Here is a 115,343-nt window from a genome sequence, read left to right as displayed (position 1 = left end):
CACAAAGGACGTGTGATTTGCAGGATTTTTTATTGCTTTATCCTCAATAAAATCACTAAGAACAGAATCTTCCTCTTCTCCAATTGGCGTTTCAAGAGAAACGGGCTCTCTTGAAACACTTTTTACAGTTTTAACCTTTTTAAGCTCCCATCCAAGTCTGTCTGAAAGCTCTTCATCTGTAGGATCTTTCCCTAAAACTTGAATTAAATATCTAGTTTCCCTATTAAGCCTATTTATTTGTTCAATCATATGAACAGGAACTCTAATTGTTCGAGCTTGATCAGAAATAGATCTTGTTATAGCCTGTCTAATCCACCAAGTAGCATAAGTTGAAAACTTAAAACCTCTTTTATATTCGAACTTTTCAACAGCTTTAATTAATCCAATATTACCTTCTTGAACAAGGTCAAAAAAATGAAGACCTCTATTTGCATATTTCTTAGCAATGCTTACAACAAGCCTTAAATTAGCCTTAATCAACTGATCTTTAGCATGCTGCATCATTTGTTTTCCCTTAGCAATCTCTTCTGACATGCTTATTATTTTATCCATTGGATACTCATAATACATTTCAATTCTCTCAAGTTCTTTTTGAGCAAGCTGAGCTTCTGTAATCTGCTCTTTAATAGCATCTTCTTTAAGTTTAAGAGATTTTTCAATCTCTATTCTTTTCTCAGCAATAGTCAAATCTCTTCCAAGCACTCTCAAGTCTCTTATTTTTTCAATTTTCAACCTACTTAGAATTATTCTTTGCTGCCTTTGCAAATCCTTTATTTTGTTAGCAGAGTCAATATAATCATCTGAAAAAATCCTTAGTTCATCTTGATATAAAGGAATGTCTCGTAAAAGCTCTTTTAAGGCTAATCTTTCCTTTTTTAAATTCTTTTCAAAAATATCCCCCCCAAGCTCATATACCCTATGCTTATTATCTACATAACTTATTAAACGATCTTGAATTGGTTTTAAAGGAACTTTATAAAAAGAGGCAATTCTTTTTTTTTTATTATAATAATCAGGATTATTTTCTTTATCTTTATCTTTTTCTCTTTTAAAAAACTCTTCTCTTTCCATTCTTGAATAAATAGTATTAACAAGATTATAATAGTTTTCTATAACAAGTCCTTCATTTTTAAGAATATTCTCAATTATGCTTTCTCCAGAATCCATTTGCTTTGCAAGTTCAACTTCTTGATTCCCCGTTAATAAAAACTCTTTTCCTATTTCCTTTAAATAAAGCTTTATTGGATCTTCTGAATGACTATCTTTTAAGGCATTACTTTTAATATACCCTGAACCCAAATCATCCTTAACAGAAATATCTTCTTCATCACAATCATCCAGTTTGCCATCAATATCAACATCTTCCTCATCACTTTGAAAACCATCGTCTAAAATCATAAAATTTCTATCAGATTCAATCTCCACCTCTTCCTCTTCATCATTTCTATCTTCGGCTCCTACCAGATCTAATTCCGAAATTTTATTAACCAACCTTATTCCCCTATCTTCAAGTATTGAGCAAATACAATCAAGGATCTCTGGTTCTAATATATCATCGGGAAGCAAATTTGATAATTCACTAAAACTAAGAGATTTTCTATCTCCCAAATGAGTAACAATACCCTCTATCAGCTTCGAATATTTCTTTTCCAAATCCGACAAAATTCAACTCCCTGGAACATCGTCTATATAGATTTTTAAATTTTTTCTCTGCATATTTAAAAACATTAATTCATTTATTTGAACTTTAGCATTCACCAAAGAGTCCTCATCACATTTTCTTTTGCAAAGCAAAACACGAGAATCTAATTTTCTCCTCTTGATTGCAAGCAAAACATGAATGAGTGTCTCATCATCCACTTCAAATTCAGAATTTAAAATTTCTTCAAAAAAAAACTCACTAACTTTATAGCTGTCCTTTAAATTTCTTTTTAAATCCATTAATGAAAAATCTTCATTATTTTCAAATAAATCTTCAAAGCATATAAAAGTTTTTCTAGCATTAATATCAATTAAATCACTATCAATAATATTGCGCCTTATTATACCAAAATAACTAAAATTTTTCAACAAAGCTACTATCAGATACCTCTCATAAGAATCATCATTATGAGCATACAAATTTCTTTTATTATTGTCAACTACAAATCTTTCTTTTATTCTATAATAATCTTTTAATAAAGTTGTCACGCCAATACCAAGCTTATTGCTTAGCTTGTCTAAAAAAATTTTTTTCTGAGTATCTACTTTTGATAAATTTATCAAATTTAAAAATAAATTAATCATAGCATTTAAATCTACAGTTTTATTTAAATCATATTTATTAGAATAAACATCTAAGAGATAGTCAAAAGCATCACATCTATTATTTAAAATTTCCTGTAAAAACCCCTCACCTTCATCTTTAAGAATATCTGCAGGATCACGACCAACATCCATTTTAACAACACTAACATTAATATTAAATGGCAAACAAATTTGATAAGCTTTTAAAGTTGCAGAAAGTCCAGCATCATCGCCATCAAAAGAAAATATTATCTCATCAGCATATCTTTGAATCAAAGCCAGATGTTCTTTTGAAAAAGAAGTGCCAAGAGTAGATACGGCTCTCTTAATCCCAGATGTAAAAAAAGCAAGAACATCTATATATCCTTCCACCAATATAACTGACTTTGTAGATTTAATCTCATCAAACCCCTCATAAAATCCATAAAGAAGTTCCTTTTTTTTAAAAACTTCAGTCTCGCTTAAGTTAATATACTTAGAACCTTTGCCATCTAAATCTCGACCCCCAAAACCAACAACGTTTCCTTTAAAATCTTTAATTGGAAAAATCAATCTTTGAGACAAAATAGAAGCTTTGGGAGTTGTCTTTGAGAATAAGCCACTTTTTCTCAGTATTTCAGAAGAGTATCCTTTTGAAACTAAAAAATCATAAAGCTCTAAACCATCTTTAACATTGAGTGGTAAATATCCAAGTTCAAATAAATCAACGACTTCCTTAGATATTGCTCTACTTTTTAAAACGTAATCTAAAGCTTTTTTGTTTTTATTCAAAAAAAATTTAATAGTATTGATTAATCTAGAATTTAATGAGTAAATTTTTGAAACTGTGTCTTTATCTTCATTTTTTTTTTCACTTTCTCGACTTATTTTTAAATCATTATAATAAACACCAAATTTTTCACATAAAATCTTAAGAGCATCATTGTAATTGATTTTCTCCATATCCATTAAAAATCCAATAACATCCCCACCCTTTTTACATCCAAAACAATAAAAATATCCTTGCAAAGAATTTACAAAAAAAGAAGGGGTTTTCTCAGCATGAAAAGGACAAAGCCCTTTATAAGTAGATCCCGATTTAACAAGCTTAATATACTGTTCCACAATAGCTACAATATCAAATTTAGATTTAATTGAAGCTGTAATTTGTAAATACTTCATACTCCTTAATCCTTAGTAATAAAATTTTTAATATAATCTTTTGCCCCTAGAAGATGTGAAGAATAATCTGATGAAAATTTATGTGTCCCCGATTTAGAGTCTTTTACCACAAAAAATAAATACTGTGTATTTTTTGGGAAAAAAGCTGCTTGTAAAGAAATAATACCAGCATTTGAAATTGGAGTGGGGGGATACCCTTTATTAACATATGTATTATAAGGAGAATCTATCTCTAAATCTGAAAAATAAATTCTTTTGGGATGATTTCGTCCTAGCTCCTCTGTAATAACATACTCAATAGTAGCACAAGATTGTAATGCCATACCAGATTTTATTCTATTATAAAAAACCGAAGACATTATTGAAGCTTCACTTTTAACCCTATACTCACGCTCAACAATAGATGCTACTATTACTCTGTTATAAAGATCTTTACTTGAATAATCACTAAAAACAACACCTATAGATTTAAGCTTATTCAAAAAATTATCGACAAACATACGAACAATATTCTTTACTTCTATACCCTTATAAAATTTATAAGTATCTGGAAATAAAAATCCTTCAAGAGAATCATAATCAAATCCAAGCTCATAAATAAACGATTTTTCGTTGATCAAAAAAATAAAATCTTGAACATCGTCAATGACGTCAAATTCTTTAAGCTTAAAAGCAATTCTTCTGCTAGTATACCCCTCAGGTATTGTAACATCAATATTTACATTAGAAGATCCCTTTAAAAACTCTTTATATATCTCAAATGTAGAAAGATTACCATTGATTGAATATCTTCCCTCTTTAAATTGTTTGTCACTGCCAAAAATATACGAAATAAAAACAAGAAGCAATTCGGATTTAATTAATTTTTGTTTTTTCAATTCTTTAGCTATTTTTTTAACTCCCCAACCTTTCTCAACATCAAATTCATAAACTAAACCATTTTCTAAAGAAGATAGATTTAAAAAATATATAAAAATTGACAAAATAGATCCTAAAAAGAACAAAAGAATAAATACTTTCCCAATTTTAATAAGCACAAGAATCTCCTAGCCAAACAAAAGTATTCGCTAATTACTCACTAGTATCAATTAAAATTTTAATTGATACTAACGTTATACTTATAACCAATAAAAATAACTTTTCTAAATAGACAAAAGTACAAGCACCATAATGAAACGATATATCACATTTAAAGGATTACAATCAAAAAGATTGCAATCTAAAAATTACAAAAAGGTAATTTCTTATAATTTAACTAAATTGGGGAGGGTGGGATTCGAACCCACGTAGGCAAAGCCAACAGATTTACAGTCTGCCCCGGTTAACCACTTCGGTACCGCCCCTAAAAGCCGACTGTCGGAGTCGAACCGACGACCTGCGGTTTACAAGACCGCTGCTCTGGCCAGCTGAGCTAAGTCGGCAAATAACAAACTAATAGTTAGTTTATAAAAATAAAATTCATTAGTCAATATAATAATGGCAAATAATTAATGCAATCTTTCTATTAATCTATTTGTTGCCAGAAAGAAAAATTTTAAAAACAAGGGCACAAAAAAAAATCATAAAACTAAAAATTAAAATTAAATAATAATTAATTTTTTTATTTCTCAATAAATAAAAAAATATCAGTCTAGTAGATTCAAGCCCAAAAGAAACAGAGCTTAAAACAATAGTAAGATCAAGATAAAATTTCTGAAAATTGTAAACAAAAATATTGTAAGAACCAGCCAAAAAAACGAATAAACTCAACAAAGAATTTAAAAACAATACAATAACCAAAGTTCTAATAAAATTTGAAAAACGTCTTAGATTTTTTACTTTAAAAGCTTCCATGGGATTTATAAATTTTTTATTATAAAAAGTGCTTGATCGATGATTTCTAAAAGATTGCCAATAACATCAGCTAATGTAATTTTTTTATTTTCATTTACCATTGACTTATAAGAAACTGTTAAAGATTTTCGAATAAAAACATTATGATTTTCCAAAAGAGTCAAACATCTTTTTTTAAGCTCAATAAAATAATCTACAAATCTATTTGAAATCTTATCAATAGAAGTCGATTCATTTAAGCACCACTTCAAAATCTTTTCCTTATAAGAGTCATCAATTTTGCTCTCTCTTTTATGCCTTTCAAACTCTTCATTTTTATAATCAATCTCAAAGTAAATATTATAAATTTCTTTTTTCAAAGCAGTAATATTATTTTCAATGTCAACATATATATTTCTCAAATCATGATTATTAATTAGCACGACATTATTTATAGTTCTTAAAACCTCCACCATTCTAACATCATATATGTTTTTAAAAAAATCATTAAGAAAATATAATTTTTTAAAACTATAATGACTAAGATCTAATTCATTAAAAATCTCACCCTTTAAATTTAAAATTACGCTAGGATCTCTAACAAGACTTTTTATTTCCTTGATAACAAGAACTTTTAAAGAGCTATCACGCCTTTTGATAGCCTGACCCATAACATTCAAAAATAAAATGTTCTCATAAAAATTTTTCACATCAAAAAAGGGCACATATTTTTTAGGAGATGCAACCGGATTTTTACAATACACCCTAAAAACATCTAAATAAGGTAAAGTTCTCGACAAACCAACAATTTTAGATACAACAGATAAAACATTTTTAAATACATATTCTACTCGAGATAAATGATCTTCTCTTGAAATTATTTCTGAATTACTAATATCATCAGATATTAAAAAATAATTTGATATAATACTTTTAACAATATCCTCATCTATCTCAATATCTTTTAATGTATACAAAATGTCAAAAAAATAATTCAAATACTTACTAACACTTGAAAAACTAGTTCCAAATCCAACCTCAAGATCAACGATACTCATACTTTCAATATTATCTAAAAGATCTACATTGAAAAATGAAAAAAAAGACTTGTAAGGGAAAAACGCCAAACTATTAAAAACATAATAAAATTCAAACATATCAGAGACAGTTCTGTAAGTACTAGATGGAATAGAATTAATATACTCATTTATCTTGACCTTAAGAGATTCTTCTAAATCATTTTGAGTCTTTTCTTTTTTTAGAAAAAGCGCATATTCACCTTCATCCAAAAAATCTTCCAAATTTTTCTTGGAATTAAGAACTTTATTTTGAATAATTTCTAAAATAGTTTGCTCAACAACAACGCCACCTTTTTCTAATTTCCTAAAAAATTCTTTCAATTCCATTGAATATCGACAAACACCAAAAAACATTTCTACAAAGCCAATATACAAGCATTCTCTCTTAAAATCTATTACTGGATTTTTACACATTTCATTAATTTGATTTTCCAGGTTTTTTATAACATAACTTTTATAAATATCTTCTTTACTTTTATCCTTCTGAAAAAAATTTAAAATAGTTAACCACATTCTTATAAGAAATGATTCTTCCATTAAACGCCCTGAAAGAAATTTTTCAAGCTGAGAATCAACATAAGGCTCATTGCTACAATTTGGCAAAACAAACTCAGAAGAATTTAAGCCTAAATTTTTTCTTATATCATTCATCAACCTATTTTTAGTCTCTTTTGAAAGCTGACCTATAGCGTTGTATACACTATTGTTATTACCACTCATAAAACCTCAATAAAACCATTTTAAAAAAATAAAAGTACTACTTACAACATACTTCAAATAAATTAAAATTGTAAATCAATTTCAGAAAAAAAATATTTACACTATAATATAATTTTATATGAATTTGGGCAAGAATAATCAAAACATAATTAAAATTGGTAAAATATTTAAAAAAAACAACTACGAATTTTATTTAGTTGGAGGCGCTTTAAGAGACTTACTACTTAATAAACAACCTTGCGATTTTGATTTTGCAACAAATGCAACTCCCGAAGAAATAATAACATTATTCCCAAACAACATTAAAACAGGAATAAAACATGGCACAATTGGTATTATTTTTAATAAAAAAATTTTTGAAATCACTACATACAGAATAGAAAAAGAATATGAAAACAACAGAGCTCCAAAAAAAGTAGAATATACTAGAAATTTAATTAAAGATCTTAAAAGAAGAGATTTTACAATCAATGCAATTGCAATGGATATTTTTAACTTTAACATAATAGATTACTATGATGGGAAAAAAGATCTTAATAAGAAAATAATAAGATGCATAGGAAACCCAAATAAAAGATTTGAAGAAGACGCCCTTAGAATACTAAGAGCAGCAAGATTTTCATCCACACTTAATTTTAACATCGAAAAAAATACTTTAATTTCAATGAAATACAAAAAAGAAAATATTTTAATGATTTCAAAGGAAAGAATAAAAAATGAATTTCACAAATTGTTAGAAGGCGCAAATATACAAAAAGGAATTTATTATCTTAAAAAAATCAATTTTTTTAAGAATTTTTTCAATCTAGAAATAAAAACAAAATTAATAAAAAAAACTGCTCTACTTAGCAAAGACAAATTTTATCTAAAGGCAATCACTATACTAACAATTAAAAAACCTGTAAAAGAACTAAAAGAAAAATTAACTTTACTTAAATTCTCAAATAAAGAAATTAGGTTAATTTTATTTTATAGAAGCATAATCGATAATAACAACATTTTTAATGTTAAAAAATTAAGTGATATTAGGTACTTGCTTAGCAAAAGCACAAGAGAACATTATAAAGAAATAATTGATATATACAAAGCACTAAAAGGGAAAAATAAAAAATATTTATTTATAATAAAAAATATAAAAAGAAAAAAATTGCTAAAAAGCCCTCTCTCTTTAAAAGATTTAAAAATAAACGGGAAAGATATTCAAAATTTAAAACAAATAGAAAATAAAAATATAGGTAAAATCTTAAACCTACTGCTAAGCTATGTAATTGAAAATCCTAAGCTTAATACCAAAAATTATCTTATAAATAAAATAAAAACCTTAAAGATTAATATCTTCCATGGCTTTTAAAGCTACTTCGGCCGCTCTCATTTCGGCTTCCTTTTTAGATTTACCCTTTCCGTTTGATATAAACTTTTCTCCAACATAAAGTTCAACACAAAAGACTTTATCATGATCTGGACCTATTTCCTTGTCTAGTTTATAATTTGGCGAGATTTTATATTTCTTTTGAACATATTCTTGCAACAAGCTCTTATAATCTTTAAAATCACCCCTATTAAACATTAATCTTATGTACATGTCAAAAAGCCCAACCACAAATTCTGTTGCCACCAAAAACCCACTATCAAGATAAATAGCACCTACAAGAGCTTCAATAGCATCGGCAAGAATGCCTTTTTTATTGCGACCATCATTACTCTCCTCCCCTCTTCCAAGTAAAATATAAGAACCAAGATCAATCTCTCTAGCAATACTAGATAGGGAATCTTCACTAACAATATAAGATCTAGCCTTACTAAGCTCTCCTTCACTTTTATTTGGATAAGTTTTATAAAGATGGTCTGTGATAATCAAATTAAGCACAGAATCTCCCAAAAATTCTAACCTCTCATTATTGCCAGATTTTTGATCCAGCTCATTAGAATAAGACGAATGGCTCAATGCTGTATTTAATAAATCAAAATTATTAAAATCAATGCTCAAATTCTCCAAAAATTCACTCAATTGAGCTTTTCTTTCACTACCAAAACAAAAATCGGAAGAATTTTTTTTCATCAACCTTTTCTCTTTTTAATAAAATTAACAACATCACCTACCGTCTCAAATTCATTAGCTTCGTTTTCTGGGATCTTATCATCAAAAGCCTCTTCAAGTAAATACAAAAGCTCATAAATATCAAGACTATCTGCACTAAGATCCTCAACAAATCTAGAGTCTAGAGTAATTTCATCTTCTTTTTTATCAAGTTGCTCAGATATAATAGATCTAACCTTGCTAAAAATTTCATCATTATCCATGAACATACCTTCCTTGCTACAACTACAAACCTATTTCCAGATATTGATTATTCCTATAATATCCACACTTTAAACAAATTCTGTGTCTCACTCCAAGATTGCCACAATTAGAACATTCCTGAAATTGCGGAATTTTTTTCCTCATATTTATACTACGCCTTGTTCTACTCCTAGATTTTGAAGGCTTAAATTTTGGAACAGCCATTACTTTCTCCTACTACTTTTAAACAGATTAAATTATCTTAATAATATATATATTAACCAAGTCATTTGTCAATAAACTTAGATTTCAATCTATTAAACACCAATTCTGGAACAAAATGAGAAAGATCAACATCCTTTTTCATCATCAATTCCTTTACAAAATTTGACCTTATGTATAAATGCTCTGCACTACTTGGTAAAAATATAGTATCAATTTTAAAATTTAACTTATTATTAACAAGATACCTCTCAAACTCTATATCAAAATCATTAAAAGCTCTAATTCCCCTAACAATAAATTTAATAGAATTAATTAATGCATAATCAACAATAAAGCCACTATACCTATCTACAAATACATTTAAAAAATTTAAAGACAAAATAACATCTTTTGTAAGATCAAACCTCTCGCTATCACTTAGCAAGTATTGTTTTGATTTATTTTTAGCAACCAAAACAACAACTTTGTCAAAAATAGCCAATGATCTTTTAATTAAATCGATATGGCCCCAAGTAATTGGATCAAAAGATCCTGGGAAAACTGCCACCTTCATATCACCAAATCCTAAACCCTTTATTAACATCTTTAAGAATTTTTTTGCGCCATATTGGTTGTTCTTCTAAATTTTCAAATTCAATTTCTTTAATAATTTTGAAATATAAATATTCGCCTCTAGAAGAGGTATCCACAATAAAAAATTTACCAACACCCCTATAAACTAATTTTTCATTACTTGAAAGATTATTTTCAACCGTTAATTTGTTGATAATACAATCAAAATGAACAGGCTTATCTTCATTTTCAACTTTTAAAGACATACTGAAAACAAGATCATTTATTTTTTTTTCACAAATACAACAAGTAACATCAAGATTTATTCTTGTTTTAAATTTTATATTTTTTCTTCTAAATTTACCCTTAAAAACATTTTGTTTATCTGCATTCAAAACAGTCGATCTATTATTAGAACTGTTTACTGGGGCAACATTTTGACTTTTACTCTCAGAATTTAATCTTCTATTTTTAAACCCATAAAAACGCTTATTGAATTTCTGAAAATTGTTACCCTTAAACTTACTTTGAGTATATTTCAAAATCAACTCTCCCTAACGATAACAAATAAATATTTACTCTCCAAAAAAATAAAAATTTTAAAGACAAAATTACTTACACAACTTAAAAGTTTTTCAACAAATCAAAATTTTAAACCTTTAGCTTTTTTAAAGACAAAAATACACTTTAGCTTGCATTAAAATTAATAAGAATTACTAATTAATGCTTTTAATAGCAATAAATACACGCTTAAGATTACCAAAATTATTTTTTAGAACATCAAAAACCCTGAATTTTGAATAAAAATTTACAAAACAAAAGACTACTCAAAAATAATTTTTAATTAAAATCCAATTTGCTTTATTTCATGACTTAATTTACTAAAATATTTAAAATAACTTAAAAATTAATGCTTAACTTTTTTAACATTAAGACGCTCCTTAATTTTCATAGCAGCTTTACCGATTCTATTCCTCATATAATAAAGCTTTGCTCTTCTAACCTTGCCTCTTCTTAAAACTTCAACTCTTTCTATAATAGGAGAATATACTGGAAAAATTTTTTCAACACCTATTCCTGAAGAAATTTTTCTAACCAAAAATGTTTTGCCAATTCCCTTATTTTGAAAAGAAATAATAATCCCCTCAAAACTCTGCAATCTTTCATTACTACCTTCAATGATTTTATAAACAACCTTCACAGTGTCTCCCACATTAAAGACAAAAGCCTCACTTTTCTTATTTTGAGCTTCAATTTTTCTTATCAAATCCATTATTTTCTCCTATTATCTCTAAATATTTAAGGTATAAATCATATCTGTTTTTCTTAGTTTTTTCTCTAGCTTTAAAAAGCCTCCAATTCTTTATATTTTCATGATGCCCTGAAATAAGAACTTCTGGAACCTTTATCCCCATAAAATTATAAGGCCTGGTATAATGGGGATATTCAAGTAACCCACTTTTCACACCAAATGATTCTTCTAATAAAGAATTAGGATTTATTACTCCATCTAGCAATCTATATACACTATCTATTAAAACAAGAGCTGCGATCTCTCCTGAAGATAAAACATAATCTCCAATAGAAATCTCAAAATCAACATATAAATCTATAATACGCTGATCAATCCCTTCATATCTTCCACAAATTATAACAATTTCTTTTTCTTTTGACAAGGAATATGCCAGCTCTTGGGTATACTTTTTGCCAGAAGGACTTAAAAATATTGTTGTTTTCTTAGTAGCTTCTACATGCTCAAGGGCAAAAGACATGGGTTCAGCCTTTAATACCATCCCAGCACCGCCTCCGTAAGGCAAATCATCACATCTTTTATGCTTATCTTTTGAAAAATCCCTAACATCAATAAGCTCAAAACTTACTATTCCTTTGTTAATAGCTTTTTTCATTATTGAATTTTCAAAAAATGGTTTAATTATTGCTGGGAAAAGGGATATAACTGTAAACTTCATCTTAAAAGATCTAAAACCTTAAGCTCAATTGTTTTTTTTTCTGCATCTATATCTCCAATATAAATGCTCAAAAAAGGAATAAAAAAAAACTTAATACCCGCTTTGACTTCAAGGAATACACTATTTAAATATTCAAAGAAAGCTACAACTTCTCCTAGCTTTTTATTGTCATTAACAATAGCATAGCCAATCAATTTTCCCAAATAATATTCGCCTTCCTTTAAGCTAGATGCAAGCGAATCATCAACCCACAATTCAAAACCAATCAAAGGCTTAACTAACTCTGGAGTATTAATCCCTTCAAACTTTAAAAATAAGGAATTATTCTTTACATTAACATCTACAACCTTAACTTCAATGGAAAAACTATTGTTTTTTTTTAAAAGAACCTTATTGTTTTTTAGGTTAATGAAATCATCAAAATTATTGGATATGCTTTTAACCTTAGCATACCCATTAACTCCATAAGACGATAGTATCACGCCTTTAATAAACATAAATCAATCTAATATTTCTAATTGCACTCGCCTATTGGTTTTAGCGGCACAAGCTCCAAGCAAAGTTCTAATAGCTCGTGCAATACGACCTCGTATTCCGATTATCTTACCTACATCGCTTTGGGAAACCCTTAATTCTAAAATAGTTGACTTTTCCCCTTCAATTACATTTAGCTTCACTTCATCTTGTTTATCTACAAGAGACTTTACTACAAACTCTATAAGTTCAATTTCATTCCCATACTCTTTCATCTAAACCTCCTGACTTTTCGCATTCAAGTTGTTTTTATTTAAAAGCATTTTCACTGTATCACTTAAAATTGCTCCCTTGCTTATCCAATCTTTAATTCTATCTTCCTTAATTTTTATTTGCTTTTGCTTTTCAACAGGATGATAATAACCAAGCTCTTCAATTGCTCTACCATCTCTAGGAGAAGCAGAATCCATAACTACAATCCTATAATAAGGCCTTTTTTTAGCTCCCATTCTTTTCAATCTTATCTTAACGCTCAAATTTATTCCTCCTTATTTTCCCCAAAGGGACGCAATCTTATTTTGAAAATCTTTATTTTTCATTTTTTTCATAAACAAAGTTGTTTGACTAAACTTTTTTATGAGCTTATTAACATCAAAAACGGTTGTTCCACTTCCCAAAGCTATTCTTTTTTTTCTTGAAGGATTGTTCAAAATCACCGGGTTTATTCTTTCTTTTTTAGTCATAGAAAGAATAATAGCTTCTTCTTTATTAAAAATTTCTTCATTTAAGTTATCAGCATTCAACATTGATTTTGAAACACCTGGTAAATAACTTACAAAATTAGAAAACCCTCCCACTTGCCTCATGCGTCTAAATTGGCTTAGATAGTCTTCAAAATTAAAACTAGCTTTATTAATTTTTTCCTCAAGCTTAATAGCCTCTTCTTTGTCAACAACACTTTGAACCTTCTCTACAAGACTAACAACATCCCCCATACCAAGAATTCTAGAAGCAATTCTTTCTGGGTAAAAGGAATCAAGATCTTCAATTTTTTCTCCAACACCAATAAATTTAATAGGAACTGCGCAAATACTTTTAAACGATAGTACAGCACCCCCTCTAGTATCTGAATCAAACTTAGAAAATATTGCACCGGTAAGTCCAACATTTTCATTAAATTCCTTAGCAATATTTACCGCAACTTGACCCATCATAGAGTCTAGTACCAAAATGGTTTCTGCGGGCTGCAAAATCTCCTTGATTTTTCTTATCTCTTCAACTAACAAAGATTCAACCTCAAGTCGCCCTCTAGTATCAACTATTACAGAATCAAAAAACTCAGACTCAGCAAACCTCATAGACGCTTTAACAATTTTAATAGGATCTTTTTCTCCTTCAAGTGAAAATACTGGAACACCTATTTGGCTACCCAATATTTTTAACTGCTCTACGGCCGCTGCTCTAAATGTATCAGCAGCTACAAGAAGTACCTTTCTATTTTCTTTTTTAAGCCTTAAAGAAAGCTTAGCGCATGTTGTAGTCTTGCCAGAACCTTGAAGTCCAAGCATAAGAATATAAGATTGTTTATTGACAGGATGCAAACTAAGCTCATAATTTTTGCCTCCCAAAAATTTAACAAGATTATCATTGACAATTTTAATAAACTGAGATTTAGGATCAATGCCCCTTAAAACTTTTACTCCTTTGGACTCTTCAATTATAGAATTTAAAAAACGCCTTACAACTCTTAAGTTAACATCAGCATCAACTAAAGAATTTTTAATAATCTCAATAGCCTCTGCAATGTTTTTATCATTTATTGTAGACTTTCCAGAAAGATAGTTTATAAAGTTCTTAAAATTTGATCCCAAACTTTCAAGCATTAAAAATAACCTTTATTCTCAAAAATAATCTTATCAAATATAAGATACAAAAAAAGGCAATATTAATCAATATCTCCTCCTGTCAAATAAAATTTATTAAAAATAACACTAGAAGCCGGTCCAACAACAGAAACTTCAGTATCTAATGAACTAAGCTTTAATACTATATTCTCTTTATTTCGCTTTTTAATTTCTTCTTTTAACAAATCAAAAAAAGCTTTTAATCTAAAACTTTGACCATAGAGTACCAAATAATTAAAATCAAGCATTCTTTGAATATTGATAATAATTATTGCTAAATATTTAACCGTATCTTCCATAATTTTATTTATAAAAGCATATTTTTCATAAAGAGAAAAAATATCATATATTGTAACCTTTTTCAATCTACCCTCATACTTCTCATAAAGCTCAGGAATCTCACCATTCATAAATTCTTTTGAAATCAATCTCTGCAAAGCAAAATTAGATATTAGCATATTAACACAACCCTTATTACCACAAGTTGGACAATTTTTTTCTCCTTCATAATCAATTATCATATGGCTGACCATGCCTGACTTATTATTAAAACCAGGATAAACATTACCACCTGACCAAATCGAAAGCTCGGCAGTATCTGTGTAGTCGAAAAACATAATATTATCTATATTCCTACCCATAAATTCGGCAAGAGATAAATTTTTAACATAACTTTCAAGATAAACTGTAAGTGAAAAATATTCCTCAAGTATTCTCTTAACAGGAACATCTTTTTCAATCCATGCTCCATAACTGTCGTTAACAATGCCTGATTCTTTATTTTTTATTAACCCTGTGATACTAAAACCTAAACCAATAAACTTATCTCTTGAGAAATTATGTTTCCAAATAATTTCTATCATATGATCTTTTATTTTTTCTAAAATATCATAAGCACTAACTGGGGGCTCAAAAGAATGGGTTTCACTTATTAAAACCTCACATTTAAGATTAGCAATACCTATTTGAAAATAATTGCTAGAAATAATAACTCCCATTGAATACGCATAATCTTTATTAATATCAAGAAGTATTTCTTTTCGTCCATGTCTTTTAACATCAGACACTCTAGATCCAACTTCAATCAAAAGATTTTCTTTTATCATTTGATTAGTCAAAATAGTAACTGCAGCATTTGTTAAGGTTAATTTACGAGCTAAGTCTGTTCTTGAATATTGCATATTTTTCAAACTAAGAAGAATTTTTCTTCTATTCCCACCTCTAATTGAAACCATATTTTCACCCTGCATAATACACCTCCTTTATTTTTAAAATAAAAAAATATTATAAAATATCACATCAAAAAAGCCAATATAATAGTTATATCTATTTTTAAAAGACAAACATCCCTTTATAAGGCTAAAAAATATTTTACATCATAATATCACGCTCATAAACTATCAAAAACTTATAGCTTGACAAAAAAGGAATAAAATCATTTTTACATAAAAACTCATCAATAAAAATTAATTAGATTTAAAAAATAATAAACACAAGAAAAACCATTTTGCCTTAAAAACCAATAACTTTAACTTACTTTTTCCTTAAAATAAGAAAATTCCATAGTAAAACTGCCTCTCCCTTTAGTAGAACTTCTTAAAATAGAAGCATACCCAAAAAGTTTCTCAAAAGCCGCCTCTGATTTTATCAAATCATACTCTCCAATATTGCTAACTGAATGAATAACACCCCCTATAACATTTAATGTAGAAATAATTTCTCCTGTATGCTCAATAGGTGTTCTAATTTCTAATAACATTATTGGCTCAAGTTTAATAGGATCTGATTTTTGAAAAATGCTATGAAAAGCAAATCCTGAAATTGATTCAAAAGCACTTGCACTAATCTTACCAGTCTCACAAACAATAGAAAAAATGCTAACATTAATATCAATAATAGGGTATCCAAAAACTCCGCTTACAAATGCAGCTGTAATTCCCCTTGATATTGCGGTCTTAATTGCAGAATCAACATTACATTCAAAACCGATTTTATTTCCTTCGCCTCGTGACAAAGGTTTAATGATTATTCCAATTTTAAAATCAATATTTTTGCCAGCAAAAATATTGTTAAATTCAAATACTTCTTCTACAATTTTACCAGCACTCTCTCTGTAACTTACTTGAGGTTTTCCCGTGTAAACATTAAGATTAAATTCATCTTTAATTCTTGTCAAAATAATCTCAAGATGTAATTCACCCATTCCAGATATAATCAATTGTCCCGTTTCTTTGCTCTCAGAATAACTAAAAGTAGGATCTTCTTTCGATATTATTTCAAAAATTTCCTTTAGTCTAACCTCATCTGATGATCTTTCAGGCTCAACAGACATTAAGACAACTGGTTCTGGAAACATAACAGATTCAAGCAAAACATTATTGTTTTCTTCAACAAGAGTATCCCCTGTAACAGAAAACTTTAATCCTAAAACAGCGCCAATATCACCTGTTTTCACAAAATCTATTTGTTCATTTTTATTTGAAAAAACTCTAAAAATTTTTGTAAACTTTTCACGCTTACCATTTGAAGCATTGAAAATTTTTTTATTAGAATTGATCTCGCCAGAATAAACTCTAACAAAATAAAGATGCGCAGCAATTACACTTGAATATTGAACTTTAAAAACAAGAGCTGACAACTTTTTGTTTTCATTAGGATCAACTAAAATTTTTTTATTTGCATCTAAAGAAAAAGCATCAAAACTTTTTTCAAAAGGACTTGGCAAGTAATCCACAATCGAATCAATCAAAGGTTCTATTCCAATATTTTTTAAACTAGTTCCCATTAAAACAGGAACAATAAATCTAGAAATAGTACCTCTTCTAATCTCACTCTTAATAATATCCAAACTAATTTCTTTATCTTCAAGAAATAATTGAGTAATTTCTTCACTAAATTGACTTAGAATGTCTATTAACTTTTTCTTAAAAAAAGTTACTTGTTCAATAAATTCTTCTCTAATTTGGCTATAAGTTAATTTTGGAATTCCATTTTCCATTGAGAAATGGAGCTCTTTATTTAAAATAATATCAACTACTCCTTCAAAATTGCTTTCATTTCCAATTGGAATCTGCAAGATTAAAGGAATAGTTTTAAACTTATTTTCGATATCTCCTACAACTTTAAAAAAATTAGCACCTAATCTATCCATCTTATTAACATAAGCAAGTCGAGGAATTTCATATTTTTCTGCCTGCTTCCAAACAGTTTCTGTTTGAGCTTGAATTCCATCAACAGCACTAAAAATAACAACACCCCCATCAAGAACTCGAAGAGATCTTTCAACTTCTGCGGTAAAATCAACATGCCCTGGAGTATCAATAATGTTTATTTGGCAATTCTTCCAATGGCAAGTAATAGCAGCTGAACTAATAGTAATTCCTCTTTCTTGCTCTTGAGGCATCCAATCAGTAACAGTGTTTCCTGAATCTACATCCCCCATTTTATGACTTTTGCCAGTATAATAAATAATTCTTTCTGTAGTAGTAGTCTTGCCGGCATCAATATGAGCCATAATTCCAATATTTCTAATCCCCATAAAATCCCCAACAACAACTACAGCCTTAATACAGATAAACTAAGCATCGGTATAAGTTAAACCTTTTAATAAAATTGTTATTTTATATCGCACTCGCAACATTTAGAGTCGTTATCATCGTGACAAAAACAATCACAATTTTCAAGCAATGCCTTATGCATCCACAAATGCTTTTCAAGATCACTCATAATGTCATCCATAATATTAGCAGTACCATAATCACAAGCGGTATCAATCAATTTTCTCATTCCAAAAATATTTTTCAAGATCTCAGTAAGACCGCAAACAATACTTTGCATTGAAAGTAAAAAATCAGAAGTTGATTCAACGTCAAGCTCCTTAATAAAGGATTTTTTTATAAATTCAGAATATCTAAATTCAGAATCATATCCAAGCATTCTTGAACGTTCTGCAACAATATCAATAATCTTTTCAATATATCCATAAAGATCTTCGGTTTTTTCATGAATAACAAAAAAATTAGTATCTTTTATATTCCAATGAATACCTCTTAAATTAGAATAAAAAATATGTAAACTTGCTAAAAGTTCTTGTAACTTTAAGTGTATCTCTTCTAAATCATCTTTTTTTATATAACTTAAATACTTTTCCACAACTATCTCCTTGATATAATCATTATAATACATAATGAGATATAATTATAATTTTAATGCCATAATAAATAAAAAGGATATTTAATGAAAAAATTGATTTTGATTTTTGCAGTGTTTTTATCTCAAGCATGCAATTTAAATACAATACATCCAATGGATACAAAAGAAGACATGAAAATCTTATATTCAGAAATTGCTGAATTGAGAAAAAGATTAAATCTAAACCATTTAGAAATAGATGATACTCTTGAAAAAGTTGCAAAAGAATATGCTATCAAACTAGGTGAAAATAAAACACTAACTCATACTCTTTTTGGTACAACCCCAATGCAAAGAATACGCAAATACGATGAATCCTTTTACATAACAAGAGAGATACTAGCATCAGGAATTGAACTTAGCAGAGTAGTTGATGCATGGCTTAAAAGTCCAAGCCATAAAGAAGCTCTTATTAATAAAGATACCGATAAAATAGGCGGCTATAGATTAAAAACAGCTGACAATGTAAATATATTTGTAGTTCTTTTTGGAAAAAGAAAAGAGAAGAATTGACACCATTAAAACTTATACTGTATACTAATTATTAGCAAAAGGGCTCATAGCTCAGTTGGTCAGAGCGCCTGCCTTACAAGCAGGATGTCGGGAGTTCGAATCTCTCTGGGCCCAAAAATAACTTAAGCTTTAATTATTTTCAACCCTAAAACCAAGTTTATTTTAGAATTTTTAAGCATATTATTTAATTCCTTTTGAACTTTATTAGCTTTTTCTAGGTTTTCAAAAAGAAAAACAAACGCTCCTCCTTTACCAGAGCCGCTTAACTTACCAGAAAGAGCACCCAATTTAATCCCCCTACTTATCAGCCAATCAAGAGCATCATTAGATAATCCCAAACGCTTTAAACAACAGTGTGCAATATTCATTTCGTTAGCTAAAGAATATACATTCTTATTCTTAAAAGAAAAATAGGCATTGCTTGCAGCAAGACCAAGTTTTTTAATAAAAAAAAATAAATCATCATTTAACAATAACTGTTTTTTTAAATTAACAACTATTTCTTTAGTCGTAAAATCTCTTTTTATCGCTCCCATTAAAAAATAAAAACCAGAATCTTTTATTTTTTTTGAACTCAAAACATCTTCTTTTGTCTCTAAATAAAAAGTTCCACCAAGATCAATTAATCTAATATCCATCCCGGAAGATTTGCCATGAAAAATGTTTTCAATTTGATTTGCCAACAAAACTTTATTACAGTCCCTATATTCAAAATGGCTTGTAATATATTCTGCAAAACACAAACTAAGACTGGCAGAAGAGCCAAGACCAACTCCAATAGGAATTTCAGAAAGAATGGCAAACTCAATCGGATTAACTTTGCTGTAATTTGTAACAATAAAGCTTATTAAGCTGTTTAATTTAGCACAGGGTTTTCCCAAATATTTCCAATTTTTGGACACATTGTAAATCAGATCCATATAAATTGGAACTGTAGCTCCAATAACTGGAAACCCGTAAACAGCGCTATGCTCACCCAAAAACAATATTTTAGCCGGCTTTCTTATTCTTAGCATTTATCGCTTTCAAACTTAATGCCTTCAGGCTCTAAAACAATTGGAATAATTTTCGACAAATCAAAAGCTTTAAGATTGGGCCTGTAAACTAAAAAAGTTTCATTTCCAGCTCCCAAAGCTTTAATCAAATCACATTGATCTTGAAGATGCTCAAAACTTGGAGACAAAGCTGCAGAAACTCCTATTACTTCTCCAATTGCCAATCCCAATTCTTTAGCTCTTCTCAAACTAGAAATTAATGCGGATTTAGAATTACTAATACTTAAAACAAGTTTTCTCATCTCCAAATTGCATTTTAATATGAAATCTAAAATAGAATCTCTATGTTTATTGTATTCATAAATAGAATCGGTGGTTTTAACTGCTTGCAAACCCCGCATCAAATAAAAATCATTAAACTCTAAAGCCCTTAACTGTCTACATTTAGGAGTAGAACCACCTTCAAACTCAATAACACCTCCAAAAATACTGGTAGCAATATCATATCCACTACCTATCCCCCCCTGAGAGTGCCTGTAAGCTTCCAAACAATATTTAAAAATTTCACCTTTTTGAACAACATTAGCAGAATTATAAATTAAAAAAAGCCCACACACTATACCAATAGCAACAACAGCGCTCGAGCCAAATCCCTTTTTAGTTCCATCATTAAAGAAAAAATTACTTGTATCGATATATACATCATATGCAAATCTATCTAGATCAAAAAAACAATTTTGATTCAAGTAAGAAAACATTTTAAAAATAAAATCATTTCTATTTTCTATTAAAGAAAAATCGTCTATCTCTTTCTTCTTGCTAAAGAAGCGCCAAGAATCGCTCTTTTTAAAAGAAAAAAATGCTCTCTTGTTGATGGCAATTGCCAACCCCAATCCCTTTTCCTCTAAAATAGTATATTCCCCCATTAAAAGCAAATTTCCGGGCACGGAAAAACTAATTAAATCCATTCTAAGTCACACCCAACCTTTGAAACAATAAAATTAATGCCATTAAAATTTTGCTTAAGTCTTTTTAAAATAGTATTTAAATTTTTTTCCAAACAAATAAACTTTACTTGGGGGCCTGCATCCATTGTCTCAAATACAAAAATTCCTTCATTTCTCAAATTAGCAGCATATTTAATTAAATCTATTGTACTACTTTTAAAATAAAAAATAGAAGATGCAAACATTAAAGCAAACATATTCTGATAGCTTTCTACAATAGTTGCTCCAAAACGAATAAAATCTTTTTTTAAAAAAAAATATAAAGCATCTTTAAAGATCTTTTTACTAGAAGCAATCCAAGCATCATAATAAAATTCGTGGCGTTTACAAATATTCATTGCCACTCTTGAAGACAATTCTTTTTCATTGCTATCAATTATGGCAAATATTATACGCAAATCATTAAAATAAGATTGATCTCTTAACTGAAAAGATTCTTTTGAGCCTTCTTTTAAAATAGTAAACCCCCCATAAATAGCTCTTGCTGCAGAAGCTGAACCTACTCTTGCAAGATTAGATGCACTATTAAAAGAATATTTATTAAAATATTTCAAAATACAAGCAGCAATAGAAGCAAAACCTGAGCTTGAACTTGCAAGACCTGCTGCTGTTGGAAAATTGTTTTCACTTTTAATTTTAAATCTAACATTCGGTTCACTAAGAATTTTTCTTGCATAATCAAAAAACACCTTTTCTCTATTTTGCAATACAACTGGCTTTGAATTTAAAATTATTTCATCTCGATCTGAAAGTTCAAGCTCACTTATTGAATAAAACTTATCAACACTAACAGCAAGACTAGAAGTCGCTGGAATGTTTAAAAAAACATCTTTCTTGCCCCAATATTTAATTAAAGCCAGACTTGCATTAACTTTGCACTTTACTTTCATTCTCTAACCTTATTTTCTTTAAAATTTTAAAAGCAAAATCAAAAGAATAAATATTCATTTTTTCCATTTCTAATAATAATTTGTCTTTCTCAAAATCAGAAATATTATATCTTGTCTTTAAAAGGTAGAGTATTTTATTAACATGCAATCTCATGTGACCCTTTTGAATCCCATCAAATGCAAGCGCCCTTAATGCAGCAAAATTACTAGCAAGTCCAACACAAGAGAGAATACCAATAAACTCGCTCTTACTATTTACATTCATAATTTTAAAACTTAAAGCTGAAGCTTCGTTAAAAGATGTACCCCCACCTTTAGTTCCAACTTGCAAAGGAATTTCAATTTCTCCAACCAAAGCATTATCAATGGTATAAAATTTACTAAGAGGTAAATATTTTCCGCTTTTTGAAGCAAATCTGTGAACAGAGGCCTCAAGCGCTCTTGTATCATTAAAAGTCACAAGACACACTCCTGTAATTCCGTTCATAATACCTTTATTATTAGTAACAGCTCGCTCCTCTTCGTAGAAACCTATGCTAGAAATAAGTTCAATTTTTTTAGCCAAATTCCAAGAATCCTCTTTATTTGATAGCAAATGCTTAAAATCTAAAGTAAAACAAGCTTTAGCTGTAAATTCACTAATATCATTGCTTAAAATTTTTAAAACACACTCATATCCAAATTCCAAAAAAATATATTCTGCTACACGCTCTGCAATTGAGTTTAGAAAATTAGCACCCATAGCATCACAAGTATCCAAATAAAGATTCAATTTTTGAATACCAAGCTCTTTAATATACCTAGTTGACAATCTTCTAAATCCACCTCCTCTTTGATTCATATTGAACAAAAGAGGTTCAAGCCAAGTCTTGATTTTATCACCAAGATCAACAAAAATTTTACTTAGATCTTTTCCCGATTTTATATAAATTTGAGAAATTCCCAACACTTCGCCCAAAGAATACCTCAAATTAGCATTTTCAAGAATTTTTGCCGCAAAATTTAAGGCAGCAACAACAGAAGATTCTTCTGTTGCAATAGGTAAAGAATAATATTTGCCATTTATTTTCAAATTTTTTACAATTCCAATAGGAAAAGATAAATATCCAATATAATTTTCTATCACATTAAAAAGAAAATCTTCATTGGCATTATTATAAAAAAAATCTTTACAAGATAATCCCAACAAACTTTTTATCTCTTGCCTTTTTTCTAAAACACTTTTATGTCTAAAATTTTTACTAAGCTTCATAAAACTGCTTAAAAACTCCAAGCTCAGCAAGTAAATAGCTACTCAAAAAATACTTATTATCTCTAAGTTCTGACAAACTTTTGCTTCCACTTAAAAACATAGACATTTTTAAAACATGCTCATAATCAGAAAAAAGATTAAATACCGCATCTTCTCCTGAGTCGTAAAAAGCCCTAAGAACAGCCGCTGCAACACCTATAAGTTTAGCCCCAAGAGCAATGCCTTTAGCAATATCCATGCCCGTCTCATATCCACCAGATGCAAAAATATTAGCCTTTAGAGAATCATCAATGCTAAGCAAAGTAAAAATCGAAGGAATGCCCCAATCAGAAAAACAAGATGCAATGTTTAAATTATTACTCCTTATACCTTCTACTAGAACCCAATTGGTTCCACCACTACCCGCAAGATCAATATAAGAAACCCCAAGCCTAAATAATTCCTTAACGTCTTTTGGTGAGATTCCAAAACCTGTCTCTTTGACAATCAATGGAATACTTAGAAAGCCAGACAATTTAGCTATTGATTCTTTTATTCCTTTAAAATTTCTGTCTCCATTAACATTCATTAATTCTTGCCCTGCATTAAGATGCACAATAATTGCATCAACTTCCAATCTCTTGATCATTTCAGCTATTTTAAAAATACCAAACTCAACAACCTGAACAGCACCAATATTTGCAAACAAAGGAATATTATGAGCATATCTTTTAAGAGTAAAATCTCTTATGTACTCGGGATACTTAAACAAAAGTTTAAAAGAACCTAAGCCAATAGGAATTTTTAAATAATTTGCAATTCTAACTAAAGATTTATTAAAATCATTGCCTTCTTTACCGCCTCCTGTCATGGAGGAAATAAAAACAGGCATGCTAATATTGTATCCAAATATTTCTTCTTTTATATTTATTTCAGAAAAATTAAAATCACTAAGAGCATTATGCTTTAACTTAACAAACTTTAAAAAATTGCAGCTGCTTTTAACATCGTTTTTATTTAAACAAATCTCAATATGTCTTTTTTTATTTTCTAATATATTAGGCTCGATACCCATAAATTCGGTATCCATCATCCCTTAATTCTTTTAAATAAAATCCTCTGGATTCACCAGGAACTATTTTATTTTGAAAAAAATCTTTATATTCTTCAAAATTTGCATTATTTCTATTTTTTATAAGCTCATCAAGATCCCACAATTTAACAACATCAAAAGCACCTTTTTCAACAGTAAATTCATAAATAATCATAATATTGCCAGATCCATAAGAACAAAACAATATCTTTTCTCCTGAAATATCCTTCTTAGAAAATACTCTTTTTAAATAAAATGCTAAAGACAGAAAAATTGAACCCGTATACAAATTCCCCACTTCCATAGCAGCTTCAACTCCATCGTAAAAATCTATTGACTCTAAATAAGCATTTCTAACAGATTCGTCATCACTATAATATTTTTTTAAAATGTAATGCATTGAATCTATAGGCATCTTAGCAAAAGGAACATGCAAAATAAATCTATAATTAGAAAACAAATCTTTCATACTAAGTTGTTTTTTGACAGCAAAATCTATTAAAGCATTTTCGTTTGCATTATTGTAGCATTCAACTGAATATCGACCTCGCACCTTAGCTTCTAAGCTTCCAAAAGGCCTAAAAAAATCATCAACATCATCGGTATAAACTCCAAATTCAGATAAATTGATCGACAGTAATTTTGGATTTTTTTCAATCAGAATTGCAGTTGCACCAGCTCCTTGGGTAATCTCAGCCGTAGTAAGATTGCTATAATGCGCAATATCTGAAGAGAAAACTATTCCATATTCAGAATTATTAGAATGGCTTAAAACACTTGCTACACTATGTAAAGACATAGCAGCACCAGCGCACGCATGCTGAACTTGAAAAGTTAGAAAATTATTTCCCAGAGAAATACCAGCCTGCTTTAAAGCTCCAAAAACATAAGAAGAAATTGACTTTGAATGATCAACACCTGTTTCAGTTCCACCCAAAAGCATTCTAATTTTGCTTAAATCAAGATTATTGTTGTCAAAAATAAGCTTAACAGCCGAACTTGCCATGGTTACACTATCCTCGTTGGGACTAGTAAACCTGAAGCCTTTTTGCAAAGTTGCATCTATCGCTCTCTTGATTTTTTTAAAAAAAACTTCATCAGAAGAATATAAAGGATTTCCCAAAAGAACAGAAAAGTCTAAATAATTTAAAGGTAAAAAAATTCTAATATCACTAATACCTACTTTCATATATCCTCTCAATGCATTAATGGATTTAAGTATTATATTATAATTTACAAAAATTAGCAAAATCTTATATAATGAAACCTAAAAAGGGAAGTTTATGAAAATAGCCGTACTTTTATCTGGAGGAGTTGATAGTTCTGTTGCCCTTTACAGAATTATAAACAAAGGATATACAAATATAAAATGCTACTATCTAAAAATTTGGCTTGAAGATGAACTGTCTTATATTGGAAACTGCCCTTGGCAAGAAGATTTAAATTACGTTGAAGCTGTATGTAACAAATTTAATGTACCCTACGAAATAATAAACTTTCAAAAAGAATATTATAACAAAGTAGTAAGCTATACTATTGAAGAACTAAAAAATGGCAATACCCCAAGTCCAGATATTTTTTGTAATCAAAGAATAAAGTTCGGGGCATTTTTTGATAAAATCAATGAACAATATGATTTAGTTGTTACAGGGCATTACGCTAAAATACAATCAAAAGAGAAAAAATTTTTTTTAAAACAAGCAAAAGATAAAATTAAAGACCAAAGCTATTTTTTATCTCATATCTCTCAAAAACAAATGTCAAAACTATGCTTCCCTTTAGGAACATTACTTAAAAGCGAAGTAAGGCAAATAGCTAAAAGCATAAATTTGCCCAACAAAGATAGAAAAGATAGTCAGGGTATTTGCTTTTTAGGAAAAATCAAATACAACGAATTTATCAAATATCATCTTGGCGAGAAAAAAGGCAATATAATTGAAAAAGAAACAGGAAAAATAATAGGAACTCATAACGGATATTGGTTTTTTACAGTTGGACAAAGAAAAGGAATAAAACTTAGCAATGGGCCATGGTTCGTCGTAGAAAAAGACTTAGAAAAAAATATTATATATATCTCCCATAACGAGAATTATTTAAAACAAGCAAAGCGCAAATTTTTAGTTAACGAAATACATTGGATAAATGACAAACCTTCAGATTTTGAAAATTTCAAAATTAAAATAAGGCATGGTGAAAAAAAATATTCATGCAAATTAAAACTTATTGAAAATAACTTAATTGAAATTTCTCTAAACACAAAAGATCATGGAATCTCTCCGGGACAATTTGCAATTTTTTATAAAAATACAGCATGTCTAGGTGGCGCTAAAATTTTTAAAATTATAGAATAATAATCTTTTGAAAAGTAAGTAGAAAATTAAAAAACTTTCTCTTACTTTTCGATCTTAAAGTAATCAACGGATTCTTTTAAATCTTTTACACTCTCTAACATTTTTTCAGACATTGCAGAAAGCTCTTCACTACTTGAAGCTGTAGTCTGAACCAATTGACTAACCTGTTCTATTGCATTTTTAAATTGATCTATTTGAACGCTTTGCTTAGAGCTTTCATTAGAAATATTTTTCACAAGTCTGGCCGTTTGCTCCATGCCGGGAACTATTTGTTCAAAATTTTCCCCGGCACGACTTGCAACAGTCAAGCTTCTGTTTGCAATATCAATAATCTCTCTTGCTGATTCCTTGCTTTGATCTGCAAGCTTTCTAACCTCAGCAGCTACCACTTCAAACCCTTTGCCTTTTTCTCCCACTCGTGCGGCCTCAATCGAGGCATTTAAAGCAAGCAAATTAGTTTGCCTTGTTATCTCATCAATAATTCCAATTTTTTCAGTAATTACAGTCATTGCCTCAATAGCTTTAACAACAGACTTATGCCCCTCTTTAGTCCTTTCATTAGTATTAACAGCAATTTTTTCAGTAGTAGACGCATTTTCGGTATTTTCAGAAACACCTTGTGATATTTGCTCAATATTTGCCGTCATTTGCTCTAAAGTAGAAGCCTGCTCAACAGCACCAGAACTTAAATTCTGACTTGCATTTGCTATTTGAATCGCATTTTCATAAAGATAATCTAGGTTTTCAATAACCCCTTTCGCAACTGAAGAAAAATTAGTTCTGAGTTGCTCAAGACCTTCGTACAAACTATACAACTCCACAGTATCCCATTTATCAAAATTAACATCAGCAGTAAAATTGCCAGAGGCAAGTCGCTCAGAATATTCTAATATCTTATTCAAAGAAGAGCTTAACTTTTTCACAAGATAAAGAGTTGCAATAGCAAGAATAAGCAATGTAAATGCAAAACTAACACCCAAGATCAAAGACGTAGCTCGCGACATATAATAAAAATCATCCTCTGAAGTCCTCATTAAGAGAATAAATTTACTATTAGACAGGTTTAATAACACCTTTTGACTAATTCCTACATATTTTTTGCTACTATTAGGATCATAATAATAAACAGTTGAAATTTCTTGTTTTTTTTGTAACAAATCTTCAGATGTTTTTTTAAGAATATTGGAATAAGAGGCACTAAGATCGGTTAAAACATCGCCTGGAAGTACTGTATGATGAACCAAAAATCTACCCGTAGTATCATAAGCTAGCGCACGACCACTAGAGAGTATCCCAAAATTAATTCCCCTAAAAGACCTATATATATAATCCATTGAATAAAAAAACATAAAATAACCAAAAATATCGTCTGTGCCAAAATCTCTTAATGGTATACCTATTAATATATAAGGAATCTGGCCTTTTTTATTTTTTATCTTAGAAATGTTTTTAACTAAAGACTCCTCAATAGACCCAGGATCTGCCAACATGACAAAAGAATTGTAAACAATACTTTGAGACTCTTTAAGTTTTGTAAAATATTCTCTATCCTTAATAGACTTGCCAAAATCACTATTATCCTTGACAGCTGTAGTGAAAACTATTTCACCTTCCTTATTTGTAACCATCATATTACTACCAGTTTGAACAAGAATTTCAGATTGATCTGAAATAAAACCCAACCTTTTGGATTTAATTTTACTAGCTTCATTGAATTTTTCAGCAGAATTGAAATACATGGAACTAACTCTAACTTTTTCTTCCATTGAAGAAATGTAAATATTAAAAGAACTTTTAATATTTCCAATAAGATTCATCATAAGATCAAACTGCTGATCTACCAATTTACTATTAATTAACATCCCAAATACAAAAAACAAAATTGATATAAAAAATGCTATCAGAATAAGAACAAGTAGCAACATCCTAGCTTTCAACTTCATACTAACCACCTCTTTTACAAAAAATAAATTCTAAAACTCTGAAAAATCATCATCAAAATTTAAATCCTTATCAGCAATATCGATAGCTTTCTTAGGATCAACTCGCTTATTAATAGTTCTTATAGGAGGCTCATCCTCAATACTTAAAGAATAATTATTATGCCTATTGCCATTCAAAGTAGGAATTTCATTACTTTTGAAATTTTGATTTTCATCTTTAAAAGAATTTTCAGGACAATCCATCGCTCTGAAATCATAATCATCATCTTCCATATTTTCAATCTTAGAATTTTTAATTTTGAAAAATAATACAGATTTTCTAAGTTCTTTAGACTTTTCTAGCATTTTATCAGACATACTAGAAAGTTGCTCACTACTTGAAGCTGAAGACTGAACAACTTCTCCAACCTGGTCCAAAGCCATTTTAAATTGAGCAATCTGATCACTCTGCTTAGAACTACCTTCTGAAATTTTCTTAACAAGGTTAGCTGTTTCTTCTATTTCGGGTAACATTTCTTTAAAGATTATTCCCGCTTCAGTTGCTACCTTAGAGTTATCTTCAACTAACTCTCCAATCTCAAGAGCCGAAATTTTACTAAGATCAGCTAACTTTCTAATCTCACTAGCCACAACAGCAAATCCCTTTCCTTCATCACCTGCTCTTGCAGCTTCAATTGCTGCATTTAAGGCAAGTAAATTAGTCTTTCTAGCTATTTCTTCAATAACACTAACTTTCTCTACAATATCTTGCATAGCAATAACAGATTCTTCGACAGCCTTCCCACCTATCTGAGAATTTTCATTCGTCTTTAAAGCTATCTGCTCTGTTTCATAAGAATTATTCGCACTCATATTGACACCTGATGCTATTTGCTCAACATTGGCTGACATTTCTTCAAGAGCAGATGCCTGCTGTAGCGCACTAGAGCTTAAATTTTGACTTGAGCTGGCAACTTCTAAACTTGCCTTATTTACATAGCTAATATTTCTCAAAACACTCGCAATTGCTCCAGAAATGGCTTTTTTCATTTTCACAACCTGAAGACTTAACATGCCAAGCTCATCAAAAAAATCACCATCATCAAGAGCATAATCTTTATCTAAATTTCCCTTAACCATATCTTGAACTAAAACTCTAATTGTGTTTAAACGGAAACTAATAATCTTATCTATTCTCATCAAAAGAATAATGCTTAATACAATAATACCTAAGACAGAATACAAGATATACTGAAATTTTAGGCTAGATATTACTCCATAAATATCTTTATAAGGAATTCTGGCAATAAGTACCCCGCCTTTCTCTCCCAATTTACTACTTATGGGCAACAGAGCATAATAACACTCTTCCCCCATTTCGGAAAAGAGTATTCTATCAATAGTATAAACCGACACTTCAGTAGGAATATTTGATAAAAGAGGCGGCTTAGAAAACACGTCTTTAAGAATATTTAAAAATTTAGAACTAACCCTACTGGTTTCATTGTATTCTTCAAAAGGATTAACGGCTATATTATTAGGATCCACATAAACAAAATTGCCTCTTTTATAAAAACCGAATCTAAATCTATCAAAATTATCCGCTAAAACATCATTAAGCAAATATCCAGCCAAATACCCACAAACAAGCTTATCCTCTGGAGAATATACGGGAACAATTATTGCAAAAGCCTTTTTTTCGCTTTGCCTAGACCTAATGGCAACCTCTGCAGATATTCCTTCAGAAAGATTTGAATACCAGCCTATAAATTTTAATTGGTTTTGCTTATAATCCTCAATCGCTTTTTTAAAATAATTAGTATTAGCCTCAGAATGTCCAAAATCCATATTATTCTCATGCCTTGTGCTAACAATTATTCTCCCTTCAAAATCAAAAAAGGCGAATTCTTCAAAAAAGGTATCATTTTTAAGATTGGACATAAAATTGTACAAATATTTTCGATATTTTTTATTCACCTTTACAGAATCAATAACAAATTTTGAATTTTTTCTTAAATCTACTAATTCAGACTCAGAAAAATCTTTTCCTCTATTCTCAGAAATTGCAAATTCTGATATGGTTTCAAGCGCTAAATTAGAAGCGGCGCCATTGATTATAACGTACAGAGTATCCAAAAAAGATTGTGTAGAAAAAGCTGCTCTTCTTAATTGCGCCCTTGTAAGCTGCTTATAATAATCTTCCAAATAACCACATAAAATAAACTTAAAAATCATAGAAAAAAGTAACAGTATGAAAATTAAAAACAATAATAAAAATCCAACAAACCTGTATTTAAGTTTCAACAACATAATAAACTACCTCACAAATCATCTACTTTATTTAATCAAACAAACTCAAGACCGAAAGGGTATTAAAAAAAATTTTACAGCAAAAAATTAAAAACTCTTAAAAAATTAAAAGAATTTTCACAACACGAAAAACAAATTGTAAACTATTATTACCTATTATTGCTTTTTATAGGGGATTCCTAAAAATTTAGGCGCATAATTTCTTTTTGAAAAAAAAATAAGACTTAAAATAATAATTAAATATGGAGTAATAACTAACATTTTAGGAGGCATTATTAAAGATAAAAAAGGTGATTGAGCCAAAACAATTGCCAAAGTTTTCACGAATGAAAACAAAAAGCTACCCATTAAAATTCCCAAAGGGGTCCATTTACCAAAAATCAACATCACAATAGCAATAAAACCCTGTCCACCCGTAACCCCTTGCACATAGCTTGATGCAATCACTGTTGTAAGAACAGCACCTGAAACACCTGCTAAAAAACCACTCAAAAGAACACAAAAAAATCTAATTTTATTTACACTAACTCCAACAGACTCCAATACCTCTGGGTTTTCACCACTAGCATTAATTCTAAGTCCAATTTTAGTGTATTTGAAAATAATATGAAATAAAATCACACCTAACATTGCAATATATACAGAATATCTTTTACCAAAAATTTGAAATACAAAAGACGTTTTGCTTAAAATTCCATCAAAAAGTATCGGCAACTTTATTTCTATAGGTGGAGTTGAAATAGAAGAAAAAATCAAAGTGCTTACAAAAACAGCAATAGCGGGTCCTAAAAAATTAAGTGCCATTCCGGTTATAATTTGATCTGATTTTAAAAAAATTGTAAAAACAGCGTGCAAAATAGCAAGCGCAAGCCCTGCTAATCCACCAACAAAAATTGAAAATAATGGGTCATTTGTAAAATATGCAACTGTAGCCCCTGTAAATGCTCCTATTGTCATTATTCCTTCAAGTCCAATATTAATAATTCCACTCTTCTCACTTATAAGACCTCCAAGGCCAGTTAAAATTAAAGTTTGAGAATTTATTAAAGTTTCACTAATCAAGAATATTATTATATTTGACACCCTTAACACCTTTTAAAAAGATTTTATTTAAAAAATAACTAGCAGAAATTACAAGAACAATTATTCCCATCATTAAAGATACAATTGAAGATGGAAGACCCATTAGACTTTGAACCCTACTGCTTCCATAAAGCAATACAGAAAAAAGAATACTGGAAAATATTATGCCAATCGGCGAATTGTTTCCTATCAAAGAAACAGCTATTCCATTAAAACCAATTCCTTCCATATAAGAAAGCTTAAATATAGCTTTATTAACACCCATAATTTGAACAGCGCCAGCAAGACCTGCAACAGCTGCTGAGAGAAACATTGAAAAGATCAGAACGGCTTTTACATTAATACCCATACGTCTTGAAGCTTCAATATTACCCCCTATGGCATTTATTTTAAATCCAATAATAGTTTTATTAAGTAAAAACCATATTAAAATAGCAAAAATTATACCCAAAATTATTCCAAAATGAAGGGGTGCTTTTAAAATCTCATTAACAAAAGGATGAGAAGACCTATAAGCAAGACCTTCTGGAGAGAGCTTCCAAGAGCCTAAAAAATCAATAAATGCACTTTCTTTAATAGACTTTGAAAAATCACTATTATCTCTTTTAATAAAACTAAAATCTAAAATTATATTATTCAAATGAAATAATATCCAATTAAACATTATTCCTGAAATCACTTCGCTAATATTGAATTTAGCTTTTAAATATCCAATTAAAATTCCTAAACTACCTGACGCTAAAAAAGTAATAACAAAAATAGAAATTACATGTAAAACTGGGGGCAAATCAAGTAAAATCGATGCTATTAAAGCAATGATAGATCCTAGCATAAACTGACCTTCAACCCCAATATTGAAAAGACCTGCTTTTAAAGAAATGCCAATAGAAAGGCCAGTAAAAATCAAAGGAGCTGCATAACTTAAAATATAACCTAAATGTTTGGGAGATGAAAAAATAATCTCCAGTATTATAAAATACATTCTAAAAGGAGAATAACCAAACATCATCACCACTAATCCAACAATTAAAAATCCAACAAATAGAGCAAAAACACTAACAAATGCTGAAGAATTTAAAAATTTCAATATAAATTTACTGAATACGTTTTTACCAATTATCATTTAGCTTAAACCTATCATCATTTTACCAATAACATCAATATCAAAATTGCCCTCTAAAATACCCACTATTCTTCCATCATGCATTACAGCTATCCTGTCACAAACATTAACAAGTTCATCAAGTTCAAGAGAAACCAACAAAACAGATCTACCTAAATCTCTTTGCTCTATTATTTTTTTATAAATATTCTCAACAGCACCAACATCAAGACCTCTTGTAGGCTGAATAGCTAAAAGAATATCCGGCTCTAAACTAATCTCACGAGCAATAATAACTTTTTGCTGATTGCCTCCAGATAAATATTTTACCTTACTTAAAATATTTCTTGGTCTAATATCAAAATAATTTACAAGTTGATTGCTCATTGTTTTTAAAATGTTAAAATTAAACCCTACAAATTGTCTTTTAACCTTATGAAATTGTTTTTTAATGAAATTGAAAAAATTAAATTTTAAACCAAAATTATTCTTTGAATGATTTTTTTTAAATCTTAAATAATCAATATTATCAAAGCTCTTAAGCCCAATATTTTGCATAACATTAAATTCTAAAATAAGACCGTGCCTTTGCCTGTCCGAAGGAATATTGCCAATTTTTTTATCTATTATTTGCTTAATCGTTAAACCTTTTAAAGATTCCAAATCCCCTGAAGAATTTTTCTTAAAAATATCGCCCTTAAAGATGTTTTTCAAGCCCAAAATTGCATCAACTAAATCCTCTTGGCCACTTCCCTCAATGCCTGATATTCCAAGAATTTCACCATTTCTCAGATTAAGATTAACGTCTTTTACTTTTAAAACTCCCCTCTCATCTTTAACACTTAAATTCTTTATTTCAAGAACATTAAAATGATTTTCAAATTGAACTTTAGATGAGCGAAGTGCAATTTCTTTGCCTATCATTAATTTTATAAGATCTTTATCATCAATCTCATCAAGATTAACAGTTTTCACAGCCTTTCCAAGGCGCATAATTGTACATCGCTTTGCAACAGACCTAATTTCTTTTATTTTATGAGTAATAAGTATTACAGTATGACCCTCTTGAGTGAGTACTTTTAAAATATTCATAAAATCATCAACTTCACTTGGAGCAAGCACTGCAGTAGGTTCATCAAAAATAATAATATCTGCATTTCGATAAAGAACTTTCAGTATTTCTATTTTTTGTTGCATGCCAACACTTAAGTCTTCAACCTTTTTCTCTAAATCTATCTTTAAGCCATACTTTTCTGAAAGATAATTTATTTTCCTTTTAGCTTGCTTGTAATCAAGAAAACCAAATTTTAAATTTTCATACCCCAAAATAATATTCTGAACAGCAGTAAATTGTGGGATTAACATAAAATGTTGAAAAACCATTCCAATCCCATTTCGAATAGCATCGCTTGAATCTTTAAAGTTTACTTCTTGGCCTTTTAAAATAATTTTGCCACTATTTACTTGATGAATCCCATAAATAGTCTTCATTAAAGTGGTCTTTCCAGCACCATTTTCTCCAAGAATAGCATGAACTTCGCCTGCCTTAAATTTAATAGAAACATCATCATTGGCAATAAAATCACCATACTTTTTTGTAATATTTTCTAATACCAGTAGATCTTCTTTCACCAAGCTTTAACCTTAACAAATATCCAACACAAATGACTTACCATATTATTTCTAATGAAATATAATAAAACTTAAAGTTTATATTTTCAATAGCATTTTTGCATTTTAATGAACAAAATAAATTATTCATAAAAATTAATTGATAGTAAATAAAAAATGCTTAAAATATAAAAACTTTAATAAAGAGAGCAAATTAATGCTAAAATAAAATAATGAATAAACCATTGTAAAAGAGAGTACTATGAAAATCAAAGCCTGCATTTTTGATATGGATGGAACCCTGGTAAATAGCATAATGGATATTGCATTCTCAATGAATTCTGCTCTTTCAAACTTGGGATACAATAAAATCGAACTAAACAAATTCAATACTCTTGTTGGCAGAGGATTTGATAAGTTTGTAATAGACACTCTAAAGTTATTATCTCTTGAATATAATAATCCCAATTTACAAGACAAGCTCTACAAAGAATTTGTAAAAGAATACAATAAAAATCTTTCATCTCGAACGCAACCATACGAAAACATAAAAACCCTTTTAGAAAATATGAATAAACTTAAAATTCCAATTGGAATTTTAAGCAATAAAAACCATGAAGAATTAATAAATTTGGTAAAAAATATTTTTGGAAATATATTCTTTTTTGAAATCAGAGGTTATTCAAAAAAATTTCCACCAAAGCCAGATCCTGAGAATGCCCTTGATATGATATTAGAATTAAATGTCCAGAAAGAAGAAATTGCATACATTGGAGACAGCGATGTGGACATGTTAACCGCATTAAACGCCGGATTTATACCAATAGGAGTTTCCTGGGGATTTAGAAGTGTTCAAGAATTAAAACAAAATGGAGCAAAACATATAATACACAAACCGCTTGAACTATTGGACCTAATCAAATGAATGTAAAACCATATTTTTCCTACCTATATCATTACCTATTCAATCACGAAAGCATAAAAAGTTTATCTGCTATAGAAAAAGAAATTGAAATACTCAATTATTTAAAAGAAAACAAAAAAACTATTACTACATTCATTAAGAATGATTTTGAATCAGAACTAAAAGATCTAATTCAGTACATCAAAGATAAAACAGATGTAATGATTACACCATTTGTTTTATCTGGCATTGAAGCTATTGATTTTAACATTGTAAAGCCTCTTTTTAGTAAAGAATTAACAAAAAACGACTTAAATTTGATATTTAACTTTGTTAAAGTTAACTCGTCTTTAAGAAAAGAATTCTTTTATAATTTTAATACTATAAGCAATGGATACATTACCTTTTACATAAACAAACTATTTGAAGGAAAAAACTCTTATACAATATATTTAATACAAAAGGAAAATAAAGCCCTTTATTCATCAGATATCATAAAAAATTATATAAAGATATTGCTTCTCTTAAAAGTATTGGTAATTAAATACTGCTTTGAAAAAGGAATAGAATTAACTATTAAAAATATTGAATCGACTTCAAAAGCAATAAGTAATGATACCGATTTTCTAGACGAAAAAACAGCCAAACTCATAATTGAAAGCTTTTTTAAATATGAGATTTTACAAACAATGTCTCCAATTTCAACATTAATTGCCATTTTTTCAGCCAGAGCAAGAATTCCAAAATACAAAAACAATCCGGTCAAAGGTTTTATTGGATATGATGAAAGTTGGTTTTCAATAAAACAATCAAGCTCTAGAGAATATGATTCAAGAATAATTAAAGAATTATTAGAAATAGCCAAGGTAAATAAATGGTAAAAAAATTTTCTATTTTCTTAAAAGCAATAATAATTTTTTCAATATTTGAACTCTTAATCGAAGAGCTTTCAATAATCCTTTTTTTACCATACAAAATACGATTTGCACTAATATTTCTTGGTTTTTTATTTGACACAATTTTTATTTTCATTTTTTTATATAAAATAACCAAAGCTTACCTTTCTCAAAGATTAGAAATCTATGTCAGAAACAATCTATTCTTTGACATAATTCACTGCCTTATCCCTTTAGCATTTTATAGTTCATATCAGCTTAAAAACATAATTGTCGCCCACGAAACCATATTAAATCCAATAATGCTATCACTTTTCAAGCTAAGATTTTTAAGACTTCTTAGGTTTAACGATCTAATAATAGAAATCTATTACAACTTAAAAGAAAAGAATCTAATACTAATAGCATTTGCTAGAACATTTTCAATGAGCTTATTAATACCATTTACATTTTTTATAATAATATCAAGCTCAAAAATTGTAAATTCAATACCAGAAAAACAAGAATTTAATATTATTAAAAATATATCAATAATAAATGAAAAAGCTTACATTAAAGAAAAATATCCCTTCATCTTAATAATCAAGGAAAAAGAAGACATAATATACTCAAAATCGGACGAAATATTTGTTTACTACAGTCCTAGTGAATACAAAGTAATAGAAATAGATAAGACAAAATTTTATATAGATAAATATTTGCAAAGAAAAAGCGACTCTATTCTTGGAATTTTTCTATTTGCATTGTTTGCATCATTTACCATTTTTTTAATGAATTTTTATAAATTTTTTAAAGCAAGTTTTTTAAATCCTATTGTTTTAATGACAAAAATTTTACAAGACCCGTTAGAATATCGAAAAATTCAAATTCCTTTCACTTTAAGCGAAGAAAAAGTATATGAACTTGCAAAATTATTTAACAATCTTTTACTAAAAGAAAAACTAAATTCAAAGCGAAAAAGCAAAATACCTTTAGAAATTGAAAAAGTAAAAAAAATAATTAATAAAAACCAAGAATCAAAATGAAAATTCAAATAATTGCAATGCTACTTACATTATTAAATTTGTCACTTAATGCTAGGCTTTTGAACATCTCAATTGAAAAAAGAGCAAACGAAGAAATAAAAAAATACTCATCTTTCAATTTAATTTTAGAAAAAGAATACTATACTAGCTTGCCAACAAGCGAAATAGAAAAAAATATTTATAAATTAACTGAACATTTTGTAAAAAGCATAATGCTCAATAAAATTGACTACAGCTCATTAAATTTAAACTACAAAGAAGCAAATAAATATTTAATTCAAAGCGAGCTTATTGACAATAAATTTTTAAAATATAAAATATTTAAAATTAAAAATATAAATGGGACCTTCAAAAGTTATTCACTAATATACACGAAAAAGGGATTTTACAAACTAGAACTTTACATAGAAAATAACACAGAATCTTTAGAAATATTCAACCTTAACATAACTTATTTTTCAAAGAATTCAGATAAAATAAGTAATGAAATGATTTTTTCCCCAAAAGAATGAAAATAATAAAATTAAAGCTCGAGCTTTTATAAATAATTTATTTAACAAATACGGACATTACTCTTTGAAGAACCTTTGCCCTGTCTAATGGTTTAACAATAAATGTTTTTGCTCCTTTTATTAAACAATCTTTAACTAATTGTTCTTTACCTAAAGCAGATATCATTATCACTCTAGCATTTTTATCAAATTCCATAATATTAGAAAGACAAGTTATTCCATCCATTTTTGGCATGGTAATATCAAGGGTGACAATATCAACATTAGGGTAATGATTCTTGTATTTTATCAAAGCTTCCTCTCCATCAGCTGCCGTATCAATAATATTAAAACCCTCTGATGTAAAAATTTGTGTAAGCTGCTTTACGGTAAAAACAGAGTCATCAACAATTAAAACATTAAAAGGAACGCCTGTATCATAATTGATTCCTCTAGGCTTAGATGAAGAATCTGCAGCAATTGTAGTCTTTTGAATCATATTAACCTCTCTCTAATAAAAAGAATTTTTTCCATATCAAACCCTCTCTCTTATTGCAATATTAACTTCTATAATTTTACCATCAGGTAAAGAAAAAGGAACAATTAAAGCCTCAGAACCTTTATTGCTTATTTTCATATTTTCTCCATAAATAAAAGCTGGTGGAGTTATATCAAATACAAAGCCTTTGGCATGCAAAGTAGTAACAAAATTTCCCGCAATAATATTGCCAACCTCAGTGAGAGTTGCAGCAACCATCTCTTTTGTTTCTTCATCATCAAAATCATCATACTCTTCAAAATTCAACTTAGAAGCAACAAAAAGAGCTGTTTCTATATCCATATCAACAATTATACTACCCTCAACAGACCCGGCAAGTCCTACTATTACAGAAACACCTTTTATCTTTTGATTTATTGATTTAAGTCCTGGTTTACCCATTTCTATATTCTCAACAAGCAACATATCTCTTAAAACCGAAGAAGCGGCATCCAAAAATGGCTCTATATAATCTATTCTCATTAATTTCTCCTTTAGACTTTCCTGTACAAGTTAAAATATTCTGCAGATTTCTCTTTTATAAAAACATCATTATTTTTAAGTTCTTCGTTATCTCCCAAAACCAAAAGAGCCCCTTTAATAGTTTTGGAAGCAATGATATCTAAAATTAAAATCTGATCTTTACTATCCAAGAAGCACAAAACATCTTTTAAAAAAACCATTCCCAAATTATCAGGCAAATCTGAAAAAAGAGCATCGGAATATTCAAACAAAACATTATTGAGAATTTCTGACTTAAATTTATAAACTCCAGGACTTTGTTCAAAAGAGTTTTTACGATAAATCTCACTAATACCAATTTCTGGCTCTGAAAAAATCAACCTAGAAGTTTCAACCACTTTTGATAAATCATTATCAATAGCTGTCAACTTAAACGGTTTTACATAATATTCAGACAAAGCGTTAACTAAAGCCATAGTCTCTCTTCCATTACCACAACCAATTTCCAATACATTGAAAATAGAATTCAAATTATCCATAAAATTTAAGCGATTCTTAACAATTTCATTTTGAAATTCTTCCAAACAATCAGCTCCCCATAAACTTCCTGATGATTTTGAATAAAATTCATTTAAAAAACTATCGTAAGGCAAGTAATCAGCATCAAGCATATTAAATTTTACTCCAACTTTTTCTAAAAACACATCATTTACTAAAGAAGCATTAAACGAAAATTTCAAAAGATTTTTTTTAATATTCTCCAAATTAGAAGTTTCAATATTATTTAAAGTTGAATTTTCATTGTTATTACTATTTTTTGGAAAAACATTATTGGAAAAATCACCTTTAGAATTTTCTAGCATATCTAAATCATCACAATCGCTTACAAAATCGATATTTTCAACAAAATTTTGAGCCGGTTTTAACACTTTTTCTTCTTCACCATAGTTAAAGATTTTAAAAACATCAAGGAGTATATAAAGTTTTTCGTTATAATCTACAACACCTTTTATATAATTTATTAAAGAGTCCTGAGACAAAACTGGGTGTGGATCTTGAATAAGACTAGAGTCTATTGAAAAAACATTATTAATTTTATCAACAATAACTCCTATGAGAAGATCTTCATTTTTTAAAACCATAATATCTTCAAGATCTTTCTTATTAAATTCCAAATTAAACATTATTCTAAGATCTATAATAGGAATTATTTCGCCTCGTAAATTATCAAGACCAGCTACATATTTTTTGGCATTTGGAACATAAGTAAAATTACTAGATTTTCTAATTTCTTTAACCTGCATAATGTCTACTAAATAATGATCTGATCCAAGCTCAAAGGAAACAACCTTAAAATCAAAATTGGTTAATTTAGAATTACAATTTTTATCATCTAAAATTTTGGGTCCAAAATAAATTTCTTTTATCTGCACAAGAGATTCACTCCTTAGTATCCTTTTTTAAATCAAAAAGTTTAAAAACATCAATTATTAATACAACCTTACCATTACCAAGAGTAGTAGCTCCAACTATGCCCGCACTTGATGAAAATTTATCCTTAATAGGCTTTACTACAAAATCTTCCTCGCCAAGAATAGAGTCTACAACAATTGCGGTCTTTATGTTGTTAGTATTAACAACTATTAAAAATTTCTCTATTAATGAATCATCTCTTGTTATATTAAAAAGTTTATCAAGCCTGAGAACAGAAATGATTTCGTCTCTTAAATTATAAACTTCATGATAATTTTCAAGCAATTTTATATCATGCTCGGTTATTCTATGAGTTTCAAGAACATTGTTCAAGGGGATAACATAAGTCTCAGATCCCGATTTTACCAAAAGACCTTGTATAATCACTAATGTCAGTGGTAGTTTAATTTTAAAAATTGTTCCAAGACCAATTTCTGATTCTACTAAAATAGTTCCATTAAGCTTTTCAATGCTTTTTTTCACAACATCAAGACCAACACCTCTACCTGAAAGGTCTGTCACTTGGCTTGCTGTTGAAAACCCAGGAGCAAAAATTAAGTTAATAAGTTCAAAATCAGAGTAAACCGCATCTTCCTTTATTGTTCCCTTTTCAATTAATTTGCGCTTAATAAGCTTTGGATCTATACCACTCCCATCATCTTCAATCTCAATTGATATTACATTACCTTCATTTTTAGCACGCAAAATTATAGTACCTGCTTTGCTCTTCCCCTTTTTAATTCTCTCTTCAACTGTTTCAAGTCCATGATCCATTGAATTTCTAACGCAATGCATCAAAGGATCTACAAGATCATCTATAACAGACTTGTCAAGCTCAGTTTCTTCTCCTTCCATTTCAAGATTTACAATCTTATTCAATTTCTTTGAAAGATCCCTGACAACTCTTGTAAACCTTGAAAATATATTAGATATTGGCAACATTCTAGTCTTTAAAACACTCTCATGCAAATCTGTAATTATTCTAGATAGTCGCCCAGAAGTCATTTTAAAATTTTGAAGAAGTCTAAAAAAAGAATTTCTCAATTCAGATATATCATTTAGAGACTTTTCCATTTTAAGATTCATTAAAGAATTAATATGTGATTCAATCTCATCTTCTAATGTTAAGCCCGCATCTTTAAAAATTATCTTCAAATCAATTAAAAAGTTTCTCTGAAAACTTTCTTGATAATCATAAAAATAATTAAAATTATAAAATAGTGTAATCATTTCTGAATTTATTTGATTGTAAGATGATTTGCTTATTACGGCTTCACTAACAAGATTTAATATGTAATCTATTTTTTTACTATCTATTCTAATTAAATTAACACTAATTGGATTGTTTTTCTTAATACTTTTATTTGCCTTAAAGGGCACTTCACCATTTTCTTTTAAACTTACATTATTTAAAGATTCTAAATCAACATTTTCAATCTCAAAATGACTAACAACATCTGGTAAATTAATCTTTTTAGCAATACTATCTACACTGACATCTGATATTAAGTAATATATAACAAAATCAAAAAACTTATCTGCCAATAATTCGCTATAATCTGGGAGAGACTTGAAAATTTTTCCAAGGCTTTTCAATGCTTGAAGCATTTGAAGTCCGCTAATCGTAGACATAGGATTGTCTTTTACAAAATTCAATCTAACTTTAAATAACTTTTGGTTTTCAATCTCAAGCAATAAATCAGAAACTTCACTATCTGTAAAATCAAAACTATTGCTCAAAACAGAATTGGAATTTAAATCAATATCTTTAACATCTCTATCTACAAGCTTTTTTAATTCTTCTTCCACATTAAATTCATCAACCAAATAGCTTGCAATTAAACTTAAAGGGTCTAAGCTTTTTTTCACACCCTCTATATCTGAATATATAAGATAATAATCTACTCTTGTTAAAAATTTATCTTCTACGATTTGCTCATATTTAGGAATCGTATGTAACACAGACCCTAAATTTTTTAAAATATTAAATATTTTCAATCCACCATTTTCAAATTCAGAACCACTATTTACATTAAAAACAACGCTGATCCTTAAAACCTTTTGCCCAATCCCTAGGCTTTCTCTTATCTCCTCAAGATCTAATTTTGAAAGACAAAAATTGTTTTTAGTTGAATTTTCGTCAATTCTATTCATAAAAACTTGATCATCAATTGCTAAAAATTGCTTTAATTTGCTTTTAAGATCACTTATATCATTCAAATAAACCTTGCCATCAAGACGAAGTGCAAGCATTTCCTTAATAACATCCAATGAATTTAAAAGCAAATCAACAAGATCATTGCTTATATTTATCTTATCATCTCTAATAGCATCAAAAACATCTTCAACAATATGGGTAAAATCAGATAGCTCCATCATATCAAGAGAAGCAGAACTTCCTTTTAAGGTATGAGCTGCCCTGAATATTTCATCAATAGTATCAGAATTATTAGGATCATCCTCTAATGACATAATATTTTCTTCAAGGATGTCTACAAGATTTTGAGCTTCCTCAAAAAAAACCCCTAAAAGCTCTTCATTTTCCAAATCTAATATTTCCATACCATTTCCTATTAATATTTTATATATGTAAAGCTAACCTTTTAGGTTAGCTTTACATATTAATTTAAACCTACTGTTTTGGAGATGATTCTTCAGGCTTTTCACTCTCAACCTTCTCTATAAAGTCTTGGAAAGAACCTTCAGGCATAGAAATTTTTTCTCTAAGCTTTAAAACTCTTTTAAAAGTTTCATGCGCCTTTAACTTACGAAGGGATTCAGTTCCACTAGTCTCATAAACTTTAAATACAGATTCACTATCAATATCAGAATCTATTGAAACGCTCAACTTATCATAAAGAACTCTCAAATCTTTCACATAAAAGATAAAATTTTGCTCTTTAGAGCTATGTGATTTTGAAACTCTAAATGCCTTAAATCTCATTTTACTTGAAGCAAGGGGATAATTTGGAACATCATCCTTAATTATTCTAGATGATATATTAGGAATATAGTTAGGATTTGACCAAATTAAATCAGCCCACCCTTTAAACTTTAAAGTCCCCATAGAATAAGCATACTCCATACCATTCATATCTTCAAATAAAACCTCAAGATCTACATCATATCCTAAACTATACACTGAGACTTTAATCTCTTTCATTGTTTTAATGTTGTCAATAAGACCTTTACCTAAAAATTGATTCCCACTTTCTCCTGAATAAAAAGGAATTTTAAATGGCGGCATAATCATAGCAGATGATTGGGAATAACTTGGGAATAAAACTCTTACTCCTAATATAGTGTCACCTGCGTACCTTTTTGACTCGCTCTTAACAACAGCAGGCGCAACAACCGAATTTTTAACGTAAGCCTGCAACCTTGCAGAAGGAGTAAGCAATACGCTCCAATTATTTATCCCAAGATCTACAACCATATCTTCCGGCTTAACAATACCTGAAGCACCCGAATATACATAATCAACATAATTTGTAAGATCAAGTTTAGTTGAACTTGGGTCTCTTGCAAGTTCGGCAAAATCCAAAACTAATTCTCCAGGCTCTGATCTTTTAGAACCTTCCGCCAATCCATCAGTCTCTTGAGCAAAAAGAGCAGTGGATAATAAAAAAAATAAAATGCTTTTCATTTTCCTCTTCATGTAAACCAACTCCTTATATATATAAAAATCTTTTATAAAATTTTCATTTTTTAATTGTCATTATTAGTAAAAATAAATTTATCAGCTCTGCTCCTTTAACATACACCCTTCAACTAGAATAACAAGCTTTTTTACCTTGCCAGGATAGTTAAAACGTATTGTCTTTATTAAAGACATGGCCAACATATTAACTTTAACATCAAAAGATTCATAAGATTCATTATAATCACCACTATTAAAAGAATCATAAAACTCCCTTGAAAGATTTATGTAATAAATTCTATTTTTTAAAAAAGAATATAAAAATCTTGCATCGCTTAATAAAAATCCAAAAGAAAACCCTTCATTGCTTCCTAAAAGAAAATCTTTTACTAAAAGATCTAAATTATCTTTAGAATCTTTTTCATTTCTTAAATACCTTAAATTAGCAACAACGCCTTTGTTAGAGTAAAAATAAAAAACCTTTTTTGAAAAAAGACTGTCATAATTTAAAAAAACCGTACAAATAGAAAACAAAAAACTTGCTGCCAAGGCCCCTAAAAGCACTCTAACCGTATACTCTTTTTTATAATTTAAAAATTTATAAATCACTGTATTATATTTAAAAAATACATCCGAAATATTATTTTTCATAAAAATTTATAAATTCCATCAAAGATTTAAGTATTAAGATATTAAACTTACTCATATAATTATAATCCAAAATTAATTTAGCATCTAAAATATTGGACAAAAACCCCATTTCAATCAATACAGCTGGCATGCTGCTATTTTTTATTACAAACCACTGCTCTTCTCTAATCGGCCTAATATTAGTTTCACTTAACTCATTTTTAAATACTTTATACAAAATTTCAGCCAATCTTTTTGATTCATATTTATATTTAATATCTAGTATATCATTAAGCTCACTTAAGTATCTATTACCTTTAATATCATACCCCTTAAAATCTTTAATAACCTCTCTTTTTGAATCCTTGGGGAGATACCAAAACTCAACTCCTCTAGCTTCATTATTTGGAGCATCATTAGCATGTATGGATAAAAATATAACATTATTTGGAAAATTTGGCTTTATTGCGTTTGCAAATTCCGACCGCTCTTTTAAAGTTAAAAAAACGTCATTTACACGAGTTAACAAAATATTTTTATTTACAAAATAATTGCTTAAAATTTTAGACAAATATATAGAATAAGTTAATGCAAAATCTTTTTCTTGAAGCACGACATCGTAACCATTTATCTTTAAAGTCACAACAGCACCAGCATCATGTCCTCCATGTCCAGGATCAATGATTATCGAAGTAATTCTAGGTTTATTGTAATTTTTAAGAGAACTGAAATAATTTTCGATTTGTTTTAATACCTTTGGGCTTATTAAAATTTCTCCACGAATGTCAATAATTGGATCCACAAACATATAATAACCAGAAGATGTAAGCGCATATTCAAAACCTACTCTAAACTTTAAATATCCCTTATCATTTTCAATTGTAAAAACATCATTTTCGATGTTAAAATCGAACCTAAAAACATTAGTATCAAAAAAATCAAGAACATTTAAATAATCAAGGGTATTGGAATATAAACTTAAATGCGAAAACAAAATTAAATTAATCAATAATATTATTTTCCCAAAGCTCAATGGCACTCTTTAAGTCTCCTTTGAATCTCAAGCTATTTTTAGTAATCTCACCTTTTATTTCCTTAAACTCTTTTTGAAAGAGAAAAGGATTAATTTTATATTTTAAACAAACTTTACAAAACCTCAAAAAAGAAAAAACAACGCCATTCCCAACAAAAATTGGAACATAATTCTTAAGTAAAAAAATCAAAAAACTTTTATTTTTGGTTAAATTTTCTGGTGAATTTAATGCAGTATACTGAATTCTTAGCTTTCTATAAATATAAACATGTTCCCCAAAATAAACAGCCCTTAGTCCAAAATCTATTCTTTGAAAATATTCATTTTGAATCCTTCCGTCAAAACCTCCCAGCTGTAAAAACTTCTCTTTAGAATAAAGTCCGCAATAATCCATGGTAATCAAAGTTTTTTCATAGTCTTTTTCAGAATTTACTAAAATTACCTTAAACTTTTGTTGTTTATCTATGCTGGGAAGAAAAATTGAAGGGATCATTTCCTCTTCTTTATCGAAAAATTCACCCCCAACAAGAAGAACATTTTTTTTGACTATCTCATCAAATATATTTGGAATCCAAAAAGGATTTAACAAGTACATATCACTTTGCAAAACAAAAACAAAATCACAGCTGGATTCCTTCATTGCTAAATTAACCTTTTCTCCAGAATTCAAATCATCAGAAAGTAAAATAAATTTCAACTTACCATAACTTTCTGAGATAAACTGCAAAGAACTTCTATTACTCTGTTTTTCAATTGAAATTATTTCTCTTATAAAGTCAAAATTTGATAAAAATTCAAACAAATCTTCTCTAAAAATTTTTGTTCCTCTGCTTAATATTACAAAAGAAATTCCAAAAGAAGATTTTTGTGAATAATTATTTTTAGATTGAATAACAGTATATGAATAGTCGCTACCTTGAAGACGCATAAATTACTTTTAAAATCCTCACAATTAAATTATAATAATCATATGTCAAATAATACAATGTTAATTCAAAGAATAATGAATATTAATGCATTATTCTACAGCGTGATTATTATCATTTCCACGCTCATTTCTTGCAACCATAAGAATATACAGTATGACAAGAGAATTAAAAAATTTTTAGATAAAAACAAAATTGAATATAAAATAGACTCAGAGAATGACTTTGTAGCATTTAAAGACATAAACAATAACGAAAGAGAAGAAGTGATCATTAGATCAAGGTTAAACTCATATAAAAATTCAAAAATAAGAGAAATATTTGGAATTGTCAAAGTATTTGATGTAAACACACAAAAAATTAAGGAAATATCTGAATCCCTTATGAGCGACAGCTATAATAACCGGGTGCTTGGATCATGGGAGATTATTCATAATGCAGAAAAAGGAATTAATTCTTTAGCATATATTATAAAAGCAGAAGAATTTGCAAGTGAAACACTTTTGCTTGATGCAATTGACGAGATCGCCTCAACAATAACTATTTTCAAAAAAATAATAACAACCAACAACGAAAACATTGATAATCATGAAGCAAATAACAATACAAATAATGCATCAAGTGAACAGGATTTAAAGCAAGAAAAAACAAATCCAACAAAAGAATCTAATAAAAATGAACTTAAAGAAGATCAAATCGAAGAAGAACTTCAAGAAATTAAAGCCCAATAATTTCAAAATTATTCTACTGATAAAGAATTAATATCAAAGCAAAAATGCACTTTATCACCTATTTTTATTCTAAATTTAGAAAACGAACCTCTTGGAAGCTCAAGGGCATACTTTGCCTTATAGAAAGAATTAACACTTGCTCTAGAGTATGGCTCTAAATCATAAATCTCTTTAATAATTCCATTTGAATCAATATAAGCTATTTCAAGCATCAAAGGTGTATTTTCCATCCAAAAAGATAAATTTTGCTCTTTTTTAAAAACAAAAAGCATTCCATTTCCATATTCAACTTTTTCAGTACCCATATATCCTTTTGCCCTATCAAATTCATTAGATGCTATTTTTACAAAAAACTTAACGCCATTTATCACAACTTCTTTATCATAAAAATGCTCAGCAAAAGATAAAAAGGGCATCAACAAAACTAAACATAAAAACCGTTTTAAAATTTTCTCCAATTATCAGCCTTACTTAAAATCATTTATTATAATTTTCAATATAAGATTTTAAAGTCATTCTTAAAATATTTTTATTCAAAACAATAATACACTCACCAAGATCCCATAAATAATTCAAAGGCGTCACCAGTGTAGCCTCGCCAAACTTTTTCTTTACCTCAATAAAAATTGAATACTGAGATATTAATCTTTTATCAAAAACAAAAGTGTACGAAAACATTTTATTTTTGTCAAAATTAAAAACAGCATATTTTAAATGAGTTTTAGCAATAAATTGTAAAGTCTGCTTCCTAGCATAAGGAAATTCAACTTCTTCAACATCATAATAAAAAATAGTGCTCTTGAGAATATTGTCTTTAACAGATTCCATGCTAGAACCCATAACAAAAGATGTAAAAATAGAAAATAAATAAAAAACTGTAATGCCCATATAAAGCCTTTAGCCATAAACAATATAAAGAAAAAGTATAACAAATAAAAAACTTGAAAATAAATACAGCAAAATATTAACATTAATCCCAAAATTGAAAAGTCTTACAAAGACTTTAGAAACTACTCCATCACCCACCATTCTTACTCTTTCTTTTCTTTTAAAGGGTTTTTCTTTTAGCTCTTGAAAAGGACTGTAGTGACAATTAGGACAACCCTCTCCAAAAGCCGAAACTGGGCCTACATGCCGACAATTTGGACATTCGATATCACCAAGCTTAGCAGCACAGTTAGGACAAATAGACTTATTAAGCCCAACTTTTTCACCACATTGCTCGCAAAAAACTTCAAAATTTACCTTTGCCAAACGAAAATTCCTCAAAATTTTACTTAAAAATAAAGTATCTAAAATACTATATAATTAATTATAATAAAAAATGTATTAATATTACATATTTTAAGGAATGCTAAAACATGAAATCAGGATTTGCAGCAATACTTGGTAGGCCATCAACTGGGAAATCTACTCTTTTGAATTCAATATGCGGACATAAAATATCAATCATATCCCCTATTCCACAAACAACTAGAAATAAAATAAAAGGAATCTTTACAGATGAGAGGGGACAAATTATTTTTATAGACACACCAGGATTTCATCTGAGTAAAAAAAAGTTTAATATTGCAATGATGAACAACATACATTCTTCAATAGGAGAAGTTGAACTTATTTTATACATAATCGATATTCAAGACAAACCTGGAGAAGAAGAAAATAAAATGCTAGAAATAATAAAAAACTCTAAAATTAAATTTTTAGTACTACTTAATAAAGTAGATCTTAAAAATACAAAAATAAAAGAAATAACACAATTTCTAAAAGAAAAAGAAATAGAAGACAATAATATAATTAAGATATCTGCTGAAAAAAAAATTAACACAGAAGAATTAAAAAATAAAATTTATGAAAATTTTTCAGAAGGCCCACTTTATTATCCACAAGAATACTACACAGATCAAAAAATAAATTTTAGAATTAGTGAAATAATAAGGGAAAAAACTATTGAAAACCTAAAAGAAGAACTTCCCTATTCTTTGTATGTAGATATTGACACCTTAGAAAACAGAAAAAGAGGTCTTTTTATCAGGGCAAACATTTTTGTAGCCAATGAAAGTCAAAAAGGAATAATTGTAGGAAAAAACGGTAAAGAAATAAAATCAATAGGAGAAAGATCAAGAAAAACGATTGCAAAAATTTTTGAAACAAAATGTAACCTATTTCTTCAGGTAAAACTAAAAAAAAATTGGAACAAAGAAGATAAATTAATAAAAAGACTTATAAATTAGCATTTAACTACAATTTTCTAAATTCTTGAAACTTTAAAAATAAAATGCTAGAATTTGGATTAGGAATAAAATGTGAAGACGGCGCATTGGGCAGATTTTTACGCAGAAAAAATAAAAAAAGAAAAAGGTCCAAAAGACTTATACACAGTGGCATCAGGAATTACTCCATCTGGAACCGTGCACATTGGCAATTTTAGAGAAGTTATCTCGGTAGACCTTGTAGCAAGAGCTTTGAAAGACTCTGGAGAAAAAGTAAGATTTATTTATTCTTGGGATAATTATGATGTATTTCGAAAAGTTCCCAAAAATATGCCAGAACAAGAGCTTCTTACAACTTATTTAAGACAAGCAATAACAAGAGTCCCCGACACAAGAAGCCACAAAACAAGTTACGCGAGAGCCAATGAAATTGAATTTGAAAAATATCTGCCTATAGTAGGAATCAATCCTGAATTCATTGACCAAAGTAAACAATATACCAATAGCATCTATGCAAGCCAAATAAAATTTGCACTCAATCATAAAAAAGAACTGTCTGAGGCATTAAATGAATATAGAACTTCAAAGCTTGAAGACAATTGGTATCCAATCAGTATATTTTGTACAAAATGTAATAGAGATACAACAACTGTAAAGAATTACGACAATCATTACTCTGTTGAGTACTCATGCGAATGTGGAAATCAAGAATCTATAGATATAAGAACTACATGGGCCATTAAGCTCCTCTGGAGGATAGATTGGCCTATGAGATGGAAATATGAAAACGTCGACTTTGAACCTGCAGGAAAAGACCACCACAGCAGTGGCGGCAGTTTTGATACATCCAAAAATATTGTAAAAATTTTTCAAGGTAGTCCTCCTGTAACATTTCAATATGACTTTATTTCAATAAAAGGACGTGGTGGAAAAATATCCTCCTCATCAGGAGATGTCATATCGCTTAAAGATGTTCTTGAAGTCTACACACCTGAGGTCACAAGATTTTTATTTGCTGCTACAAAACCAAATACTGAATTTTCGATCTCATTTGATCTTGACGTAATTAAAATATACGAAGATTACGACAAGTTCGAAAGAATCTACTACGGAGTAGAAGATATAAAAGAAGAAAAAAAAAGATCGTTTAAAAGAATTTATGAATTATCTCAACCATACATGCCAAGCAAAAGAATTCCTTATCAAATCGGATTTAGACATTTAAGTGTAATCTGTCAAATATTTGAAAATAATATAAATAAAATTTTAAATTACTTGAAAAACGTTCAAGACGATCAAAAAGACAAACTAATCAATAAAATCAAATGTGCAATTAATTGGATAAGAGATTTTGCACCCGAAGATTTCAAGTTTTCATTAAGATCTAAATTTGATAATATAGAAACACTAAAAGAAAATTACAAAAAAGCAATTAATGAACTTTTGAACTTTTTAAAGAAAAATTTTGAAGTTGCCACAGAGCAAGACATTCAAAACGAAATATATAAAATTGCAAGAGAAAATAATATAGAACCCGCTTTGTTTTTTAAACAAATTTATAAAATTTTAATCAACAAAGAAAAAGGTCCCAAATTAGCCGGATTTATCAAAATAATTGGCATTGACCGCTTTGAAAAGATTGTAAGTGAATATATTAAACCTTAAAATGATAAAAAAATAAGCCATAATTATATGACTTATTAATACTTTAATACCAATGGCCCATTATTTTAACTTTCCTTGGCTAGCAACAGATTCCATTGCACTTTTAATCTTGCTTTCATCACCTAAATAATAGTGTTTAACAGGATTTAAATCTTTATCTAATTCGTAAACCAAAGGAATACCCGTTGGAATGTTAAGCTTTAAAACATCTTCTTCGCTTAAATTATCAAGATATTTAACAAGAGCCCTTAAAGAATTGCCATGAGCAGCAACAATAACCTTTTTACCCTCAAGAACTTCTTTTGCAATCTCATCAATCCAATAAGGAATAACTCTTGCAACAGTATCTCTAAGACACTCTGTTGAAGGGAGCTCCCTTTTAGGAATATATTTATATCTTGGATCTTTTCTTGGGTGACGATCATCAGATTCATCTAAAGACATTGGGGGCACATCATAACTGCGTCTCCAAATTAAAACTTTATCTTCCCCATATTTTGCAGCTGTTTCCGACTTATTTAAACCTTGTAAAGCTCCATAATGCCTCTCATTTAATCTCCAGGTTTTTTTTACACTAATATAAGATTGACCTAGTTCTCGCAAAATAATATTTAAAGTATCGTTAGCCCTTGACAATAAAGAACTAAAAGCAATATCAAAAGAATAGCCTTCTTGTTTGAGAAGCAAACCTGCCTCTACAGCCTCATCGATACCTTTATCAGAAAGTTTAACATCTGTCCAACCAGTAAAAAGATTTTCTTTGTTCCACTCACTCTCTCCATGTCTCACTAAAACTAATTTATACATAAAATCTCCTAGCATATTATTTTATTTACTAATACTAATAATTATAAATTAGCACAAAATCTAGTCAAGATTTCAACCATTAATTAAATAATGATATACTTTAAAATGGATTGAGCTTTAAATTCATTCAAGCAAGGAAAAAAATTATGGAAAATCAAAAAATCTTGGTAGCAAAATACGCAATTGATCACTACATCAAAAGCAATATGAACCTTGGAATCGGAACAGGTACAACTATTTATTATGCAATCAAATATTTAAGCGAAAAGCTAAAATCGGGCAATTTAAAAAATTTAAAATTCTATACAACAAGTAGCGATACAAAATATTTACTCTCAAAAGAACAAATTCCTTATGAATCAAATTTTTCAAAACTCAACAAAAATCTAGACATTGCAATTGATGGAGCTGATGAAATTCTATTAGAAAAAAAAAGTTTAATAAAAGGAATGGGGGGCGCGCATCTAATGGAGAAAGTAATAGCTTACAATTCAGAAACATTGCTAATAATAGCAGATGAAACAAAAATTGTAAAAAAATTGGGAACAAAAATGCCTATTCCCATAGAAGTTGCCCAAAATGCTGTTGGATTTATTATGACTAGACTTGAAGAAATGAATTTAGATACAACCTTAAGAATTTGTAACGAAAAAAAAGGGCCCATTATAACTGATAACAATAATTATATTTTAGATGTAAAAATGCACGTAGAAAATCCTGAAGGAACAGAAAAATACTTTAAACTATTTCCAGGTATACTTGAGATTGGAATATTTAATCATAAAAATACAAAAATAGTTTATTACCAAAATAAACAAATCAAGGAAGCCTAAACTTCACTTTAAAAATATTATTATCAAAATAGTTTATAATTTTTATTAAATAAAAATCTAACTTAAACCTCTCTCGCCCTTTCAATAACATAATATTATCATCAAAAACAAACTTTTTACTTAAAGTAGAACAATAACTAATAAACTGGAAAAATTGTTTTTCATCATACTCAAATCTAAGCCTAAGAGATCGCAAGTTAACACCCTGAATAGTTCCAAGACTTTGAATAAAATGATAAATAAAAAACTCTAAATCCTCTAACAACTTAAACGTTACTAAGTGATTTTTTGCTTTAACAAAACCATTATCCTTTCTAATCAAAGCTCTTATATTACTATTGTCATTACAGAAAAGCAAACTTACAGCATGCAATCCTAACCCTAAATACGGTTTTAACTTCCAATTTAGCTGATTATGCATACTCTCATGGCCCTTCAACGCAAAATTAGTAATTTCATAATTAATGTAACCATTGGATTCTAAACACTCTAGGGCACAAAACCACAGCTTTTCTGAATCAACACCCTTATCAAAATCTCTCAAAGTAGGGCCAGGGCCTTCCTCTTCATATATAAAATCACTAAAACAAATATGCTCAGGCATATATGAGAGCAATTCTTTCAAATCGCACTTGAGATGATATTTTTTTTGCAAAGGCATATTGATAGTCATATCAATATTTAAATCAAAAGGAAGCTTTCTAATATTGTTAATTAAAATATTCATTTTTTCATAAGAAATTTCAGGCATACCCATAATCTTTCTGAATTTTAAAGAAAAACTTCGAACATCGAGATTAATTCGAGTAACACAAAATTCATTCAAAAGTTTAAATTTTTCAAAATCAACATGACCCGGAATAATTTCTAAAGTAAATTCTTCTAACAAAGCCAAATTAATATATTTAGACAAAGAAGTGAAAATAAATTTTAAATTATCCTGCCTACATGAACAAAAATCTACATGCTTAATGTAAAGTGTTTTTATAATTGGATGACCTAACAAAGTTAAATGATATTTTAATTTCTCTAAAATTCTATTAAAAATGCTAAAATCTTTACAACAAAATGAAATATTAATATAAAGACTTAGCTCAATAAGAGGCAAAAGATCTACTCTCATAATTGGTCTTTTAAAAATTTAAGTTTAATTATAACATATATAAAGTACAAATATTAAAATATATAATAAATAAAGGAGATTTGGAGGAGATTTTTTAATGACCAAAGACTACTACAATATACTTGGAATACAAAAAAATGCTAGTAATGAAGAAATTAAAAAAGCTTACAAAAAATTGGCAATAAAATATCACCCGGACAAAAACAAGGGAAACAAAATAGCTGAAGAAAAGTTTAAAGAAATAAATGAAGCTTATGAAATTTTATCTTCTCCTGATAAAAAAAGAAATTACGACGCTTTGGGTAGCACCAATTTTAATGGCAACAACGACCATTTTGAAAGAGAATTTAACAGCTCAAGATTTAGCAATTTTGAAGATTTAGATTTTTTTTCCAAAATCTTTAGTGGATCTTCAAGAAAAACAACAGACAAAGAAATAACTGTAAATATTTCACTTTATGATGCTTATATGGGAAGTAAAAAAACAATACTTATAAACAACAAAAAATTCGAGATAATAATCCCAAAAGGAACATTAGAAACAACTAAAATAAAAATAAATAACAAAGGCCCTATTAATCCAATTTTTGGAACAAAAGAAAGCTTAATAGTCAAATTTGCTATATCAAGCTATAAAAAATTTAAACTGAATGGAAAAACCTTAGAAACAACAATAGAAGTTTATCCATGGGAAATGGCTCTGGGTTGCGAAAAACTATTTGAAACAATTGAAGGGAAAAAAATAAAACTTAAAATTCCTTCGGATGCAAAAAATGGAGAAATTTTGAACTTAAAAGAGCTAGGAATGCCTATAATTGGAAGCAGCTCAAAAAGGGATCTTAAAGTCACTTTGATAGTAAAAATTCCTAAAATAATAAATAATGAAGTAAGAACTATTTACGAAAGATTAAAAGAGATATACAGTTAAAGTGTTTCTGAAAATAAATGCCCAAAGTTTTTTAAACTTGCTTCCCAACCCGATCTATATTCATTAAATTTATTTATCTTAGACTCATATTCCTTGATTCCATCCTCAATATTATCAAAATTCTTAGTAATATCCACTGAAAATTGAAAAACATCTCCTTGTCGAGGAGCAAGAGTGAAAAAAGCAAATTTCCAATTTCCAGAATTTATAGTAGATATGATCCTTTTTTGGAAAACATAATCGGAAATTAAAACAAATTTTTGAAACTCTTTTCTTCGTAAATAAATAAACTCATTCCATTCATTAAAAATAGCATCCGGTAATTCGTTTAAACCGATCTCAATTATATTATTAATAGATAAAAGAATTTGTAGAATTTCCAATAAATTCAAATAATAGCTATCAAAAGATTGAATTGTAATCTCAAGCAAAGCAATTTTTATAAGCAGTTTAGAAATGTCAAGACTATGATCTTTCATGATTTTATCAATTCTATCTTTTGTGTGATCTATAATAAATTTTTTATGGGTTTCTTTAATATTGTTACTTTTTTTAATTTGCTCTACTTTTTCATAATAATCATTAATTTCTTTATTAATTACATCTAAATTGTTGCTATTCGCCTCATTGGAAAAAAAATCCAACGAATTACTAAGTCGATCTAAAAATTCTTCTTGAATAAAGAATGTAGCAATTCTTATGCAAGAAAATGGAGCTTTACTCTTTTTCTCAAAATTTTCAATCTTTTGCTTAAGATCTACTCTGAAGTTTAAATATTTAAGTTTATCTAAAAATTTATTAAAATGGGAAATATCTTCCAACAATTCATCTTCTTGAATGTCTAAAAATTCTGAATTGGGATGATATTTCTTTATCAAATTTTTAATAATAAGCAAAGTATCTAAAAAAATAGCTTTATTAGCATCCCAAGATTTACTAACGCTGGGATTAAAATCTCTATAAATCTTATCCAAAAATACAAGCTTATCCTTAAGTAAATTAGCATCGTTAATAAGGCTTGACTGTTCTCGATAAGAATAATAATTTATTAAACTATACCTAAAAATACTAAAATTAAGATATTTTTGAAAATCAAAAAACCTATAAAATCCTAATGAACCAAAATCAAAAAACTTCATGTCAAAACATCATCTTATTCAAAGATCTACTTTATCTTTTTATACAGTTTTAAAAGTATTGGAGATGCTATGAACACAGAGGAATAAGTTCCAACAATTACACCTACCATAAATACCAAAGAAAAATCTTTTATAGATCCTTCGGTAAACACATAAATGGAAAACACCGCAACAAATGTCGTAACTGACGTTAAAACGGTTCTTGATAAAGTTTGACTAATGCTTATATTTAATATATTTAAAAATGTGTTATCGGTTAATCGCTTAACATTATCTCTAATCCTATCAAAAATAATTATTGTGTCGTTTAAAGAATATCCAATAATGGTTAGTATTGCCACAATAATATAACTATTAATCTCTATTCTAAATACCCCTAAAAAAGCAACTATAAAAAATATATCATGAAATATTGAAAGTATGGAAGCAATAGCATAACTTAGTTTAAATCTTAAAGCTATATAAATTAAAATCAGGGTAAATGTTCCTAATACCAAAAATACTGACTTAATTCTCAAAGTAGAAGAAAAGCTTGAATCAATAAAATAAGAATCTAAAACTTCAATATTAGCATTAAATGTTTTTTTAAGTTCATCCATTATTGTTTTTTGAACTTCTGTTTTAAAAGCATAATCAATAATATCTGACTTTACCATAATAGAGAATTCACTTTTATTCTCATCCGGTGAAAAAATACTCTTGACATCTAAAGTCTTATAAATTGGAGAAAATATTCTTTTAATTTCATTTTCTTTAATATCTGATTTTTCTATTGAAAGATTAATATTAACTCTAGAAGAAAAATCTATTCCCCAATTGTATCCACCATGATAAAAAAAGGTATAAATAAGTCCAATCAAAGTCAAAATAACACTAACAATTAAAACATTGCTTCCATATTTTGAAAAATTAATTACTCTTTGCATATTTTGAACTCCAAGATATACTTACAAATTTGCTTTTTCTAACAGACATGATAAATTCCAAAATAAATCTTGAAAAAATCAAACTACTAAAAAGGGACGCCACAATTCCAACAGAAAGAGACCATGCAAAACCTTGAATAACTCCTGTCCCAAGAAGGGTTAAAAAAAGCACCGCAATAAATGTCGTTATATTTGCATCCATAATGGATAAAAAGGCTTTTTTAAAACCATCTTCAAAAGCATTCTCAAATTTTCTGCCTTTTCTAATTTCTTCTTTAATTCTCTCATAAATAATTATATTTATGTCCACGGCCATACCCATTGTCAAAATAAGACCTGCAATACTTGTTAAAGTTAAAGTAAAATTAAAGGCCGATAATATTGCTAAAATTAAAAATACATTATAAATAACAAGTGAAAACCCAGCTACAAAACCACTAAAACCATAATAAACACACATGAACAAAAAAACCAAACAAAGAGCAAGCACAGAAGCTTTAATACCAAGATCAACTGTCTTAGCACCAAGAGTAGGTCCTATTATTCTCAAATCATCTATTTTAATATCAACTGGAAAAGCTGCAGTTTTGAAAACTAGAGCAAGATCCAAAGCCTCTTTTTTATCAAAAGAGTCACCTTGAATCGAAACATTACCTCCGGTAATAGCATACCCAATTCCTGCCACAGACTTAATTTTACCTTCCATGACAACAGCCAAAGATTTTCCAACATTTTTCTGAGTAAATTTAAAAAATTTTTCACTTCCATCAACATCAAGATTGAAAACAACAATATCTCGACCTGTTCTAGGATCATTAGAGACTCCGGCATCTTTAATGTGAGCACCATCAAATGAATTTTCAGGACTTGCATCAACTACATAATAACGAACTGAAGACTCATCATCCACCCCATAAGAATCTTTAACGTACCAAGGAAAAATTTGCTTACTCTCCGGAAGGCTCATATTTGCCTGAATTTCGGAAATAGAAAAAAGAGAGCCCGCTTCTAATATTTTGTTATGCAAAAGAGATGTAGACTCATCATCAACCACGTAAAAAGTCAAGCTGCCTTTCCCACTCAAAAGAGTGCTTACCCTGCTCTCATCTCTTTCTCCAGGAATATCTAAGAAAATTTTATTTCCTCCAGCCTCTCTTGCAATTTTTGGCTCTGTAAGACCAAACCTATCTACTCTATCCTTAAGAATTTGCATTATGCGATAAATAGCATCTTCTTTCTCGGCAAAGGTCAAAGAACGACCTAATTTTTTTTCAATACTTGAATAGTCAAGAGAAATGGTAACACCCATCCCACCACACAAATCAAGTCCAAGATGTATTATTCTACTTTTACTCTTCTTTATGTTCTCATAATGTCTATAAATTTCTAAACTTACTTCTCCCATATCCGAATCGGTCAAAAATCCTTCACGCAAAGATTTAGCAGTAAAAAAATTGGGAGGAATTTTCATTGAAGACTTATAATTATTTTTTGCTATTGGAATTAAATAGGACAAACTAGCCGGAATACTGCTATTGGGATCTTTATGATACAATTCCTTAAGCTTAACAAGATCATCCAAAGCTTTTTTCTTTGAATAATTCCTTAAAGCCTCTTGTGAATATGAGCTTATTTTTTTATCCTCACTGCTCATTAAAAAATACCACTTTAAAGTCGGAAATATTAAAAGACACGCAAAAAACGTCACCAACAATATTAATATAAGCTTAGATCCTTTTTTCATTATACAAATCCTTAAAAATTTTTAACAAACACCATTATTAGCTACCAGTTCTAATTTTACCTTAAATTATAATACCTTTTTAACTTCATTTTTTTTCAGACAAAACTTTATCAATAGAGGTTTTTATAAATACTGCTTCGATATTTGGACTTAATTCTAAAATAACATCCGTATCACCTATTTTTTTAACAACTCCAAAAATTCCACCTATTGTTAATACCTTATCACCTTTTTTTAGATTTTTTATCATTTCTTTTTTATTTTTTTCTTCCTTACGCTGAGGAGATATCACTAAAAACCAAAATATAGCAATAACAGGCAAAAAAACTAACAAACTTCGGAAAAAGCTACTATTGCCGCTAAATTCTTGCAATAAAAACACAAAACCCCCTTTACTATATATATGTCACTTTTATCTTATTAATATCATTGGGATAAACTACTCCAAATAAAAGCTTGAAGTCGTCTTTTTTGGTATAATTAGAATTGCTTATTTTATTATACTCTTCAATTAAATAATTAATAAGAGCATCATCATTTCTATAAAGAGCTTTACTAAAGGCACTTCTATAAAGTCCAAGTTCAAAAAGCTCCTTAACGCTTTTACCTTTGTTTTCTTTTAAAAGCTGCCTATCTACTATTGCTTTTGAACAATCATAGCCTATACAAAAAACAAATTCATCCTCACTCAAAATAATTCCTTTGAATAATAAAATATTGCACCGGCAAAAACACAAGTTCGCCGGTGAAACTTAATTTACATCATTCCCATTCCTGGGTCCATAGGATAACCACTGCCACCAGAAGTATTTTTCTCTTCTTTTATATCAGTGATTGCACATTCTGTTGTTAATAAAAGTCCAGCAATTGAAGCAGCATTTTGAAGTGCGCTTCTTGTAACCTTAGCAGGATCAATTATTCCACTCTCAATCATATTTACCCACTTAAAGCTAGAAGCATCAAATCCAAGACCTTTTTTCTCGGTTCTAATTTGATGGATATAAATAGATCCTTCAAAACCAGCATTTGAAATAATCTGTCTCATTGGCTCTTCAAGGCTTCTTTTTACAATCTCAAAACCTTGCTTTTCCTCATAACTTAATTTACTTGTATCTATTGTATCCAAATACATGGCAACTTCAATAAGAGTTGCTCCACCACCAGGCACAACACCCTCTTCAACAGCAGCACGAGTTGCAGAAAGAGCATCCTCAACTCTATGCTTTTTCTCTTTAAGCTCTACTTCAGTAACAGCTCCAACATTAATAACAGCAACTCCGCCAACAAGCTTTGCAAGGCGCTCTTGAAGTTTTTCTTTATCATATTCAGATGTTGAATCTTCAATTTGTTTTTTAATAAGCTCTGAACGCTCTTTTATTTGTTCTTTATTGCCGGTATTAATAATAGTAGTATTGTCCTTATCAACCTTAATAGTTTTAGCCTGTCCAAGTTGCTCAATTTCAACTGTCTCAAGAGTAAGACCTAGCTCTTCACTGATTAAAACACCACCGGTAAGCACTGCAATATCCTCAAGCATTGCTTTTCGTCTATCGCCAAAACCAGGTGATTTAATTGCACAAACCTTTAAAGCTCCTCTAACACTGTTTAAAACAAGAGCAGCAAGAGCATCTCCTTCAATGTCTTCAGCAATAATTAATAAAGGCTTATTTGTTCCTAAAACTTTCTCAAGAACTGGTAAAAGCTCTTTAATAGAACTAATCTTCTTCTCATATATTAATATGAAAGCATCATCAAAACTAACGCTCATATTCTCTTTATTGGTAGAAAAATAAGGAGAAAGATATCCTCTGTCAAATTGCATCCCTTCAACATAAGAAATCGTAGTATCAAAAGTTTTTGACTCTTCAACTGTTATAACTCCATCTTTTCCAACTTTATCCATTGCCTCAGCAATTTTTTCGCCTATATAACTGTCATTATTAGCAGAAATTGAAGCTACTTGTGCAATCTCTTCCTTTGTTGTAATCTTCTTTGCAGACTGTCGAATTTTCTCAGCAGCCAAATTTACAGCATGATCTATTCCCTTTTTTATTCCAATAGGATTAATTCCTGAAGATACATTCTTAAGGCCTTCTCTTGCAATAGCATAAGCAAGAACAGTGGCAGTTGTTGTTCCATCACCAGCAACATCATTTGTTTTAATAGCAACTTCCTTTAAAAGCTGCGCCCCCATGTTTTCAAATGGATTTTCAAGCTCAATCTCACGAGCAACACTAACTCCATCCTTTGTAACTGTTGGAGAACCGAACTTTTTATCAATAAGAACATTTCTCCCTTTTGGCCCAAGAGTTACTTTTACAGCATTGGATAATTTTTCAACGCCACTAAGTAAGCTTTTTCTAGCATCTTCATTAAAATATATGTCTTTAGCCATAAAAATTTTACCCCTTTTTATATATAAAATAATTTATATTTAACACTATAAGATTAGCATAAACTTAATACATTCGCCATAGCGTATTGCTTCTGTATATCAAAAAATACAAAATATACAAAACCAGCACAAATTTTTATTATATAATATAAATATTGATTGATCTTTATATTATAAAGACAAAGAATTTATGTTTAGAAAACTAAAAAAGTCAAAAACTTATATTATTATCATTTCAATAACTAAATTTTCAGAGAATAACCTGTTATCAATAATATCAAATATAAAATATTTAATTGAACACAAAAAGCTAGCTTATAAAATACATTGGACATTTCCAATATACTTTTTTGAAATCCTAAGAGAACATGAAGAATTAAATAAATGGTTATTTGAAAGATTCAAAACCAATATGGATATATATATACCTGGAACTTACAGTGGAAGCCCCCATGAATACATGCTGCACGATGAAATACATTTGGATTTGTATTGGGCACTAAAAAATCCATTCAAAAGTGGGTACAAAGACATATTTCAAAATACCCCTATTATGCTTTATATATACAACATAGAAAAGTTTAGAAAAAAAGTGACAGAGCTTTACAGAAAACTTAATTTCAATTATACAGAGGGAATAAGGCAGAGCAAAAATAATAAAAACTACTTAATTTTTTATAAAAATAACTGCCAATATTTATATGAAGTCCAAAAAATAGATTCTCCAAAAAGCAACGTAGAAACTCTTATTTATTTTTATGAAATCAAAGAAATTTATGACAATCAAGAATTAAAAAATTTTTTACTTTATTTAAAAGCCTTAGAAAATAACTTTCACAGCATCAAGATACAAAATCTAGAAGGATCCAAACTGACTACCGAACTACTAGAAATCCCAAAATTTAACTCACTTAAAGAGCAAGAGCCAATAATAAATTTTCAAAACAAAAGACTTAAAGATTATCAAATCAACGAAAAAAGCTTAAGAGAATTTTTAATAAATAAACATCAAGAAGAAATTACCAAAAATTCAGAATCCATTGTGCCTAAGAATTTGGAATACAATATGGAAGGAAATTTTACACTATCTCACGATCAATACAATATAAAATTCGAAAATGGAAAATTAAATAAAATAAAATTTAAAGATAAAAAAGTTGAATTTCTAAACACATCTAGAACCTATTTCAAAGTTTTATCAAAAAAAGAATTAATAAAAGAAGCATCTATTGAAAACTCATTTTCCTTCTCAAATGAAAAAATTTTAGGAATAAAACAATATTTGGCTTTCAAATCTACTGCAAAATCAACAATTGATTTTTTTATAGATGAGACCATCCCTAGCTTCTTCGTATCCATTAAAATAAAATGGCCCTCTAAAATCAATCTGGATAAAAAAACATTAAAAAAATGTAATCCTGACTATCTTCTTGAATATTCAGCCCTTGAAATACCTGTTTTCGAAATTGCAAAAGGCACTAATTTAAAAATAACAGCAAAATACAGCGATCTTGATACTTACGAAAAAATAATAATAACTAAAAACAATCCTAAAGGCTACATTAATGGTACAGAATTTTTGATATCTAAGGGGAATGATAAAAACAGTAATTTTTTTATAAGTTTTTTAAATGTTGAAAAACAAATCATTCATACAATTAATTATAAAATTGAAAAAATAAATTCTAAAAAATGGTTAATTTTAAACATAGGAGGCTCTTATAACACAGTCAAGAGCCAAGATGTAATAAATTACTCTCAAGCGCTAAATTTGATGATACTACCATTAAATAATAATTTTGATAACAAAATAAAACTAAATTCAAAAATAAAAAATTTAATTTTTTATACTGATATAAAAAAATATGAAAATAAATAAATAATAAGTAGTAAAATATTAATAACTAGGTATAAAATTATTCTAAGTAGAACATAAAAAGTATTTAATCTTTAATTTAAACAAAAAGGTATAATAATATGAATGATAATATAATAGACGTACACTCCGCATTGGAAAAGGTTGGTATTACAAATGATCCTGTATTATTGAAAAATTTAACATCAGAATTGGGAATGAAAGCATCTCATTCTAGAAACAGAATCATTCTCTACATAGCATCAAACCCAAAAGAATACTTTACAGCAAAAGAAGTTTATAACAAACTTATTAAAGAAATTCCAAGTCTATCAAAAGCAACAGTATATAATACATTAAACATTCTAAAAGAAAGAAATATATTAAAAGATATAAAAACCACTGATCAAAAAGAAACAAAATTTTACCTAAGCTTGGCTTCCACAATAGCCCACTTTAAATGCAATAAATGCAATCAAGTCCATCCTATCCAACTTGATGATATTAAAGATATTTTGAAAGACAAACTTGGAGAAAATTGGGAAACAAAATCTATTGAAATAATTTATTCAGGACATTGTAATAATTGTTACAAAAAAGATACCCAAGATGCCCAGAACAACAATAATGTCCTAGATAGCAAGGTAATCACTGTATGAACATAAAGAATATCATTTTTATAATTATATTCTTATTACTTTTAATACTAGTTAGCCCTAGAATAAAATTTAAAAATGAATTTTCAAAAAAAACGATTCCCAAAAGCATAGAAGAAATTGACAATTACCTATTAAAAGAAGAATTACAATTTAATTTAGAATTAAATACAAAAAAAGAAATAATCTGGTATAAAGAGGCACAAAAAACAAAATATTCTGTGGTCTACATTCATGGATTTGGGGCATCAAAAAATGAAATTTATCCGGTTCCAAATAATATTGCAAAAGCTCTTAATGCAAATCTTTTTTTTACAAGATTGAAAGGTCACGGAATAAACAATAAAAATGCATTTCGAGGAATAACTACCCAAGATTGGCTGAGAGACATTGATGAGGCTATTAAAATTGGAAAACTAATAGGCGACAAATTAATACTAATTGGCACCTCTAATGGGGGTGCTGCTAGCATCTGGGCTTTAGCAAACTATCCAGATGAAATAAATTCAGCGGTATTAATTTCTCCTAATATATTCCCTTACGACAAGAGAACAAATATTGTTTACTATCCCTGGGGACGGCAAATTGCATATCTTATAACAGGTGGCTACAACAAATTCGAAACAAAAGAGGATAAACGAAAAGAGCACATGTCCATAAAAAGCCACTCTTCAAAAGTACAACATGTAGATGCAATTATTGCAATGATGGGCCTTGTCACATTATTAAATTCATATAATTTCGATGAAATCAAAACACCTTTAATAATAACCCATACACCTAATGATCATACAGTGGACCCAATAAAAATAAACGAATTCATAAAAAATTATGGGGGTGAAAAAAAAGATATTCCCATTATACTTCTTGAAAATTCACACGCACACGTACCTATTGGAAACCAAAGCTACAAAAGCGCCCAAAACACATCATACTTCACAAAGTATGCAGTTGATTTCATAAATAAGACAAATAAGTAATAGCTTAAGGCTATTTACTTATTAAAAAATCAGTCATCTAGCAATTCTTCTATTTCATTCTTAAGAACGCTAACTCCTGGTCCGTAAACTACCTGAACACCATTACCTTTAATAATTACCCCCTTAGAACCAGTTTCTTTCAAAAGTTTTTCAGAAACTTTAAGAACATCTTTTACTGTAATTCTTAGTCTAGTTGCACAACAATCAAGCTCAACAATATTTGAAGCACCACCAAGCCCAATAATAACCTTAGTAGCATAATTTTCTTCAAATTCATTACTCTTAGAATTTGAAGAATCTACAGAATTTAAATCTTGCGTTCTACCAGGAGTTTTAAAATCAAACTTATTTATTAAAAATACAAAAGTAAAGTAATAAAGGAAAAACCAAACGGTGCCTACAACTGGCACCAAAAGCCAATTAGTTCTTGAATTTCCCTGCAAAACACCAAAAAGAATAAAATCAATAAACCCGCCAGAAAACGTTTGACCTATTGTAATTTGAAGAATATGCGCCAACATAAAAGCAAATCCATCAAATGTAGCATGAACAATATAAAGAATAGGAGCTACAAAAAGAAAAGAAAATTCAAGGGGTTCTGTTATGCCTGTCATAAATGATGTTAAGGCTGCAGACATTAAAAGACCAAAAACTTTTGTTCTCTCATCATGCCTTGCAGTATAATACAGCGCAAGTGCAGCTCCGGGCAAACCAAACATCATGGTAATAAATCGTCCACTCATAAAACGACTGGTTCCAACAAAAAATCTATTTGTACCTTGAGCAGCAAGTTCTGCAAAAAAGATATTTTGAGTCCCTTCAATCAATTTTCCATCAATAATAACAGATCCCCCAAGACCTGTTGTCCAAAATGGCAAATAAAATATGTGGTGAAGACCAAAAGGCCCAAGCATCCTTAAAAAAATTCCATAAATAAGTGTTCCAATATAGCCGGTTGAATTTACTAGGCCTCCCGCTTTATTAATTCCATTTTGTACAAATGGCCAAAAAATAAACATAATTACAGCAAGAAAAATACTAGAAAAAGAAACAACAATCGGCACAAATCTAGATCCCGAAAAAAATCCAAGAACTTTGGGCAAATCTATCTTGTTAAACCTAGCATGAAGATAATAAGTCAAAATACCAACTACAACTCCACCAAAAACTCCTGTTTCTAAAGTCTTAATTCCAAGAACAAAGCCCACAGCACCACTAGAAAAAGATTCTGCCTTACCTGATACCTCAATTAAAACTCCAATAGTAGCATTCATTACAAGGTAGCCAATAAATGCCGCAATACCAGATGTACCTTTATCCGACTTGGCAAGTCCAACAGCAATCCCAATAGCAAATATTGGCGCTAAATTTGAAAAAATAATAGAACCTGATGCACTCATTACCTTAAAAACTGATTGCAAGAAAAATATATCCAAAAAAGGATATATTTTAACAGTTTCCGGATTAGAAAGAGAACCTCCAATTCCTAAAAGCAACCCTGCTGCTGGCAAAATAGCAATGGGGAGCATAAAAGAACGCCCAAATTTTTGAGCTTGTTCAAAGCCCTTTATCATAAAACCCTCCTAAAATAAAAAATAAATTAGCTCTTTACGTTTAAAATTATCTTTTAACTTGATTTATTTTTTCTACAAATTTTTTAGTAATCTCAACAGGCCTTGTAATAGCCCCCCCAACAACTACTAAATCAACCCCCATTTCAAAACACTTTTGAGCCTTTAAAGGGGTATCTATTTTTCCTTCCACTATTAAAGTAGCTTTCAAATTGGAATTAAGCAAGGTTTTTAAAAAATTAAAATCATTATCTGCAATATTAAAACCATTAGTACTTTTTGTGTAACCATGCAAAGTTGTTCCAATAAAATCAAACCCCAATTTATCAGCATTAATAGCTTCATCTAAAGAAGAAATATCTGCCATTAAACACTGCTTTGGATATTTTTTTTTAATATTTTTAAAAAAATCATCAAGTAGTAAACCATTAGGCCTATTCCTAAGAGTAGCATCAAGAGCAATTACATCTACTCCTTCACTACAAAGTTCATCAATCTCTTTCATAGTAGGAGTAATAAACACATCACAATTATCATATTTTTTTTTAATAATACCTATTATTGGCAAATCAACTTCCAACTTAATCTGACTAATATCACTAACTCCATTGGCTCTTATTCCAACAGCTCCGCCCATTTTGGCTGCTAAAGCCATCTTGGACATAATAAAACTACTATGTAAAGGCTCGTTCTCAAGAGCTTGACAAGATACTATTAACCCTCTTTTGATTTTTGCAAGAATAATCAAACCTCCTGTAAAATTTATTTTTAGAAAAAACATAAAAACTCAAATACAGATTATATTTTTTCTTTAAAAAAAACAATTCTTTTAAAAAAAAGAATATAAATTAATAAATATAAAAACAAAAAATAATTTATTATTCAATAAACATTAAGCTATAATTTAGGCATGATAAATAAAATCAACTGGTTTCCTGGCCACATGAAAAGAGCCTTAGATCTGATAAAGAATAATTTACAAAAAACTAATATTGTGCTAGAAGTACTTGATGCTAGAGCTCCATTTAGCAGTAAAAATCCATTAACTGAAAAAATTATTAAAAATAAAACTAAAATAATTCTTTTACATAAATCTGATATTGCTCAAACAACTGAAATTATAAAATGGAAAAAATATTTTGAAAATCTCGGCAATACTGTAATAATAAGCAATATTTACAAAAAAGGCATGCGTAAGCAAATAATAGATAATATTAAAAAATTGGCCATTGTTAAAAGAATAAAAAACTATGAAGAAAAAATAAAAGTTTTAATTATTGGAGTCCCAAATGTTGGAAAATCTTCAATAATAAATCTATTATCCGGTAGAAAGAGCGCAAAAGTTGCCAATAAACCTGGATACACTAAAAATATACAAATAGTAAAAATAAATGAAGAAATTAATCTTTTTGATATGCCAGGAATCTTATGGCACAATCTAGTAGATCAATCGATTGCAAAAAAACTTGCAATATTGGATATGATTAAAAATGAAATAATAGACAATATAGATCTTGCATTATATTTACTTGAAATAATGGATCAAAATAATAAAAATATTTTACTAAAAAAATATGAAATTTATCATAAAAATTCACTTGATATTCTACAAAATTTTGCAAAAGCAAGAAAATTAATTGATAAAAAAAATGAGCTTAACCTTGAGAAAGCATCAAAAATATTAATTAAAGAATTCAGAGAAGGTAAATTTGGAAAAATAATTCTTGACAAGAATTATAATGCCTTTTAAAAAGTCATTTACATAAATAATAATATTAAGTATAATCTTGATTTGTATTAATACGGCCATAAGGAGGTTGGAATTAGTTGGATAATTGTATCCTAGAGATTAAAAATCTAAGTCATTATTATGATAACAATGAAAACAAAACTTTAGATAACATAAATTTAAAAATTAAAAAAAATGAGTTTATTACTTTATTAGGTCCATCCGGATGTGGAAAAACAACATTAATAAAAATATTGGGTGGTTTTTTAAATCAAAAAAATGGAGAAATTTATTTCTTTTCTAAGGAAATATCTAAAACTAATCCAAATAAAAGAGAAATTAATACTGTATTTCAAAATTATGCACTTTTTCCACATATGAATGTTTTTGATAATATTTCATTTGGACTTAGAATGAAAAAAACACCAAAAGATATTATAAAAGAAAAAGTAAAAACATCTCTTTCCTTAATAGGAATGCCAAAATATGCATACAGAAATATTAATGAATTATCGGGGGGACAAAAACAAAGAGTTGCAATAGCAAGAGCAATAGTAATGAAACCTAAGCTTCTATTACTAGATGAACCACTCTCTGCCCTTGATTTAAAAATGCGCCAAGAAATGCAAAAAGAATTAAAAAAAATACAGCGCCAACTTGGAATTACATTCATATATGTTACTCATGATCAAGAAGAAGCATTGACAATGAGTGATAGAATCGTTGTAATGAACGAAGGAATAATTCTACAAGTAGGAACACCTGAAGAAATTTATAATGAGCCTAAAACAAAATTCGTAGCCGATTTTATTGGAGAAAGTAATATTTTTGATGGAACATACAAAAAGGAGCTGGTTGTAAGTTTGCTCGGCCATGAATTTGAATGCCTTGACAAAGGATTTGAAGCTGAAGAAGCGGTTGACCTTGTAATACGCCCAGAAGATATAAAGCTGCTTCCAAAAGGACAAGGGCATTTAAGCGGAACTATAACATCCGCAATTTTTCAAGGAGTTCATTACGAAATGACTCTAGAAATTCAAAAAACAAATTGGATAGTTCAAAGCACAAGACTTACAAAAGTTGGAGAAGAGGTTGACATATTCTTAGAACCCGATGATATTCATGTTATGCGCAAGGAATAATTGTTGTGAAAAAATTTATATTAATCATATACTCTATATTCTTATTAACATTTAGTATTCTTCCCTTACTAATAATAATATTGCTAGGATTTTTAAATGAAAAACGCGAATTTACAATAAATAACTTTATTGGGCTTCTAAACCCAAGTTATCTTAGTATCTTTTCAAGAAGTCTAAAACTAGCAACAATAGCAACAATTTTCTGCATTTTAATAGGCTATCCCGCTGCTTGGCTAATTTCATTATCAAAAAAAAGTGCTCAAAATAAATTAATAATAATGATAATACTTCCCATGTGGATAAATACATTGCTTAGAACTTATGCCTGGATGAGAATACTTGGAAAAAACGGATTCATAAACAACTTATTTGAAAAGATAGGAATTGGAAATTTAGATCTTCTTTACAATGAACAAGCTGTTACAACAGGCATGGTATACAATTTTTTACCTTTCATGATCTTGCCAATATATACAGGACTTTTAAAAATCAAGCCAGAATACATTGAGGCAGCGCAAGATCTTGGAGCAAGAATGTGGCAAATACTAATTTATATAAAAATACCCCTAACGCTCTCTTACCTAGCAACAGGAATAATTATGGTATTTATTCCTTCAATCACGGTATTTATCATTTCAGATTTGCTAGGAGGTTCTAAACAAATTTTAATAGGAAACCTAATAAGCAAACAGTTTCTTTTCTTGGAAGATTGGAATACTGGTGCTGCAATTTCATTTATTTTAATGCTAGTAATATTAATTTTTAATTTAATAATAATAAAATTAATGCGAAAAAATAATGGGGAATAAAATATGTTTAGAACTTTTAAAAACATTTTCTTATTTCTAATACTCAGCTTTATTTACCTCCCAATAATAATCTTAATAATTTATTCCTTTAACTCTGGTGATAGCGGATTTATATGGCAAGGATTTAGCCTAAAATGGTATAAAGAAATTTTTGCTTCAAGTCAAATCAAGTCAGCAATATTTAATACAATTTTAATAGCTACAATTTCATCTTTGACTTCTGTTGTTATTGGAGTTATTGGTGCTTACGCAATCTACAAAGCAGAAAACAAAAAATTAAAAACAATACTATTGTCAGCAAATAAAATAACAATAATTAATCCAGACATTGTAACAGGAATAAGCTTAATGACATTTTATTCTGCAATAAAAATGCAATTAGGATTTTCTACAATGCTAATATCACATATAATCTTTTCAACACCGTACGTAGTAATAATAATTTTGCCCAAGCTATATTCTCTTCCCAACAATATTATTGATGCTGCAAAAGATCTTGGGGCCTCAGAAATTCAGATATTCTTCAATATAATTTATCCAGAAATAGTCGGAAGTATAGCAACTGGAGCTCTTATTGCATTCACATTATCAATAGATGATTTTTTGATATCATTTTTCACTACTGGGCAAGGATTTAATAATTTAGCTATTTTAATAAACTCGCTCACAAAAAGAGGCATAAAGCCCGTAATAAATGCTATTTCTGCTATACTATTTTTTGCAATATTGAGTCTTTTGTTTATTATTAATAAATTTATAGGAATTAAAAAATTAACAACAGATGCTGAGCTTTAAAATAAAAAAGGAGTACTTATGAAAAAAATTTTTATATTAATAACAATTCTTACAACCCTTGCTTGTACTAAAAAAGACACAATAACTTTAAACGTATTTAACTGGGCAGAATATATTGACGAAACTTTATTAGATCAATTCGAAAAGGAAAATAATATAAAAATTAATTATGAAGTCTTTCATAACAATGAAGAAATGATAGCTAAATTTAACACCACAAAGAACTACTACGATATAATAGTCCCATCAGAATATTTAATCCAAGAATTAATCGATGACGGTAAAATTACAAAATTAGATTACTCAAAATTACCAAATGTAACAAAAAATATTTCTCAAAATCTCACAAACCTAGAACATGATCCTGGCAATCTTTACTCAGTACCAGCTTATTGGGGATTAATGGGCATACTTTACAATAAAAATAAAATAGATTTAAATGACATGCAAGGTTTTGACATACTATTTAATGAAAAATATAAAAAAGAGATTACAATGCTAGATTCCCCTAAAGACAATATTGGAGTTGCTCTAAAAAAACTTGGATACTCAATAAATGAACATGATATAGACAAAATCAAAGAAGCTGGCGAACTTTTAAAAATCCAAAATCCACTATTAATCGGATATTTCTCAGATGTGCCTGCAAAATCATTAATGCTAAATGGAGAAGCATCTATTCAACTTACATGGAGTGGTGAAGCACAAAGCGCTATCCTAAAAGATAAAAACTTAGATTTTTATGCGCCAAAAAACACCAATCTATGGATAGACGCATTTGTAATTCCTATTGATGCTCCAAATAAAGACTTGGCTTACAAATTTATAAACTTTCTATACGACAATGAACCATCTTATAAAAATTTCAAAGAAACTAGATACAATTCTCCAAATAAAAATGTAATAAAAAGAATAGAAGAAGAAGCAAAAAATAATCCCGAAATGAAATTATATTTAGAAGAAAAATTTCTACCAAAAGATTTTTCCAAATTTGAAATTTTTAAAAAAATACCTAAAAAAATAAAAGAGGAAATGCTCAAAATATATTTGAATCTATCTTCCTAAATATTTAAATGCAAAAAACACCTTAAAAGCTTTCGAAATGAAAGTTTTTAAGTTTTTTGTCTATTATTTAAAAAAGATCTAAATATCAATCTTATATCAAGTCCAATTATAGACAAAGCAATCAATAAGATTAAAAATCCTTGATAAATTAAAAATGGGAAAATGTCAAAAGGAGAAAGCTTACCTTTTGTAAAATCTATAAGAGCTATAACATGCATACTATGAGGCAAAATGCTTAAAAAAAAGCACGAAGACATACAAAGTAAAGCCGCAATACGTTTTGAGTTTAAATTATTCTCCTTAGTTATTGATCTTACAACAGAACCGCTCATTAAAATAGCAAGTCCATTATTTGCAAGAAACGCAGTCAAAATGCCAACTAAAAACACAATTACAAACTCCGAAGTTCTTTTAGACCTTGACATTTTTTGCAATTTTAAAAGTAACCAATCAAACCCTCCATACTTAATCGCCATATAAGAAATTCCGCCCGTAAAAACAACAAGAATAAACATTTCTCCTAAGCCTAAAAATCCTTCATTGATTTTTTTAGCCAGCAATAAAAAAGTAATATCTGAGTAATAAATTCCAATACCACCAGCAACAACAATACCTAAAAACAAGGCCAAAAATACATCAACACCTGAAATTGCAACAACCATAACAAAAATATATGGAAGAATTTTAAAAAAATTTATCTCACTAGGCTCAATAATAAAACTATTAGCCTTGCTATAATAAGAGCCTAAAAATGCAAAAACAATGCTTGCTAAAATTGCTGCTGGAAACGTATAAAAAGCTCCATTTTTAAAAACATCAACAATATTAACCTTTTGAGTATGACTTGAAATAATAGGAGTATCTGATATTAAAGACATATTGTCTCCAAATGCCCCAGCACTAAGAATAGCCCCAGCAACCAATGGAAGAGAAATGTTTACCTTATCTGCAAGTTCCAAAGCAATAGGAGCAACAGCAACAACAGTCCCCATAAAACTTCCAGTAGAAAAAGACAAAAAAAGAGTAATTAAAAAAATGCCACATACTAACAAATTCAATGGAACATATTTAAGACCAATATTTACTACAGCTTCAACACTTCCTATTTCTTTGCAAACAGCAGAAAAAGCACCGGATAACATAAATATTAAAGATATAAAAATAACATCTCGTTGAGCACACCCCTCAATAAATTTATTCATTTTCGCTAAAAAAGATCCCCTAAAAATAATAAATGTTAAAACAATAGCAATAAACATAGCAAATACGGGGGGCATTTGATAAAATGCCTTTTCTATACCATTAAAATAAAGAACAAGTCCCGTGCCAATATAAATTCCTATAAAAAGGAAAAAAGGCATAAGTCCCCAAAAATTTGGAACTATATTAGTTTCTCTTTCCAATTTCAAACCTCCTAAATCATATAATACAATTAAAAATAATTTATTCTAAACAAAATTAATAAAAATTGAACAATACAAATCTTAAAATTTTCAAAATTTTTATTTTTTTGAAAAAAATAAAAAAACTTTTTTTATATCAATTCCCAAAATAGATAAAATAACAAAAAACAATAAAAATCCAAAATAAACTAAAAATGGTAAAACGCTAATTGGCGACACAAGCCCATTTGAAAAACCTACCAAAATAATCATTTGAGCACCATAAGGAATAATACCTTGAAAAATACAGGAGAACATATCTAAAATAGACGCACTTCTTTGAGAGCTAATGTTATTTTCAAGGGCTATCTTTTTTGCTACTTTGCCGCAAATAAGTATGGCAATTGTATTATTAGCCAGAAAAACGTCAACTATTGAAACAAAAGCACCAATAGAAAATTCAGCCGAACTTTTTCCTCTAATCAAAGATTTCAATTTAATAAGCAACCATTTGAAGCCTCCATTATGAATCACAATAAAAGAAACTCCCCCTGTTAAAATTGAGAGAAAAATTAAATCCGCCATATTTAAAAACCCTTTATTAATGCTTTTTATTACATCTAAAAAGTATAAATTACTATACAAAACACTAATAAGGAATATAGAAAAAATACCAAAAAAAAGAACTAAAAAAACATTCACCCCAGCCAAAGAAAAAAATATAATTATTAAATAAGGCACGGTTTTTACAAAATCTATTGAACTTTCATGTAAAAAGTTTGTAGTATTAATCAAATTTCCAGAAAGAAAGAAAAAAGAAAAAAAAGTTAATATAGCAGATGGAAAAGCATAAAAACTGCTACTAACAAAAACATCTAAAATACTACTGCCTTGAGTTCGACTAGAAACAATAGTTGTATCTGATATTAAAGAAAGATTATCTCCAAACATAGCTCCACACATCACAGAAGCTGCTATTAAATTGGGATTAATATTACTTTTAACGGCAATATTAAAAGCAATAGGAGCAATTGCAACAATAGATCCAACAGAAGTACCCGCAGAAAAAGAAAGAAAGCAAGTTATAAAAAATATACCAGAAACAATCCAATTGGGACTAATATATTTAATCCCTAAATTTGCTACAGTTTCAACACAGCCTATTTCTTTACAAAGAGAAGAAAAGGCTCCAGAAAGCATAAAAATAAGACACATTAGTATAATGTCGTACTGAGCAGCTCCTTTAATAAATATGTGAATTTTTTCGGAAAATTTTCCTTTAAACCCTAAAAAACAAACAATAGAAGCAAAAAACATTGCAACGCTAGCTGGCAGTTGATAAAAAGCCATCTCTACGCCAAGAACCCCCAAATAAATCCCTGTGCCTAAATATATAATAATAAAAACGAAAAAAGGAATAAGTCCAAAAAAACTTGGTTGAACTTTTACCTCAATATTTTCCATATACATCCTTTAAATATAAGCACTGTTTTTTAAAAAAGATTACTTATATTTTTAATGATAACGCAAATTATTAATCGATGCATAAACTTGTAATCCATTTAAGAGTAAAAATCCCTAATTTTCTTAAATTGTTTAAAAAGAAAAGAAAAATTAAATTTATCAAAAACTTTACTACTAAGTTGCAAGAAATAAAAATATGATGACGTTAAATTACAAATAGGATAGCATTAAAAATACATAAAAATAATAGAAATAAATTACATAAATTTTTTATCTCATTTATCTTTTTAAAGATTGAAAAATTAAATTTTACGCCAAAAATGATCTTTTTCTAGAATAGAATCTATTTCTTTTGGTCCTTCAGACCCATAAAAATAATTACAAATTTCAATATCTGCCCATTTATTTGCAATATCTGAAACAAATTCCCAAGAACTTTCAATCTCATCACTTGTAGCATACAAAGTGCCATCCCCCAAAAAAGCGTCTAACAATAAACGCTCATAAGCCTCATCGAACAATCTTTTATATGTACCATGATATGAAAATTCCATATTAGCAGTTTGAATTTCATAATTATATCCAGGTTTCTTGGTATTGAATTTAATTTCAATTCCATCTCTTGGCTGAATCCTAAATATTAAAGCATTGGAAAAATCAACAGAACTATTGCTAAAAAGAGTAAAGCTTGGTTTTTTAAATTGAATATATATTTCTGAAAATTTCCTAGCAAGCCCTTTGCCAGTTCTAAGATAAAAAGGAACACCGGACCAACGCCAATTATTAATAAACACTTTCATAGCTAAATAAGTTTCAGTACTTGAATTTACCAAAGATTCTGTTTCATCTCTATAGCCTTTTTTAAAAACCCCTTGAATTTGTGAGCCTATATATTGCCCCTTAACAATGCAATTCTTAATATCCTCTTTGCTAATTTTTCTTAAACTTTTTAAAACTTTAACCTTCTCATCATGAATAAACTCAGAATCAAATTTAATAGGAGATTCCATTGCAACAAGACTTAACAATTGTAAAATATGATTTTGAACCATATCCTTTAAAGCTCCAACAGAATCGTAATACTCAGCTCTCCCATCAAGACCCAATTCTTCTGCCACCGTAATCTGAACAAAATCTACATAACGATTATTCCAAACATTTTCAAAAATGGAATTACCGAATCTAAATGTAAAAATATTTTGAACTGTCTCTTTACCTAAATAGTGGTCTATCCTATAAATTTGATCTTCTCTAAAAGCAGAATAAAGCAAGCTATTTAATTTTTTTGCTGTCTCAAGACTAGAACCAAAAGGCTTTTCAAGAACTATTTTTGACAAAGTCAATCTTTCACTTAAAGAATATTTTTTCAAATGGTTAATTATTGGTCCATAAAATGTAGGAGAAGTCGAAAGATAATACACTGTTTCTCGGTTTTTATCTAAAAATTTAAATAATTTTTCATAAGGCTCCTTTTCATTAAAATCACCAAATACATAAATAAAAAAATTTAAAAAAATTTCAATCAAAGAATCGGTCTCTTCCTGCCATAAAGAATCTTTAATATAGAGTCTAAATTCTTTATCTGTAAAAATTTTACGAGAAAAACCAATAACCCTAAAATTGCTAATACATTTATTTTTAAACAAATTAAAAAGTGAAGGAATAAGTTTTTTCCTAGACAAATTCCCAGTAACTCCAAAAATTACAATATCGAAATTAGAAACACTTTTTTCTTTCATAGAATTTAGTCCAATCTGATCAATTTATTATATATTACACACATATATATATTCATAAATATTAACAAATAACAATTAAGCTCAAATTAAATATCATTTTTTTACAAACAAAACTAGTATATAATAAGGAGAATGAAAAATCTATCACTATTCACAGATTTTTATGAAATTTCAATGATGAATGCTTATTTTACAAAAGGTATTAATCCTAAAGCAAAATTTGAGGTATTTTTTAGAAAAACACCGTTTAAAAATGGCTATATTGTTTTAGCTGGAATGCATACATTAATTAATGAATTGAAAAATATTAGCTTCAATGAAAATGAACTAATATATTTAAAAAGTTTAAATATATTGGATGAGCAATTTTTAAACTTTCTCAAAGAATTCAAATTAAACATAAAAATAAGCTCAATAGAAGAAGGTCGTCTGGTTTTCCCCTATACACCGGTAGTTGTTATTGAGGGACATCTAATAGAATTACTATTAATAGAAGGGCTAGTCTTAAATATAATAAACTTTGAAAGTTTAATAGCAACAAAAACCGCCAGAATAAAAGAGTCTGGTGCAAAAATTCTAGCAGAACTTGGTCTAAGAAGAGCACAAGGAATAAATGGAGCACTCTCTGCCAGCAAAGCCGCCTATATAGGAGGAGCCGACTTTACAAGCAATATGCTTGCTGGATATAAATACAATATACCAGTCACAGGCACAATGGCTCATAGTTGGGTAATGAGTTTTGAAAACGAAGAACAAGCATTCAGAGAATATGCAAAAACATATCCAAACAAAGTAAGTTTACTAATCGACACTTACGACACGCTTAACAGTGGATTAAAAAATGCTATTAAAATATTTAAGGAACTAAAAGAAACAGGAAAAAATAATTTTTCAATAAGAATTGACAGCGGGGATCTTGAATATCTAAGCAAAGCAGCAAGAAAAGAATTAAATCAAAATGGATTAAATCACGTAAAAATTATTGCGTCTAATGAGCTTGACGAAAATATTATCATGTACTTAAATTCAATAAATGCTCCAATTGATATTTGGGGCGTTGGAACAAATCTAGTTACAGCAAAAGGAGATCCAAATCTTTCAGGAGTATACAAAATGATCTCTATAGAAAAAAATGGAGAATTTATACCAAAAATAAAAATATCAAATAACACAGAAAAATCAACGTTACCTGCCCAAAAAGAAGTTGCAAGAATCTATTTAAATGGTCAAATGATCTTTGATTTTATATTTTTAAAAGAAGAAAAAGATAAAATCAAAGATCACCTAAATTCAAAAAAAGAATTAACCATTTTTCATCCAATACAAGATAACGTTTCCAAAATCATCAAACAATATGACGATTTTGAATTTTTGATTCAGACTGTCTTAGAAAATGATAAACTTTGCAAAGGCTATGAATCTAGCTTAAACAATATTAGAAATAAAACCAAGCTTGACTTAAGCAATCTTGAGCATACGTACAGAAGAATAATTAACCCCCACATATATAAAGTGAGTATCAGTAAAAACTTAAGAAAGCTAAAAAACAAGCTAATAAAAGACAATAAAAGTAATTAATCTATGAACATATATAAAACTAACAAAGTAAATAATATTTACGAAAAAATAAAAGAATTAACTCAAAACGACAATATCTTTAAAAAAGAAACACTCATCATAGTAAAAAATGATCTTTTAAAAGAAGAAATCAAAAAAACTATAGCAAGACTTAATGATATTTCTTATAATCTAAATATTAAAAAAAATGCTATAAAAAGCATATATGAAATTTCTTTAAAAAATCCCAATATAAAAAAATACATAGAAAAGAACACTTTTTCATTTTATTTGGAAACGGAAAAATTCATTTTATATAACATATTGAAAACTGAAAAACTAAAATACATAAAAGATTTTAAATCAATAAAGAATAGGTACTTTTTTGCATCAAAAATAATAGATTTATTCCATAGCTATTACTCAAAATTTTCAAAATTAATTGAAACTTGGGAAGACAATGAATTTTTATTCCAAGAAGAAAATTTAAAACCCTACGAGAATATGCAAAAAGAAATATTTAAAAAGCTTTTTGAAAAGCAAAAAAATATTTTAAACTTAAATAAAAAAATAATTCAGGAAAAACCAACAAAAAATATTGCTATTGAAATTAAAAAAATAATATTTATTGGCAATAATAGAGAGATTGAAAAAAAAATTCTTAATTCTTTAGAAAAAATTTTTGATTTTGAAGTACATGTGTTAATTTTTGAAGATTTGCTCAACTATAAATCTACTTTTGTTAAAGAATTATTGCTAACAACAGGAAAAATCAACACAACAAAATATCAAGCTTTAGAAAAAGTAGATATTGAATTATTTAAAGGTGAAAATTTCTTAACAAGCATTAAAAACAACATTGTAGCACAAACTCCACTTTCAAAATTAGACGATAGCTTTAAAATAATAGAAGCTAAAAATCAAAAACGTGAAGTAGAAATTTTGGTAAATCAAATAGTACACTCAATGCAAAAAAATAATTTGAAATTAAGCGAAATAGCAATAACTTGTTTGCAAGAAAAATTTAATGAATATTTGCCATATATAGAAGAATGCCTAAATAAATATGAAATTGAGTATAGTGTTTTATACTACAACAATTTGTCAAGAGGAGAAAGTATAATAGCCTTAAAAAGATTAATGGATCTTTTTATATCAAAAAACGGAACAATTAGCAATTTCAGCAGAAAAGAAGTATTTAACCTACTAAGTAGCAATAAAGTAATGAAAAAATTTAACATATCAACATCTGAATTAAACTATTTAATAGAATTTAGCGACGCAATGAACATTAGCTTTGGCATAAACAACACTCACAAGGAAAATCTAAAGTATGATCAAAACTTTTTAAACTCGTGGGAAGACGGATTTAATCGATTCTTAATGTCTGAAATATTTGACGAAAAATACGAAGGAGAAATTCAAAAAGAAAATACAAGATTTCAAGATCAAGAATCAATAATAAAACTTATAACAATAGTAAAAAGTTTATACGAAGATATAAACTTTTTTAAAAATAAAGCATATAAAGTATATGAATGGGCAGAAATAATAGAAATTTTTATTCAAAAATATATTGATCTTGAAGAATTTAATATAACTGATGAATACTTACAAAATAAAATAAAATCCTTTAAAAATTTCCCCAAAGATTTAAATGACAATCTTTACAAAAACTATTTAAAAGAAATTAATGAAATAAAAATTGAATTTTATCTTTTTAAGATTATGCTTGAAGAAAGTCTTGAAAAAGAAAAATATGGAGTAATGTATAAAAAAAATGGAATATTGATTGCCAATTACAAAGAAATAGAATATCTTCAAAAAAAAGAAATTCATTTTTTGGGATTTCAAAAATTTAACTCTAAAATAAATTATGATAATATGAATTTGTTAAATGAATACTATGAACATGAGAACACCGAAAAAGAAGCAATTACTACTCTTTTTAATTTAATTTTTGCAACATCAGAAAAATTTTACATTTACTACTCATTTCAAGACAATGTAAACCCAGAAATTAATACATCAAAAACAATAAACAAAATACTTGATCACATACAAAAGTATGAAAAAAATTTTCAAATAGAAAAGCATCCAAATGAAAATCATGATCTAGCATATTTTAAAAATGCAAAAGAGAATTATTTAATAAACTATGATTTAGAAGCCTTTAATATCGCAAAAATACTACAAAATTCTAAACCAATTAAGTTTAAACAAAATAAAATTCAACTAGAAAGCCCAATTAAGTTAAATTTATATGAATTAAAAAGCGCTCTTTCTAATCCTTACAAACATTTTTATGAAAAAACTTTAAATGTTAAAATACAAGACATAAGATTAGAAAATGAAATCAAAGAAAAACAAGAAGAACAAATTTTTAGTGCTATTGAGATTATTTACGGGCTTATAAAAAATTCAACACTACTACATGAATACATAATGGGAAAAAAAGATGATGAAAGTAAAGTAGTAGAAATTATTAAAAACCATATTAGACATGAAATACAACAAGGAAATATTCCTTTCAACATAGATCAAAAAACGACTGTGAATGATATCTTCAAAAAAATTAATAAATTAAAATATAATGCTACTAAAAGCTTAAAAGAGCTTTCAATAATGATAAAAACTAAAATTAAATTTTGTCAAACAATAAAACTAAATTTTCAAAAAAAAAATATAGAATTTGAATTAAAAAAAGATATTGAAAATGTATATAAAATCGAAAACGATTATTTTTATTTAAATTTTGTAAAAAAAGACTATTGCAGCATACCAGATAAAATAAAAAATGAAATAGATCTATACATAACAGGACTGCTAATAAAAAAAGAAATACAAAATTTCAATTCATTAACAGAAATAAAAATTGATCTTGAAAACTTATCTGCAAAAACAACTATTTGTTATCACCACAAAGAAATAATAATTGATGACATTGAAAATATGCTTATGCAATTTGCATATATATCAAGCTATCCAACTCCAATTTACCAAAGCCTTATAATTAAAATTTTAGCAAAAACAAATCAAAATAATTTTTCAAATTGTTTTAAGAATTTAATAAAAATGCAAATAAAAAACCCTTCCAAAGCTTATTTCACAAGCAAGGCGCACGAGAGATTCTTAAAAACTAGTGAAATAACACTCTGTGATTACTATAACAGATTTAAAGGCACTCATGATTTCAAGCTAAACGAAAATTTATTAACATTGATAGAAAAATTTTACATTAAATTCGCAAGGACAAAAAATTAAAATTTATGGACAAAACCCTAGAAAAAATTCAAAATAATACAACAATATTAATAGAAGCATCAGCAGGAACTGGAAAAACTCACATACTTGAAAATGTGGTTATAAAGTTAATGCAAAACAAACTATATTCCATAAATGAAATTTTGGTATTAACTTTTACAAAAAAAGCCACAGAAGAAATGCACACAAGAATACTAAAGGCAATAGAAAATGCTTATTTTAACTCAAAAACAAATGAAATTTTAAAAGAAGCTTACGAGCAATCAAAAAAACTCTTTATATCAACAATCAATAAATTCGCATTACATGCCTTAAATAATTTTCAAATTGAAACAGAAAATTATTCAAAATATAAACCTAAAGAAAAATTTTCAAAAGAAATAGATGAAATAGTTTATGACTTTTTAAGAAAATCAGATAGCTTGGCTCAAGCTCTTGATATTAAAGACTATGAACTTAAAGTATTTAAATCTGATGCTAAAAAAACAGAAGAAATTGTTTTAAAAATAAAAAAAGCTTACGAAAGAGATACAACTAAAGAACTTGAAGATTGGCTTAAAGCCCAAACAACATTCGAAAACGTTCTTCTTAAAAAGGAAGAATTGATAAAAGATTACAACAAAATAATAGAAGACTTAGACAAAATGACAACAGATGAAATATTGAGTTTTTATAATAAGCACATTCAAACTGGCAAACTTGAAATAGAATACTCTAAAGAAAACGACATATTCAAAATAGCAGAAACATTATTAAAAAATAAATTTTTTTCAACTTTAATAGAAAAAGAAATCAAAAAAAATACTAAATTATTGCCCAAAGAACTTAAAATTAAAAATGATTTAATCTACTTAGGAATTAATATTAAACATGAAAAATATAAGTCAGAAGACAATAGAAATAAAAATAGAAATAATTTAAAGCAATATGTTATTTTAAAAGTTGAATACAAAATACTAAAGTATATAGAAAAAGAACTAGAGAAAATTATTAAATCAACAAACTCAATAGATCAAAATTACATAATTTCAAATTTAAAAAATTACTTAAAATCAGAAGACAAAAAGCTTCTAAACGCAATCAAAAATCGATACAAAATCATTTTAATTGATGAGGCACAAGACTTAAGCTTAACTCAAATCGAGATATTTAAAATATTAAAAACAGCGGGAATAAAACTGATATTTATAGCCGATCCCAAACAGATAATATATTCTTTTAGAAAAGCAGACATTTCTTTTTATAATAAAGAAATAAAAAATAAAATTAGCACAGATGCCAGAATTGTACTAAAAACAAATCACAGATCAAGTAAAAAGCTCATTGGGCCGTTAAATAAAATTTTTAATAATATATACAATAATGCAATAACCGATGAAATTGAAAAAATTGAATTTACCAATTCAATTCCAAATCAAAAAAATGACAATAATAACATTTTAATTAATGAAGAAGAAATAGAAGGAATCAATATAATAACCGCAAATTCCGAAAACGAAGAAGACATTTACCAAAAAACAGCATTAACAATAAAATATTTACTTGCATATGGAAAAATTGCTGAGAACAACAAGATTAGAGATATTAAAATGCAAGACATTAAAGTACTTTGTAGAGGGAAAAATGAAATCAATTTAATTGATAAAGCATTAAAAAAAGAGCAAATCCAAACAAACAAAACCCAAGAACAATTTTTAAAAACCAAAGAATTTAGCGAGATTTTCTATATTCTTAAGTGCTTAGACCGAAAACAAAGTTTTAAAAGCTTAAATTATATTCTAAACAGTAAAATATTAAACGTACCATGGAATTTACAAAGAATTTTAATAAAACAGGACAAAATTCACCTTATAGAAGAATTTATTGAAAATGTAACAGTTTTGCTTGAAAAAAATGAAATAACATTAATAAATGCAATCAACAAAATCACATTCGAAAAAAGCTTGTGGATCAAAATTGCCGATAGCACTAAAGATCAAAAAATTATTGAATGGGCAAAAAATAGAATACATTACAAAGGCCTTCTTATTAAAGAAGGTAAACTTGAAAATTTAAAAACCTATGAAACAACACTTGAGATCATCTCTAAAATATATCATAAAGAACAAAACATACAATCTCTAATCTCTACTTTAGAAAGTCTAATAATAAACGAAGAACCCGAAGAAATAGAAGAAAGACCTAATAATATAACTAATGATGATGAATCTATAGAGCTAATGACAATACATAAATCAAAAGGGCTTACCATGAATATCGTATTTTTAATAAATACATCTCCAATAGAAAATAGTAATATTTTTTCAAGAAAAAATCATTTTTACAAATTTTATCAAGACGGAAAAATTGAATATGATTTTTTTAAATTAGAAGAAAACAAAAAATATGCAAGACTAAAAATACTAAGTGAAGAAAAAAATATATTTTATGTAGGGGCAACAAGAGCCAAATTTGCCCTTTTTATTACAAAAACAAATAGCATAACTAGCAAATTATTAGAAATAGCAAAAATTTTTACTATCGATGGTATCAAACATGACTTTAACATATATGAATTTATTAACCAAAAAAGATTTAATAAAAAAAAGAACAATGCAAATGTAAATACGAAATTAGTTCCACCAAAACCAGTAATTAAAAACATGTTTAAAAAAGAATATACATCTAGTTTTTCAAGTCTAACAGCACAAGCTCATCATACTACATTTTACGAAAACTATGATTTTAAAAATATTAACTATGAAAAAGAAACAGATCTTGATTACGACCCTACATTAGAAGAGGCTCTACCTAAAGGAAAAGATAGTGGCAATATTTTGCATGCCGCAATGGAGAAAATAATCTTTAGTACAGCAAAAGATACATTTGATAATTTTAAAAAAAATAACATTGAAATTATTGAAAAACAAATACAAAAAATTAATTCAAATCTCAATACAATAGAAATACAAAATTCATTAACTAAAATGATTTATAATATACTAACTTATAATATAAAAGCAATTAATACTCGTCTGTGTGACATTGAAGAATTGCAAAAAGAAATGGAATTTTTAATCAAAATAAATCCTAAATTCCAAAAACAAAAACATCTTTTTGACAACCACTTTGAAGATCTTCACATAAAACTCCGTGATGGATATTTAAAAGGAATAGTAGATCTCATATTTAAAGCTAATAATAAAATATATATTCTAGATTACAAAACAAACTATCTTGGAAAAGATAAAGATGATTATAATATAGCAAATTTAAAAAATATAATAAAAAAAGAATATTATGATTTGCAATATAAAATATATGCACTTGGCATAAAAAAAATATTATTTAAAAACAAAAGAGAATATAATCAAAAATTTGGTGGAATAATATATATTTTTACAAGAGCATTTAAAGACAATATTGAATGCTTGCAATCAATATCTGAAAATGGTATTTATTTTGATCTTCCAAAATTTAATGACGTGGATTTAGATAAAATCATTTCAGAATTAAGTATAAAAAGGCACTCATGAGAGATTTTTTAGTATTAAGAGAATTTTTAAAAAATAAAAACAAAAAATTCTTAACTCCTGAGCTTAAGCTTTATGAAATAATTGAGCTTTTAAATATCAATAAAAAAAATTGCTATAAAGCACACACACTTGCGGGGTCAATAAACAATGAAGATATTGTAATATTTTTAATATTTTTATTTAACTACTTTGACAAAGGCCACTTAAGAGCTGATATAAATCTATTAGCAAAAGATATTCAAAATACAATAACATTCGCAAAAGACAACTTAGAAAAAACTAATAAAGGTTATAACAAATTAATAAAAATGTTAAAAGATTTAGAAACATTTGGAAATCTAGAAACTATTCAAAATATAATCTCACTTTTAAAGAAAAGTAACATACTAATGGAATTTAATAAGCTTAAAATTACAACTCCCCTAATTCTAGAAAACAATATCTACATTTATACTCAAAAAAACTATAGAGAAGAAGAAGAGCTAATAAAACAAATTATAAAAAGATTAGAAAACCATAAAAGTGAATTAAATGACAACGAAATACAAAATATAATATCAAATTTGAACACCAAAAATTTAAATAAAGAGCAAATTACATCAGTAAAAAAGGCATTAAAAAGCAATTTTTTTCTATTAAGCGGAGGCCCTGGAACAGGCAAAACTACAACTATTAACTATATCTTAAAGGCAATCAATAAAACATTAAACAATAAAAAAAAATTAGTCGCAATTACAGCACCTACAGGAAAAGCAAGCTTAAGATTACAAACAAGTATCAACTATTCATTCAAAAATTTAGAAATAGAATGCAACACAATCCAAAAATTATTGGGAATCAAATTTATAAACAAAAAAAATCTATATGATGAAGAAAACCAACTAAATTTTGACGTAATAATAATTGACGAAGCTTCAATGGTAGATGCATATACTTTTTTAAAGCTATTAAAAGCAACACCAATGACCACTAAATTAATAATGGTAGGAGATAAAAATCAACTCCCATCGGTAAATGAAGGAAATGTGTATTCAAGTCTTTTAGGAATAAAAAAAATAAATATCGACAATGTAGAAGATCTTAAAGAAAATTTCAGAAGCAATAAAGAAATAAACTTGCTCTCAAAAGCCATATACAAAGAAGATAGCAGTTTGATTTGCAAATATATTAATAACAATAAAAACATTCAATTAAAAGAAATCGAAAAAATAAACTTAAAAAAAGATCTAATAGAATATATAAACAATTTATATGAAAAAATACCCACCTTTGATCTTAAATTACTACAAGAATCAAAAATCGAAACAATACTTGAAACTTTACTTGAAAATATAATTTTAAGTTCAAAAAATTTTGGGAAATTTGGAACTAAAACACTAAATGAAATAATAAAAACTTATCTAAAAAAAACCTATGGAAACTATACTGGTCAAATAATAATGATAACTAAAACTGACTATAAAAATAAATTATTTAATGGAGAAAGAGGCATCATTTTTACTGAAAATTCTAAATTTTATGCTTTATTCCAAAGAAAAGAGGAAAAATATAAAAAAATAAATTTAGATTTACTAACAAATTATGAATTCAGCTTTGCTACAACAATACACAAAAGCCAAGGATCTGAATACAAACATATAAAAGTAATATTGGAAAATAATCCTTTTTTGACAAAAGAACTTATGTATACAGCAATAACAAGAGCTAAAGATAGCTTAGAAATAATTTCTAATAAAGAGACTATTCTTAAGCTAAGCAAAAAATCTAGTGAAAGAGACTCAAAAATACTAGAACACTTAAACTCATTTAAAGAAATTGACAAATAAATTAAAAACAACTATAATCTTTTAACAAGAATTACTTTGGGGGCGTAGTTCAGATGGTTAGAACGCCTGCCTGTCACGCAGGAGGTCGCGGGTTCGAGACCCGTCGCTCCCGATAGCAGCTTTTATGTTTTATTATATCAACAACTTTTCTTAGGGAATTTGTTAACACTCTGGTGAGTTTTGAGTAATAAAGAATTACAAATGTTTAATTCAAAAGCTGTAATTTAAGTAATTCAAAAAAATAAACCTTATAAGGAAAGGAGAATATAAAATGAATCTAAAAAAATACTTATTTTTTGCTACTTTACTATTGATTTCAACAGCTGTTTTCGCACAAACCAACACAAAAACAGGAAATATATTTCCAAATAAAAACTTAAGCCAATTTGGAGTAGAAGAGATTTGTCCAATATGTGGATATGTTAACTGTGTTTGCGATGAGAAAGGTACAGAAATCGCTGCAAAAATCACTCAATCAAATACAACAGGCTCATTTGCGGGCATAGCTATGCTTGCATTGTTAGCAGTTATAGGATTAGCTCTAACAACAAATAAATTGTATAAATTAAAAATTTAAGCAAACTAACTACTGTAGCTTTTTTAAAAGCTACAGTAAAGTTTTAAAATCAAATTTTTAACTCCATTTAAAAGATTAAGAAATACAAATGTCCTCAATCCTAATCTCACAAAGCATCTTTTCAACATCTTGAAATTCACAAAGACTGCCTTTTAATGCTGTAGCTGTACCGGCTGCAACACCAAATTTAAATGAATCTTCCAAAGTATTTTTATTATCAAAAGCATACACAAATCCTGCAATCACAGAATCTCCTGCCCCAATAGTGCTAATAGGGCTAATCTTTGGAACAAAGGCTCTAAAAGCAACATTGTTGCTGCCAATAAAAATAGCTCCGTCACTTCCCATAGAAATTATAATATTTTGAACCCCACTTTCCACAAGATTTTTTCCAATTTTAATCAATTCTTTTGTAGAATTAAATTTAGAATTAAAAAGATCCTCAAGTTCATAGATATTAGGCTTTATTAAAAAGGGATTTAATTGAAGAATTTTTTTTAAAGGTTTGCCACTAGTATCAATGATAAGCTTAATATCATTAGAAATGATATTAGATATTTCATTGTATGCATTCTCACCAAGAGCTTTAGGAACGCTTCCTGACATCACCAATATACTATTATTTGCTAAACCTTTAAGCTTATTTTTTAAAAGTTCAAATTCATCCTCAGAAATATCTGGAGAATTGGCATTAATTTCTGTTTCTCTGCCATTTGCTATCATTTTAATATTTAATCTTGTATCATATTTTATTTTAATAAAATCGTTTTTTATACCCTTAGAATCAAGAGAAAATTTTATATAATCACCCGTAAAACCTCCCAAAAATCCAAGAGCCGTACTAGACTTTCCCAAATTTTCAAGAACAGTACTTACATTTATTCCCTTACCACCAGCAAAGAAATTGTTATTCAAAGCATAATTAAGACTTTCTTCCTTAAATTCTTTTAAAACTATTTTATAATCCACAGAAGGATTAAGTGTTAGAGTATATATCAAGATAATCTCCTTTAATTGATAAAATCAATTAAATAAATGTAAAATTTAACAAATATATATACACTATATAATATATAAAGGTGATTATTATGCAAAATTTATTTTCAAAAAACTTAATTATTTTAAATTACAATGCAACCAGCAAAGAAGATGTAATTAGAAAAATGGCTAGCATGCTCAATGAAAATGGATATTTAAATGACATGGAAGCATTCATAAATGAAATTAAAAAAAGAGAAGAAATTAACGGGACAGGCATTGAAGAACATATAGCAATGCCCCATGCAAAAGGCAATTTCATTAAAAAACACGGAATTGCTATTCTAAGAGTTGTTGGCGATGGATTTGATTTTAACTCTTCTGATCAAAAACTTTCAAAACTGTTTTTCATGATGGCTCTCCCCGAAGAAACTCCTAGTAATGCGCACATAAAAGCTATATCATATCTAAGCAACACTTTTAGCAACAACTTACTAAGAAATGAACTGATGAGCACAAATAATGAAGATAGATTTTTAGAAATAATTATGAGTAATGGCAATACAAATAAATCTAACAATTTAAATACAAAAAAAGATTTCATTCTTGCCGTAACAGCATGTCCTGTGGGAATAGCTCACACTTATATGGCAGCAGAAAGCCTTAAAAAAGCAGCCTTAGAATTAAACATAAACATAAAAGTAGAAACAAATGGATCTAGTGGAACCGAAAACCCATTAACAGAAGAAGAAATAAAAAACGCAAAGGGAATCATTATTGCATCTGGTAAGACTATAAACAAAGAAAGATTTATCGGAAAACCTTTAATTGAAGTAGGGGTAAAAGACGGCATACACAAAGCAAAAGAACTTATTCAAACAATTCTTAAAAACGAAGCACAAATTTACAACAAAAGCAATACAAGCACAACCGCCGAAAAACCTAAACAAAACCAAAGAATAGGAATTTATAAACACCTAATGAATGGGGTCTCATTTATGCTTCCATTTGTAGTTTCAGGAGGAATAATAATAGCAATATCATTTATGTTTGGAATCAAAGCATTTGATATAAACGATCCAAGCTACAATAAAATAGCAGATATTCTGATGCAAATCGGCGGTGGAAGCGCATTTGCTTTAATGATCCCAATACTTGCTGGCTACATTTCATTTAGCATAGCAGAAAGGCCGGGACTTGCACCTGGAATGATTACAGGATTAATGATGAGCAATGGAAATGCGGGATTTCTGGGAGGCATCTTAGCCGGATTTATTTCAGGATACGTTACACTAATTGTAAAAAAAATATCTGACAAAATCATTCCTGGCAATTTAAGGGGAATTAATCCAGTATTAACTTATCCTTTTTTATCAGTTATAATTTCAGGAATTTTAATATATGTAATGCTTAGTCCAATATCATTTATTAATGAATCAATAACAGATATGCTAAATCAACTTAGCGGAACTAATATGGCAATACTTGGAGCTTTACTTGGGGGAATGATGGCCATAGATATGGGAGGACCTGTAAATAAAGCTGCATACGCATTTGGAATTGCAATGATAACTGCAAAAAATTATATTCCTCACGCAAGCATAATGGCGGGAGGAATGGTGCCGCCTATAGGAATTGCCCTTGCTACAAGTTTATTTAAAAACAGGTTCTCAAAAGAAGAAATAGAGTCCGGAAAAGTTTGTTATTTTCTAGGAGCGTGCTTTATTACAGAGGGAGTAATTCCATTCGCAGCATCAGATCCTTTAAGAGTAATACCTGCATGCATACTAGGATCATCTGTGGGGGGATTTATTTCTGCACTTTTTAAGGTAGAAGTTATAGCGCCACATGGTGGGATATTTATTCTACCAATAGTAGTAAACCCATTAATGTGGATAATATCTATCTTAGCAGGATCAATTTTAACAGCTGTTTTAATAGGAATTTTTAAAAAAGAATACAATGCAAGAATATAAACTTAATCGTTTATATTCTTGCACTTCTGTCAATAAACTACTCTAAGTTTTATTGGTGTTTCAAGACTCAATCCTTTAACCATGTCCATCTCAAACTTTAGCGTGTTTGAGTTAATCTGTTTGAATCCAAATTGTTCTTGAACATTTCTAGAAGTCTTAACTATAAGATTAAGTTTTGAATTGTCAATAAGTTCGCTAGCTTTAGGAGTAAACTCCGATAAAAAATAAACCAAAACATCTTTATACTCTTCAGCAGACATTGGAATCTCATCCGATGGCAAAAGAGCAGCAAGTGCATCACTAATATATTCTTTATTTTTATTAATATTCTTAGTAGCGTTTTCCAAATTAATATCAAGTTCAATAATATTTTTACCATCTTTTTTTTCTATCTTAAAAACAGAAATATCAGATTTTTCCATATAATCGCCTAAAACTTTAATTAAATTATCAAACTTAACAACTAAATTAATAGAATCCCCTTGGGTTTTAATACTTAAAAGCTTAAGTCCAAGCTTTTCTCCTCCATTTTTAAAGTATTTTTTTATTTCATCTACAGGGAAAAGAGGCATGCTTGCAACTTCTCCTCCCACCAAAGTTGTTAAGAGCTCTTTTCTAATTCTTTCAAATTCTCCATTAACATTGACAAATATTGAAACAATACCGCTAATATCATCTTTTAATTCAATTTCAACATTAGAGCTACAAGCAAAAAAAACAAACAACAAAATCCAGCTGACAAAACGCTTTCTCATGACAAACTCCAAACTAATATACAGTTAAAAATTATTATAATAGAATATATAGCTATAAAGCAATAAAATTAAAGGAGAACACCTATGGTGCACGATAAAACACTAGAACCAAAATTTTTTCAAAATCTACTAGACAATAGTCCTACACCTTATCATTTAGTAAACTATATTGAAGAGAAATTAATAAACTATTTTAATGCAAAACAATTAAAACTTGATGAAAAATGGAAAATTGAAACAGGATCGTATTACATAAAAAAAGAAGGAACTAGCCTTATTGCCTTTAATATTGACATGGAAAAAAAATATGAGCCGTTTCTAATAGCAACAGCACATACAGACAGTCCAGGACTAAAATTAAAAATAGATGCAACAGAAAACACAAGTGGCGTATTCTACAATCATATTGAAGTTTATGGTAGCCCAATAATTTCTACTTGGATTGACAGAGACTTAAGTTTAGCAGGAATTGTATATTTCAAAAAAAATGAAAATATCAATTCAAAATTAATCAATATTGAAAACATAGGAATTATTCCAAACCTTGCAATCCATTTAAACCGACAAATTAACGAAGGATTTGGATATAATACTCATGACAATTTAACAGTAATAAGTAGCACTAAAAAATCAATAAAAGATAGCATCTTAGAACAACTTGGAATAGAATATGAAAATTTTCTATCTTGTGATTTAATATTTACAGAATCACAACCTTCCAAAATAATAGGAACTGAAAAAGAATTTTTATCCTCGAAAAATCTTGACAACAAATCAGGATGCCATGCAATCATGAACTCTTATATTCATGCAAGCAATAATAAAAACAAAATGGCTGTATTTTTTGATAACGAAGAAGTAGGATCTCTAACCTCAAGAGGCGCTGATTCCAATTTTTTATCAGAAGTTTTAGAAAGAATTGATCTTGCTCTTAACTTAACCAGAGAAGAGCATTTAATAAAAACAAACAAATCATTTAATATTTCGTTTGACAGCGTTCACGGTATTCATCCAGGATACACATTTAAACATGATCCAAAATATCAAGCAACTCTAAGTAAAGGCATAGTTGTAAAAAACAGCGCCAATTTCAGATATGCAACAACTTCAACAGGATTTGCAAAATTAAAAAACTTGGCTATTAAAAATAATATTAAGATTCAAGAAATAATAATGAAAGCAAATGTTCCTTCAGGCACAACAATTGGTCCAATCTCAAATGCAAGAACAGGAATAGAAACTATTGACATTGGAACACCAATGTGGGCAATGCACTCCCTACGCGAAACAGTATCAATAGCTGACCACATAGAAGCAATTAAATTGCTAAGAGCTTTCTTTGAACAAGGAATTTAAAATTGGAAAAAATAAAAGAAATAATTGTAGTCGAGGGAAAAGACGATCTTAAAAGAATAAAAGAATCTTTTAACTGCACAGTAATAGAAACAAAAGGATTTGCTTTAAAAATCGAAACTATTGAATTGCTAAAAAAAGCTTTAAAATACAAAGGAATAATAATTTTAACAGACAGCGATAAATCTGGAAATATTATTAGGCAAAGAATAGTCAAACATCTGGGAGAAAATAATAAAATCAAACATGCATATCTTAATACTAAAGATACCGAAGTTGAATCGGTAAATAAAACAGAAATAATAAAAATACTTAAAGAAGTTGGAACTTTATCTAAAGATAATCAAAAAGATTTATTATCATTAAACGATTTGCTAGAACTTGGCCTAATAGGAGAAAATTCGAAAGAAAATAGACAAAAAATACAAAAGCACCTTTGCTTGGGACATGGAAACAATAAAAAATTCTTAGAAAGACTTAATTACTTTAAAATAACAAAAATAGAATTAAAAAAACAATTAAGCCTAATTAACTCCCCCAGAAGGACTTGAACCTCCGACCTAGTGGTTAACAGCCACCCGCTCTACCACTGAGCTATAGGGGAAATTGAACACTATGAATATTATCTTAAATTTAAAAATTTTTGTCAATTATTTTCCAATATTTTTAAAATCCCATTAGCAAGAATTTTAGAATCTTGATCTCTAAGCTTAGAAGATCTAATAGACCAAGCTTCTTCCGGAAATGCCAAATTTCTAACTTCTATTAAAAGTTTAGTCATTACTATATTGTTTCTTAAAACATGGAGATTTTGACCCTTAACATAAGAACTTCTTTTCATTCCTTCTGTAATTTTTTCTGCTACAGACTTTGAATGAACATCATATTTTTTTTCGTCATCTTTTTGATAATAAAACCCCATACTCTTAGGCGCTCCAACACTATTATCCGCATGCAAACTAAAAAAGGCTATATCCTTATCTTTAATATTTTTATATTTACTAACAATGTTTTTAACAACGATCAATCTTTTTTTAAGGCCTGATGGAGTACCGTTTATCCAGGAATCAACAGTATCATTTTTATTTAGGTCATAATCATTATAAACCTCATTTTTAACATTAACAAAAGTATTGTTAGCCAAAACACTATTCCTAATTAAATGATCAGGAGCTAAAATAGTAAGCTCAACATTGGCCCCCTCTTCTTTAAGGTATACATAAAGCCTTAAAGCAATATCATACACATACTCATCTTCAACAACAAAAACTTCGTTTCCAAGACCGTCTCTAGACTTAACAATAGCTCCAGGATCAAGGCCCCCATGACCAGGATCAAGAATTATTAACTTATCTTTAAGTCTTGATCCTTTATTAAACCTAGAATTTACCAACTTTTCAAAACTTTTGAAAAGTTGAGTTGCCTTTTTATAAGAATTTAAAGGAGAATGCCAATCTTCTGAATAAAATTCACTTGGCTGACTTATCTTTTTTGGCCTATACCAATAATAAAAATCGCCAACAACCTCAAATATTGGTATTTTGGAATCTAAAATAACCAAAGAGCTAATATCAAAAAGAGCTTGATTAGCAGAAATCTCAAAAGTATTTAAATTTAGCTTTTTGCTTTTACTTGAGGGAAGATTAACTATTGTTTGGACTTTGTCAGAAGAACTAGCGCTAGAATCAACCTTGTTTTTAGATTTAATTGTAGAAGAATCAAATAAAAGTTTTTTATCAAAAATTTTCAATTTTTGATCGTGCATAATATTGTTACTGTTTAAATTATTCCAATTTTTAAGATCCTCAATTAAAACCCCGTAATGTCTGGCAATGCTATATAAAGTCTCACCTACAGTAACTGAATGATAAATAAACTGATTATTTATTTTTTTATCAATTTTTAAATCTCCCTCAACAGGCTTTTCCAAATCATTATTTACAATCTTTAAAACATTTAGCAACGAGCCTGCTTTAAGATTAATAGCCCGATTACCATTAAGAGCTACAAGATCCTTAGCAGTAACACCGTAAATATAGGCTATTCTACCAAGAGTTTCTCCTTTTTTAACATAATGAAAATTAACATTCTCAGTAGCTTTCTTTAAAAAAAGCTGTTGACCAATCTTTAATTTGTCATTATTTAGAAAATTAAATTTTAAAATATCCTTAGAGCTAATATCAAAATCTTGAGAAAGTTTTGAAAGTGAATCACCTTTCTTAACTACATAGGGCTTTAAAAAATCAGGTTCAGTTAATACAAGTTTCATTCCAACTTTAAGATCCTTGGAGCGCAAATCATTCCAAGCTATTATCTCTTCTTGACTTAGTCCAACAAGCTTTGAAACACTCTCAATAGTGTCACCCTCTTTGACAGTGTAAAAAATTACCCCTTTATTAACAGATTCTAGCGACCTAATAGAATGGTTGACCTTATGGGTAAGTTTTTGATCTAAATTAGAATCACTTGGAATAATTAATATTTGACCTACCCTAATATTGTCAACATCAAGTTTATTAATCCTTTTAAGATCTTTTACTTTAGCTTTATATTTAATTGCAATTGAAAAAAGAGTATCTCCTTTGACAACCTTATACTCAAAATCAGCATTAAGATTAACAGGACTTATTATTAAAAAATAAAATAATATAATAAGCTCTATAATTTGCAAAACACAAAAAGTTTTACTTTTCCTTAATGCCAATATTTTGAACAATGTAGTCATAAATTATCCAATAATAATCATATTTTTTGAAGAAAAAAGTATATCTTTTGGAAATATAAAAATGCCCATCGTCAAAATACAAATCAGCAATCACCTTACCCGCAGTATCAGAATAAGTTGTCTCAATAATAGAAAATTCATTTGGTGCTTTTGAAATATCTGAACTATTAGAATTCCACAAATATTCCTTATACTCTTTAACTACATTTTTATTAGGAACAGAAGATAACTTCTGCTTATAAAGGTATGCTTTACCTTTGTCATTTAATAACAAGCCTTCAATATCAAGATATAAAAAGAATTTTTCTTTTTCACCAAGCTGCAATGCCTTTAGTAAATATTTGACAATCTCGTCGGGAGACAGTTTTTTCTTTTTCAAGATATCTTGAATATCCTTATTTTCAGATAAATTAACAAGGTCTATACTACCCAAATTTTCATCAAAACTATCATTTAAAAAAAGCGTAATAATATTGGATTCTTTTTTCTTAGATGGATCTGAAATGTCTGGGAAAAAAATGCCCTTAACAAAATAAACTCCATCTTTACTGAACTTAACAAATTGATTTAAGTTAATAACCACAGAAAACTTTTCATTAGGTCTCAAGCTCATATTTCTAACAGGAATAGCAACATTCTTGGATCTCTTTTTAACATATTCAATAGGTCTTTTAACTTTAATATTGGTGGTATCAGTGACATCAAAATCAAAGCCAAAAGAATTAATATCGCCTATTTCTAAAGTTAAAACACTATCAGACACATTACTAAGAGAAACTTCAATAAAAACATTGCTATTGACACGATAAATAGATTGATTAAAAAACTTGATTTTAAAATCAAGGCCCTTATAATCTCCCTCCGCAAACAAAACAAAAGAAATATTCGTAAAAAAGATACAAAAAAGCAATTTTCTAATTTTCATAAGCTCCCCTCAAAACCTAACCACATTATATATAAAGAAAATAATAATACCTATAGTATATTATTATACTAAATTAATTAAACAAAAAGGTAAAAAATGAATATAGATGAAGAACTAACAACAATACTAAAAAACAATTCCAATTTAAAAAAAATGAAAGAATTTTTAGAACAAAATACATTTTTTTCATTAACAGGATATGAAGGATTTTTCAAAGCTTTTTTAATTAAAAAAATCAAAGAATATAGTAAAACCGGAAAAATAATATTAATAGTTAAAGACGAGAATACATTAGATAAAATTAAAAATGATTTAAAAGTAATTACAAATCAAATCTTTGAGCTTAACTATTTTAGCCCCCTTGTATACAAGGGCATTGGCTCAAAAAGTACAATTTTTAGCGAAAGAATCAAATTCTTGATAAATTTTTACAAAAAAAATCCTGGGGTATACATTACAGTCTTAAAATCATTGCTTAGTAAAATACCAGATAAAAATACATTACTAAAAAATATATATAAAATTGAAAAAAATACTAAGATTAATACATCAGACATTGAAAAAACTCTCATAACATTGGGATATGAAAAAACATTCAGAGTAACAATTCCAGGAGAATTTGCAATAAAAGGAGAAATTATAGACATATACCCTTTTGGGGAACAAACCCCAATAAAAATTGTACTAAACTTCGACAAAATAGAAGAAATAAGGAAATTCGATCCTTTAACCCAATTAAAACAAGACAATGAAATTTCAGAATTCCAAATTATTCCAAAAAAAGAAGTTATTTGGAACAATGAAGTTATTAACAACTTAAAAACAAAGATTAAATCTGTTGAATATAAAAAAATTTTTGAAGAATTGAATTTTAAAAAAGAAACAAAAACAGAAGAAATGTTTTATCCTCTAGTAGCAAATACTTACTTAAGTGATGAGATTGAAAAAAACACACCTATTGTAAACTTTGAAATTAACAATTTCGAAAAAGAAATTGAAAAAATACACCAAGAATATGAAAAGCTTTATAAAGAAGCAAAAGAAGCTGGCAAAAATATAATTGATCCAAAAATAATTCTCTTAAATTCTAAAACCTTCAATCTAAAAAGCGATGTTTTATTTTCAAAGATTAAAAGTTCTAAATCCAAAGAAGTTGTAGAATTTAAAATTGAAAGTGAGAGAAACTTTTTTTCAAATATTATGCTTGCAAAAGAAGAATTCAAAAACTGGCTAAAAAATGGATTTAAAATCATTATTGCAGCAGAATCTGAATCACAAAAAGAAAAACTTAAATATATTTTTAAAGACTTGCCAAAAGTATCAATTGAAGTTTTAAAAATATCTAGCTCTTTAATAATAGAAAAAGAAAAAATTGCCATTATTCTTGAATCAAACATCTTCAATACAGGGGAAAAAATAAACAAAACCTTTGAATCTTCAAAAACAAAAGCTATTGGCTCTTTTATTGAGATTGAAAAAAATAGCCATGTGGTTCACATAAACCATGGAATTGGTATATTCAGACAAATAAAGAGAATCAAAACAAGTTCTCTTGAAAAAGATTATATTGAGATTGAATACGCTGAAGGAGAAAAACTATTTATTCCAATTGAACAAACAAATTTAATCCAAAAATACATTGGGGGTAATCCTAAAAATATTAAATTAGATAAGATTAGTTCTAAAACATGGATAAAAAATAAAGCAAACGCAAAAAAAAGAATCGAAGAGATTGCAGACAAATTAATAGAGCTTTATTCAAAAAGAGAAAGCATTAAAGGTATTAAATACCCAAAAGATAACGACTTGCAATTGTTATTTGAATCTGAATTTCCATACGATGAAACTCCAGATCAAATAACAGTAATAAAAGAAATCAAAGAAGACATGATGAGTTTCAAAGTGATGGATCGCCTTCTTTGTGGAGATGTTGGATTTGGAAAAACTGAAGTCGCAATGAGGGCTGCGTTTAAAGCTGTAATGGGAAACAAACAGGTTATTGTACTTTCGCCAACAACTATCTTAGCAGAACAGCATTTCAATACATTCAAAAAAAGATTCAAAAATTTTCCAATCAAAATCGAAGTATTAAGCAGATTTATAAAAAATAACACGGAAAAACGGATTTTAAAAGAATTGAAAAACGGGGAAATTGATATAGTAATAGGAACACACAAAATTCTTTCAAAAAAATTCACCTGCAAAAATTTGGGATTAATAATAATTGACGAAGAGCAAAGATTTGGCGTAAAGGAAAAAGAAAAACTTAAAGAAATAAAAATTTCAGTTGATTGTCTTGCTCTTTCTGCAACACCAATTCCCAGATCTCTTCACATGTCACTAATTAAACTCAGAGATATTTCTGTTTTAAAAATTCCGCCTAAAAACAGAGTAAAAATAGAAGCTTATTTAGAGCCGTTTAGTGAACTTTTAATAAAACATGCAATTGAAAGTGAACTATCTCGAGATGGTCAAGTTTTTTTAGTAAATCATAATATTGAAGAACTGCATTATTTAAAAACACTAATTGAAAAATTAACTCCTTACGCAAGAATTGCAATAATTCATGGAAAACTTACAGGAGACGAGATTGAAAACATAATGCACAATTTTATTCAAAAAGCGTATCAAATTTTATTGGCAACAACAATAATTGAAAATGGAATAGACATTCCAAATGCAAATACAATAATAATTAACAATGCAAACAAGTTTGGGCTTGCACAGCTATATCAACTAAAAGGAAGAGTTGGGAGAGGATCCAAAAAAGCTTATGCTTATTTTTTGTACCAAGATAGCGAAAAGCTAAATGAACGCTCTATTGAAAGACTAAGAGCAATAACCGAATTTTCAGACCTAGGATCAGGATTTAAAATAGCAATGAAAGATATGGAAATAAGAGGTGTTGGAAATTTGCTTGGTAGAGAACAACATGGGGAAATTGAATCGATTGGATTGGACTGCTATTTAACAATGCTAAATAAAGCAATTGAAAAAAAAATGGGGAAAATCTCATCAGAAGAAGAAGTTGATATTGAAATTAACTATAGCGGTTTTATTCCTGACAATTATGCAAAAAATGAGCAAGCCAAAATACTAATCTACAAAAAAATCTTTGAAATTCAAACCGAAGAAGAAAGTAAAAAGATAAGAACGGAAATCCACAACAACTTTGGCCCAATACCTAAAGAAATAAATAGCCTGTTAATGTTGGCTGAACTTAAAATTTTAGCAAAAAAATTAAACATAAAAAAATTAAAAGAAACAAATAGAACTTTGGAAATAGAATATAAAAATACAGAAAGCATTCCTATGAACAAAATAATAGAAATAGTTCAAAAGCATCCTAACTTATTACTATTAAATCCATCGTATCAAAAATCAATATTTTTAAGCTTTAAAAATATTGAAAAATCTGACAAAATAAATTACATATATAAAAACATTAACTTACTAAAAACAAACACATAGCTTGTCAAACATAAAAGGAAAAAAAATGAAAATATTAATCATAAACACAGGAAGTTCTTCATTAAAATTTGCTATTTATCAATATGAAAATTCAAAAAAATTAATATCTGGAATTATTGAAAAAATAAAATTACCAAAATCAATCATAAAAATTATAAATACCGACGGATCAACAACAGAAAGATTTGAAAAAGGAATTGAAAATCACCAAAAAGCAATAGAGAAAATGTTTGAAATATTGTTAAATAGTAACTCAAAAATCATTAAAACTATTAGTGAGATTAAAATAATAGGACATCGAGTTGTACATGGAGGATCAAACTTTAAAAATTCAGTAATTCTTACAACTAGCATTTTAAATAAATTAAAACAAATTTCTGAACTTGCCCCACTTCACAACCCAAGCGCAATCACCGCAATAGAAGCGGTACTTAAAATTTTACCACGCACAAAACAAGTTTTATGCTTCGATACATCATGGCATCAGACTATAAAAGAACATGCTTTTCTTTACGCAACCCCATATTCTTGGTATAAAAAACACAATATTAAAAAATATGGCTTTCACGGCCTTTCTTATTCGTACATAACAAAAAGATCCTCAAAAATTTTAAATAAAAAAATAGACAATCTAAATTTAATAATATTACATCTTGGAAATGGAGCAAGCATCAATGCTGTTAAAGATGGAAAATCTTACGACACAAGTATGGGAATTACTCCACTTGAAGGCCTTGCAATGGGAACAAGAAGTGGTGATATAGACCCAGCAATTATTAATTTAATGAGCACAATATTAAATAAAACCACTAAACAAATTGAAGAAATATTAAATAAAGAAAGCGGTATACTAGGAATTTCTGGAAAATCAAATGACATGAGAGACATTTGGAACCAAATTGAAGAAGGAGAATATCAATCAAAACTTGCAGTAGAGATAATGACATATAGAATAAAAAAATATATTGGCTCTTACATTGCCATTCTTGATTTTAATATCGATGCAATAGTTTTTACAGGCGGGATTGGTATTGTCGATTATGGGGTAAGGAATCTTGCACTAAAAGGGTTTGAAAAAATTGGAATAGAGCTGGACCTTGAAAAAAATGAAATGGCTCAAAACAAAAATTTGGAATCCGAAATATCAACAACTAAGAGCAAAGTAAAAATACTAGTAATACCAACAAATGAAGAATCAACCATTCTTGAAGACATTTATAATTTAATTCCAAAAAATTTATGATTTTTAATTTAAAAACTAAATTTGATTTATTTATTAAAGCCATTTTAAATAGTTTTATATTTAACCGTCACAAAGTAAAGTTGCTTTTTTAACATTTTCCATTATTTGCCTTCCCTTTACCATTTCAAGAAGAGTAAAAGCAAATTCAAATGAAGTTCCAACTCCTTTAGAGGTAATAAAATTATTACTAATCACAACATTTTTATCTACAAACTCACCATCAAATACATTTTTTTCCAAACCTGGATAACATGTAAACTTATTGAATCCTAGAAGACCTTTAGCAGCAAGCACTACTACTGGAGAAGCACAAATAGCTGCAATAAACTTACCTTTAGCATTCATGTCTTTTAAAATCAAATCCAATTCTTTTGAATTAAAAAGATTGGTGGCTCCAGGCATGCCTCCTGGAAGAATTATTAAATCAAAACAACTCTCTTTACAATTTGATATTACATCATCTGTTAAAAAAGAAACACCTTTTGAACTTATCACGACATTATTATCATTTGCACTGATAACTTGAATATTAACATTGCCCCGTCTTAAAATATCAATTGGGACTATAGCCTCAATATCTTCAAAACCATTTGCAAGAATAATTCCAACTTCCATTAAAACTCCTAATGCTGATGGAGGGACTTGAACCCACGACAACTCGGATATGAGCCGAGTGCTCTAACCAACTGAGCTACATCAGCTTAAACTTTTATTAAGTGTATAAATTTCAATAATGCTTTGTCAATGTTATTATTAAAAAGCATTATTATAAAGTATAATACAAAATGATTTGCTAATAAACATAGATGCTAATATTAGCATTTATTATTCGTATGGTTAAATGAGAAGAAATTTTTATTTTATTGTCCTTTTTATAACTAACAACTGCTTCTCCATTGATTTTTGGGACACAATGGAAAGAGAAAAACTAATAAATGAAATGGTAAGCAAAATGCAAGACCATGAGCTACTAGGACAAATGTTCATGATAAGCTATCCCAATCAATCAATCACAAATTTTGTTCTTGATTTTATAAGTAAAAAAAACCTTGGGGGAATTAAAATCTTTGGATGGAATGCAAAAAATTTAAAAAACTTAACAGAAAGTATTAGTAAAGCTCAAAAAACATCTCAAAATAATAAATTTAAAATTCCTTTATTTGTAGCAACAGATCAAGAAGGAGGGTTGGCACAACACATAAAATCAAATACATCAGAGACAATTGGTAATCTTGGAATTGCAGCATCTCTGTCCCCAAAAGATTCTTATAACACGGGATATTATATAGCACAAGAACTAAGTCGGCTTGGAATAAATTTAAATTTTGCACCCATAGTAGATATATATAGTAACGAAAATAATTTCGCAATAGGGCCAAGAACATATTCAGATAATCCTAAAATAGTATCACTTCTTTCTCTGGCCTTTTACAAAGGACAAAAGCAAGGGGGAATAATTTCTACCGCAAAGCATTTCCCAGGACATGGCAATACTACTCTTGACTCTCATATAAGTATTCCAATAATAAATTCTAATTTTCTAGAAATAAACTTAAATGAACTTTTGCCATATAAAATATTAATCCAAGAAAACATTCCGGTAATAATGACAGGCCATCTAGCATATCCAAAGCTTACAAATGAAGAAAATATTCCTGCATCATCCTCAACAAAAATAATTAAAGATATACTGAGAAAGAAATTAAAATATAATAACATAATAATTACTGATGACTTATTAATGAACGCAGTAAAATACAATAATGAGAGTATTTACAATACAATTGAAAGAATAGTTAGAACCAAAAGTGACATTTTTTTAATATCTTTAAATGAAAATATACAAAAAAATGCTTACAACATGTTACTAAACTTAATGAAAAAAGATTCAGAAATAAAAAACAATATTATTGAATCTAATAAAAGAATATTAAGAATAAAATTGGCATACTTAAAAGAAAATAAAAATCAATCTGATCTTTATCCTAATTTCAATAAAGATGAGAAAATATATTCAAAAGAAGGTGAAAAATTTTTTGAACAAAATACATTAAGGAGTATTACAAAAGTAAGAATAGAAAAAGAAATATCTAAAACTAAAAAAACTCTTATAATATCTCCTTACTACAAAATGATTGTAGAAGGCAAAAAAATATTTCAAAATACATATGCTTATTATTACGACTATTATCCCCTAAACAGTATCAATCTTCAAAAACTTGATGAAATTAAAAAATTAATTAAAAAATTTGAGCAAGTCATCTTTAGTTTATCAACGCCTGGAAGCTTGAAATATTTAGAAAATTTAAAAGAATATAAAGACAAAATCAGTGTAGTTGTATCTCTTACGCCTCAGCATATTAAAAAATTAAATTGGATAAAAAACATAGTAATTATTTATGGGACAACGCCTCTGGCATTTAAGTCTGGATTTTTAACACTAACTAAAGACTTTGATCCAAAAGGAACCATCCCTTTAAGAAATATTATAAATAAATATTATCCTTAATGTATGCTAGCATTCGATTTTTTACAATATCTAGAGAACTTTGTTTAATTCTAAACCCACTAGCATTTTTATGCCCTCCACCTCCAAAATCTTCTGCCAATTTTCCAACATTAAAAGAATCTTTAGACCTAAGTCCAACTATAATCGAACCGTCTTCCATTTCCTTTAAAATACCTAAAACTTCATTATTCTCAACATTGCTTAAAATCATATAAAAAAGCTCATTAACCCCACTAATACTACCATCTTTGCTAGAACTAGAATAAGATAAAAATGTAAACAAAACCTTTCCATTCCAATAAGATTCAAGATTGTTTAACATTAACTTAAGAATTTCTATTGATTTTAGACTTTTGGTTATTTCTATATAACTGTAAACTTCTTTAAGGCTTATTCCTTTTGAAACCAATCTTGCAACCATTTCAAAAGGCTCTGGATCACTTCTTGAAATAAATTTAAAAAAACCAGTATCAGTACAAAATCCTACTAAAATATACCAAGCCTCTTCTTTTGTAATCTCATATCCAAATTCTCTTATCAATTTTTCAATTAAAAAAGTAGTAGAGGGTGCAAAAGGATCAATATAACTTGCACATTTTAATTTTTCACCAGACATATGATGATCGATTACTAAAATAGGCATATTCTTTACATAAAATATAAATTCATCACCTATCCTATCTAAAATCGAGCAATCTAAAATAATAACTGAATAATCTGAAAGCTCAATATTAGGCCATTCGGATAAAAATTTATCCCTAAAAGGAACTATTTCTTTTCTAACAAAAGGACCTTCATTTAATAAAATAGAATTTTTGCCAATTCTTGAGAGAAAAGATGATAAAGCTAAAGATGAACCTATGCAATCAAAATCAGGATCTTTGTGCCCAATAATAATGAAATTATTGTATTTTTTAATAAAATTAATAACATCTCTCATAATAAAGTGCGCGAACCTTCCGCAAAACAAATTTTTGGCTTGCTTTACATTGACTATATTACAATATTTCAATAAAATAAGCCACAAGAGCTAGTAAAATATAATATACGGGGGTAATTTTGAAAAAACCAAAACAAGAAGATATCGAGAAAGCATTTTATATGGCAGAAAAAGCAAGAAACAATTCATATTCTCCATATTCAAAATTCAAAGTAGGCGCCTGCATTAAGACTAAAACAAACGATTTTTTTATTGGAACAAATGTTGAGAATGCAAGCTTTGGAGCAACTTGTTGCGCAGAAAGAAGTGCGATTTTAAATATGATTGCAAAAATTGGCGTACAAGAAATAGATTTTTTATTACTTAATACAAGTCCTGAAGCTATTCCATGTGCTATATGCCTGCAAGTAATGGCAGAATTTTTTGATCAAGATACAAAAATAATAACAACAGAATCTAACTCATTTAATGAAAACAAAAAACCAATAAAAATTTATACATTAAAAGATTTGCTTAAAGAGCCTTTTAATAGAAAAGAGCTGCTTAGAGTAACAGCAACATAATCACAGCCTATAAAAATTAAATTAATCTAATATCTTCAGAGAAACTACAGCACTTGCAAGCCTATTTAATTTATCGCTTTCAAGAGTATTAGCAGATAAATCAAATACATTTAAAATAAGTTTTTTTTCATCAAAATTAAAATTATATTCCAAATCATCAAATAATAAAAAATCAATAATTGGGACAAATTTTTCTACAAAGCTGTATAAACTATTATTAAGATCATAAGATTCATAATAATAATTGAATACATCCTCTAATGACTTCCTGTCAAACTGTTTTAAAATCTCACAAAAAATATTTTTAATATTATCAATTAAGCTGTGCAAATTATTATTTAAAATAATTTTTTTACATTTTTTCACAAAAAAATCCGATTGCTTCATAAAATATTCCTTACTTTTGTCTTAATAAACCAAGATTGAACTTGAATTTAATAATTGGTAAAATGTAGCATTAATGTCTACATTAATAAAATTATGCAACAACTAGGAGAATGTTACAATTATGGTTAAGGTAATAAACTTAAAAAACATCCATAAATTTGCCTATTTAAAACTGGATTCTTTAAAAAAAGAAGATATCTGCATCGTTTATCTTGAAAACAATTCAAGATTAATTGCAAATTTTAAAGCAAAAGTAACAGCTGATCAAATTGAAATAATTCATTTTTATATTGATGATAATTTTAAATCAGAAGGCATAGAAAGAATAATGATTAGTAATTTAATTCACTACGGCAAAAAAAATAAATTTAAAACAATTTCATGCAAAATTACTGAAATACAAGAAGAGCTTTTAAGCTTAGGATTTGAAAATAAAGATTATCAATATGAAAAAGAATTAGCATCTGAAATAGAAGAAGATAAATTTGTAATGGGAATAGGAATAATCTCTATATTCACCGAAGTGGCATCAATATCCTCTAAGCTTACTGTTGGAATACTTTTTAACTCATTTGCGCTTATTGCTGATGCTTTCCACGTCATGGCCGACTTTGTTTTATCTACAATAACTTACTTTAGTTTAAAAATCACAAGCAAACCTGAAACTATCCATTACCCTCATGGACACAAATTAATGGAAAGCTTAATAGCTTTTATCATGGGAATAATCATAGTTATGGCGGGATTTACACTATTTTTAAATACAACCGGATTAAATAAATTCATCACTCTTGGGGGAGAGTCAGGATTTAATCTACACATACACCAAAACAAAAATAAAAATGATAATATACATGACCACTCGCACAATCACAATCACGACCACAACCACGATCACCCACACAACCACAGAGAAGAAGATAAAAAAAATATACTAGAAATATTTTCAAATAAATCCCTTAAAAAAAGCTTGTGGATACCAATGACCCCATTCATTTTTTTTATAGTGAAAATAATAGAATATTTGACAAAATTTCAAATAGGGAAAAGATACAACAACCAACTTCTCTTAGCATTAGCTTCGGCTGATAAAAACTGTATATTCTCGCATGGTGGGATTACATTAAGCTTACTACTTGCAACTTACATGTGGAGTGGCTTTGACAAAATTATGTCTATATTCATTGGCTTTATAATAATAAAAGAGGGACTTAACGTAATAATAAATAACGCAAACAATTTGCTCTCAAAACAAAATATAGATCTTAAAAGAAGCGTAAAAGACACCTTAAAAAATTTACATATAAACTTTAAAACACTCAATTTTCACAATCAAGGTAACAAACTTGTGCTTTACATAAAAATAAATTTGAATTCAGAAAATGAGTTTCAAAGTTTTATAAATAAAACACAAAATATTAGAAAAATTGTAAAACAAGAATATAAAGAAATAAATGATATATATTTCTTGGTCTAATTAAATTAATAACAAACAAATAATTGACACTTATAATAAAGTTGTGTTAACATTTTATACTGTAAGACGCAGGGTAGAGCAGTTGGTAGCTCGTCGGGCTCATAACCCGAAGGTCATAGGTTCGAGTCCTATCCCTGCTATATTTTATTTTTAATATGTGAGGAATTGATGAATAGAAAACAAATAGCTAAAGGCAAGCTGGTAAGGAGATTTGGTATTAATATTTTTGAACAACCAAAATATGACAAAATACTTAAAAAAAAACCACATCCTCCCGGAATGCATGGAAAAGCCAGAAAAGCTAAAATCACAGAATATGGAAAACAATTGATAGAAAAACAAAAGATAAAGTTTACTTATGGTGTAAGTGAACGGCAGTTAACCAACACTTTTAAAGAAGCAAGAAAACATCACGGTGTTACCGGAGATAACTTACTCTCAATACTTGAGAGAAGAATTGACAATATTGTATATAGGGCTGGATTTGCCATCTCAAGAGCACACGCAAGACAAATAGTTTCTCATGGTATTATTATATTAAATGGAAGAAGAGTTACAATTCCTTCAATCATATTAAGAGCAAATGATCAAATTCAAATAAAAGAAAAAGACAGTCTCAAGAAATTAATAAGATCAAATATAGAAAAAACTTCATCTCTTAGAAATTTACCAACTTGGATAGAAGTAAACGCTGATGATTTAAACATAAAAGTAAAGCATGCTCCATCAAGAGACGAGATACCTACACTTGCTAATGAGCAAATGGTTGTAGAGTATTATTCTAAGAGAGCATAACATACCTTTTATTTCTGTATTGTAAAATAAACAAAAAGTGGCCAATTAAAGCCACTTTTTTATTTACCCTTTTTTTTACCCTTTAAAAAATTTTTTCCTAAATTACTTTTAGCAAAGCAAGAAAAACTGTTATTCTTTTTTAAGCTTTTGGTATACGGCTGCGCACTAAAAGACGCCCTGCTCCCTGAAGGTTTTCTAACTCCATCTTTCATATATCTACTCCTAAAATATAAATTTAAATATTTAATTATTTAAATTTTTAAATAATATTCAAATAATCAAAAACTTCTTCCAAATTAGAAACAAACTTAACATCTATATTATCCTTAACTTCTTCTGGAAGTTTAAAATAATCTTTTTCATTGTCTTTGGGTAAAATAACTTTGTTTATGCCATTTCTATAGGCTGCTAAAACTTTTTCTTTAATTCCGCCCACAGGAAGAACAAAACCTTTTAAAGTTACCTCACCGGTCATTGCAAGATCCAAAGGAACTTTTTTGTCAGACAGTATTGAAGCAATTGCTGTTGCAATGGTAATACCTGCAGAAGGTCCATCTTTTGGTGTTGCTCCTTCTGGAAAGTGTAAATGAATTTCGGGACTTTCTTTTACGTCAAAATTAAGCTTAGAAGAATAAGTTTTAACTATAGAATATGCAAGCTGTGCACTCTCTTTCATAATAGCCCCAAGACTACCTGTTAGAATAATGTCTCCTTTTTTCTCAAACTTAGTTGCCTCAACAGGAAGAACTGTACCACCATAATTTGTCCAAGCAAGTCCATAAACAAATCCAGAAGAGTCAATTTTAATTAAATCCAAATTATACTCAGTATCAACGTAATTATAATAATTATTAATATTAATTATTTTATAAATACCTGGAATATCAGGATCATGAGTAAAAAGCGAATTATTTCCATGCATCAAAGAACTTGGTGAATAAAAATTGCCTTTGATGATTTGATCTTTAGAATACTCATAAAGCAACTCCCTTACAAGTTTTCTAATCAAGTTAGTTAAAACTCTCTTTAGACCCCTTACACCTGATTCCATAGTATAGTTTCTAATTAAATTAAAAATAACATCATCTTCTATTCTTATATAAACTTTGTCTAAAAAGCTCTCTTTAATTATACTTGGAATCAAAAAAATCTTAGCAATTTCTAACTTTTCAATATAAGAATAACCCTCAACTTTAATTATTTCCATTCTATCAAGAAGTGGCTTTGACATGCCATGAAGAGAATTGGCTGTTGTAACAAATAAAACATTAGAAAGATCATAAGGAATTTCTAAATAATGATCTATAAATTTATAATTTTGCTCGGGATCTAAAACTTCTAAAAGAGCAGATTCGGGATTCCCCTTGTAACTATTATTAATTTTATCTATTTCATCAAGAAGAATAACAGGATTAGACTTGCCCGATCTTTTCATTGCACTAATAAAAACACCTGGAAGAGAACCAACATAAGTTCTTCTGTGTCCTCTAATTTCTGCCTCATCTCTTAAGCCACCAAGAGATATTTTAACAAATTCTCTAGAAAGAGATCTTGCAACAGATTCTACAAGAGATGTTTTCCCAATACCAGGAGGCCCTACAAGACATAAAATAGGAGCTTTAACCTTGGAATTAATTTGATAAACAGCTAAAAAATTTATTATCTTTTCTTTTGCTTCATCCATACCATAATGAGAATTTCTTAAGATAAACTCAATCTCGCTTAAATGATTTTTCATAACAGTATTTTCATTCCAAGGAAGATCCAATATTAATTCTATATAACTTCTAATAATATTAGCATCAGGAGAATTCGTCTGCATTTTAGATAATCTAGAAATTTCTTTTTCAATCTTAGATTTAACATCTTCTGGAATATTTTTAGAATTTAGTCTGTCAATATAATCATTTTCATCTTTACCTAATCTTTTTTGTATCTCTTTAACTTGCTCAGAAAGAAAATAATCCCTTTGCCCCTTATCCAACTTAGCTCTAACCTTAGAATTAATATCTTTTTTGAGATCTAAAAGGTCAATTTCAATGTTTAAATTAACAATTAACTTTTCTATTCTGGTTTTAACATTTAACTCTTGCAAAAGCTCCAATTTTATACTATTTTCCAAATTTGAATTAGAGGCTATAATGTCGACAAGTTTACCTGGATTCTCGAAATAATTAATTGGCTCATTATCACTATCATAAGATTTTAAAGATAAGGAATTTCTATAAACTTCGTAAGTTTCTTTTAAAAATTTAGAGTAAGCAAAAAGCTCTCTGTTTAATCCATCAGCATCAGGCACAAAAGTAACTTTGGCTCTCAGATAATCATTTTTTTTTGAAACGCTGCCTATAAGGACTCTGCTTTGACACTCGACCAAAACCTTTATTACGTCTTTACTGACCTTTATAACCTGGATAAGTTTAGAATAAGTGCCTACAGAACATAGGTTCTTTACCCCTTCTCTACTAGATTCATCATAATTAGATTCATTTGGATAAGCAAAAAGAATAAGTCTTTCCTCTAACATAGATTGAGCTATGGAATTGATTACATATTCATTATCAAAAGTTACCCAAAGTGTTATATTTGGGAAAAGAACATTTTCTTTTAAAATAACAATTGGAAGATCTTCTTTTTTATTTTTTATCATATTTAAGATTGATTTCATATAACTCTTTTGCCCAAGGTTTCTTAGTTGCATTTCCCACCAAAATTAATGGGTTAATATCTGCATTTAAAACAGATTCTTTTGTAACAACAACCTTCTTAGTCCTACTAATCGAAGGAACCTCAAACATAACATCTTTAAGAAGACCCTCTAAAATAGACCTAAGACCTCTTGCTCCAGTATTTTTTAGAATAGCTTCATCTACAATTGATTCTAAAGCATCTTTTTCAAATACTAATTCAACATTATCCATTTTAAACATATGATAATACTGCTTAACAATAGAATTTTGGGGATCAACTAATATTCTCATCAAATCTTCTTTATTTAATTTTTCAAGATACGAATGTACAGGAAGTCTACCAACAAATTCTGGTATCAAACCAAATTTAATCAAATCTTCCATTTCTAAATACTTTAATGAAGTATCCTCTCTTATATTCTTTTTTTCAATTGCTGAAAACCCAATAGAACTCTTATTTATTCGATTCTTAACAATATTTTCAAGTCCAACAAAAGCACCACCACATATAAAGAGTATGTTTTGAGTATTAATTTCAATAGTATCCTCATAAGGATGTTTTCTACCACCTCTTGGGGGAACATTAGCAATAGTACCCTCAATTATCTTTAACAAAGCCTGTTGAACTCCTTCTCCAGAAACATCTCTTGTTATTGAAACATTTTCATTTTTTTTAGCAATTTTATCTATTTCATCTATATAAATTATCCCTTTCTCGGCTAAACTAACATCTCCATGAGCAGCATGTATTAATTTAAGCAAAATATTTTCTACATCTTCACCAACATATCCAGCTTCTGTCAAAGTTGTAGCATCTGCTATTGCAAATGGCACATTCATCTCTGCAGCCAATGTTTTTGCAAGCAAAGTTTTACCACTGCCCGTTGGCCCAACCAAAAGTATATTGGATTTTTCAATCTCAATGCCATCATCATATTTATTATTTTTCAATATTCTCTTATAATGATTATAAACAGCCACAGATAAAACTTTTTTTGCATCTTCTTGCCCAACAACATGCATATCTAAATGATCTTTAAGTTGTTTGGGGGTTGGTAAACCATTAGACTTAGAATCTAGTGGCTTACACAACTTTTCCTTAAAAAGATTGTGACATATTTTAGAACATTCAGGACAAATTGCTACTCCATTAGATATAACAACATTACCCCCGAGCTCAGCAACACTAAGCCCACAAAAAGAACACTCTTTTACTTTTTGACCTTTTACTCTTGCCATAAAAATTTTTACCGAAAATAAAACTAATCCCTCATCAAGATACTATCAATAAGACCATATTTAAGAGCATCACTTGAAGTCATAAAATAATCTCTTTCCATATCAAGAGCCAGTTTTTCCTTATCAACCCCTATCTGATTAGACATAATATCTATTATTAATTTTTTAAGTCTTAAAATTTCATTAGCTTGTATATTAATATCGCTAGCCTGACCACTTATTCCACCCCAAGGCTGGTGAATCATTATCCTAGAATAAGTTAAAGATTCTCTTTTGCCCTTAGCACCACTAGCAAGCAAAAAAGCTCCCATTGAAGCAGCTTGCCCAATGCAAATTGTCCTTACATCAGGTTTTATATATTGCATAGTATCATAAATTGCAAGACCTGCAGTAATACTGCCCCCTGGAGAATTCAAGTAAAGATAAATATCTTTGTTTGAATCTTCTGATTCTAAAAACAAAAGTTGAGCAATCACGGTATCTGCCTTAGGATCATTAATCTCACCACTCAAAAATATTATACGCTCTCTAAGTAATCTTGAATATATATCAAATACTCTCTCATAATTTCCTGTATGCTCTATCACAGTGGGTATTAAATTATGCATAAACTCCATTTTTTTACTCACTAAATTTTATAATTAACAAAATCTTTAAAAGAAACTTGCTTGCCTTTTACTTCCTTAAGATTTGCTAAAATTTTTTTCTTAACTCTTTTTCTTTTGATATCATCCTTTAAATAAGAAATCAAATTTTGATCTTCATAAAATTTTCTAATTTCCTCATAACTTACACCCGAATTCTCAGACTGCTTAGTCATATCATCCTTAAGATCACTCTCAGTAACTTCAATTGGATCTAAATCCACCATTTTCTGAATTATTAACTTAGATTTTAAATTGCCAAGAATTTCATCTTTTAAATTATTACCATCAACATATCCTGAAGAATAAAACACACCTTTAAACTCTTCAAGACTCATCTTACTTTGTTTTGCGATATCCTTAAAAGCAATTTCAATTTCCGCCTCAATCATTGAGCGGGGAATATCTATTTCTAATTTTTCAGAAATAGTAGAAAAAAATTTATTTAGCTTTAAAGCTTCTTTCTTTTCTTCAATAAGGTCTAAGATATTAGATCTTATAAAATTTTTAAGATCATCTAGCGTATTATATCTATCGCTAATATCTTTTGCAAACTCGTCATCTATTAAAGGGAGATCTCTTTTTTTAATACTCTTAATCTTAACCTTCAATTTTCTTGAAGAGCCTGCAAGTTCTTCAAATTTGTAATCCGTAACATAAGATTTTTCTATAAGCCTTTCCTCATTTATTCTCATGCCAATTACATCTCTGTCAAAATCATAATAAGTATCAGATTTTCCAACTGTAAAAACAAAATCTTGTCTTTTTGTTGATATTATCTCATTTAAAACATCATCAAGTTCAACAAAATCTACTTTAACAATGCTGTCTTTCTTGACAATTTCTTCCTCATCTTCAATAATAATTGAATTTTCTATTTGAAGACGCCTAATCTCATTATCAATATCAGAATCATCAATAAAAACTTCAGGAACCTCTACTTTAATATCAATATCCTCAAAACTTGGAATTTTAAATTCAGGGTAAGTCTCATATACAAAAGTAAATTCAAAATCTTTATCAAGCTCTAATCTTAAATCTTTTTCCTTTATAGTAGGAGAAGCATAGCTTAAAGGCCTTTTAGATTCTTCTTTAAAAAATTCTTTAAGAGAATTATTAACCACCTCTTCTAAAACAGTAGCTCTTAAGCCCTCAGAATATTTACTCTCAATAATATTAATAGGAACTTTTCCAATTCTAAAACCTTGAATCTTAAGCCGGGAAGAATAATTCTGCAATAATGAGTTGTATTTTTCCTGAATAATATTTTTTGAAACTCTAATGACAACCTCAACTTTTGAACCCGGAAGAAGCTTAATATCTTTACTCAAAATCACTGTTACTGCCTCAATTAAACCTTATTGACAATTATTAAAAAGCGAAAGACGGGATTTGAACCCGCGACTTTCACCTTGGCAAGGTGACACTCTACCCCTGAGTTACTTTCGCAATTTTACAGAAGGTGGGAGTCGAACCCACACGCCAAAGGCACTAGATCCTAAGTCTAGCGTGTCTGCCAATTCCACCACTCCTGCATACTTCATACTCAAACTAGTATACAAAAACTTAAAAGCTTTTGCAAGTATGCCTAATCTAGCAAATAAATAATATTTTCGCACTCAGCAGGACTCGAACCTGCAACCTTCGGATTCGAAGTCCACTGCTCTATCCAATTGAGCTATGAATGCAGTTAAAATAAAATTGATTACAGGGTGATTGACGGGGCTTGAACCCGCGACATTCGGAACCACAACCCGACGCTCTACCAACTGAGCTACAACCACCAATAACGAGTGACTATGATTACTATAATATTTTATAGATATTTAATTTCTAAGTCAATAAAAGATAAAAATAATAAAAACTATGCAACTTTTATTGAAAAATTTATATTAAAACACTAAACTTTTAAAAATTTTTCTAAACTTTTCTTCAAAAAATCATAAACTCTAATAGTTGAAGAAATGTTTACTCTTTCTCTAGTAGTATGAGGCGATTCAATCCAAGGCCCAAGAGTAACAGATTCTATGCCCCCTAACCTAGAAGATATTATTCCTGTTTCAAGCCCTGCATGTATTAAAGAAACATTAGCATCTTCAAGATACATCTCTTTATACACGCTTTGAAGATGTTTTAAAAGATTGCTATTCTTATCAGGCTGCCAAGAAGGATCATCATAAATTACACGCGAATCAGCTCCTGATAAATTACCTATTGATTGCAAATGATTAAAAACATACTCTTTGTCCAAATCCAATAAAGATCTTATTAAAAAAGTAAAAATATAGTTATCTTGCACCCTTAAAAGACTTGAAAAATTTAAAGAAGTCTTAATAAGCTTATTCTCATAATTTTCTACTTTTTGAACTCCATGTAAAAATCCCATTCCCATATTTAAAATTTTGTTTTTGCTATTTTCATCAAGAACTTTCACTGATGAAAATTCTCTTTTATTAACAACAATGTCAAATTCATTTTCAAAAGGATACATACTTTTAACTTTCGATACGAAAAGTTGAAGCTCTTTATTCAATAAATCATAATCACTATCATTAATAAAGATTAAAGCCTTAGCTCCATTTGGAATTGCATTACTGCTGTCTCCACCAAAAATATTTTCAATCTCAAAATCAATATTTGTTTTAATTTCAAAAAGAGCAAAAAACATTAATTTTAAAGAATTTGCCAAATCTAAATGAATATCTGCACCAGAATGGCCACCTTTAAGCCCTTTAAACGAAATTTCTACTTTTGTTTTTTTTGTTGCAAGACTATACTGAGGAGAAAAAACAATCTCAACAAGTCTTGATCCCGCACAACCAACTAAAAAATACCCCTCCTCTTCTCCATCAAGATTAATAAGGCTTTTACCACTGCATAACTTAGGATCAAGATCAAGAGCACCTATTAAACCTATTTCTTCATCAACAGTAAAAAGAAGTTCTAAATCGGGATGAGGAAAACTATTAGCCTCACTCATAATGCCCAGCATCATAGCTACCCCAATCCCATTATCAGCTCCAAGAGTAGTCCCCATTCCTTTGAGATACCCATCTTCTTCAACAATTTTAATTGGATCTGTTTCAAAATTATGCGAACTGGACTCGTTTTTTTCACAAACCATATCAACATGAGATTGTAAAATAATAGGATGCATATCAATGTTATTATTGGATTTTATCTGCACCACAACGTTACCAACAGCATCTTCTTTAAAAGGATAACCAAATTCTTTGGATCTATCCTTAATAAAATTAATAATTCCTTTAACATTTTTTGAACATCTTGGAATTTTTGATATCTCTTTAAAAAAATCAATTACAATACTCATAACAACTTTCCTTTCCTTACAATCAAATTCATAAACATGCTTAGATTTAATTATAACTACTCATATAATATACTAAATCAATCTTAAAATTCATTCAATAATATTAAATAATGCTCATCAAGCTTTATTTT

Annotated in this window: 102 protein-coding genes and 11 tRNA genes (2 of these 113 cut by a window edge); 37 read left to right on the top strand and 76 right to left on the bottom strand. The window is 28.4% G+C overall.

The genetic code is table 11. The features are described from left to right. The 7 genes from rpoD to QIA27_RS04080 all read right to left on the bottom strand — a co-directional run. On the bottom strand, positions 1–1,662 hold the 5' portion of the coding sequence (rpoD, locus tag QIA27_RS04110; protein WP_301403649.1) for an RNA polymerase sigma factor RpoD. Its footprint begins 234 nt before the window's first position; the window shows 1,662 of its 1,896 coding nt (coding positions 1–1,662); the start codon lies at positions 1,660–1,662; its stop codon lies beyond the left edge, outside the window. Positions 1,663–1,665: 3 nt separating this feature from the next. After that, positions 1,666–3,447 carry a DNA primase gene (gene dnaG, locus QIA27_RS04105; RefSeq protein ID WP_301403648.1) on the bottom strand — a complete coding sequence of 594 codons (1,782 nt, stop codon included), beginning with the start codon at positions 3,445–3,447 and terminating at the stop codon, positions 1,666–1,668. A gap of 5 nt (positions 3,448–3,452) precedes the next feature. Next, positions 3,453–4,484, bottom strand: a complete 1,032-nt coding sequence (gene mltG, locus QIA27_RS04100; protein WP_301403647.1) for an endolytic transglycosylase MltG — start codon at positions 4,482–4,484, stop codon at positions 3,453–3,455. A 224-nt stretch (positions 4,485–4,708) separates the two neighbouring features. Beyond that, positions 4,709–4,790: transfer RNA gene (locus QIA27_RS04095), tRNA-Tyr, on the bottom strand. A gap of 4 nt (positions 4,791–4,794) precedes the next feature. After that, a tRNA-Thr gene (locus QIA27_RS04090) sits at positions 4,795–4,868 on the bottom strand. 88 nt (positions 4,869–4,956) lie between these two features. After that, on the bottom strand, positions 4,957–5,280 hold the full coding sequence (locus QIA27_RS04085; RefSeq protein WP_301354086.1) for a hypothetical protein: 324 nt from the start codon (positions 5,278–5,280) through the stop codon (positions 4,957–4,959). A 5-nt stretch (positions 5,281–5,285) separates the two neighbouring features. After that, complete coding sequence (locus QIA27_RS04080; protein ID WP_301403646.1) at positions 5,286–7,058, bottom strand: hypothetical protein; 1,773 nt, start codon at positions 7,056–7,058, stop codon at positions 5,286–5,288. A 118-nt stretch (positions 7,059–7,176) separates the two neighbouring features. Here QIA27_RS04080 and QIA27_RS04075 point away from each other — a divergent pair, with 118 nt between their 5' ends. Then, positions 7,177–8,409, top strand: a complete 1,233-nt coding sequence (locus QIA27_RS04075) for a CCA tRNA nucleotidyltransferase (RefSeq protein WP_301386512.1) — start codon at positions 7,177–7,179, stop codon at positions 8,407–8,409. Here QIA27_RS04075 and rnc read toward each other — a convergent pair. The 14 genes from rnc to QIA27_RS04005 all read right to left on the bottom strand — a co-directional run bounded on the left by rnc (position 8,380) and on the right by QIA27_RS04005 (position 18,616). Next, positions 8,380–9,117 (bottom strand): ribonuclease III, encoded by a 738-nt coding sequence (gene rnc / locus QIA27_RS04070; RefSeq protein WP_301354080.1) that lies wholly within the window; start codon positions 9,115–9,117, stop codon positions 8,380–8,382. The two genes, QIA27_RS04075 and rnc, sit on opposite strands and share 30 nt — an antisense overlap. Continuing rightward, complete coding sequence (acpP, locus tag QIA27_RS04065; RefSeq protein ID WP_006068702.1) at positions 9,117–9,359, bottom strand: acyl carrier protein; 243 nt, start codon at positions 9,357–9,359, stop codon at positions 9,117–9,119. The genes rnc and acpP overlap by 1 nt, the downstream gene beginning before the upstream one ends. A 22-nt stretch (positions 9,360–9,381) precedes the next feature. Further along, positions 9,382–9,564: a 50S ribosomal protein L32 gene (rpmF, locus tag QIA27_RS04060; protein ID WP_002557290.1), complete on the bottom strand. Its 183-nt coding sequence runs from the start codon at positions 9,562–9,564 to the stop codon at positions 9,382–9,384. 61 nt (positions 9,565–9,625) lie between these two features. After that, a complete protein-coding gene (gene coaD / locus QIA27_RS04055) occupies positions 9,626–10,117 on the bottom strand; it encodes a pantetheine-phosphate adenylyltransferase (RefSeq protein ID WP_301354079.1) in 492 nt (163 codons plus the stop codon). Position 10,118: 1 nt separating this feature from the next. Further along, complete coding sequence (locus tag QIA27_RS04050; protein ID WP_301403645.1) at positions 10,119–10,658, bottom strand: hypothetical protein; 540 nt, start codon at positions 10,656–10,658, stop codon at positions 10,119–10,121. A gap of 365 nt (positions 10,659–11,023) precedes the next feature. Further along, a complete protein-coding gene (rplS, locus tag QIA27_RS04045; protein WP_301354075.1) occupies positions 11,024–11,389 on the bottom strand; it encodes a 50S ribosomal protein L19 in 366 nt (121 codons plus the stop codon). Then, entirely contained in the window at positions 11,367–12,086 is a 720-nt protein-coding gene (gene trmD / locus QIA27_RS04040) for a tRNA (guanosine(37)-N1)-methyltransferase TrmD (RefSeq protein WP_301354074.1), read from the bottom strand. The genes rplS and trmD overlap by 23 nt, the downstream gene beginning before the upstream one ends. Then, the gene (rimM, locus tag QIA27_RS04035) at positions 12,083–12,583 is read right to left on the bottom strand and encodes a ribosome maturation factor RimM (RefSeq protein ID WP_301386510.1); all 501 of its coding nucleotides are present in this window, start codon (positions 12,581–12,583) and stop codon (positions 12,083–12,085) included. The genes trmD and rimM overlap by 4 nt, the downstream gene beginning before the upstream one ends. 3 nt (positions 12,584–12,586) lie before the next feature. After that, a complete protein-coding gene (locus QIA27_RS04030) occupies positions 12,587–12,835 on the bottom strand; it encodes a KH domain-containing protein (protein ID WP_301403644.1) in 249 nt (82 codons plus the stop codon). Continuing rightward, positions 12,836–13,096, bottom strand: a complete 261-nt coding sequence (gene rpsP / locus QIA27_RS04025; protein WP_006068830.1) for a 30S ribosomal protein S16 — start codon at positions 13,094–13,096, stop codon at positions 12,836–12,838. It lies immediately after the preceding gene. Between the two features lie 12 nt (positions 13,097–13,108). Further along, positions 13,109–14,443, bottom strand: a complete 1,335-nt coding sequence (gene ffh, locus QIA27_RS04020; protein ID WP_301403643.1) for a signal recognition particle protein — start codon at positions 14,441–14,443, stop codon at positions 13,109–13,111. A 62-nt stretch (positions 14,444–14,505) separates the two neighbouring features. Then, positions 14,506–15,714: a host adaptation transcriptional regulator BadR gene (badR, locus tag QIA27_RS04015; RefSeq protein ID WP_301386508.1), complete on the bottom strand. Its 1,209-nt coding sequence runs from the start codon at positions 15,712–15,714 to the stop codon at positions 14,506–14,508. A gap of 278 nt (positions 15,715–15,992) precedes the next feature. Further along, on the bottom strand, positions 15,993–18,002 hold the full coding sequence (gene fusA, locus QIA27_RS04010) for an elongation factor G (protein ID WP_301403642.1): 2,010 nt from the start codon (positions 18,000–18,002) through the stop codon (positions 15,993–15,995). A gap of 77 nt (positions 18,003–18,079) precedes the next feature. Further along, entirely contained in the window at positions 18,080–18,616 is a 537-nt protein-coding gene (locus tag QIA27_RS04005) for a Dps family protein (protein WP_301403641.1), read from the bottom strand. An 84-nt stretch (positions 18,617–18,700) separates the two neighbouring features. Between QIA27_RS04005 and QIA27_RS04000 the strand changes: the two genes are divergently transcribed. Both QIA27_RS04000 and QIA27_RS03995 read left to right on the top strand, forming a co-directional pair. Continuing rightward, positions 18,701–19,168: a BB0689 family surface lipoprotein gene (locus QIA27_RS04000; RefSeq protein WP_301403640.1), complete on the top strand. Its 468-nt coding sequence runs from the start codon at positions 18,701–18,703 to the stop codon at positions 19,166–19,168. Positions 19,169–19,208: 40 nt separating this feature from the next. Further along, positions 19,209–19,282: transfer RNA gene (locus tag QIA27_RS03995), tRNA-Val, on the top strand. A gap of 8 nt (positions 19,283–19,290) precedes the next feature. Here QIA27_RS03995 and mvk read toward each other — a convergent pair. The 6 genes from mvk to QIA27_RS03965 are packed head-to-tail and all read right to left on the bottom strand — an operon-like array spanning position 19,291 to position 25,573. Next, a complete protein-coding gene (mvk, locus tag QIA27_RS03990; protein WP_301403639.1) occupies positions 19,291–20,184 on the bottom strand; it encodes a mevalonate kinase in 894 nt (297 codons plus the stop codon). Continuing rightward, positions 20,178–21,131: a GHMP family kinase ATP-binding protein gene (locus QIA27_RS03985; protein ID WP_301403638.1), complete on the bottom strand. Its 954-nt coding sequence runs from the start codon at positions 21,129–21,131 to the stop codon at positions 20,178–20,180. The genes mvk and QIA27_RS03985 overlap by 7 nt, the downstream gene beginning before the upstream one ends. Continuing rightward, positions 21,122–22,060 carry a diphosphomevalonate decarboxylase gene (gene mvaD, locus QIA27_RS03980; protein WP_301354059.1) on the bottom strand — a complete coding sequence of 313 codons (939 nt, stop codon included), beginning with the start codon at positions 22,058–22,060 and terminating at the stop codon, positions 21,122–21,124. Before mvaD ends, QIA27_RS03985 begins: the two co-directional genes overlap by 10 nt. Next, positions 22,038–23,312, bottom strand: coding sequence for a hydroxymethylglutaryl-CoA reductase, degradative (locus QIA27_RS03975; protein WP_301386504.1), 1,275 nt, complete (start codon positions 23,310–23,312; stop codon positions 22,038–22,040). Before QIA27_RS03975 ends, mvaD begins: the two co-directional genes overlap by 23 nt. Then, complete coding sequence (gene fni / locus QIA27_RS03970; RefSeq protein ID WP_301354344.1) at positions 23,302–24,366, bottom strand: type 2 isopentenyl-diphosphate Delta-isomerase; 1,065 nt, start codon at positions 24,364–24,366, stop codon at positions 23,302–23,304. The genes QIA27_RS03975 and fni overlap by 11 nt, the downstream gene beginning before the upstream one ends. Continuing rightward, positions 24,350–25,573 carry a hydroxymethylglutaryl-CoA synthase gene (locus QIA27_RS03965; RefSeq protein ID WP_301403637.1) on the bottom strand — a complete coding sequence of 408 codons (1,224 nt, stop codon included), beginning with the start codon at positions 25,571–25,573 and terminating at the stop codon, positions 24,350–24,352. Before QIA27_RS03965 ends, fni begins: the two co-directional genes overlap by 17 nt. A gap of 94 nt (positions 25,574–25,667) precedes the next feature. Between QIA27_RS03965 and mnmA the strand changes: the two genes are divergently transcribed. After that, a complete protein-coding gene (gene mnmA / locus QIA27_RS03960; protein WP_301403636.1) occupies positions 25,668–26,735 on the top strand; it encodes a tRNA 2-thiouridine(34) synthase MnmA in 1,068 nt (355 codons plus the stop codon). A 41-nt stretch (positions 26,736–26,776) separates the two neighbouring features. Here the strand turns inward: mnmA and QIA27_RS03955 are convergent, their stop codons facing one another. The 5 genes from QIA27_RS03955 to QIA27_RS03935 form a co-directional block, all read right to left on the bottom strand. After that, positions 26,777–28,678 (bottom strand): methyl-accepting chemotaxis protein, encoded by a 1,902-nt coding sequence (locus QIA27_RS03955; RefSeq protein ID WP_301403635.1) that lies wholly within the window; start codon positions 28,676–28,678, stop codon positions 26,777–26,779. A gap of 30 nt (positions 28,679–28,708) precedes the next feature. Then, complete coding sequence (locus tag QIA27_RS03950) at positions 28,709–30,967, bottom strand: methyl-accepting chemotaxis protein (RefSeq protein WP_301403634.1); 2,259 nt, start codon at positions 30,965–30,967, stop codon at positions 28,709–28,711. A 156-nt stretch (positions 30,968–31,123) separates the two neighbouring features. Beyond that, positions 31,124–32,050, bottom strand: a complete 927-nt coding sequence (locus tag QIA27_RS03945; RefSeq protein WP_301354049.1) for an ABC transporter permease — start codon at positions 32,048–32,050, stop codon at positions 31,124–31,126. Then, positions 32,022–33,173, bottom strand: coding sequence for an ABC transporter permease (locus QIA27_RS03940; protein WP_301354047.1), 1,152 nt, complete (start codon positions 33,171–33,173; stop codon positions 32,022–32,024). The genes QIA27_RS03945 and QIA27_RS03940 overlap by 29 nt, the downstream gene beginning before the upstream one ends. Further along, a complete protein-coding gene (locus QIA27_RS03935) occupies positions 33,174–34,784 on the bottom strand; it encodes an ABC transporter ATP-binding protein (protein ID WP_301354045.1) in 1,611 nt (536 codons plus the stop codon). 241 nt (positions 34,785–35,025) lie between these two features. Here QIA27_RS03935 and QIA27_RS03930 point away from each other — a divergent pair, with 241 nt between their 5' ends. From QIA27_RS03930 to QIA27_RS03915, 4 genes are read left to right on the top strand one after another with little or no spacing between them, the layout of a single operon-like run. Further along, complete coding sequence (locus QIA27_RS03930; protein WP_301386497.1) at positions 35,026–35,688, top strand: HAD family hydrolase; 663 nt, start codon at positions 35,026–35,028, stop codon at positions 35,686–35,688. Beyond that, positions 35,685–36,548: a hypothetical protein gene (locus QIA27_RS03925; RefSeq protein ID WP_301354039.1), complete on the top strand. Its 864-nt coding sequence runs from the start codon at positions 35,685–35,687 to the stop codon at positions 36,546–36,548. Before QIA27_RS03930 ends, QIA27_RS03925 begins: the two co-directional genes overlap by 4 nt. Further along, positions 36,542–37,588: a hypothetical protein gene (locus QIA27_RS03920; RefSeq protein WP_301386496.1), complete on the top strand. Its 1,047-nt coding sequence runs from the start codon at positions 36,542–36,544 to the stop codon at positions 37,586–37,588. Before QIA27_RS03925 ends, QIA27_RS03920 begins: the two co-directional genes overlap by 7 nt. Next, positions 37,585–38,100, top strand: a complete 516-nt coding sequence (locus QIA27_RS03915; protein ID WP_301354035.1) for a hypothetical protein — start codon at positions 37,585–37,587, stop codon at positions 38,098–38,100. Before QIA27_RS03920 ends, QIA27_RS03915 begins: the two co-directional genes overlap by 4 nt. A gap of 37 nt (positions 38,101–38,137) precedes the next feature. Here QIA27_RS03915 and QIA27_RS03910 read toward each other — a convergent pair whose 3' ends face one another. The 8 genes from QIA27_RS03910 to QIA27_RS03875 all read right to left on the bottom strand — a co-directional run bounded on the left by QIA27_RS03910 (position 38,138) and on the right by QIA27_RS03875 (position 46,783). Continuing rightward, complete coding sequence (locus QIA27_RS03910) at positions 38,138–38,578, bottom strand: response regulator (protein WP_301354031.1); 441 nt, start codon at positions 38,576–38,578, stop codon at positions 38,138–38,140. 36 nt (positions 38,579–38,614) lie between these two features. After that, positions 38,615–39,100: a chemotaxis protein CheX gene (locus QIA27_RS03905; protein WP_301354030.1), complete on the bottom strand. Its 486-nt coding sequence runs from the start codon at positions 39,098–39,100 to the stop codon at positions 38,615–38,617. A gap of 11 nt (positions 39,101–39,111) precedes the next feature. Continuing rightward, positions 39,112–40,512 carry a CheR family methyltransferase gene (locus QIA27_RS03900; protein WP_301386495.1) on the bottom strand — a complete coding sequence of 467 codons (1,401 nt, stop codon included), beginning with the start codon at positions 40,510–40,512 and terminating at the stop codon, positions 39,112–39,114. Between the two features lie 7 nt (positions 40,513–40,519). Beyond that, complete coding sequence (locus QIA27_RS03895) at positions 40,520–43,114, bottom strand: chemotaxis protein CheA (protein WP_301386494.1); 2,595 nt, start codon at positions 43,112–43,114, stop codon at positions 40,520–40,522. A gap of 70 nt (positions 43,115–43,184) precedes the next feature. Then, complete coding sequence (flaA, locus tag QIA27_RS03890; RefSeq protein ID WP_301354025.1) at positions 43,185–44,210, bottom strand: flagellar filament outer layer protein FlaA; 1,026 nt, start codon at positions 44,208–44,210, stop codon at positions 43,185–43,187. A gap of 81 nt (positions 44,211–44,291) precedes the next feature. Then, positions 44,292–44,843, bottom strand: a complete 552-nt coding sequence (locus tag QIA27_RS03885; protein WP_301403633.1) for a flagellar filament outsheath protein — start codon at positions 44,841–44,843, stop codon at positions 44,292–44,294. Then, positions 44,833–45,831: an N-acetylmuramoyl-L-alanine amidase gene (locus QIA27_RS03880; RefSeq protein ID WP_301354342.1), complete on the bottom strand. Its 999-nt coding sequence runs from the start codon at positions 45,829–45,831 to the stop codon at positions 44,833–44,835. The genes QIA27_RS03885 and QIA27_RS03880 overlap by 11 nt, the downstream gene beginning before the upstream one ends. After that, positions 45,824–46,783 carry a glycosyltransferase family protein gene (locus QIA27_RS03875; RefSeq protein ID WP_301354021.1) on the bottom strand — a complete coding sequence of 320 codons (960 nt, stop codon included), beginning with the start codon at positions 46,781–46,783 and terminating at the stop codon, positions 45,824–45,826. Before QIA27_RS03875 ends, QIA27_RS03880 begins: the two co-directional genes overlap by 8 nt. A 57-nt stretch (positions 46,784–46,840) precedes the next feature. Here QIA27_RS03875 and QIA27_RS03870 point away from each other — a divergent pair, with 57 nt between their 5' ends. Continuing rightward, positions 46,841–47,512: a hypothetical protein gene (locus QIA27_RS03870; RefSeq protein ID WP_301403715.1), complete on the top strand. Its 672-nt coding sequence runs from the start codon at positions 46,841–46,843 to the stop codon at positions 47,510–47,512. An 8-nt stretch (positions 47,513–47,520) separates the two neighbouring features. Here QIA27_RS03870 and QIA27_RS03865 read toward each other — a convergent pair whose 3' ends face one another. The 3 genes from QIA27_RS03865 to QIA27_RS03855 are packed head-to-tail and all read right to left on the bottom strand — an operon-like array spanning position 47,521 to position 48,766. Then, on the bottom strand, positions 47,521–47,970 hold the full coding sequence (locus QIA27_RS03865; RefSeq protein WP_301354019.1) for a DUF192 domain-containing protein: 450 nt from the start codon (positions 47,968–47,970) through the stop codon (positions 47,521–47,523). Positions 47,971–47,989: 19 nt separating this feature from the next. Then, a complete protein-coding gene (locus tag QIA27_RS03860) occupies positions 47,990–48,400 on the bottom strand; it encodes a hypothetical protein (RefSeq protein WP_301354017.1) in 411 nt (136 codons plus the stop codon). A 9-nt stretch (positions 48,401–48,409) separates the two neighbouring features. Continuing rightward, entirely contained in the window at positions 48,410–48,766 is a 357-nt protein-coding gene (locus QIA27_RS03855; RefSeq protein ID WP_301354015.1) for a hypothetical protein, read from the bottom strand. Between the two features lie 107 nt (positions 48,767–48,873). On the opposite strand from QIA27_RS03855, the gene era reads away from it, so the two are divergent. After that, the gene (gene era / locus QIA27_RS03850) at positions 48,874–49,746 is read left to right on the top strand and encodes a GTPase Era (RefSeq protein WP_301386492.1); all 873 of its coding nucleotides are present in this window, start codon (positions 48,874–48,876) and stop codon (positions 49,744–49,746) included. A gap of 72 nt (positions 49,747–49,818) precedes the next feature. Continuing rightward, positions 49,819–51,390, top strand: coding sequence for a lysine--tRNA ligase (gene lysS / locus QIA27_RS03845; protein ID WP_301354011.1), 1,572 nt, complete (start codon positions 49,819–49,821; stop codon positions 51,388–51,390). 60 nt (positions 51,391–51,450) lie between these two features. Here lysS and gpmA read toward each other — a convergent pair whose 3' ends face one another. Then, positions 51,451–52,197: a 2,3-diphosphoglycerate-dependent phosphoglycerate mutase gene (gene gpmA / locus QIA27_RS03840; RefSeq protein ID WP_301354010.1), complete on the bottom strand. Its 747-nt coding sequence runs from the start codon at positions 52,195–52,197 to the stop codon at positions 51,451–51,453. Positions 52,198–52,343: 146 nt separating this feature from the next. On the opposite strand from gpmA, the gene rpiA reads away from it, so the two are divergent. Then, positions 52,344–53,030, top strand: coding sequence for a ribose 5-phosphate isomerase A (gene rpiA / locus QIA27_RS03835; RefSeq protein ID WP_301354009.1), 687 nt, complete (start codon positions 52,344–52,346; stop codon positions 53,028–53,030). Here the strand turns inward: rpiA and psgB are convergent. Continuing rightward, on the bottom strand, positions 53,017–54,153 hold the full coding sequence (gene psgB / locus QIA27_RS03830; protein WP_301403632.1) for a HemN-related non-iron pseudo-SAM protein PsgB: 1,137 nt from the start codon (positions 54,151–54,153) through the stop codon (positions 53,017–53,019). The genes rpiA and psgB overlap by 14 nt on opposite strands. A gap of 97 nt (positions 54,154–54,250) precedes the next feature. On the opposite strand from psgB, the gene QIA27_RS03825 reads away from it, so the two are divergent. Then, complete coding sequence (locus QIA27_RS03825) at positions 54,251–55,081, top strand: DnaJ domain-containing protein (RefSeq protein WP_301354005.1); 831 nt, start codon at positions 54,251–54,253, stop codon at positions 55,079–55,081. On the opposite strand, the gene QIA27_RS03820 is transcribed toward QIA27_RS03825, so the two are convergent. The 6 genes from QIA27_RS03820 to groL all read right to left on the bottom strand — a co-directional run bounded on the left by QIA27_RS03820 (position 55,078) and on the right by groL (position 61,285). Then, entirely contained in the window at positions 55,078–56,220 is a 1,143-nt protein-coding gene (locus tag QIA27_RS03820) for a hypothetical protein (RefSeq protein ID WP_301403631.1), read from the bottom strand. The two genes, QIA27_RS03825 and QIA27_RS03820, sit on opposite strands and share 4 nt — an antisense overlap. Positions 56,221–56,246: 26 nt before the next feature. Next, the gene (gene secF / locus QIA27_RS03815) at positions 56,247–57,146 is read right to left on the bottom strand and encodes a protein translocase subunit SecF (RefSeq protein WP_301386489.1); all 900 of its coding nucleotides are present in this window, start codon (positions 57,144–57,146) and stop codon (positions 56,247–56,249) included. Continuing rightward, positions 57,130–58,890 (bottom strand): protein translocase subunit SecD, encoded by a 1,761-nt coding sequence (gene secD, locus QIA27_RS03810; RefSeq protein ID WP_301403630.1) that lies wholly within the window; start codon positions 58,888–58,890, stop codon positions 57,130–57,132. The genes secF and secD overlap by 17 nt, the downstream gene beginning before the upstream one ends. Positions 58,891–58,975: 85 nt before the next feature. Further along, positions 58,976–59,293, bottom strand: coding sequence for a preprotein translocase subunit YajC (gene yajC / locus QIA27_RS03805; protein ID WP_418906222.1), 318 nt, complete (start codon positions 59,291–59,293; stop codon positions 58,976–58,978). Continuing rightward, positions 59,286–59,582, bottom strand: a complete 297-nt coding sequence (locus QIA27_RS03800; RefSeq protein ID WP_006068792.1) for a hypothetical protein — start codon at positions 59,580–59,582, stop codon at positions 59,286–59,288. The genes yajC and QIA27_RS03800 overlap by 8 nt, the downstream gene beginning before the upstream one ends. Positions 59,583–59,647: 65 nt before the next feature. After that, positions 59,648–61,285 carry a chaperonin GroEL gene (groL, locus tag QIA27_RS03795; RefSeq protein ID WP_301403629.1) on the bottom strand — a complete coding sequence of 546 codons (1,638 nt, stop codon included), beginning with the start codon at positions 61,283–61,285 and terminating at the stop codon, positions 59,648–59,650. 190 nt (positions 61,286–61,475) lie between these two features. Between groL and QIA27_RS03790 the strand changes: the two genes are divergently transcribed. The 3 genes from QIA27_RS03790 (at position 61,476) to QIA27_RS03780 (ending at position 64,776) form a co-directional block, all read left to right on the top strand. Then, entirely contained in the window at positions 61,476–63,164 is a 1,689-nt protein-coding gene (locus tag QIA27_RS03790; protein WP_301386486.1) for a histidine kinase, read from the top strand. Between the two features lie 98 nt (positions 63,165–63,262). After that, positions 63,263–63,799 (top strand): oxidative stress transcriptional regulator BosR, encoded by a 537-nt coding sequence (gene bosR, locus QIA27_RS03785; protein WP_301353993.1) that lies wholly within the window; start codon positions 63,263–63,265, stop codon positions 63,797–63,799. Beyond that, positions 63,796–64,776 (top strand): alpha/beta hydrolase, encoded by a 981-nt coding sequence (locus tag QIA27_RS03780; protein WP_301403628.1) that lies wholly within the window; start codon positions 63,796–63,798, stop codon positions 64,774–64,776. The genes bosR and QIA27_RS03780 overlap by 4 nt, the downstream gene beginning before the upstream one ends. Positions 64,777–64,805: 29 nt before the next feature. On the opposite strand, the gene QIA27_RS03775 is transcribed toward QIA27_RS03780, so the two are convergent. Further along, positions 64,806–66,350, bottom strand: a complete 1,545-nt coding sequence (locus tag QIA27_RS03775) for a maltose/glucose-specific PTS transporter subunit IIC (RefSeq protein ID WP_301353987.1) — start codon at positions 66,348–66,350, stop codon at positions 64,806–64,808. 46 nt (positions 66,351–66,396) lie between these two features. After that, positions 66,397–67,095, bottom strand: a complete 699-nt coding sequence (locus QIA27_RS03770) for an N-acetylmannosamine-6-phosphate 2-epimerase (RefSeq protein WP_301403714.1) — start codon at positions 67,093–67,095, stop codon at positions 66,397–66,399. 162 nt (positions 67,096–67,257) lie between these two features. On the opposite strand from QIA27_RS03770, the gene ylqF reads away from it, so the two are divergent. The 5 genes from ylqF (at position 67,258) to QIA27_RS03745 (ending at position 71,887) form a co-directional block, all read left to right on the top strand. Further along, on the top strand, positions 67,258–68,097 hold the full coding sequence (gene ylqF / locus QIA27_RS03765) for a ribosome biogenesis GTPase YlqF (RefSeq protein WP_301386483.1): 840 nt from the start codon (positions 67,258–67,260) through the stop codon (positions 68,095–68,097). A 77-nt stretch (positions 68,098–68,174) separates the two neighbouring features. Further along, positions 68,175–69,218 carry an ABC transporter ATP-binding protein gene (locus QIA27_RS03760; RefSeq protein ID WP_301353982.1) on the top strand — a complete coding sequence of 348 codons (1,044 nt, stop codon included), beginning with the start codon at positions 68,175–68,177 and terminating at the stop codon, positions 69,216–69,218. 5 nt (positions 69,219–69,223) lie between these two features. Continuing rightward, positions 69,224–70,027 (top strand): ABC transporter permease, encoded by an 804-nt coding sequence (locus QIA27_RS03755; protein WP_301353979.1) that lies wholly within the window; start codon positions 69,224–69,226, stop codon positions 70,025–70,027. Positions 70,028–70,030: 3 nt separating this feature from the next. Then, a complete protein-coding gene (locus tag QIA27_RS03750) occupies positions 70,031–70,822 on the top strand; it encodes an ABC transporter permease (protein WP_301386482.1) in 792 nt (263 codons plus the stop codon). Between the two features lie 18 nt (positions 70,823–70,840). Continuing rightward, positions 70,841–71,887 (top strand): ABC transporter substrate-binding protein, encoded by a 1,047-nt coding sequence (locus QIA27_RS03745; RefSeq protein ID WP_301403627.1) that lies wholly within the window; start codon positions 70,841–70,843, stop codon positions 71,885–71,887. Positions 71,888–71,934: 47 nt separating this feature from the next. Here QIA27_RS03745 and QIA27_RS03740 read toward each other — a convergent pair whose 3' ends face one another. The 3 genes from QIA27_RS03740 to zwf all read right to left on the bottom strand — a co-directional run bounded on the left by QIA27_RS03740 (position 71,935) and on the right by zwf (position 76,472). Beyond that, positions 71,935–73,290, bottom strand: coding sequence for a Na+/H+ antiporter NhaC family protein (locus QIA27_RS03740; RefSeq protein WP_301353971.1), 1,356 nt, complete (start codon positions 73,288–73,290; stop codon positions 71,935–71,937). 99 nt (positions 73,291–73,389) lie between these two features. After that, the gene (locus QIA27_RS03735) at positions 73,390–74,733 is read right to left on the bottom strand and encodes a Na+/H+ antiporter NhaC family protein (RefSeq protein WP_301386480.1); all 1,344 of its coding nucleotides are present in this window, start codon (positions 74,731–74,733) and stop codon (positions 73,390–73,392) included. Positions 74,734–75,035: 302 nt separating this feature from the next. Then, positions 75,036–76,472 carry a glucose-6-phosphate dehydrogenase gene (gene zwf / locus QIA27_RS03730; protein WP_301386479.1) on the bottom strand — a complete coding sequence of 479 codons (1,437 nt, stop codon included), beginning with the start codon at positions 76,470–76,472 and terminating at the stop codon, positions 75,036–75,038. A gap of 132 nt (positions 76,473–76,604) precedes the next feature. On the opposite strand from zwf, the gene QIA27_RS03725 reads away from it, so the two are divergent. The 6 genes from QIA27_RS03725 to QIA27_RS03700 all read left to right on the top strand — a co-directional run bounded on the left by QIA27_RS03725 (position 76,605) and on the right by QIA27_RS03700 (position 87,211). Then, positions 76,605–78,050, top strand: coding sequence for a nicotinate phosphoribosyltransferase (locus QIA27_RS03725; RefSeq protein WP_301353965.1), 1,446 nt, complete (start codon positions 76,605–76,607; stop codon positions 78,048–78,050). Positions 78,051–78,053: 3 nt separating this feature from the next. Continuing rightward, positions 78,054–81,293, top strand: coding sequence for a PD-(D/E)XK nuclease family protein (locus QIA27_RS03720; protein WP_301403626.1), 3,240 nt, complete (start codon positions 78,054–78,056; stop codon positions 81,291–81,293). A 5-nt stretch (positions 81,294–81,298) separates the two neighbouring features. Continuing rightward, entirely contained in the window at positions 81,299–84,808 is a 3,510-nt protein-coding gene (gene recB, locus QIA27_RS03715; protein WP_301403625.1) for an exodeoxyribonuclease V subunit beta, read from the top strand. After that, positions 84,805–86,634, top strand: a complete 1,830-nt coding sequence (gene recD, locus QIA27_RS03710) for an exodeoxyribonuclease V subunit alpha (protein ID WP_301403624.1) — start codon at positions 84,805–84,807, stop codon at positions 86,632–86,634. Before recB ends, recD begins: the two co-directional genes overlap by 4 nt. 38 nt (positions 86,635–86,672) lie before the next feature. Further along, positions 86,673–86,746 (top strand) — tRNA-Asp (locus tag QIA27_RS03705). A 159-nt stretch (positions 86,747–86,905) separates the two neighbouring features. Continuing rightward, positions 86,906–87,211 (top strand): hypothetical protein, encoded by a 306-nt coding sequence (locus tag QIA27_RS03700; RefSeq protein ID WP_301403623.1) that lies wholly within the window; start codon positions 86,906–86,908, stop codon positions 87,209–87,211. Positions 87,212–87,286: 75 nt separating this feature from the next. Here the strand turns inward: QIA27_RS03700 and pfkB are convergent, their stop codons facing one another. After that, the gene (gene pfkB / locus QIA27_RS03695) at positions 87,287–88,210 is read right to left on the bottom strand and encodes a 1-phosphofructokinase (RefSeq protein ID WP_301403622.1); all 924 of its coding nucleotides are present in this window, start codon (positions 88,208–88,210) and stop codon (positions 87,287–87,289) included. Between the two features lie 89 nt (positions 88,211–88,299). Between pfkB and QIA27_RS03690 the strand changes: the two genes are divergently transcribed. Then, entirely contained in the window at positions 88,300–90,165 is a 1,866-nt protein-coding gene (locus QIA27_RS03690; protein ID WP_301403621.1) for a fructose-specific PTS transporter subunit EIIC, read from the top strand. Positions 90,166–90,194: 29 nt separating this feature from the next. On the opposite strand, the gene QIA27_RS03685 is transcribed toward QIA27_RS03690, so the two are convergent. Next, positions 90,195–90,920 (bottom strand): hypothetical protein, encoded by a 726-nt coding sequence (locus tag QIA27_RS03685; protein WP_301353949.1) that lies wholly within the window; start codon positions 90,918–90,920, stop codon positions 90,195–90,197. A gap of 84 nt (positions 90,921–91,004) precedes the next feature. Here QIA27_RS03685 and QIA27_RS03680 point away from each other — a divergent pair, with 84 nt between their 5' ends. Together QIA27_RS03680 and rnmV are read left to right on the top strand one after the other, a co-directional pair. Beyond that, positions 91,005–92,276, top strand: a complete 1,272-nt coding sequence (locus tag QIA27_RS03680; protein ID WP_301403620.1) for a M18 family aminopeptidase — start codon at positions 91,005–91,007, stop codon at positions 92,274–92,276. Between the two features lie 2 nt (positions 92,277–92,278). Beyond that, the gene (rnmV, locus tag QIA27_RS03675; RefSeq protein ID WP_301353946.1) at positions 92,279–92,824 is read left to right on the top strand and encodes a ribonuclease M5; all 546 of its coding nucleotides are present in this window, start codon (positions 92,279–92,281) and stop codon (positions 92,822–92,824) included. Here rnmV and QIA27_RS03670 read toward each other — a convergent pair. The 3 genes from QIA27_RS03670 to QIA27_RS03660 all read right to left on the bottom strand — a co-directional run bounded on the left by QIA27_RS03670 (position 92,806) and on the right by QIA27_RS03660 (position 95,923). After that, a tRNA-Asn gene (locus tag QIA27_RS03670) sits at positions 92,806–92,877 on the bottom strand. The genes rnmV and QIA27_RS03670 overlap by 19 nt on opposite strands. A 42-nt stretch (positions 92,878–92,919) precedes the next feature. After that, on the bottom strand, positions 92,920–94,998 hold the full coding sequence (locus QIA27_RS03665; protein WP_301403619.1) for a LysM peptidoglycan-binding domain-containing protein: 2,079 nt from the start codon (positions 94,996–94,998) through the stop codon (positions 92,920–92,922). Further along, positions 94,958–95,923 (bottom strand): hypothetical protein, encoded by a 966-nt coding sequence (locus QIA27_RS03660; RefSeq protein WP_301353943.1) that lies wholly within the window; start codon positions 95,921–95,923, stop codon positions 94,958–94,960. Before QIA27_RS03660 ends, QIA27_RS03665 begins: the two co-directional genes overlap by 41 nt. 96 nt (positions 95,924–96,019) lie before the next feature. On the opposite strand from QIA27_RS03660, the gene mfd reads away from it, so the two are divergent. Further along, positions 96,020–99,394: a transcription-repair coupling factor gene (gene mfd, locus QIA27_RS03655; RefSeq protein WP_301386471.1), complete on the top strand. Its 3,375-nt coding sequence runs from the start codon at positions 96,020–96,022 to the stop codon at positions 99,392–99,394. A 25-nt stretch (positions 99,395–99,419) separates the two neighbouring features. Further along, complete coding sequence (locus tag QIA27_RS03650; protein WP_301353940.1) at positions 99,420–100,637, top strand: acetate kinase; 1,218 nt, start codon at positions 99,420–99,422, stop codon at positions 100,635–100,637. Positions 100,638–100,697: 60 nt separating this feature from the next. Here QIA27_RS03650 and QIA27_RS03645 read toward each other — a convergent pair whose 3' ends face one another. Then, entirely contained in the window at positions 100,698–101,252 is a 555-nt protein-coding gene (locus QIA27_RS03645) for a DJ-1 family glyoxalase III (protein WP_301353939.1), read from the bottom strand. Between the two features lie 12 nt (positions 101,253–101,264). Further along, positions 101,265–101,338, bottom strand: a tRNA-Met gene (locus tag QIA27_RS03640). Between the two features lie 212 nt (positions 101,339–101,550). Here QIA27_RS03640 and QIA27_RS03635 point away from each other — a divergent pair. Then, positions 101,551–103,146, top strand: a complete 1,596-nt coding sequence (locus tag QIA27_RS03635; protein ID WP_301353937.1) for a glycoside hydrolase family 3 N-terminal domain-containing protein — start codon at positions 101,551–101,553, stop codon at positions 103,144–103,146. Here the strand turns inward: QIA27_RS03635 and QIA27_RS03630 are convergent. After that, on the bottom strand, positions 103,124–104,086 hold the full coding sequence (locus QIA27_RS03630; protein WP_301353935.1) for a DHH family phosphoesterase: 963 nt from the start codon (positions 104,084–104,086) through the stop codon (positions 103,124–103,126). The genes QIA27_RS03635 and QIA27_RS03630 overlap by 23 nt on opposite strands. 119 nt (positions 104,087–104,205) lie before the next feature. Here QIA27_RS03630 and cdd point away from each other — a divergent pair, with 119 nt between their 5' ends. Then, positions 104,206–104,649 carry a cytidine deaminase gene (cdd, locus tag QIA27_RS03625; RefSeq protein WP_301386469.1) on the top strand — a complete coding sequence of 148 codons (444 nt, stop codon included), beginning with the start codon at positions 104,206–104,208 and terminating at the stop codon, positions 104,647–104,649. A 21-nt stretch (positions 104,650–104,670) separates the two neighbouring features. Here the strand turns inward: cdd and QIA27_RS03620 are convergent, their stop codons facing one another. Further along, positions 104,671–105,036, bottom strand: a complete 366-nt coding sequence (locus QIA27_RS03620) for a hypothetical protein (RefSeq protein ID WP_301403618.1) — start codon at positions 105,034–105,036, stop codon at positions 104,671–104,673. Positions 105,037–105,157: 121 nt separating this feature from the next. Here QIA27_RS03620 and QIA27_RS03615 point away from each other — a divergent pair, with 121 nt between their 5' ends. From QIA27_RS03615 to rpsD, 3 genes are all read left to right on the top strand, one after another. Then, entirely contained in the window at positions 105,158–106,513 is a 1,356-nt protein-coding gene (locus tag QIA27_RS03615; RefSeq protein ID WP_301403617.1) for a cation diffusion facilitator family transporter, read from the top strand. A gap of 67 nt (positions 106,514–106,580) precedes the next feature. After that, positions 106,581–106,653 (top strand) — tRNA-Met (locus QIA27_RS03610). Positions 106,654–106,681: 28 nt separating this feature from the next. Beyond that, positions 106,682–107,308: a 30S ribosomal protein S4 gene (gene rpsD, locus QIA27_RS03605; protein WP_301353926.1), complete on the top strand. Its 627-nt coding sequence runs from the start codon at positions 106,682–106,684 to the stop codon at positions 107,306–107,308. 59 nt (positions 107,309–107,367) lie between these two features. Here the strand turns inward: rpsD and QIA27_RS03600 are convergent, their stop codons facing one another. The 11 genes from QIA27_RS03600 to QIA27_RS03550 all read right to left on the bottom strand — a co-directional run. Then, positions 107,368–107,520 carry a hypothetical protein gene (locus tag QIA27_RS03600; protein WP_301353923.1) on the bottom strand — a complete coding sequence of 51 codons (153 nt, stop codon included), beginning with the start codon at positions 107,518–107,520 and terminating at the stop codon, positions 107,368–107,370. Positions 107,521–107,567: 47 nt separating this feature from the next. Then, entirely contained in the window at positions 107,568–109,958 is a 2,391-nt protein-coding gene (lon, locus tag QIA27_RS03595) for an endopeptidase La (RefSeq protein WP_301386616.1), read from the bottom strand. After that, on the bottom strand, positions 109,945–111,237 hold the full coding sequence (clpX, locus tag QIA27_RS03590; RefSeq protein WP_301353922.1) for an ATP-dependent protease ATP-binding subunit ClpX: 1,293 nt from the start codon (positions 111,235–111,237) through the stop codon (positions 109,945–109,947). The genes lon and clpX overlap by 14 nt, the downstream gene beginning before the upstream one ends. Positions 111,238–111,260: 23 nt before the next feature. Beyond that, positions 111,261–111,845: an ATP-dependent Clp endopeptidase proteolytic subunit ClpP gene (clpP, locus tag QIA27_RS03585; RefSeq protein ID WP_301353921.1), complete on the bottom strand. Its 585-nt coding sequence runs from the start codon at positions 111,843–111,845 to the stop codon at positions 111,261–111,263. Between the two features lie 20 nt (positions 111,846–111,865). After that, positions 111,866–113,218: a trigger factor gene (tig, locus tag QIA27_RS03580; RefSeq protein WP_301403616.1), complete on the bottom strand. Its 1,353-nt coding sequence runs from the start codon at positions 113,216–113,218 to the stop codon at positions 111,866–111,868. 40 nt (positions 113,219–113,258) lie between these two features. Beyond that, positions 113,259–113,330: transfer RNA gene (locus QIA27_RS03575), tRNA-Gly, on the bottom strand. 5 nt (positions 113,331–113,335) lie between these two features. Beyond that, positions 113,336–113,416, bottom strand: a tRNA-Leu gene (locus QIA27_RS03570). A gap of 79 nt (positions 113,417–113,495) precedes the next feature. Further along, positions 113,496–113,569 (bottom strand) — tRNA-Arg (locus QIA27_RS03565). A gap of 23 nt (positions 113,570–113,592) precedes the next feature. Continuing rightward, a tRNA-His gene (locus QIA27_RS03560) sits at positions 113,593–113,665 on the bottom strand. 116 nt (positions 113,666–113,781) lie between these two features. After that, positions 113,782–115,212, bottom strand: coding sequence for a beta-Ala-His dipeptidase (gene pepD, locus QIA27_RS03555; protein ID WP_301403615.1), 1,431 nt, complete (start codon positions 115,210–115,212; stop codon positions 113,782–113,784). Between the two features lie 117 nt (positions 115,213–115,329). Beyond that, positions 115,330–115,343: the end of an ATP-dependent helicase gene (locus QIA27_RS03550; protein WP_301403713.1), read on the bottom strand. The gene runs 1,966 nt beyond the window's last position; only the last 14 of its 1,980 coding nucleotides appear in the window; its start codon lies beyond the right edge, outside the window; it ends in the stop codon at positions 115,330–115,332.

It is taken from the genome of [Borrelia] tanukii (assembly GCF_030439725.2).
In the GTDB taxonomy this organism is placed as follows: Bacteria; Spirochaetota; Spirochaetia; order Borreliales; family Borreliaceae; genus Borreliella; species Borreliella tanukii.
This window is presented reverse-complemented; position numbering and strand designations above follow the sequence as displayed.

Bases quoted from the DNA above. Each gene is read 5' to 3' on its own strand.
- QIA27_RS03925 (WP_301354039.1), top strand. From the start codon at position 35,685: ATGAATGTAAAACCATATTTTTCCTACCTATATCATTACCTATTCAAT.
- QIA27_RS03985 (WP_301403638.1), bottom strand. From the start codon at position 21,131: ATGGATTTAATTAGTTTTTCCGTGCCCGGAAATTTGCTTTTAATGGGG.
- rplS (WP_301354075.1), bottom strand. From the start codon at position 11,389: ATGGATTTGATAAGAAAAATTGAAGCTCAAAATAAGAAAAGTGAGGCT.
- QIA27_RS04000 (WP_301403640.1), top strand. From the start codon at position 18,701: ATGAAAAAATTGATTTTGATTTTTGCAGTGTTTTTATCTCAAGCATGC.
- QIA27_RS03940 (WP_301354047.1), bottom strand. From the start codon at position 33,173: ATGATAATTGGTAAAAACGTATTCAGTAAATTTATATTGAAATTTTTA.
- ylqF (WP_301386483.1), top strand. From the start codon at position 67,258: ATGATAAATAAAATCAACTGGTTTCCTGGCCACATGAAAAGAGCCTTA.
- QIA27_RS04030 (WP_301403644.1), bottom strand. From the start codon at position 12,835: ATGAAAGAGTATGGGAATGAAATTGAACTTATAGAGTTTGTAGTAAAG.
- QIA27_RS03615 (WP_301403617.1), top strand. From the start codon at position 105,158: ATGGTTAAGGTAATAAACTTAAAAAACATCCATAAATTTGCCTATTTA.
- QIA27_RS03745 (WP_301403627.1), top strand. From the start codon at position 70,841: ATGAAAAAAATTTTTATATTAATAACAATTCTTACAACCCTTGCTTGT.
- dnaG (WP_301403648.1), bottom strand. From the start codon at position 3,447: ATGAAGTATTTACAAATTACAGCTTCAATTAAATCTAAATTTGATATT.
- trmD (WP_301354074.1), bottom strand. From the start codon at position 12,086: ATGAAGTTTACAGTTATATCCCTTTTCCCAGCAATAATTAAACCATTT.
- QIA27_RS03750 (WP_301386482.1), top strand. From the start codon at position 70,031: ATGTTTAGAACTTTTAAAAACATTTTCTTATTTCTAATACTCAGCTTT.
- era (WP_301386492.1), top strand. From the start codon at position 48,874: ATGAAATCAGGATTTGCAGCAATACTTGGTAGGCCATCAACTGGGAAA.
- flaA (WP_301354025.1), bottom strand. From the start codon at position 44,210: ATGAAGAGGAAAATGAAAAGCATTTTATTTTTTTTATTATCCACTGCT.
- pepD (WP_301403615.1), bottom strand. From the start codon at position 115,212: ATGAGTATTGTAATTGATTTTTTTAAAGAGATATCAAAAATTCCAAGA.
- QIA27_RS03660 (WP_301353943.1), bottom strand. From the start codon at position 95,923: ATGAAAATTAGAAAATTGCTTTTTTGTATCTTTTTTACGAATATTTCT.
- QIA27_RS03950 (WP_301403634.1), bottom strand. From the start codon at position 30,967: ATGTTGTTGAAACTTAAATACAGGTTTGTTGGATTTTTATTATTGTTT.
- QIA27_RS03645 (WP_301353939.1), bottom strand. From the start codon at position 101,252: ATGGAAGTTGGAATTATTCTTGCAAATGGTTTTGAAGATATTGAGGCT.
- QIA27_RS03775 (WP_301353987.1), bottom strand. From the start codon at position 66,350: ATGATAAAGGGCTTTGAACAAGCTCAAAAATTTGGGCGTTCTTTTATG.
- QIA27_RS03700 (WP_301403623.1), top strand. From the start codon at position 86,906: ATGAATCTAAAAAAATACTTATTTTTTGCTACTTTACTATTGATTTCA.
- ffh (WP_301403643.1), bottom strand. From the start codon at position 14,443: ATGCTTGAAAGTTTGGGATCAAATTTTAAGAACTTTATAAACTATCTT.
- QIA27_RS03915 (WP_301354035.1), top strand. From the start codon at position 37,585: ATGAAAATTCAAATAATTGCAATGCTACTTACATTATTAAATTTGTCA.
- QIA27_RS03780 (WP_301403628.1), top strand. From the start codon at position 63,796: ATGAACATAAAGAATATCATTTTTATAATTATATTCTTATTACTTTTA.
- acpP (WP_006068702.1), bottom strand. From the start codon at position 9,359: ATGGATAATGATGAAATTTTTAGCAAGGTTAGATCTATTATATCTGAG.
- QIA27_RS03965 (WP_301403637.1), bottom strand. From the start codon at position 25,573: ATGAAAGTAGGTATTAGTGATATTAGAATTTTTTTACCTTTAAATTAT.
- QIA27_RS03920 (WP_301386496.1), top strand. From the start codon at position 36,542: ATGGTAAAAAAATTTTCTATTTTCTTAAAAGCAATAATAATTTTTTCA.
- recD (WP_301403624.1), top strand. From the start codon at position 84,805: ATGAGAGATTTTTTAGTATTAAGAGAATTTTTAAAAAATAAAAACAAA.
- rpsD (WP_301353926.1), top strand. From the start codon at position 106,682: ATGAATAGAAAACAAATAGCTAAAGGCAAGCTGGTAAGGAGATTTGGT.
- QIA27_RS03955 (WP_301403635.1), bottom strand. From the start codon at position 28,678: ATGAAGTTGAAAGCTAGGATGTTGCTACTTGTTCTTATTCTGATAGCA.
- QIA27_RS03875 (WP_301354021.1), bottom strand. From the start codon at position 46,783: ATGCGTCTTCAAGGTAGCGACTATTCATATACTGTTATTCAATCTAAA.
- QIA27_RS03630 (WP_301353935.1), bottom strand. From the start codon at position 104,086: ATGAGAGATGTTATTAATTTTATTAAAAAATACAATAATTTCATTATT.
- recB (WP_301403625.1), top strand. From the start codon at position 81,299: ATGGACAAAACCCTAGAAAAAATTCAAAATAATACAACAATATTAATA.
- QIA27_RS04080 (WP_301403646.1), bottom strand. From the start codon at position 7,058: ATGAGTGGTAATAACAATAGTGTATACAACGCTATAGGTCAGCTTTCA.
- QIA27_RS03680 (WP_301403620.1), top strand. From the start codon at position 91,005: ATGGTGCACGATAAAACACTAGAACCAAAATTTTTTCAAAATCTACTA.
- gpmA (WP_301354010.1), bottom strand. From the start codon at position 52,197: ATGTATAAATTAGTTTTAGTGAGACATGGAGAGAGTGAGTGGAACAAA.
- fni (WP_301354344.1), bottom strand. From the start codon at position 24,366: ATGGGTATCGAGCCTAATATATTAGAAAATAAAAAAAGACATATTGAG.
- secD (WP_301403630.1), bottom strand. From the start codon at position 58,890: ATGAAAAAAGGATCTAAGCTTATATTAATATTGTTGGTGACGTTTTTT.
- QIA27_RS03650 (WP_301353940.1), top strand. From the start codon at position 99,420: ATGAAAATATTAATCATAAACACAGGAAGTTCTTCATTAAAATTTGCT.
- QIA27_RS03885 (WP_301403633.1), bottom strand. From the start codon at position 44,843: ATGAAAAATAATATTTCGGATGTATTTTTTAAATATAATACAGTGATT.
- QIA27_RS03975 (WP_301386504.1), bottom strand. From the start codon at position 23,312: ATGAAGCTTAGTAAAAATTTTAGACATAAAAGTGTTTTAGAAAAAAGG.
- QIA27_RS03600 (WP_301353923.1), bottom strand. From the start codon at position 107,520: ATGAAAGATGGAGTTAGAAAACCTTCAGGGAGCAGGGCGTCTTTTAGT.
- mvk (WP_301403639.1), bottom strand. From the start codon at position 20,184: ATGCTAAGAATAAGAAAGCCGGCTAAAATATTGTTTTTGGGTGAGCAT.
- zwf (WP_301386479.1), bottom strand. From the start codon at position 76,472: ATGAAAGAAAAAAGTGTTTCTAATTTCGATATTGTAATTTTTGGAGTT.
- QIA27_RS03860 (WP_301354017.1), bottom strand. From the start codon at position 48,400: ATGGGCATTACAGTTTTTTATTTATTTTCTATTTTTACATCTTTTGTT.
- QIA27_RS03820 (WP_301403631.1), bottom strand. From the start codon at position 56,220: ATGAAGTTTTTTGATTTTGGTTCATTAGGATTTTATAGGTTTTTTGAT.
- groL (WP_301403629.1), bottom strand. From the start codon at position 61,285: ATGGCTAAAGACATATATTTTAATGAAGATGCTAGAAAAAGCTTACTT.
- QIA27_RS03690 (WP_301403621.1), top strand. From the start codon at position 88,300: ATGCAAAATTTATTTTCAAAAAACTTAATTATTTTAAATTACAATGCA.
- mfd (WP_301386471.1), top strand. From the start codon at position 96,020: ATGAATATAGATGAAGAACTAACAACAATACTAAAAAACAATTCCAAT.
- bosR (WP_301353993.1), top strand. From the start codon at position 63,263: ATGAATGATAATATAATAGACGTACACTCCGCATTGGAAAAGGTTGGT.
- coaD (WP_301354079.1), bottom strand. From the start codon at position 10,117: ATGAAGGTGGCAGTTTTCCCAGGATCTTTTGATCCAATTACTTGGGGC.
- QIA27_RS03725 (WP_301353965.1), top strand. From the start codon at position 76,605: ATGAAAAATCTATCACTATTCACAGATTTTTATGAAATTTCAATGATG.
- fusA (WP_301403642.1), bottom strand. From the start codon at position 18,002: ATGGGGATTAGAAATATTGGAATTATGGCTCATATTGATGCCGGCAAG.
- psgB (WP_301403632.1), bottom strand. From the start codon at position 54,153: ATGAGAGTAGATCTTTTGCCTCTTATTGAGCTAAGTCTTTATATTAAT.
- QIA27_RS03790 (WP_301386486.1), top strand. From the start codon at position 61,476: ATGTTTAGAAAACTAAAAAAGTCAAAAACTTATATTATTATCATTTCA.
- QIA27_RS03685 (WP_301353949.1), bottom strand. From the start codon at position 90,920: ATGAGAAAGCGTTTTGTCAGCTGGATTTTGTTGTTTGTTTTTTTTGCT.
- QIA27_RS03620 (WP_301403618.1), bottom strand. From the start codon at position 105,036: ATGAAGCAATCGGATTTTTTTGTGAAAAAATGTAAAAAAATTATTTTA.
- QIA27_RS04085 (WP_301354086.1), bottom strand. From the start codon at position 5,280: ATGGAAGCTTTTAAAGTAAAAAATCTAAGACGTTTTTCAAATTTTATT.
- QIA27_RS03910 (WP_301354031.1), bottom strand. From the start codon at position 38,578: ATGATTCAAAAGACTACAATTGCTGCAGATTCTTCATCTAAGCCTAGA.
- rimM (WP_301386510.1), bottom strand. From the start codon at position 12,583: ATGTTTATTAAAGGCGTGATACTATCGTCTTATGGAGTTAATGGGTAT.
- clpX (WP_301353922.1), bottom strand. From the start codon at position 111,237: ATGGCAAGAGTAAAAGGTCAAAAAGTAAAAGAGTGTTCTTTTTGTGGG.
- QIA27_RS03720 (WP_301403626.1), top strand. From the start codon at position 78,054: ATGAACATATATAAAACTAACAAAGTAAATAATATTTACGAAAAAATA.
- QIA27_RS03930 (WP_301386497.1), top strand. From the start codon at position 35,026: ATGAAAATCAAAGCCTGCATTTTTGATATGGATGGAACCCTGGTAAAT.
- QIA27_RS03735 (WP_301386480.1), bottom strand. From the start codon at position 74,733: ATGGAAAATATTGAGGTAAAAGTTCAACCAAGTTTTTTTGGACTTATT.
- QIA27_RS03825 (WP_301354005.1), top strand. From the start codon at position 54,251: ATGACCAAAGACTACTACAATATACTTGGAATACAAAAAAATGCTAGT.
- QIA27_RS04075 (WP_301386512.1), top strand. From the start codon at position 7,177: ATGAATTTGGGCAAGAATAATCAAAACATAATTAAAATTGGTAAAATA.
- badR (WP_301386508.1), bottom strand. From the start codon at position 15,714: ATGCAGGGTGAAAATATGGTTTCAATTAGAGGTGGGAATAGAAGAAAA.
- rpmF (WP_002557290.1), bottom strand. From the start codon at position 9,564: ATGGCTGTTCCAAAATTTAAGCCTTCAAAATCTAGGAGTAGAACAAGG.
- secF (WP_301386489.1), bottom strand. From the start codon at position 57,146: ATGCAAAGAGTAATTAATTTTTCAAAATATGGAAGCAATGTTTTAATT.
- clpP (WP_301353921.1), bottom strand. From the start codon at position 111,845: ATGCATAATTTAATACCCACTGTGATAGAGCATACAGGAAATTATGAG.
- QIA27_RS03895 (WP_301386494.1), bottom strand. From the start codon at position 43,114: ATGGAAATATTAGATTTGGAAAATGAAGAGCTTTTAGGGGTTTTTTTT.
- mnmA (WP_301403636.1), top strand. From the start codon at position 25,668: ATGAAAATAGCCGTACTTTTATCTGGAGGAGTTGATAGTTCTGTTGCC.
- rpiA (WP_301354009.1), top strand. From the start codon at position 52,344: ATGGAAAATCAAAAAATCTTGGTAGCAAAATACGCAATTGATCACTAC.
- rnc (WP_301354080.1), bottom strand. From the start codon at position 9,117: ATGAAAAAAAATTCTTCCGATTTTTGTTTTGGTAGTGAAAGAAAAGCT.
- QIA27_RS03635 (WP_301353937.1), top strand. From the start codon at position 101,551: ATGGAAAGAGAAAAACTAATAAATGAAATGGTAAGCAAAATGCAAGAC.
- mvaD (WP_301354059.1), bottom strand. From the start codon at position 22,060: ATGAAAGTAAAGTGCAAAGTTAATGCAAGTCTGGCTTTAATTAAATAT.
- QIA27_RS03870 (WP_301403715.1), top strand. From the start codon at position 46,841: ATGTTAATTCAAAGAATAATGAATATTAATGCATTATTCTACAGCGTG.
- lon (WP_301386616.1), bottom strand. From the start codon at position 109,958: ATGATAAAAAATAAAAAAGAAGATCTTCCAATTGTTATTTTAAAAGAA.
- QIA27_RS03905 (WP_301354030.1), bottom strand. From the start codon at position 39,100: ATGAGAATAGATTATATAGAGCCATTTTTGGATGCCGCTTCTTCGGTT.
- QIA27_RS03665 (WP_301403619.1), bottom strand. From the start codon at position 94,998: ATGACTACATTGTTCAAAATATTGGCATTAAGGAAAAGTAAAACTTTT.